At 64.7% G+C, this 113,008-nt stretch carries 106 protein-coding genes and 1 other RNA gene (1 of these 107 running past the window's edge); 48 read left to right on the forward strand and 59 right to left on the reverse strand.

Annotated features, from left to right (window positions below):
* Positions 1-12: 12 nt before the first annotated feature.
* The 5 genes from AC3WLX_RS16835 to AC3WLX_RS16855 form a co-directional block, all read right to left on the reverse strand.
* Complete coding sequence (locus AC3WLX_RS16835) at positions 13-882, reverse strand: DUF6869 domain-containing protein (RefSeq protein ID WP_492336787.1); 870 nt, start codon at positions 880-882, stop codon at positions 13-15.
* Between the two features lie 99 nt (positions 883-981).
* On the reverse strand, positions 982-2,016 hold the full coding sequence (gene ruvB / locus AC3WLX_RS16840) for a Holliday junction branch migration DNA helicase RuvB (protein WP_492337310.1): 1,035 nt from the start codon (positions 2,014-2,016) through the stop codon (positions 982-984).
* A gap of 20 nt (positions 2,017-2,036) precedes the next feature.
* A complete protein-coding gene (gene ruvA, locus AC3WLX_RS16845; protein ID WP_492336788.1) occupies positions 2,037-2,654 on the reverse strand; it encodes a Holliday junction branch migration protein RuvA in 618 nt (205 codons plus the stop codon).
* Between the two features lie 142 nt (positions 2,655-2,796).
* A complete protein-coding gene (gene ruvC / locus AC3WLX_RS16850; RefSeq protein WP_194389887.1) occupies positions 2,797-3,324 on the reverse strand; it encodes a crossover junction endodeoxyribonuclease RuvC in 528 nt (175 codons plus the stop codon).
* A gap of 220 nt (positions 3,325-3,544) precedes the next feature.
* Complete coding sequence (locus AC3WLX_RS16855; protein ID WP_492336789.1) at positions 3,545-4,291, reverse strand: YebC/PmpR family DNA-binding transcriptional regulator; 747 nt, start codon at positions 4,289-4,291, stop codon at positions 3,545-3,547.
* A 211-nt stretch (positions 4,292-4,502) separates the two neighbouring features.
* Between AC3WLX_RS16855 and AC3WLX_RS16860 the strand changes: the two genes are divergently transcribed.
* The 3 genes from AC3WLX_RS16860 (at position 4,503) to AC3WLX_RS16870 (ending at position 9,196) form a co-directional block, all read left to right on the forward strand.
* On the forward strand, positions 4,503-6,251 hold the full coding sequence (locus tag AC3WLX_RS16860) for a methyl-accepting chemotaxis protein (RefSeq protein WP_492336790.1): 1,749 nt from the start codon (positions 4,503-4,505) through the stop codon (positions 6,249-6,251).
* Positions 6,252-6,358: 107 nt separating this feature from the next.
* Complete coding sequence (locus tag AC3WLX_RS16865) at positions 6,359-7,783, forward strand: methyl-accepting chemotaxis protein (protein WP_492336791.1); 1,425 nt, start codon at positions 6,359-6,361, stop codon at positions 7,781-7,783.
* A 276-nt stretch (positions 7,784-8,059) separates the two neighbouring features.
* Positions 8,060-9,196 (forward strand): DSD1 family PLP-dependent enzyme, encoded by a 1,137-nt coding sequence (locus AC3WLX_RS16870; protein ID WP_492336792.1) that lies wholly within the window; start codon positions 8,060-8,062, stop codon positions 9,194-9,196.
* Between the two features lie 294 nt (positions 9,197-9,490).
* Here the strand turns inward: AC3WLX_RS16870 and AC3WLX_RS16875 are convergent, their stop codons facing one another.
* Complete coding sequence (locus AC3WLX_RS16875) at positions 9,491-10,492, reverse strand: helix-turn-helix transcriptional regulator (protein WP_492336793.1); 1,002 nt, start codon at positions 10,490-10,492, stop codon at positions 9,491-9,493.
* Between the two features lie 298 nt (positions 10,493-10,790).
* Here AC3WLX_RS16875 and AC3WLX_RS16880 point away from each other — a divergent pair, with 298 nt between their 5' ends.
* The 4 genes from AC3WLX_RS16880 to AC3WLX_RS16895 all read left to right on the forward strand — a co-directional run bounded on the left by AC3WLX_RS16880 (position 10,791) and on the right by AC3WLX_RS16895 (position 14,730).
* Complete coding sequence (locus AC3WLX_RS16880) at positions 10,791-11,174, forward strand: helix-turn-helix domain-containing protein (protein ID WP_492336794.1); 384 nt, start codon at positions 10,791-10,793, stop codon at positions 11,172-11,174.
* 156 nt (positions 11,175-11,330) lie between these two features.
* A complete protein-coding gene (locus AC3WLX_RS16885) occupies positions 11,331-11,981 on the forward strand; it encodes a hypothetical protein (protein ID WP_492337311.1) in 651 nt (216 codons plus the stop codon).
* Positions 11,982-12,062: 81 nt separating this feature from the next.
* Positions 12,063-13,493 carry a DUF1254 domain-containing protein gene (locus AC3WLX_RS16890; protein WP_492336795.1) on the forward strand — a complete coding sequence of 477 codons (1,431 nt, stop codon included), beginning with the start codon at positions 12,063-12,065 and terminating at the stop codon, positions 13,491-13,493.
* 130 nt (positions 13,494-13,623) lie between these two features.
* Complete coding sequence (locus tag AC3WLX_RS16895; protein ID WP_492336796.1) at positions 13,624-14,730, forward strand: SphA family protein; 1,107 nt, start codon at positions 13,624-13,626, stop codon at positions 14,728-14,730.
* A gap of 109 nt (positions 14,731-14,839) precedes the next feature.
* Here AC3WLX_RS16895 and AC3WLX_RS16900 read toward each other — a convergent pair whose 3' ends face one another.
* From AC3WLX_RS16900 to AC3WLX_RS16920, 5 genes are all read right to left on the reverse strand, one after another.
* Positions 14,840-15,664: a TIGR00282 family metallophosphoesterase gene (locus tag AC3WLX_RS16900; protein WP_492336797.1), complete on the reverse strand. Its 825-nt coding sequence runs from the start codon at positions 15,662-15,664 to the stop codon at positions 14,840-14,842.
* Positions 15,642-16,238 (reverse strand): 5-formyltetrahydrofolate cyclo-ligase, encoded by a 597-nt coding sequence (locus tag AC3WLX_RS16905; RefSeq protein WP_492336798.1) that lies wholly within the window; start codon positions 16,236-16,238, stop codon positions 15,642-15,644. The genes AC3WLX_RS16900 and AC3WLX_RS16905 overlap by 23 nt, the downstream gene beginning before the upstream one ends.
* A gap of 204 nt (positions 16,239-16,442) precedes the next feature.
* Positions 16,443-16,603, reverse strand: a non-coding RNA gene (ssrS, locus tag AC3WLX_RS16910) — 6S RNA.
* 274 nt (positions 16,604-16,877) lie between these two features.
* Complete coding sequence (locus tag AC3WLX_RS16915) at positions 16,878-17,261, reverse strand: cell division protein ZapA (RefSeq protein WP_035998340.1); 384 nt, start codon at positions 17,259-17,261, stop codon at positions 16,878-16,880.
* On the reverse strand, positions 17,258-17,548 hold the full coding sequence (locus AC3WLX_RS16920) for a DUF4164 domain-containing protein (protein ID WP_291619837.1): 291 nt from the start codon (positions 17,546-17,548) through the stop codon (positions 17,258-17,260). Before AC3WLX_RS16920 ends, AC3WLX_RS16915 begins: the two co-directional genes overlap by 4 nt.
* A 397-nt stretch (positions 17,549-17,945) precedes the next feature.
* Here AC3WLX_RS16920 and tkt point away from each other — a divergent pair, with 397 nt between their 5' ends.
* The 8 genes from tkt (at position 17,946) to AC3WLX_RS16960 (ending at position 27,478) form a co-directional block, all read left to right on the forward strand.
* A complete protein-coding gene (tkt, locus tag AC3WLX_RS16925; RefSeq protein WP_492336799.1) occupies positions 17,946-19,928 on the forward strand; it encodes a transketolase in 1,983 nt (660 codons plus the stop codon).
* Between the two features lie 150 nt (positions 19,929-20,078).
* Positions 20,079-21,086: a type I glyceraldehyde-3-phosphate dehydrogenase gene (gap, locus tag AC3WLX_RS16930; protein WP_291619841.1), complete on the forward strand. Its 1,008-nt coding sequence runs from the start codon at positions 20,079-20,081 to the stop codon at positions 21,084-21,086.
* A gap of 150 nt (positions 21,087-21,236) precedes the next feature.
* Positions 21,237-22,433 (forward strand): phosphoglycerate kinase, encoded by a 1,197-nt coding sequence (locus AC3WLX_RS16935; RefSeq protein ID WP_492336800.1) that lies wholly within the window; start codon positions 21,237-21,239, stop codon positions 22,431-22,433.
* Positions 22,434-22,472: 39 nt separating this feature from the next.
* Positions 22,473-23,540 carry a class II fructose-bisphosphate aldolase gene (fba, locus tag AC3WLX_RS16940; protein ID WP_492336801.1) on the forward strand — a complete coding sequence of 356 codons (1,068 nt, stop codon included), beginning with the start codon at positions 22,473-22,475 and terminating at the stop codon, positions 23,538-23,540.
* Between the two features lie 226 nt (positions 23,541-23,766).
* Positions 23,767-24,798: a class I fructose-bisphosphate aldolase gene (locus tag AC3WLX_RS16945; protein WP_492336802.1), complete on the forward strand. Its 1,032-nt coding sequence runs from the start codon at positions 23,767-23,769 to the stop codon at positions 24,796-24,798.
* 2 nt (positions 24,799-24,800) lie between these two features.
* Complete coding sequence (locus AC3WLX_RS16950; RefSeq protein ID WP_291619851.1) at positions 24,801-25,517, forward strand: thiamine phosphate synthase; 717 nt, start codon at positions 24,801-24,803, stop codon at positions 25,515-25,517.
* Complete coding sequence (locus AC3WLX_RS16955) at positions 25,514-26,602, forward strand: tetratricopeptide repeat protein (protein WP_291619853.1); 1,089 nt, start codon at positions 25,514-25,516, stop codon at positions 26,600-26,602. The genes AC3WLX_RS16950 and AC3WLX_RS16955 overlap by 4 nt, the downstream gene beginning before the upstream one ends.
* Positions 26,603-26,686: 84 nt before the next feature.
* Positions 26,687-27,478: an inositol monophosphatase family protein gene (locus tag AC3WLX_RS16960; RefSeq protein ID WP_492336803.1), complete on the forward strand. Its 792-nt coding sequence runs from the start codon at positions 26,687-26,689 to the stop codon at positions 27,476-27,478.
* A 433-nt stretch (positions 27,479-27,911) separates the two neighbouring features.
* On the opposite strand, the gene AC3WLX_RS16965 is transcribed toward AC3WLX_RS16960, so the two are convergent.
* The 4 genes from AC3WLX_RS16965 to AC3WLX_RS16980 all read right to left on the reverse strand — a co-directional run bounded on the left by AC3WLX_RS16965 (position 27,912) and on the right by AC3WLX_RS16980 (position 35,037).
* Complete coding sequence (locus tag AC3WLX_RS16965) at positions 27,912-29,039, reverse strand: AAA family ATPase (RefSeq protein WP_492336804.1); 1,128 nt, start codon at positions 29,037-29,039, stop codon at positions 27,912-27,914.
* 203 nt (positions 29,040-29,242) lie between these two features.
* Positions 29,243-32,416, reverse strand: a complete 3,174-nt coding sequence (locus AC3WLX_RS16970; RefSeq protein ID WP_492336805.1) for a multidrug efflux RND transporter permease subunit — start codon at positions 32,414-32,416, stop codon at positions 29,243-29,245.
* Positions 32,417-32,592: 176 nt separating this feature from the next.
* Positions 32,593-33,786: an efflux RND transporter periplasmic adaptor subunit gene (locus AC3WLX_RS16975; RefSeq protein WP_492336806.1), complete on the reverse strand. Its 1,194-nt coding sequence runs from the start codon at positions 33,784-33,786 to the stop codon at positions 32,593-32,595.
* Between the two features lie 231 nt (positions 33,787-34,017).
* Positions 34,018-35,037: an SAM-dependent methyltransferase gene (locus AC3WLX_RS16980; RefSeq protein WP_492336807.1), complete on the reverse strand. Its 1,020-nt coding sequence runs from the start codon at positions 35,035-35,037 to the stop codon at positions 34,018-34,020.
* A gap of 165 nt (positions 35,038-35,202) precedes the next feature.
* Between AC3WLX_RS16980 and AC3WLX_RS16985 the strand changes: the two genes are divergently transcribed.
* From AC3WLX_RS16985 to AC3WLX_RS16995, 3 genes are all read left to right on the forward strand, one after another.
* Positions 35,203-36,216 (forward strand): flagellar motor protein MotA, encoded by a 1,014-nt coding sequence (locus AC3WLX_RS16985; protein WP_492336808.1) that lies wholly within the window; start codon positions 35,203-35,205, stop codon positions 36,214-36,216.
* A gap of 22 nt (positions 36,217-36,238) precedes the next feature.
* Positions 36,239-37,267, forward strand: a complete 1,029-nt coding sequence (locus tag AC3WLX_RS16990) for a peptidoglycan -binding protein (RefSeq protein ID WP_291619873.1) — start codon at positions 36,239-36,241, stop codon at positions 37,265-37,267.
* 124 nt (positions 37,268-37,391) lie between these two features.
* Positions 37,392-37,832 carry a GNAT family N-acetyltransferase gene (locus tag AC3WLX_RS16995; RefSeq protein WP_492336809.1) on the forward strand — a complete coding sequence of 147 codons (441 nt, stop codon included), beginning with the start codon at positions 37,392-37,394 and terminating at the stop codon, positions 37,830-37,832.
* 35 nt (positions 37,833-37,867) lie between these two features.
* Here the strand turns inward: AC3WLX_RS16995 and AC3WLX_RS17000 are convergent, their stop codons facing one another.
* Positions 37,868-39,718, reverse strand: a complete 1,851-nt coding sequence (locus AC3WLX_RS17000) for an ABC transporter ATP-binding protein/permease (RefSeq protein WP_492336810.1) — start codon at positions 39,716-39,718, stop codon at positions 37,868-37,870.
* A gap of 196 nt (positions 39,719-39,914) precedes the next feature.
* On the opposite strand from AC3WLX_RS17000, the gene rpmE reads away from it, so the two are divergent.
* A complete protein-coding gene (gene rpmE, locus AC3WLX_RS17005; protein WP_011084323.1) occupies positions 39,915-40,142 on the forward strand; it encodes a 50S ribosomal protein L31 in 228 nt (75 codons plus the stop codon).
* Between the two features lie 180 nt (positions 40,143-40,322).
* Here the strand turns inward: rpmE and rcdA are convergent, their stop codons facing one another.
* Together rcdA and AC3WLX_RS17015 are read right to left on the reverse strand one after the other, a co-directional pair.
* Positions 40,323-40,832, reverse strand: coding sequence for a protease adaptor protein RcdA (gene rcdA, locus AC3WLX_RS17010; protein WP_492336811.1), 510 nt, complete (start codon positions 40,830-40,832; stop codon positions 40,323-40,325).
* A 525-nt stretch (positions 40,833-41,357) separates the two neighbouring features.
* Positions 41,358-41,549 (reverse strand): DUF1192 domain-containing protein, encoded by a 192-nt coding sequence (locus AC3WLX_RS17015; RefSeq protein ID WP_291629907.1) that lies wholly within the window; start codon positions 41,547-41,549, stop codon positions 41,358-41,360.
* A 112-nt stretch (positions 41,550-41,661) separates the two neighbouring features.
* On the opposite strand from AC3WLX_RS17015, the gene AC3WLX_RS17020 reads away from it, so the two are divergent.
* Positions 41,662-42,660: an NAD(P)H-quinone oxidoreductase gene (locus AC3WLX_RS17020; protein WP_492336812.1), complete on the forward strand. Its 999-nt coding sequence runs from the start codon at positions 41,662-41,664 to the stop codon at positions 42,658-42,660.
* Positions 42,661-42,813: 153 nt separating this feature from the next.
* Positions 42,814-45,690 (forward strand): EAL domain-containing protein, encoded by a 2,877-nt coding sequence (locus tag AC3WLX_RS17025; protein WP_492336813.1) that lies wholly within the window; start codon positions 42,814-42,816, stop codon positions 45,688-45,690.
* Between the two features lie 233 nt (positions 45,691-45,923).
* Here AC3WLX_RS17025 and AC3WLX_RS17030 read toward each other — a convergent pair whose 3' ends face one another.
* On the reverse strand, positions 45,924-46,187 hold the full coding sequence (locus AC3WLX_RS17030) for a DUF7662 domain-containing protein (protein WP_492336814.1): 264 nt from the start codon (positions 46,185-46,187) through the stop codon (positions 45,924-45,926).
* Between the two features lie 145 nt (positions 46,188-46,332).
* On the opposite strand from AC3WLX_RS17030, the gene AC3WLX_RS17035 reads away from it, so the two are divergent.
* A complete protein-coding gene (locus AC3WLX_RS17035) occupies positions 46,333-47,829 on the forward strand; it encodes a sensor domain-containing diguanylate cyclase (RefSeq protein WP_291629488.1) in 1,497 nt (498 codons plus the stop codon).
* Positions 47,830-47,945: 116 nt separating this feature from the next.
* Here the strand turns inward: AC3WLX_RS17035 and AC3WLX_RS17040 are convergent, their stop codons facing one another.
* Complete coding sequence (locus tag AC3WLX_RS17040; RefSeq protein WP_291629486.1) at positions 47,946-48,821, reverse strand: UTP--glucose-1-phosphate uridylyltransferase; 876 nt, start codon at positions 48,819-48,821, stop codon at positions 47,946-47,948.
* 206 nt (positions 48,822-49,027) lie between these two features.
* On the opposite strand from AC3WLX_RS17040, the gene AC3WLX_RS17045 reads away from it, so the two are divergent.
* Positions 49,028-50,413, forward strand: coding sequence for a lytic murein transglycosylase (locus AC3WLX_RS17045; RefSeq protein ID WP_492336815.1), 1,386 nt, complete (start codon positions 49,028-49,030; stop codon positions 50,411-50,413).
* A gap of 170 nt (positions 50,414-50,583) precedes the next feature.
* Complete coding sequence (locus AC3WLX_RS17050; protein WP_492336816.1) at positions 50,584-52,287, forward strand: SGNH/GDSL hydrolase family protein; 1,704 nt, start codon at positions 50,584-50,586, stop codon at positions 52,285-52,287.
* Positions 52,288-52,514: 227 nt separating this feature from the next.
* Here the strand turns inward: AC3WLX_RS17050 and AC3WLX_RS17055 are convergent, their stop codons facing one another.
* Both AC3WLX_RS17055 and AC3WLX_RS17060 read right to left on the reverse strand, forming a co-directional pair.
* A complete protein-coding gene (locus tag AC3WLX_RS17055) occupies positions 52,515-52,883 on the reverse strand; it encodes a CsbD family protein (RefSeq protein ID WP_291631389.1) in 369 nt (122 codons plus the stop codon).
* An 82-nt stretch (positions 52,884-52,965) separates the two neighbouring features.
* Entirely contained in the window at positions 52,966-53,703 is a 738-nt protein-coding gene (locus AC3WLX_RS17060) for an SDR family NAD(P)-dependent oxidoreductase (protein WP_492336817.1), read from the reverse strand.
* Positions 53,704-53,800: 97 nt separating this feature from the next.
* On the opposite strand from AC3WLX_RS17060, the gene AC3WLX_RS17065 reads away from it, so the two are divergent.
* Together AC3WLX_RS17065 and AC3WLX_RS17070 are read left to right on the forward strand one after the other, a co-directional pair.
* Positions 53,801-54,580 (forward strand): SDR family NAD(P)-dependent oxidoreductase, encoded by a 780-nt coding sequence (locus AC3WLX_RS17065; protein ID WP_492336818.1) that lies wholly within the window; start codon positions 53,801-53,803, stop codon positions 54,578-54,580.
* 186 nt (positions 54,581-54,766) lie between these two features.
* Positions 54,767-55,654 (forward strand): TauD/TfdA dioxygenase family protein, encoded by an 888-nt coding sequence (locus AC3WLX_RS17070; RefSeq protein ID WP_492336819.1) that lies wholly within the window; start codon positions 54,767-54,769, stop codon positions 55,652-55,654.
* A gap of 168 nt (positions 55,655-55,822) precedes the next feature.
* Here AC3WLX_RS17070 and AC3WLX_RS17075 read toward each other — a convergent pair whose 3' ends face one another.
* The gene (locus AC3WLX_RS17075) at positions 55,823-56,467 is read right to left on the reverse strand and encodes a YqgE/AlgH family protein (protein ID WP_492336820.1); all 645 of its coding nucleotides are present in this window, start codon (positions 56,465-56,467) and stop codon (positions 55,823-55,825) included.
* Between the two features lie 142 nt (positions 56,468-56,609).
* Here AC3WLX_RS17075 and AC3WLX_RS17080 point away from each other — a divergent pair, with 142 nt between their 5' ends.
* A complete protein-coding gene (locus tag AC3WLX_RS17080; RefSeq protein ID WP_492336821.1) occupies positions 56,610-57,449 on the forward strand; it encodes a protein-disulfide reductase DsbD domain-containing protein in 840 nt (279 codons plus the stop codon).
* A 93-nt stretch (positions 57,450-57,542) separates the two neighbouring features.
* Complete coding sequence (locus AC3WLX_RS17085) at positions 57,543-58,910, forward strand: flippase (RefSeq protein WP_492336822.1); 1,368 nt, start codon at positions 57,543-57,545, stop codon at positions 58,908-58,910.
* Positions 58,911-58,921: 11 nt separating this feature from the next.
* Here AC3WLX_RS17085 and AC3WLX_RS17090 read toward each other — a convergent pair whose 3' ends face one another.
* The gene (locus AC3WLX_RS17090; RefSeq protein ID WP_492336823.1) at positions 58,922-59,896 is read right to left on the reverse strand and encodes a LysR family transcriptional regulator; all 975 of its coding nucleotides are present in this window, start codon (positions 59,894-59,896) and stop codon (positions 58,922-58,924) included.
* A 136-nt stretch (positions 59,897-60,032) separates the two neighbouring features.
* Here AC3WLX_RS17090 and AC3WLX_RS17095 point away from each other — a divergent pair, with 136 nt between their 5' ends.
* From AC3WLX_RS17095 to AC3WLX_RS17115, 5 genes are all read left to right on the forward strand, one after another.
* Entirely contained in the window at positions 60,033-61,055 is a 1,023-nt protein-coding gene (locus AC3WLX_RS17095; RefSeq protein ID WP_492336824.1) for a carbon-nitrogen hydrolase family protein, read from the forward strand.
* Between the two features lie 66 nt (positions 61,056-61,121).
* On the forward strand, positions 61,122-62,441 hold the full coding sequence (locus AC3WLX_RS17100) for a substrate-binding protein (RefSeq protein WP_291625354.1): 1,320 nt from the start codon (positions 61,122-61,124) through the stop codon (positions 62,439-62,441).
* Positions 62,442-62,450: 9 nt separating this feature from the next.
* A complete protein-coding gene (locus AC3WLX_RS17105) occupies positions 62,451-63,326 on the forward strand; it encodes a branched-chain amino acid ABC transporter permease (RefSeq protein ID WP_492336825.1) in 876 nt (291 codons plus the stop codon).
* On the forward strand, positions 63,323-65,194 hold the full coding sequence (locus AC3WLX_RS17110; RefSeq protein ID WP_492336826.1) for a branched-chain amino acid ABC transporter ATP-binding protein/permease: 1,872 nt from the start codon (positions 63,323-63,325) through the stop codon (positions 65,192-65,194). The genes AC3WLX_RS17105 and AC3WLX_RS17110 overlap by 4 nt, the downstream gene beginning before the upstream one ends.
* On the forward strand, positions 65,181-65,885 hold the full coding sequence (locus AC3WLX_RS17115) for an ABC transporter ATP-binding protein (protein WP_492336827.1): 705 nt from the start codon (positions 65,181-65,183) through the stop codon (positions 65,883-65,885). The genes AC3WLX_RS17110 and AC3WLX_RS17115 overlap by 14 nt, the downstream gene beginning before the upstream one ends.
* Before the next feature lie 149 nt (positions 65,886-66,034).
* Here the strand turns inward: AC3WLX_RS17115 and AC3WLX_RS17120 are convergent, their stop codons facing one another.
* From AC3WLX_RS17120 to cysG, 12 genes are all read right to left on the reverse strand, one after another.
* The gene (locus AC3WLX_RS17120) at positions 66,035-66,823 is read right to left on the reverse strand and encodes a 3-hydroxybutyrate dehydrogenase (protein WP_291624498.1); all 789 of its coding nucleotides are present in this window, start codon (positions 66,821-66,823) and stop codon (positions 66,035-66,037) included.
* Between the two features lies 1 nt (position 66,824).
* Positions 66,825-68,000, reverse strand: a complete 1,176-nt coding sequence (locus tag AC3WLX_RS17125) for a DUF3734 domain-containing protein (RefSeq protein WP_492336828.1) — start codon at positions 67,998-68,000, stop codon at positions 66,825-66,827.
* A gap of 77 nt (positions 68,001-68,077) precedes the next feature.
* Positions 68,078-68,581 (reverse strand): CAP domain-containing protein, encoded by a 504-nt coding sequence (locus AC3WLX_RS17130; protein WP_492336829.1) that lies wholly within the window; start codon positions 68,579-68,581, stop codon positions 68,078-68,080.
* 178 nt (positions 68,582-68,759) lie between these two features.
* On the reverse strand, positions 68,760-69,794 hold the full coding sequence (locus AC3WLX_RS17135) for a sulfate/molybdate ABC transporter ATP-binding protein (protein WP_492336830.1): 1,035 nt from the start codon (positions 69,792-69,794) through the stop codon (positions 68,760-68,762).
* Complete coding sequence (gene cysW / locus AC3WLX_RS17140; protein WP_492336831.1) at positions 69,784-70,695, reverse strand: sulfate ABC transporter permease subunit CysW; 912 nt, start codon at positions 70,693-70,695, stop codon at positions 69,784-69,786. Before cysW ends, AC3WLX_RS17135 begins: the two co-directional genes overlap by 11 nt.
* Before the next feature lie 9 nt (positions 70,696-70,704).
* On the reverse strand, positions 70,705-71,556 hold the full coding sequence (gene cysT / locus AC3WLX_RS17145) for a sulfate ABC transporter permease subunit CysT (protein ID WP_492336832.1): 852 nt from the start codon (positions 71,554-71,556) through the stop codon (positions 70,705-70,707).
* Positions 71,557-71,577: 21 nt separating this feature from the next.
* Positions 71,578-72,591, reverse strand: coding sequence for a sulfate ABC transporter substrate-binding protein (locus AC3WLX_RS17150; protein WP_492336833.1), 1,014 nt, complete (start codon positions 72,589-72,591; stop codon positions 71,578-71,580).
* 108 nt (positions 72,592-72,699) lie between these two features.
* Positions 72,700-73,425: a phosphoadenylyl-sulfate reductase gene (locus tag AC3WLX_RS17155; protein ID WP_492336834.1), complete on the reverse strand. Its 726-nt coding sequence runs from the start codon at positions 73,423-73,425 to the stop codon at positions 72,700-72,702.
* Positions 73,422-73,937, reverse strand: coding sequence for a DUF934 domain-containing protein (locus AC3WLX_RS17160; protein WP_492336835.1), 516 nt, complete (start codon positions 73,935-73,937; stop codon positions 73,422-73,424). Before AC3WLX_RS17160 ends, AC3WLX_RS17155 begins: the two co-directional genes overlap by 4 nt.
* On the reverse strand, positions 73,924-75,579 hold the full coding sequence (locus AC3WLX_RS17165; RefSeq protein ID WP_492336836.1) for a nitrite/sulfite reductase: 1,656 nt from the start codon (positions 75,577-75,579) through the stop codon (positions 73,924-73,926). Before AC3WLX_RS17165 ends, AC3WLX_RS17160 begins: the two co-directional genes overlap by 14 nt.
* Before the next feature lie 10 nt (positions 75,580-75,589).
* The gene (locus AC3WLX_RS17170) at positions 75,590-75,907 is read right to left on the reverse strand and encodes a DUF2849 domain-containing protein (protein ID WP_291624507.1); all 318 of its coding nucleotides are present in this window, start codon (positions 75,905-75,907) and stop codon (positions 75,590-75,592) included.
* Entirely contained in the window at positions 75,904-77,328 is a 1,425-nt protein-coding gene (cysG, locus tag AC3WLX_RS17175) for a siroheme synthase CysG (RefSeq protein ID WP_492336837.1), read from the reverse strand. The genes AC3WLX_RS17170 and cysG overlap by 4 nt, the downstream gene beginning before the upstream one ends.
* A gap of 244 nt (positions 77,329-77,572) precedes the next feature.
* On the opposite strand from cysG, the gene cysD reads away from it, so the two are divergent.
* The 4 genes from cysD (at position 77,573) to AC3WLX_RS17195 (ending at position 83,277) form a co-directional block, all read left to right on the forward strand.
* Entirely contained in the window at positions 77,573-78,367 is a 795-nt protein-coding gene (gene cysD / locus AC3WLX_RS17180; protein WP_492337312.1) for a sulfate adenylyltransferase subunit CysD, read from the forward strand.
* Between the two features lie 21 nt (positions 78,368-78,388).
* Positions 78,389-80,305 carry an adenylyl-sulfate kinase gene (gene cysC / locus AC3WLX_RS17185; protein ID WP_492336838.1) on the forward strand — a complete coding sequence of 639 codons (1,917 nt, stop codon included), beginning with the start codon at positions 78,389-78,391 and terminating at the stop codon, positions 80,303-80,305.
* Between the two features lie 475 nt (positions 80,306-80,780).
* Positions 80,781-82,946, forward strand: coding sequence for a malate synthase G (locus tag AC3WLX_RS17190; protein WP_492336839.1), 2,166 nt, complete (start codon positions 80,781-80,783; stop codon positions 82,944-82,946).
* 130 nt (positions 82,947-83,076) lie between these two features.
* The gene (locus AC3WLX_RS17195; RefSeq protein ID WP_257192866.1) at positions 83,077-83,277 is read left to right on the forward strand and encodes a CsbD family protein; all 201 of its coding nucleotides are present in this window, start codon (positions 83,077-83,079) and stop codon (positions 83,275-83,277) included.
* A 135-nt stretch (positions 83,278-83,412) separates the two neighbouring features.
* Here the strand turns inward: AC3WLX_RS17195 and AC3WLX_RS17200 are convergent, their stop codons facing one another.
* The 3 genes from AC3WLX_RS17200 to AC3WLX_RS17210 all read right to left on the reverse strand — a co-directional run bounded on the left by AC3WLX_RS17200 (position 83,413) and on the right by AC3WLX_RS17210 (position 85,197).
* Positions 83,413-83,568, reverse strand: a complete 156-nt coding sequence (locus AC3WLX_RS17200; RefSeq protein ID WP_008546817.1) for a Thivi_2564 family membrane protein — start codon at positions 83,566-83,568, stop codon at positions 83,413-83,415.
* A 194-nt stretch (positions 83,569-83,762) separates the two neighbouring features.
* The gene (locus AC3WLX_RS17205) at positions 83,763-84,407 is read right to left on the reverse strand and encodes a DUF2865 domain-containing protein (RefSeq protein ID WP_492336840.1); all 645 of its coding nucleotides are present in this window, start codon (positions 84,405-84,407) and stop codon (positions 83,763-83,765) included.
* A 16-nt stretch (positions 84,408-84,423) separates the two neighbouring features.
* Positions 84,424-85,197, reverse strand: a complete 774-nt coding sequence (locus tag AC3WLX_RS17210) for a L,D-transpeptidase (RefSeq protein WP_291626956.1) — start codon at positions 85,195-85,197, stop codon at positions 84,424-84,426.
* 207 nt (positions 85,198-85,404) lie between these two features.
* Between AC3WLX_RS17210 and AC3WLX_RS17215 the strand changes: the two genes are divergently transcribed.
* The 3 genes from AC3WLX_RS17215 to AC3WLX_RS17225 all read left to right on the forward strand — a co-directional run bounded on the left by AC3WLX_RS17215 (position 85,405) and on the right by AC3WLX_RS17225 (position 87,513).
* Positions 85,405-86,517 (forward strand): AI-2E family transporter, encoded by a 1,113-nt coding sequence (locus tag AC3WLX_RS17215; RefSeq protein WP_291626954.1) that lies wholly within the window; start codon positions 85,405-85,407, stop codon positions 86,515-86,517.
* A gap of 79 nt (positions 86,518-86,596) precedes the next feature.
* Entirely contained in the window at positions 86,597-86,968 is a 372-nt protein-coding gene (locus AC3WLX_RS17220; RefSeq protein WP_291626952.1) for an ElaB/YgaM/YqjD family protein, read from the forward strand.
* Positions 86,969-87,057: 89 nt separating this feature from the next.
* Positions 87,058-87,513 (forward strand): hypothetical protein, encoded by a 456-nt coding sequence (locus tag AC3WLX_RS17225; RefSeq protein WP_492336841.1) that lies wholly within the window; start codon positions 87,058-87,060, stop codon positions 87,511-87,513.
* A gap of 27 nt (positions 87,514-87,540) precedes the next feature.
* On the opposite strand, the gene AC3WLX_RS17230 is transcribed toward AC3WLX_RS17225, so the two are convergent.
* From AC3WLX_RS17230 to AC3WLX_RS17240, 3 genes are read right to left on the reverse strand one after another with little or no spacing between them, the layout of a single operon-like run.
* On the reverse strand, positions 87,541-87,723 hold the full coding sequence (locus AC3WLX_RS17230; RefSeq protein ID WP_492336842.1) for a hypothetical protein: 183 nt from the start codon (positions 87,721-87,723) through the stop codon (positions 87,541-87,543).
* On the reverse strand, positions 87,720-88,928 hold the full coding sequence (locus AC3WLX_RS17235) for a PepSY-associated TM helix domain-containing protein (protein ID WP_492336843.1): 1,209 nt from the start codon (positions 88,926-88,928) through the stop codon (positions 87,720-87,722). The genes AC3WLX_RS17230 and AC3WLX_RS17235 overlap by 4 nt, the downstream gene beginning before the upstream one ends.
* Positions 88,929-88,937: 9 nt before the next feature.
* Positions 88,938-91,040 carry a TonB-dependent siderophore receptor gene (locus AC3WLX_RS17240; protein ID WP_492336844.1) on the reverse strand — a complete coding sequence of 701 codons (2,103 nt, stop codon included), beginning with the start codon at positions 91,038-91,040 and terminating at the stop codon, positions 88,938-88,940.
* A 586-nt stretch (positions 91,041-91,626) separates the two neighbouring features.
* Between AC3WLX_RS17240 and AC3WLX_RS17245 the strand changes: the two genes are divergently transcribed.
* Together AC3WLX_RS17245 and AC3WLX_RS17250 are read left to right on the forward strand one after the other, a co-directional pair.
* Entirely contained in the window at positions 91,627-92,769 is a 1,143-nt protein-coding gene (locus AC3WLX_RS17245; RefSeq protein WP_492336845.1) for an OpgC domain-containing protein, read from the forward strand.
* A 36-nt stretch (positions 92,770-92,805) separates the two neighbouring features.
* Positions 92,806-93,450 carry a TetR/AcrR family transcriptional regulator gene (locus AC3WLX_RS17250; protein WP_492336846.1) on the forward strand — a complete coding sequence of 215 codons (645 nt, stop codon included), beginning with the start codon at positions 92,806-92,808 and terminating at the stop codon, positions 93,448-93,450.
* Here AC3WLX_RS17250 and AC3WLX_RS17255 read toward each other — a convergent pair.
* The 15 genes from AC3WLX_RS17255 to urtA form a co-directional block, all read right to left on the reverse strand.
* Entirely contained in the window at positions 93,447-95,108 is a 1,662-nt protein-coding gene (locus AC3WLX_RS17255) for a CHASE domain-containing protein (protein ID WP_492336847.1), read from the reverse strand. The two genes, AC3WLX_RS17250 and AC3WLX_RS17255, sit on opposite strands and share 4 nt — an antisense overlap.
* Positions 95,109-95,413: 305 nt before the next feature.
* On the reverse strand, positions 95,414-96,037 hold the full coding sequence (ureG, locus tag AC3WLX_RS17260) for an urease accessory protein UreG (protein WP_291623138.1): 624 nt from the start codon (positions 96,035-96,037) through the stop codon (positions 95,414-95,416).
* Positions 96,038-96,076: 39 nt separating this feature from the next.
* The gene (locus AC3WLX_RS17265) at positions 96,077-96,805 is read right to left on the reverse strand and encodes an urease accessory protein UreF (protein WP_492337313.1); all 729 of its coding nucleotides are present in this window, start codon (positions 96,803-96,805) and stop codon (positions 96,077-96,079) included.
* A complete protein-coding gene (locus tag AC3WLX_RS17270) occupies positions 96,786-97,394 on the reverse strand; it encodes an urease accessory protein UreE (RefSeq protein ID WP_492336848.1) in 609 nt (202 codons plus the stop codon). The genes AC3WLX_RS17265 and AC3WLX_RS17270 overlap by 20 nt, the downstream gene beginning before the upstream one ends.
* Before the next feature lie 12 nt (positions 97,395-97,406).
* Positions 97,407-97,706, reverse strand: a complete 300-nt coding sequence (locus AC3WLX_RS17275; protein WP_027573733.1) for a putative quinol monooxygenase — start codon at positions 97,704-97,706, stop codon at positions 97,407-97,409.
* 128 nt (positions 97,707-97,834) lie between these two features.
* Entirely contained in the window at positions 97,835-99,550 is a 1,716-nt protein-coding gene (gene ureC, locus AC3WLX_RS17280) for an urease subunit alpha (protein WP_492336849.1), read from the reverse strand.
* 34 nt (positions 99,551-99,584) lie between these two features.
* Complete coding sequence (locus tag AC3WLX_RS17285; protein WP_492336850.1) at positions 99,585-99,908, reverse strand: HD domain-containing protein; 324 nt, start codon at positions 99,906-99,908, stop codon at positions 99,585-99,587.
* Between the two features lie 3 nt (positions 99,909-99,911).
* Positions 99,912-100,217, reverse strand: coding sequence for an urease subunit beta (locus AC3WLX_RS17290; protein ID WP_094976737.1), 306 nt, complete (start codon positions 100,215-100,217; stop codon positions 99,912-99,914).
* Positions 100,218-100,348: 131 nt separating this feature from the next.
* Positions 100,349-100,651 carry an urease subunit gamma gene (locus AC3WLX_RS17295; protein WP_007605424.1) on the reverse strand — a complete coding sequence of 101 codons (303 nt, stop codon included), beginning with the start codon at positions 100,649-100,651 and terminating at the stop codon, positions 100,349-100,351.
* A gap of 36 nt (positions 100,652-100,687) precedes the next feature.
* Positions 100,688-101,518 (reverse strand): urease accessory protein UreD, encoded by an 831-nt coding sequence (locus tag AC3WLX_RS17300; RefSeq protein WP_492336851.1) that lies wholly within the window; start codon positions 101,516-101,518, stop codon positions 100,688-100,690.
* A 32-nt stretch (positions 101,519-101,550) separates the two neighbouring features.
* Positions 101,551-102,246 carry an urea ABC transporter ATP-binding subunit UrtE gene (gene urtE, locus AC3WLX_RS17305; protein ID WP_291623153.1) on the reverse strand — a complete coding sequence of 232 codons (696 nt, stop codon included), beginning with the start codon at positions 102,244-102,246 and terminating at the stop codon, positions 101,551-101,553.
* A gap of 3 nt (positions 102,247-102,249) precedes the next feature.
* Positions 102,250-103,011, reverse strand: a complete 762-nt coding sequence (urtD, locus tag AC3WLX_RS17310) for an urea ABC transporter ATP-binding protein UrtD (protein WP_130363273.1) — start codon at positions 103,009-103,011, stop codon at positions 102,250-102,252.
* A 6-nt stretch (positions 103,012-103,017) separates the two neighbouring features.
* Positions 103,018-104,187 (reverse strand): urea ABC transporter permease subunit UrtC, encoded by a 1,170-nt coding sequence (gene urtC / locus AC3WLX_RS17315; RefSeq protein ID WP_492336852.1) that lies wholly within the window; start codon positions 104,185-104,187, stop codon positions 103,018-103,020.
* Positions 104,184-105,791, reverse strand: a complete 1,608-nt coding sequence (gene urtB / locus AC3WLX_RS17320; RefSeq protein WP_492336853.1) for an urea ABC transporter permease subunit UrtB — start codon at positions 105,789-105,791, stop codon at positions 104,184-104,186. The genes urtC and urtB overlap by 4 nt, the downstream gene beginning before the upstream one ends.
* Before the next feature lie 83 nt (positions 105,792-105,874).
* Positions 105,875-107,197, reverse strand: coding sequence for an urea ABC transporter substrate-binding protein (gene urtA / locus AC3WLX_RS17325; RefSeq protein ID WP_492336854.1), 1,323 nt, complete (start codon positions 107,195-107,197; stop codon positions 105,875-105,877).
* Between the two features lie 479 nt (positions 107,198-107,676).
* Between urtA and AC3WLX_RS17330 the strand changes: the two genes are divergently transcribed.
* The 3 genes from AC3WLX_RS17330 to AC3WLX_RS17340 all read left to right on the forward strand — a co-directional run bounded on the left by AC3WLX_RS17330 (position 107,677) and on the right by AC3WLX_RS17340 (position 110,077).
* On the forward strand, positions 107,677-109,290 hold the full coding sequence (locus AC3WLX_RS17330) for a DEAD/DEAH box helicase (RefSeq protein WP_291630714.1): 1,614 nt from the start codon (positions 107,677-107,679) through the stop codon (positions 109,288-109,290).
* A 23-nt stretch (positions 109,291-109,313) separates the two neighbouring features.
* Complete coding sequence (infA, locus tag AC3WLX_RS17335; RefSeq protein ID WP_148755275.1) at positions 109,314-109,601, forward strand: translation initiation factor IF-1; 288 nt, start codon at positions 109,314-109,316, stop codon at positions 109,599-109,601.
* A 263-nt stretch (positions 109,602-109,864) separates the two neighbouring features.
* The gene (locus AC3WLX_RS17340; protein ID WP_014439634.1) at positions 109,865-110,077 is read left to right on the forward strand and encodes a cold-shock protein; all 213 of its coding nucleotides are present in this window, start codon (positions 109,865-109,867) and stop codon (positions 110,075-110,077) included.
* 195 nt (positions 110,078-110,272) lie between these two features.
* On the opposite strand, the gene AC3WLX_RS17345 is transcribed toward AC3WLX_RS17340, so the two are convergent.
* Complete coding sequence (locus AC3WLX_RS17345; protein WP_291627525.1) at positions 110,273-110,770, reverse strand: pilus assembly protein N-terminal domain-containing protein; 498 nt, start codon at positions 110,768-110,770, stop codon at positions 110,273-110,275.
* 147 nt (positions 110,771-110,917) lie between these two features.
* Positions 110,918-111,745, reverse strand: coding sequence for a sterol desaturase family protein (locus AC3WLX_RS17350; protein ID WP_492336855.1), 828 nt, complete (start codon positions 111,743-111,745; stop codon positions 110,918-110,920).
* 268 nt (positions 111,746-112,013) lie between these two features.
* Between AC3WLX_RS17350 and AC3WLX_RS17355 the strand changes: the two genes are divergently transcribed.
* The 3 genes from AC3WLX_RS17355 to AC3WLX_RS17365 form a co-directional block, all read left to right on the forward strand.
* Positions 112,014-112,178 carry a Flp family type IVb pilin gene (locus AC3WLX_RS17355; RefSeq protein WP_291627522.1) on the forward strand — a complete coding sequence of 55 codons (165 nt, stop codon included), beginning with the start codon at positions 112,014-112,016 and terminating at the stop codon, positions 112,176-112,178.
* Positions 112,179-112,247: 69 nt separating this feature from the next.
* Positions 112,248-112,394 carry a hypothetical protein gene (locus AC3WLX_RS17360; RefSeq protein ID WP_492336856.1) on the forward strand — a complete coding sequence of 49 codons (147 nt, stop codon included), beginning with the start codon at positions 112,248-112,250 and terminating at the stop codon, positions 112,392-112,394.
* A gap of 118 nt (positions 112,395-112,512) precedes the next feature.
* A protein-coding gene (locus AC3WLX_RS17365) for an A24 family peptidase (RefSeq protein ID WP_291627518.1) crosses the window boundary here: on the forward strand, positions 112,513-113,008 show its 5' portion. Its footprint extends 29 nt past the window's final position; the window shows 496 of its 525 coding nt (coding positions 1-496); its start codon is at positions 112,513-112,515; its stop codon lies beyond the right edge, outside the window.

Below are 113,008 nucleotides of genomic sequence, written 5' to 3' on the forward strand. Positions count from 1 at the left end.
CCTGCACAAACATTACCAGCGGCTTTCGCCAATCAACGCATCCAGCCGCGTCTTCAATTCGTCCGGGGCGCGGTAATACCAGACGCCGCCGAGCAGATCGCGAAAACGTTCATTGACACGCGCCTCGCGCTCGATGCGGTCGATCGTCCCGGCGCTGATCACATCTTCGAGGGGACCGGCGGCCAGCAGCGACAACAATACCGGATTGGCCTCGATCTTCAGAATCTCCAGGATCAGGTCGATCATCCCATCGGGATCGTCCTCGCGCAGGTCGCGCTCGAAATCCATGATCGCGAAGAAGTTGTCGTCCTGATCGCGATCGGACCTGGAATATTGCTCGACCCAGGCGCGGGCGAGCGCAGCGGTCGACATGTTGGCGCAATCGAGCGGCTCGCGCGGCGTGCGCTGGGCCAGATGGTCGACCTGCCAGGCCTTGCTGTCGGCGCATGCGGCAAGGCGCGACATCAAGGGATCGTGGGGATCGACATGCACGCCGCCGAGCAGCCAACGCAGCCGATCATTGCGCGCCGCCTCCTGTTCGATGCGCCCGATCACCTCCTCGCCATGCGCGTAGAGCAGCGACAGCAGGAACTTGTCGTTGAGCTGCATCACGGTCGGCTTGTCGGCCTCGGTCCTGAGCACCTCCAGCACGAGATCGAGCGCGGCTTGCGGCCGGCGGTGCGGCAGATGATCGAAATAAAGCTTCAGGGCCCAGACACTGCCGACCTGGTCGCGCCGGCTGACGCGCTGAAGCACGCACCACATCGCTGCCAGCTCGCTGATCGGCATCGGGTCCAGGAACGCCTCGGTCTCATCAGGCGTCCGCAGTTGCGGCGCGGCGGCGATGACCTCGAGCAGCCCGGTGTCGTCCGTCGGCCCCATTTCTTCCAGCTCCAATCCGTATTCGTAGACGGCGATGCTGCTCGCCGCACGTTCGGATTAGTGATGGGATCGAAGCGGTCGGTTCACCGCTGGCGGCAGTCAGTCGTCCTCGGACGGCTCGGCACCGAACAAGCCGAACTGGGCCGGATCGCGGTTCGGTTCGGCGAGGCCGAGATGGCGGAAGGCGTGCGACGTCAGCAGCCGGCCGCGCGGAGTGCGCTGCAGATAGCCGCACTGGATCAGATAGGGCTCGATGATGTCCTCGATCGCATCGCGCGGCTCCGACAAGGCCGCGGCCATGGTCTCGACGCCGACCGGGCCGCCGCCATAGTTGAGCGCGATGGTCGAGAGATAGCGTCTATCCATTGCGTCGAGGCCGGCCGCATCGACTTCGAGCGCGCTCAGCGCGTGGTCGGCTATCTTGCGGTCGATCTTGTCGGCGTCGGCCGCCGAAGCGAAATCGCGCACGCGGCGGAGCAGGCGGCCGGCGATGCGCGGCGTGCCGCGGGCGCGGCGCGCAATCTCGTTGGCGCCATCAGCGCTCATGCCGACATTGAGCACGCGCGCACCGCGGCTGACGATGCTCTCCAACTCCTCGATCGTGTAGAAATTCAGCCGCACCGGAATGCCGAAGCGGTCGCGCAACGGATTGGTGAGAAGGCCCGCGCGCGTGGTGGCGCCGACGAGCGTGAATTTCGACAGCTCGATCTTTACCGAGCGCGCCGCCGGGCCCTCGCCGATGATGAGGTCGAGCTGGAAGTCCTCCATCGCGGGATAGAGCACTTCTTCGACCGCGGGGCTGAGGCGATGGATCTCGTCGATGAAGAGGACGTCGCGCTCTTCGAGATTGGTGAGGAGCGCTGCGAGATCGCCGGCCTTGGCGATGACAGGGCCCGAGGTGGCGCGGAAGCCGACGCCGAGCTCCTTCGCCACGATCTGCGCCAGCGTGGTCTTGCCGAGGCCGGGGGGACCGACGAACAGCACATGGTCCAGCGCCTCGCCGCGCTTGCGCGCCGCCTCGATGAAGATCGAGAGGTTCTTGCGCGCCTGCGCCTGGCCGACGAAGTCGGACAGCGATTGCGGCCGCAGCGCGGTGTCGCCGACGTCGTCGCTGCGGCGCTCGGGCGAGACCATGCGGCTGGCCTTGGGATCGCTCACTTCGCGAGCTCCTTTAGACCGAGCCGGATGAGCTGCGCCGTCTCGGCGCCCTCACCTGCGCTACGCGAGGCCGATGCGATCGCGGCGGCGGCTTGCGGTTGGCCGTAGCCGAGATTGACCAGCGCGGAGATCGCATCGGCAACTGGCCGCGGCGCGCGCTGCTCGTCGACGGCGCCGGCGAGATGCACGACGGCGGGATCGACGTTAGCAAAGGTCGGCGCCTTGTCCTTCAACTCGGTGACGATGCGCTCGGCGACCTTGGGGCCGACGCCGGGCGTCCGCGCCACCGCAGCCTTGTCGCGCAACGCAATGGCATTGGCGAGATCGGCCGGCGCGAGCGTGCCGAGCACGGCGAGCGCGACCTTGGCGCCAACGCCCTGCACGGTCTGGAGCAGGCGAAACCATTCGCGCTCCTGATCGGTGCGAAAGCCGAACAGTTTTATCTGGTCCTCGCGGACATAGGTCTCGATCGACAGCACGGCGGCTTCGCCGGGCGAGGGCAGATGCTGCAGGGTGCGCGAGGAGCAATGCACCTGGTAGCCGACCCCGCCGACGTCGAGGATGACGAAATCCTCGCCGTAGGAATCGATCAGGCCCTTGAGCTTGCCGATCATAGCAAGACCTCAGTCGCGGCAGAGACTTCTCCATCGTCATGGCCGGGCTTGACCCGGCCATCCACGCCTTCGACGCCGACAAGAAAGAACGTAGATGCCCGGGACAAGCCCGGGCATGACGGCGAGGACGCGTGACGATCAATCATATTCCCACCACCTTCAGCCGCAGCGCGGTGCTCTGGCGATGATGGGCGTGGGTGATGGCGATGGCGAGCGCATCGGCGGCGTCCGCGGACGGGGGCTCGGCCTTGGGCAGCAGGATCTTCAGCATCATCGCGATCTGTTGCTTGTCGGCGTGACCGGCGCCGACCACCGTCTTCTTGACCTGGTTCGGCGCGTATTCGGCGACAGAGATGCCGAACATTGCGGGCGCCAGCATGGCGACGCCGCGGGCCTGTCCGAGTTTCAGCGTGGCAACGCCGTCTTTGTTGACGAAGGTCTGCTCGACCGCAGCTTCCATCGGCTGGTGGTTGGAAAGAACGGCCGCGAGCCCCTCATGGATCGCGAGCAGGCGGCTCGACAGCGGCAAATCGTCCGGCGGCTCCACCGAACCGCAGGCGACGTAGATCAGCCGGTTGCCCTCGGCCTCGATCACACCCCAGCCGGTGCGGCGCAGGCCGGGGTCGATGCCGATGATGCGAACGGGGCCACGAATCGGGAGAGCAGTCATGGGCCAGTGATAGCGGCTGGCCGGACTGAGGGAAACAGAAACAGAACGGAAGTAACAGGGGAAGTGGGCGGGCGCTGCTCGCAACAAAGGCACGCCGTCATACCCCGCGAATGCGGGGTATCCAGTACGCCGCGGCTTGTCCGCATCCCTCTGACGTCTCTGGAATACTGGGTCGCCCGGTCAAGCCGGGCGACGACAGCAGAATGCGGGGCTACCGGCGTCAGCCGCCCATCTTCGCCATCAGCGCGTCCGATATCTCGAAATTGGCGTAGACCTGCTGCACGTCGTCATGCTCGTTGAGCAAATCCATCAGCTTGAGAAGCTTCTCGCCGGTCTCGTCGTCGACAGCGACCGTGTTTTGCGGCTTCCAGATCAGCGCGGCCTTGCGCGGCTCACCGAACTTGGCCTCCAGCGCCTTGGCGACGTCGCGATAGCTTTCGGTCGAGGCGTAGATCTCGTGGCCGCTCTCGCCGGACACCACGTCGTCGGCGCCGGCCTCGATCGCCGCATCCAGCACGGCATCGTCGGAGGCGACGCTGCGGTCGTATTCGATGACGCCCGTGCGGTCGAACATGAAGGAGACCGAGCCGGTTTCGCCGAGATTGCCGCCGGACTTGGTGAAGAAGGAACGGATGTCGGACGCGGCGCGGTTGCGGTTGTCGGTCAGCGCCTCGACGATGACGGCGACGCCGCCGGGGCCGTAGCCCTCGTAGCGGATCTCGTCATAATTCTCGCCGTCGCTGCCGAGCGCCTTCTTGATGGCGCGCTCGATATTGTCCTTCGGCATGTTCTCCTGCCGCGCGGCGATCACGGCGGCGCGCAGGCGCGGGTTCATGGTGGGGTCGGGCGTGCCGAGCTTGGCGGCGACGGTGATTTCCCGCGCCAGCTTGCCGAACAGTTTCGACTTCTGGGCATCCTGCCGCCCCTTGCGGTGCATGATGTTCTTGAATTGGGAATGTCCGGCCATGCGTGGTCTCTTGGTGTTCTCAGGGAATCGTCCGCCAGCGAGAATGGGAGCGCGGCGTTATAGGCTGCCAACCCCGGGGAATGAAAGGGCCTGTCTCATACTTTAGGGTAACCACGTAGGGCTCCCTGCCCAGAAGTGAGGCTCCGTTAACCCTGACTTCATTCCGACTTGCGAAAATAGCCTCAATCCGATCCCCGACAAGAGTGACCTGATGGCCTTCGCAATGTTTTGGAAGCGTCTGCCGGATACGGCCGCGCCGGTGGTACCCCCCCCGGCTGCGCAGGCACCGGTCGATCCCGCCCCTGCCCCGGCTGCCGAGGGCGACTCTGCCCGGGAAATCCTGGAACTGCTGGAACTCGAACTCGGCGCCATGATCCGGCAGCTGGAACGCGCCGCAAATTCGGTGGCCGGCGGTGCCGAGGCGACCGCGGCGACGCTTGCCGCCATCCGCGACCGCACCGACGCCCTGACCGGCCGGACCAACGCGGCGCAATCGACCGCCTCCACCTTTGCCCATGCCGCCGACAAGTTCACCCAGTCCGCGCATGGCATCGGGGCGCAAGTGCGGGAAGCCGGCAAGCTCGCCGACGAAGCCAGCGCCGCTGCGCGCGAAGCCCGCGCCAATGTCGACCGCCTGCGCGAGTCGTCGGCGGCCATCGGCAATGTCGTCAATCTGATCGCGCAGATCGCGCGGCAGACCACGCTGCTCGCGCTCAACTCGACCATCGAGGCCGCGCGCGCCGGCGCTGCAGGAAGGGGCTTTGCGGTCGTCGCCACCGAGGTCAAGGCGCTCGCGGTGCAGACCCAGAGCGCGACCGAAGAGATCACGAAGAAGATCGACGCGCTGCAGCGCGACGCCGCCGGCTCCGCCGACGCCGTGCATCGCATTTCGCAGGCGATCGAGGCGATCCGCCCGGTATTCGACACCGTCAACGGCGCGGTCGCCGAGCAGAACGCCACGACCAGCGAAGTCTCCGGCAATGCCGCCAGCGCCTCGGAGTTCATCGTCTCGGTCGGCGAGAGCGCGGCCGAGATCGACGCGGCGACCAAGGCGGCCGAAACCCATGGCGAGAGTGTCGCCAATGCCGGCCGGGCCGTCACCACGTTCGCCCGGAAGCTGAAATCGCGTTGCGCGGTACTGCTGCGCCAGAGCGAGCACGACGACCGCCGCAAGACCGAGCGGCTGCCCTGCCACCTCAAGTTCGAGACCGCGCGCGGCGTGATGCCGGTCTATGAGATCGCGATGGACGGCGTGCTGATCGGCGGCGCGGATGCCGGCCGGCTTGCACCACAGGCGACGATCGAGGGCAGCCTGGAGGACATCGGGGCCTGCCGCCTGCGCGTGGTCGAGCAATCCAAGGCCGGCGCTCGTACGCAATTCGTTGGTGCCACCGCCGCGCTCAACGAAAGGATCGAGGACAAGCTCTGGTCGATCCATGAGGAGAACACCGAGTCCGTCACCCGCGCCATGGAGGCGGGCACTGCGCTGACGAAGATCTTCGAGCAGGCGGTCGCGCGCGGCGAGGTCAAGCTGGAGGATCTGTTCGACACGGACTATGTGGAAATTGCCGGAACCGATCCGCAGCAATATCGCACGAAGTATCTGGACTGGGCCGACCGCGCGCTGCCGCCGTTCCAGGAAGCCTTCCTGGCCAAGGACAAACGCCTGGCGTTCTGCGCCATGGTCGACCGCAACGGCTTCCTGCCGGTTCACAACAAGATCTATTCGCATCCGCAGCGGCCGGGCGACGTCGCCTGGAACACAGCCAACAGCCGCAACCGGCGCATCTTCAACGATCCGGCGGGGCTGGCTGCCGCCCGCAACCTGCGCTCGTACCTGGTCCAGAGCTATGCGCGCGACATGGGCAACGGCAACACCGTGATGATGCGCGAGATCGACGTCCCGATCCGCGTGCAGGGCCGGCACTGGGGCGGATTCCGCACCGCCTACAAACTGTAGTGCACGCTCAGGCAAGACGGCGGCGGCGAATCATCCTCTAAGTCGCAAATGGAATGCGAATGCCGCGGGGGGCCGGCGAACGGCTCTGACGGGAGGAAGCCCAAGACATGTCCGCCGCACAGCTTGCAGTATTGGACACCGCATCGAGCAGGACGCTCGCCGAACGGCTGATCGACCAGCTCGCCGACCGCATCGGCGGCCTCGGCGTCGAGCTCGCCGACATCGCCGGCAACGTCCAGGACGTCGCGAACCGCGTCGCGAGCCAGTCGGAACGATTCCACCACCTCCAGAAGACGGCCGAGACGATGGTCTCGGCCAACCACGACATCGCCAACGCCTCGCAAGCGGTGCAGACGACCACGTCCGCCGCGGTCGGCGAGATCGCGCAGTCACGCAGCGCCGTCGATACCGCGGTCAGCCACATCTCCGAGCTCGTCGCCGCCGTGGAGCGGATCGAGGCGCGCCTGTCCGCCGTCGGCTCGGCGCTGGCACAGGTGGCGAGGGTCTCCGGCTCGATCGAAGCGATCGCCAAACAGACCAATCTGCTCGCGCTGAACGCCACCATCGAAGCCGCGCGCGCCGGCAATGCCGGCCGCGGCTTCGCCGTGGTCGCGAGCGAAGTGAAGAACCTCGCCGAAGCCACCCGCCAGGCCACGCACGAGATCTCAGACACCGTGCGGGATCTCGACGGCCAAATCGAAGGCCTGATCGGCGAGAGCAGCGATGCCTCGCAGCGCGCCAAGACCGCCGGCGAAGGCGCGCAAGCGATCTCCGGCATCATCTCGCGCGTCCAGCGGGGCTTTGCCTCCGTCGAAGCGGAGATCGACGGCGTCGCCCGCGCGGCCACCTCCAATCTCGGCCACTGCGACACCGTGATCAGCGAGCTCAACGAACTCGCCAAGGGCGTCGACCTCTCCTCGCGCGATCTCCGAAGCGCCGACGAGCGGGTAGCGAAGCTGCTCGACGCTTCCGAAGGCCTGATCGCGCTGATCGCCGACAGCGGCGTGGAGACGTCAGACACGCCGCTGATCCGGATCGTCGTCGACACCGCGAAGCGGATCTCGACGGAGTTCGAGGCTGCGATCGACCGCGGCGAGATCACGCTCGACCAGCTCATGGACGAGACCTACCGCGAGATTCCCGGCACCGATCCGAAACAGCACCTCACTGGCTACGTCGAGTTCACCGACCGCGTGCTGCCCCCGATCCAGGATCCGATCCAGACATCGGATCCGCGCATCGTCTACTGCGTCGCCTGGGCGAAGAGCGGCTATCTGCCGACACACAACCCGAACTACCGCCTGCCGCAGGGCAAGGACCCCGTCTGGAACAACGCCAATTGCCGCAACCGCCGCCTGTTCACCGACCGCACCGTGAAGAAGGTCGCCGGCAGCACCAGGCCGTTCCTGCTCCAGACCTACCGCCGCGACATGGGCGGCGGCCAGTTCGTGCTGATGAAGGACCTGTCCTCGCCGATCATGATCCGCGGCAGGCACTGGGGCGCCTTCCGGATGGGCTTTCGGCAGGGCTGACGAGGCGCGAGGGCGTCGCTGAAACAAAAGCTCGAAAACAACCCCATGCACAGTAGCCGGGCTGCGCGGAATCAATGGCTTAGGCAGGAAGGCGCCGGTGCTTTGACTCGTCGGGCAAAACAGGGGTAGAATGCTATTATTCCGAAGTGTGGCGTACGGTTCTCTCCGCCGCCTGCCGAGCCCCACAAGCCGCCCGCACTGGTGCAGCGGCCGACGTTACCGTAGAAGCGCCGCCGCGCATTCGCGCGAACCCGAACACAACAAGCTGGTTTTTCGATGTCCCGTCCACCCGCCCAAATCGGCGCGCCGTTTTCCGAGATCGATACGCCGGCGCTGATCATCGACCTCGACGCCTTCGAGCGCAATCTCGACACGATGGCGGCGGCGGTAAGCAAGCTCGGCGTTCGCTTGCGTCCGCATGCGAAGACCCACAAATCGCCGATCATTGCGGCCAAGCAGATCGCGCGCGGCGCGGTCGGCATGTGCTGCCAGAAGGTCGCCGAGGCCGAGATCCTGGTTGCCGGCGGCGTGGGTGACGTGCTCGTCAGCAACGAGGTGGTAGGCCTGCCGAAGCTGGAACGGCTCGCAGGACTCGCGCGCCACGCACGCATTAGCGTTTGCGTGGACGATGCGATCATGGTCGAGCAACTGTCGCACGCCGCGGAGCAGGCAGGATCGCAAATCGAAGTCCTGGTCGAGATCGACGTCGGCGCCGGTCGCTGCGGCGTCAGGCCGGGGCCGGCGGCGGCCACCCTGGCGCGGCAGGTGGCGGCGTCGCGCTTCCTGTCGTTCGGCGGCTTGCAGGCCTATCACGGCTCGGCCCAGCATCTGCGCACGCCGGAGGAGCGGCGCGCGGCCATCACCGGTGCCGCGAACGCGACCAGGGAGACACTGCGCGCCCTCAACGACGCGGGCCTTCAATGCCGAACGATCGGAGGCGCGGGCACGGGGACGTTCGAGATCGAAGGCGCGAGTGGCATCTGGAACGAATTGCAAGCGGGCTCCTATATTTTCATGGACGCCGACTACGCCAAGAACCTCGCCGACGGGGCACGCAACGCCAACCCGTTCGAGCATGCGCTGTTCGTGCTCGCGACCGTGATGAGCACCGCCTCCGGCGAACGCGCGGTCATCGATGCCGGCCACAAGGCCCTGTCGAACGACAGCGGATTTCCGGTCGTGCTTGGCCGGCCCGACCTGCGCTATCATCGGCCCTCGGACGAGCATGGCGTGCTCGACTTCGGCAGCGCATCGTCGCGGCTCGCGCTTGGCGACAAGGTGACGCTGATCCCCGGCCATTGCGACCCGACCGTCAATCTCTACGACTGGTATGTCGGCGTGCGCGGCTTCAACACGCCGGATGCCCGCGTGGAGGCACTCTGGCCAGTCGCGGCGCGGGGCGCGGTCACCTGAGATTGACACGTGATTGCGCGCGACGAGCTCCGCCGCCGCCACGGACAAGCAAAGTGCAGATCCGAGACCCATACGCCACAGCATCGGTTGGCGAAAACGCGGAGTGACGAGCTTTGCGAAGCAACTACGCGCTTGGGATCATGGGTTCTGGCCCCTCGTTCGCAATTGCGGGCCAAGGCGCACACTCATAGTTGGAGACTGCCCGTTTTCAAGGGACGAGCAGACGTGGCCTGCCCGGCTGGGAACGTCTGCAAACGATCCTGCCCGGACATTATGCAGCGAGTGACATCTCGACTATCGAGGCCTGCATTGCTCGCGGAATTGCCCGGGCGTCAGGCCTGCAACCCTGCGGAATGCACGGGAAAAATGGGCGGGATCTCCGTAGCCCGAGGCAAACGCAATCTCGATGATCTTTGAATCCGTATCTCGCAAAAGCTTTCTTGCATTCTCAAATCTCACTGTATCCAGCAGCCCCGAATATGTCATGCCTGCGCGAGAAAGCTTGCGTTGAAGACTGCGTGCGCTGACCCCCGCCATCTCCGCGACTTCCGCCAGCGCCGGAGGCCGCTCGTCAATGTAGGATGGAAGCATCAGCTTAAGTGCGTGGATGAAGTCAAAGTTCGAACGTTCGACAAGATCGCTCTTTGGATGTGAAGGAGCTCGATCCGATCTGTTAGGAAGGCCCAGGAGTGAAGCAGGTATGTCGATCCACGAAGCATCTTGACCAGACAGGAATTGGGACGTCGGCCAGAAAGACCGACATGCCAGACCCGGCGTGTACCGCGCCTCAAAAGCGATAGTTGCCGGAGCCCAGTCCGGTCCGGCGAATTGCCGGACGATGTAAATCGGGAAAACGTTCTGAAGCCACTGAGAATGCTCGAGATGCTGAAGTCCGGCAGTGCCGGCCAGCTTGCTGCAGTAGCGAACATGGTCGCCGTGGCGCTCTACCCAGTTGCTCAAGTTCGAATCTTCGAGCGAAGCCAATCTACAAGCCTCGTGCAGCGCAACGAGCAAAGTCGGAGAATGACTGATTAGATACCGGGTCTTCTCGCTAAGGTGCCCGAAATGGAGCGACTTAGCAGCATGGAATCCGAAATCTTCAATACCTTGCGACCGGCTGGCAAACTCCGCAAATTCGATCGCAGGCAAAATCGGCACGTAATGATCGGCCTTTTCCTGCAGAGAAGCGGGCAACCGATATTTTTCCAGTAACGAACCGGTTGGCGCACCGAGATTATCCAAAATGTCAGTGAATGGACTGAGGTGCTGACAACGCGTCAAATGAATCTTTGGCATTGGTGCGTCTCGATCACTTAATTCAGCGCACGAGCGGCGTCGCAGGACGACAACTCCCTAAACAGGGAGCGCCGACGCCTGTCACACGCTTAGATTATCAGGACTGCATGGCTCTTTGCGTGCTTTTTGTCGCCTGGCTATGCCTCCAGAGCATCGCAGTCTCAGTTCATTCCATTCGACGAACATTTTGGCGCCCAATGGCCAGATGCGCCTCTCAGCTTCCCTAATCCTATGAATCGATTTTCCGCTGTAGGAGCATAGGCTTCAGGCCTGACGTCAAACGATGAGAGCCGTCCGCTTGCCTTCATCCACGGCGGTCCGCACCGCCATCGTTGCATCGCTGCGGCACGGTGACGCAACCCTCAATAGCACAGCGCATGCGCTCAGAATTAGCGGGCGCACATTGCAGCGTCATCTCGAACGCATGGGCACGAGCCACAGCAAGATGCTCGACGAAGTCCGACTTGAGATTGCCTGCCGTCTGCTGGCGGATACGAGTAAGCGCTTGTCGGATGTTGCAGAATCTCTTGGATACAAGAACGCGAGCAGCTTCAGCCGCGCTTTCGTGCGTTTGATGAAAATTCAACCGATCGTTTATCGGCGGCAGCAACGTGGCCGCAGGCATGATCGGTCGCTCGTCCGCCCGCGTTCTCGCCCCACCAACCCGCTGAATGATTCCTGACGATTGGCGCGAAATGGCAAGACGCGCCGCGTGATCTGGCGCGAAATGCAGAGATGCCGCCGGCACTAGCGACGCATTTATCGCTTCCCAGGCGTGCTGCTCGAGGAAAAACAGCCAGCCTGCAAAGGAGAGACCATCATGACAATCCGCCTTGCCTTGATCGCGGTCTGCGCCGTTGGTTTAGTGGCAATTCCGCACAAGCTTCTTGCTCAATCTCCGGCCGAACCCAAGCCGCACATTCCGCTTGAGAAATCAATCGGCCAGGCCAAGCCGGAAGTGGTCCCATCGCTTTTCGTCCTCAACTCGCGCGGCGTGAGCCTGAAAGAGGGTAAGCTGGTGCTGAGTGCGATTTCTCCGAATGCGATCGTGTTTGCCGACCGGCCGGTTCGTGCCGCCGGGCATGATCTGACCTCCCGGATTGTCGAGGACTGGGGCAATGGCAGCGACAACTTCGCTAAGGACCCGCCCAACGCCACGGTGTCAGGATTCAAGAAAGACGGATCGTCGGTGTTGGATGCTGTCGTCGTGTTGAAATCCCCCAAGCTTGAAGGTGATAAGCTGACCTTCGACGTCGATATCCTCGAAGGTGATCTCGCCGGGGCGGACGGGCCGGCATCTGTCTTTATCGACATCATTGGCCGTCCGTTGACGCCGTTGTCTTTCGCCGGCGTCGCTCGCCGCACCGCCTGGCGCGGAGCGTTCTACCGCGGCGCTGCCGTGGCAGGAGCCGCTGCTGTGGCCGGGGCTGCGGCGTATCCCTATTACTCACCGCGCTGCGGCTACTACCCCTATCCGCCCTGCTATTGAGCCGTTCGCCCGAGTGGCTCCGTTACAAAGGCGTGAACTGCGAATCCACTTGACTGGTTTTCTATAGGAAGGAGATTAGCGATGAACATCACCCGTCGATCCCTTGCATTTGGCGGAATGGGGCTGCTCGCGGGAGCCGCCGCCACACGACCGGCTCTTGCCCAGGATTCATTTTTCGGAGTGGGACAAGGCCTGGAGGATTTCTGGCTGGCCAGCGACGCCTACATCTTTGGCTACCCGCTGGTGACGATGGAGATGACCCGGCGGATCATCACGAATGTCGCCGAGCCCGTCGGCACGCGCGGTCCGATGGGACACATCATCAAGCTGCGCCAGTATCCCGATGCCTCCTTCAGGGATGTGACGGCGCCGAATGCCGACACCTTGTACACGACATCCTTCTTCGACGTCGGAAAGGAGCCGTGGATACTCAGCATTCCGGAGATGAAGGGCCGCTATTTCCTGATGCCGATGCTGGACGGCTGGACCACCGTGTTTCACGTGCCGGGCAAGCGCACCACCGGCACCGGGGCGCAGACCTACGCGATCACGGGGCCGGGTTGGAAGGGCACGCTGCCGGCGGGTGTCAAGGAGTACAAATCGGCCACCAATATCGTGTGGCTGCTCGGGCGCATCTATTGCACCGGCACGCCGGATGATTACGCCGCGGTGCACAAACTGCAAGACGAATGCAAGCTCGTTCCGCTCAGCGCTTATGGCAAAGCCTACACGCCCGCCCCCGGGAAGGTGGATCCAACGATCGATATGAAGACGGCGGTCCGCGAGCAGGTCAATCGCATGGACGCGGTGTCATATTTCAAGCTGCTTTGCGAGCTCATGAAGACTAATCCGCCCTACGCCGCGGACGCGCCTCAACTTGCGAAGTTTGCCCGCATCGGCATCGTCCCAGGGCAGGATTTTGATGAGAGTAAGCTGAAGGCAGACTTCCTGAGACGCCTGCCGGAGGTGTCGTTCGACCGGATCATGCTTCAGTTCAAAATCAACAAGGCCATCAAAGACGAGAATGGGTTCGCGTTCACGACCAAGACCGGCATCTACGGCACCGACTATTTGATGCGGGCTTTGGTAACCGCTATCGGACTTGGTGCCAACCGGCCGCAGGATGCTGTCTATCCGACCTCGCAAAAAGACGCCGACGGTCACAAGTACAGCGGCGCGAACAAGTACGTGATGCGATTTCCGAAAGGTCACTTGCCCCCAGCGGAGGGATTCTGGTCGCTTACGATGTACGACAGCAACTATTTCTTCGTGAAGAACCCGCTCAACAGGTACTCCGTCAGCGCTCGAGAAGACTTGAAGGAGAATCCGGACGGATCAACTGATCTGTACATCCAGAAGGACTCTCCTGGCAAAGAGAAGGAGTCGAACTGGCTACCAGCGCCTGAAGGAGATTTCATCCTCATGTTGCGTATGTACTGGCCCCAGGAGACGGACCCCTCGATCCTCAACGGCACATGGACGGTCCCGGCCGCCAGAAAAGTCGGAGCCTAGAGCAGGCAATCACGCCGGCGCGCAAGCGCCGGCATGATTGCTAGGTCGCTCGCAGATCCCCACAGCACGCTGTACTCGCTTTGGGGGTTCTGGGGCGAATGACACGGTATTCGCGACGCAGGAGGCCATGATGTCGGCACTTGACCTCGGAAAAGGAAAACAGCGCGTTGGACGGAGCGCGACAAAGCCGTCTCTCTCTTCTGCGTTCAGGAATGCAGCCATTGCCTCGGCAGTCGTGACGCTGTCGGTGCCTGCTGCCACCGCTTACGCCGACGAAGGTGGCGTTTCCTATTGGCTTCCTGGCCGCTTCAGCAGCCTTGCCGCCACCCCTCAAGCCCCCGGCTGGTCAATGGCAGCGGTCTACTACCACACCAGCGTAAGTGCATTCGGCACCGCGGCTGCCGCAAGGGAAATTCACGTCGGCAGAATTCCCGCAACAGTAAACGTTGATCTGAACTTGCGACTAAATGGGCGGGGAGATCTCGTCCTGCTCAATCCTACATACACATTCGCAACCCCCGTGCTGGGCGGGCAACTGGCCATCGGAGTGACAGGACTGTTCGGACGATCGAGCGCTGATCTCGCAGGAACGCTCACCGCAACTGTCGGCCCCCTGGCCGTGACGCGCACGGGCAGCTTCGGCGACTCGATCACGTCAGTCGGGGATATCTACCCGCAGGCGACGCTCAAGTGGAATGCAGGCGTCCATAACTTTATGACTTACGTAACTGGAGATGTTCCCATCGGCGCTTACAGTTCGTCCCGTCTCGCCAATCTCGGCATCGGGCATGGCGCCATCGACGGCGGCGCCGGCTACACCTACTTCAATCCGCAAACAGGCCGCGAGTTTTCGGTGGTGGCGGGCCTCACCTACAATTTCAAGAACCTGGATACGCAATACCAGAACGGCATCGACCTTCACGTTGACTGGGGAGTCTCGCAGTTTCTGTCGAAGCAAACTTTGGTCGGACTCGTGGGTTATGCCTATCAGCAGATAACTGATGACTTCGGCCAGCATCCCGCTCTAGGCGGCTTTCGGTCCCGAGTCTTCGCAGTAGGTCCGCAGATTGGCTTTCTATTTCCGGTAGGCGATATGCAGGGGTATTTGAATCTGAAGGGATATGGCGAGTTCGCTGCGGAGAATCGGCCGGCCGGCTGGAACACTTGGCTGACGTTCTCAATGTCGCCGATAGCGCCGACTAGAACTGTCGCATCAACCCGGCGGATCACAAAATAGCAGCGTGGCCGCTTAGCCGATCTTCGCCGACAAACCATAGGCCCGACATCTCACGTGAACATATCGAACTGAGCTTCCGGGGCAACACCGGGTGATTTGGCTTCGCACTTCAGCTCAACCAGAATTTCGGCGTCGCCGGCTCCAGCCTTCCGCCCATCCGCACCGGTGCGATGCGGAGCGCGAGTCCCGTCGCATCGTCCGTCTCCACCGCGACGCCGCTGAGCGTTGCCGCGCCCGCCGCCGGCTCGAAGCGCCCCGACGGAATGCCTGACGTGAACCTCCGCAGCGGTTCTTCCTTCTGCATGCCGATGATGGAATCGTAGTCGCCTGTCATGCCGGCGTCGGTCATGTAGGCGGTGCCGCCTGACAGGATCTGGTGATCGGCGGTCGGCACGTGGGTGTGGGTGCCGACGACGAGGCTGGCGCGGCCGTCGCAGAAGAAGCCGAGGCCCTGCTTCTCGCTCGACGCCTCGCAATGGACATCGACGACGATGGCATCGGCGGCGACGCCGAGCGGGCAGGCCCCGAGTTCGCGCTCCAGCGCGGCGAAGGGATCGTCGAACGGGGTCATGAAGACGCGGCCCAAAGCGTTGACGACGAGCGCGTGCTTGCCGTTCTTGGTCTCGACCAGGGCGGCACCGGGGCCGGGCGTGCCGCGGGGATAGTTCGCGGGGCGCACGAGGCGATCGGCGCGCTCGATGAACACCAGCGCCTCGCGTTGGTCCCAGGAATGGTTGCCGAGCGTCACCGCGTCGGCGCCGGCCTCGAGAAACTCCTGGTAGATCGCTTCCGTGATGCCGAAGCCGCCTGCGGAATTCTCGCCGTTGACCACGACGAGATCGAGCGACCAGTCCTTGACCAGGCCGGGCAGATATTCGGCGATCGCCTCGCGCCCGCTACGGCCGACCACATCACCCACGAACAGAATGCGCAACTTCAGAACTCCGGAAATCGAACACGTCCGATTCCGTTAGCACAAAATCCAGTGGCACGTCGTGGGCTAGTGCCGGAACCGCCTCGATCTCCTGCACCGCGAAAGCGAGCCCGACGCCGACGATCTGCTTGGTCTTGCGCAAATGCGCGAAGGTGAAATCGTAATGTCCGGCGCCATAACCGATGCGATGGCCGAGACGGTCGAAGGCGGCGAGCGGCGTCAGCATGATGTCGGGGATGACTTCGGCGGCAGCGGGCGACGGCTCGGGAATGCCGAGCGGACCGAGCATGAGACGATCGTTCGGATGGAAGAGACGGAAGATCAGCGACTGGCCGCGCGCGGTGATGCAAGGCAGCGCGAGCCTGGCCCCCACCTCCGCGAGCCTCGCGAGCAGCGGCATCGGATCGATCTCGCTGCGGATCGGCGAATAGCCGGAGACGATGCTGCCGGGCAGCAGCTCGAACGGCAGCCCGCGCTTGGCGAGCTTTGCGGCGGCGGCGCTGCGCTTTTTCTCGCTGAGCGCGTCGCGCTTGGCGAGCGCCTTGGCACGGAGTTCGGCTTTGGTGTTGGTCATGCGCGGTTGCTCCGAAGGCGGAGGCTTGCTCCGCCGCCATCACCCAGCGAATGCGGGTGATCCAGTATTCCAGAGACGCCAGTGCAAGAACCTCGACGCCACGGCGTACTGGATGCCCCGGTCAAGCCGCGGCATGACACGGAGATAGAACCGCAGCGTGTCGGGGACGCAATTCGACGGGCACGAAACAGACCGAATAAACAGTGCGAAGCCGCGGACGCCGTTGAAGCACTCGATCCCGGAGTTCCCTACGAAAGTAGGTGGGCACCATATGTCCGGGCCCACGGGCCCGGCCAGGGACAGTTCCCTAAAGGATCGATAAGGCCCCGGGGATATATGGCTCCTGACGCACGTCGCAGCCTCGCGGAGACAATGTAACAACGATACTGACGAATCGCCAGTGCGGCGCTGCGGCCCTTTCGCGCGTGTCTTACCCTCCCCTTGAGGGGGAGGGTCGGCTCACATGGAGCGCAGCGGAATGTGAGACGGGGTGGGGTGATCTCTCCCCACGGGCACTGTTCGTGTGGAGAGATCACCCCACCCCGCTCGCGCTGCGCGCGATCGACCCTCCCCCTCCAGGGGAGGGTAAGCGCGCAGCCCTGTCGAGCCCAACAATTTGGTCGATTCTTCCGAAGAGTCTCACCCAATCGCGATGCCATTGCCCACCGTCCGATTCAGGACCTGGGTCGACTTCTCGATGCGTTCGGCGGCGGCGTTGAGGGCGTTGACCACCGCGGTCTGCGTCATGCGGGCGCGCTCGACGGCGGCGTTGCGGAAATCGCGGAGTTCGGTCAGCTCCTGCTCCAGCGTGCGGACGCGGTTGGTGGTGTCGATCAATTCGTCGCACACGGTCAGCGCGGCCATCACCGTGAGACGCGCATCGCCGATCTCGCCGAATTTGCCGCGGAGCGACTGAATGCGCGTCTCCAGGGTTTCGGCGAGCTTGAGCAGCCGCACCTCCTGGCCCTCCTCGCAGGCCATGCGGTATTGCCGGCCATTGATGGTGACGTTGATGTGGCTCATCCGTCCTCTCCGGTATCGAGCACCGAGCGTATCGTGACGATGGCGGAATCCAGCCGGTCGGAGATCTCGCGATTGGTGCGCTCGAGCTTGCGCGCCTTCACCAGCGCGCCGTCGAGTTCGTCGGCAAGTCGCGAGCGATCCGCGCCGAGTGCCTGGATCCGCGCCGCAAGCTCGTTCTCGTCGCGATCGGCATCGCGGCGCCGCTCCACCGCACTTTCGAGCGCGTCGAGCGCCGCCGTGAGCCTGCGCGTCGCAATCTCGATCTCGACGGCGGACGTCTCCGTCATGGCGGAACTGTTGGATACGCGATCGGTCATGCAGTCAGCGGCGGAACCTGGCGGCCTTTGCCCAGTGGCCTTTCCCTGGAGCTCGCCGTCCGGCAAAAGACTCGGTTCGGCAAGCGGTTAGAAGCAGAAATTTACAAAGCAAGCTAGGGAAGCGCAACGCCGCCGCAAAACTATGCACCGATCAATCGGGACGACGTCCCGATCGGTCGCTTCGGCCCGGCGCATTGTCAGCGGAAAACCGATGTCCACACAGGCAACTTTTGCGGCCAAACGGGCGTTCGATTGCCTTGGACTCCCGGAACCGAGGTGCTATCCCAACGCCAACCTCCAGTGGCCGCCAGGCTTCTCCCGCGCGGGCAACCATCGCCAAGCGCTTCATTTCAGACGGATTTCAGACATGACGCAGGTCGATCACACCCGTATGGCCAACGCGATCCGCGGTCTTGCGATGGACGCCGTCGAGAAGGCGAAATCGGGCCATCCCGGCCTGCCGATGGGTGCCGCCGACATTGCCACGGTGCTGTTCACGCAGTTCCTCAAATTCGACATCGCTGCGACGGAATGGCCGGACCGCGACCGCTTCGTGTTGTCGGCCGGCCATGGCTCGATGCTGCTCTATTCGCTGCTCCATCTCCTCGGCAGCCCCGAGATGACGATCGACCAGCTCAAGGATTTCCGCCAACTGGGATCGCTGACCCCGGGCCACCCCGAACACGGCCACACCAAGGGCATCGAGACCACCACCGGTCCGCTCGGCCAAGGCATCTCGACTGCTGTCGGCATGGCGCTGGCGGAGAAGATGCTCGCCGCCGAATTCGGCAAGAAGATCGTCGACCATCACACCTATGTGCTCGCCTCCGACGGCGACCTGATGGAAGGCATCTCGCAGGAAGCCATCGCGATGGCCGGGCACTGGAAGCTGAACAAGCTGATCGTGCTCTACGACGACAACGGCATCTCGATCGACGGCCCGACCTCGATCAGCGATTCCGTCGACCAGGTGAAGCGCTTCAAGTCCGCCGGCTGGGCCGCCGAGAAGATCGACGGCCACGACCAGGCCGCGATTGCCGCGGCGATCGCACGCGCGCAGAAATCCAGCAAGCCGACGCTGATCGCCTGCCGCACCACGATCGGCTTCGGAGCGCCGCACAAGCAGGGCACCTCGAAGGTGCACGGCGAAGCGCTCGGCGCCGACGAGCTCAAGGCTGCCAAGGAAAATCTCGGCATATCGCTCGAGCCCTTCTCGGTGCCCGACGACGTGCTGAAGGCGTGGCGTGCGGCCGGCAGCCGCGGTGCTGCTGCGCGTCAGGAATGGGAAGCAAGATTCGGTGAGCTCGGCAGCCGCAAGCGCGCCGAGTTCGAGCGCCGCCTGCGTCACGAGCGCCCCGCCGCGCTCGCCAAGGCGTTCAAAGCCTACAAGAAGGAGCTGCTGGAGAAGCCGATGACGGCGGCGACCCGCAAGTCCTCCGAAGCGGTCATCGAGGTCATCGCCGGCGCCATGCCGATGGAATTCCTCGCCGGCTCGGCCGACCTCACCGGCTCCAACAACAACAAGGCGAAATCGGCGACCGCGTTTTCCGCGAAGACGCCGAAGGGCCGCTTCATCCATTACGGCATCCGCGAGCACGGCATGGCCGCGGCGATGAACGGCATCTTCCTGCATGGCGGCTTCGCGCCGAACGGCGCGACCTTCCTGGTGTTCACCGATTACGCCCGGCCTGCGATGCGCCTCGCCGCGCTGATGGGCGCCGGCGTGGTCTATGTGATGACGCACGATTCCATCGGCCTCGGTGAAGACGGCCCGACGCATCAGCCGGTCGAGCATCTCTCCGCGCTTCGCGCCATTCCGAACATGCGCGTGTTCCGTCCGTGCGACGCCATCGAGGTCGCCGAGTGCTGGGAGCTCGCGCTCAACCGCGTGGACGGCCCGACCGTGTTGGCGCTGACGCGGCAGAACCTGCCGCAGCTGCGGACCTCCGCCAACGAAAATCCGTGCCAGTACGGCGCCTACGAGCTGGTCGCTGCAGAGGGCGAAGCCAAGGCGACCTTGTTCGCGTCCGGTTCCGAAGTGGAGATGGCGGTCGCCGCCCAGAAGCAGCTGGCCGAGCGCGGCATTCCGACACGCGTGGTTTCGGTGCCCTCGCTCGAGCTCCTGTTAGCGCAACCAAAGGAACGCCGTGACGCGATCATCGGCAACGCGCCGATCAAGGTCGCGATCGAGGCCGCGGTGCGCTGGGGCTGGGACGCCGTGATCGGCCAGGATGGCGAATTTGTCGGCATGCACTCTTTCGGAGCCAGCGCGCCGCTCAACAAGATCTTCCAGCACTTCGGAATTACCGCCGAGGCCGCGGTTAACGCTGTGCTGAAGCGCATTTCCTGAGAGTTGAGATTGCCGCAAAAAAGGACTACGTAATCCCTCATATGATCAAGCACCGCCCGGCCGAACCGGGCGTCCGCCCCTAAAAAACCCTCGCAGGCGCGTTATTTGCGCGTTTTGCGGGATGACAACGGTCATTGAAGGAGACGAAACATGGCAGTCCGCGTCGGAATCAACGGTTTTGGCCGCATCGGCCGCAACATCCTGCGGGCTATCGCCGAGTCCGGCCGCAAGGACATCGAGGTCGTCGGCATCAACGACCTCGGCCCGGTCGAGACCAACGCCCATCTCCTCCGCTTCGACAGCGTCCATGGCCGCTTCCCCGGCACCGTCACCGTCGACGGCGACTCGATCAATCTCGGCGGCGGCAAGATCAAGGTGACCGCCGAGCGCGATCCCTCGAAGCTGCCCTGGAAGGATCTCGGCGTCGACATCGCGATGGAATGCACCGGCATCTTCACCTCGAAGGACAAGGCCTCCGCGCATTTGACCGCCGGCGCCAAGCGCGTGCTGGTCTCCGCGCCGGCCGACGGCGCCGACGCCACCATCGTCTATGGCGTCAACCACGAGACGCTGACCAAGGACCATCTGGTCGTCTCCAACGGCTCCTGCACCACCAACTGCCTGGCGCCGGTCGCCAAGGTGCTGAACGACCTCGTCGGCATCGAGACCGGCTTCATGACGACGATCCACGCCTATACCGGCGACCAGCCGACGCTCGACACGATGCACAAGGATCTCTACCGCGGCCGCGCCGCGGCGATGTCGATGATCCCGACCTCGACCGGTGCTGCGAAGGCGATCGGCCTCGTGCTGCCCGAGCTGAAGGGCAAGCTCGACGGCGTCGCGATCCGCGTGCCAACCCCGAACGTCTCGGTGGTCGACCTCAAGATCGTCGCCAAGCGCGCAACCGACGCCAAGGAGATCAACGCGGCGATGAAGCGCGCCTCCGAGCAGCAGCTCAAGGGCATCCTCGGCTACACCAATGCGCCGAACGTCTCGATCGACTTCAACCACGACCCGCACTCCTCGACCTTCCACGAGGACCAGACCAAGGTGCAGAACGGCACGCTGGTGCGCGTGATGTCCTGGTACGACAACGAGTGGGGCTTCTCGAACCGCATGGCGGACACCGCCGCGGCGATGGCGAAGGTGATCTGAGGACAGGTCTCGTGTCCCGGACGCGGTGCAGCGCATAGCGCTGCTCCGCAGAGCCGGGACCCATCTAACCGCCGGACTCGCTGCAACATGGGTCCCGGTTCTGCACAGCGGCACTGCGCGCCGCAGTGCGCCCGGGACAAGGGCCATCCGATGACCAACAAATTCCGTACCCTCGACGACGCCGACGTGAAGGGCAAGCGCGTGCTGCTGCGCGTCGATCTCAACGTGCCCATGGAGAACGGGCGCGTCACCGACGCCACCCGGCTCGAGCGCGTCGCGCCGACCATCACGGAGCTCGCCGGCAAGGGCGCCAAGGTCATCCTGCTCGCGCATTTCGGCCGGCCGAAGGGGCGCGATGCCAAGGACTCGCTGAGGCCGGTCGCCGAGGCGCTGTCGAAGGTGGTGAAGAAGCCCGTCGCCTTCGCCGAGGATTGCATCGGGGAGCCCGCGGCCAAGGCCGTGGCGGCGCTCAAGGACGGCGACATCCTCTGCCTCGAGAACACACGCTTCCACAAAGAGGAAGAAAAGAACGATCCGGCCTTCGTCGCGGAATTGGCGAAGCTCGGCGACATCTGGGTCAATGACGCGTTCTCGGCCGCGCACCGCGCCCACGCCTCGACCGAAGGCCTCGGCCACAAGCTGCCGGCCTATGCCGGCCGCACCATGCAGGCCGAGCTGGACGCGCTGGAGAAGGCGCTGGGCTCGCCGACCAAGCCGGTGATCGCGATCATCGGCGGCGCAAAAGTCTCGACCAAGATCGACCTTCTGGAAAACCTCGTCACCAAGGTCGACGCGCTCGTGATCGGCGGCGGCATGGCCAACACGTTCCTGCACGCGCAGGGCATCGGGGTCGGCAAGTCGCTGGCCGAGAAGGATCTTAGCGCCACCGCGCTGCGCATCATGGAGAAGGCGGAAGCCGCCAATTGCGCGGTCATCCTCCCCGTCGACGCCACCGTCGCCTATCATTTCCAGGCCAACGCGCCCTCGCACGCCTACGGGCTCGACGCGATCCCGGCCGACGGCATGATCCTCGACGTCGGCCCGCAGTCGATCGCGCGCGTCCATGCCGCGATCGACGACGCCGCGACACTGGTCTGGAACGGACCGCTCGGCGCCTTCGAGATGCAGCCGTTCGACCGCGGCACGGTCGCAGCGGCCAAGCACGCAGCCGAGCGCACCAAGGCCAAGAAGCTGATCTCGATTGCCGGCGGCGGCGACACCGTCGCGGCGCTCAACCAGGCGCATGTGGCCGGTGACTTCACCTATGTGTCGACCGCAGGCGGCGCGTTCCTCGAGTGGATGGAAGGCAAGCCCCTGCCCGGCGTCGAGGTTCTGCGTATCAAGTAAGCAAGCGGCCTTGCAGGCCCCAACGGGAGAAAAAGACAGATGGCTCGGATCACGTTACGTCAGTTGCTCGACCACGCGGCGGAGAACGATTACGGCGTACCGGCCTTCAACATCAACAACATGGAGCAGGCGCTGGCGATCATGGACGCGGCCAACCAGGTCGACGCGCCCGTCATCATCCAGGCCTCCCGCGGCGCCCGCTCCTACGCCAACGACGTCATGCTCAAGCACATGATGGACGCGGTCACCGAGATCTATCCGCACATCCCGGTCTGCGTGCATCTCGACCACGGCAACGAGCCTGCGACCTGCATGACCGCGATCCAGGCCGGCTTCACCTCGGTGATGATGGACGGCTCGCTGAAGGCCGACGGCAAGACCCCCGGCGACTGGACCTACAATGTCGGCGTCACCAAGACCGTGACCGACATGGCCCATCTCGGCGGCATCTCGGTGGAAGGTGAGCTCGGCGTGCTCGGCTCGCTCGAGACCGGCATGGGCGACAAGGAAGACGGCCACGGCGCCGAAGGCAAGCTCAGCCACGACCAGCTCCTGACCAACCCGGACGAAGCCGTGAAGTTCGTGCAGGAGACCAAGGTCGACGCGCTCGCGATCGCGATGGGGACGTCTCACGGCGCCTACAAGTTCACCCGCAAGCCCGACGGCGACATCCTCGCCATGAACGTGATCGAGGAGATCCACCGCAAGCTGCCGAACATGCATCTGGTGATGCACGGCTCGTCCTCGGTGCCGCAGGACCTCCAGGACATCATCAACGCCTATGGCGGCAAGATGAAGCCGACCTGGGGCGTGCCGGTGAGCGAGATCCAGCGCGGCATCAAGAACGGCGTGCGTAAGATCAACATCGACACCGACAACCGGATGGCGATGACCGGCCAGATCCGCAAAGTGCTCAAGGACAGCCCGGAAGAGTTCGACCCGCGCAAATATCTGAAGCCGGCGATGGAAGCCATGACCAAGCTGTGCAAGCAGCGCCTGCAGGAGTTCAACACCGCGGGGCAGGCCTCCAAGATCAAGAAGGTGCTGACCACCGCCGAGATGGCCAAGCGCTACGCCAAGGGCGAGCTGGATCCGAAAGTGGCGTAACCGATCGCGCGCACCGCTTTCCGTCATTCCGGGGCGCGCGCAGCGCGAGCCCGGAATCCATGGTGCCACCATCAACGCGGATCAATGGATTCCGGGCTCGCGCCAAGGGGCGCGCCCCGGAATGACCGAGTCCTCCCCCACCCTGCGACGAACGTTAACTCGGCAATTGCCCGAGAACCGTCTATTTTCCCGGGCAAGGGCAGAGTCGTTTTGGGAGGACCTCTCGATGAACCTGACTGAGCTCAACAAAGTCGCGACCGCCATGGTGGCGCCCGGCAAAGGCATCCTTGCCGCCGACGAATCCTCCGGCACCATCAAGAAGCGTTTTGACGCGATCGGGGTGGAATCGACCGAAGACAACCGACGCGACTATCGCGAAATGCTGTTCCGGTCGAACGAGGCCATGAGCCAATTCATCTCCGGCGTGATCCTCTACGACGAGACGATCTGGCAGAATGCCAAGGACGGCACGCCGCTGGTGAAGCTGATCGAGCAGGCCGGCGCCATCCCCGGCATCAAGGTCGACGAGGGCACGCAGGCCCTGCCGATGTGCCCGGGTGAAACCGTCACCGTCGGGCTCGACAGGCTGGCCGAGCGGCTGAAGAAATATTACGAGCGCGGCGCGCGCTTCGCCAAATGGCGCGCGGTGATCGACATCGACGGCGGCCGGGGCATTCCCTCGATGACCGCGATCAGCGTCAACGCGCACGCACTGGCGCGCTACGCCGCGCTGTGCCAGGCCGCGCAGATCGTACCGATCGTCGAGCCGGAGGTGCTGATGGACGGCGACCACGACATCCACCGCTGTTATGAGGTGACGAGCCGCGTGCTCAACAAGACGTTCCAGGAACTGCGCGTGCAGCGCGTCGCGCTCGAAGGCATGGTGCTGAAGCCGAACATGGTGGTCCCAGGCAAGAAATGCCCGAAGCAGGCCTCGATCGAGGAGGTCGCGGAAAAGACGATCCGGCTGCTGAAGGCCTGCGTGCCGGCGGCGGTGCCCGGCATCGCCTTCCTCTCCGGCGGCCAGTCCGACGAAGAGGCGACCGCGCATCTCAATGCCATGCACAAGCTCGGCACGCTCCCCTGGGGCCTGACCTTCTCCTATGGCCGCGCGCTGCAGGCAGCCCCACAGAAGGCCTGGTCGGGCAAGCCTGAGAACGTCGCGGCTGGCCAAACCGCCTTCAGCCATCGCGCGCGGATGAACGGCCTCGCCTCCAAGGGCGAATGGCAAAGCAGCCTGGAACAGAGGGCAGCCTGATCTTGTCGAACAAACCGCCTTCGCCGCGCCCGGCGCCGCGCCTCTATCTCGCAACGCCCGTCGTCGACGATCCCGCGGCGCTCGTTGCCAAGCTGCCGGGCCTGCTCGCCGCCGCCGACGTCGCCGCCGTACTGCTGCGGCTTAAGGAGACCGACCAGCGCACCATGATCACGCGCGTCAAGACCCTCGCACCGCCGGTGCAGAAGGCCGGCGCTGCGCTGCTGGTCGACGGCCATGCCGAGCTGGTCGCGCGCGGCGGCGCCGACGGCGCGCACCTGCCCGGCATCGCCGCGCTGAAGGAGGCGCTGCCCTCGCTCAAGCCCGATCGCATCGCCGGTGTCGGCGGGCTCACGACGCGGCACCATTCCATGGACGCCGGCGAGATCGGCGCGGATTATTTGCTGTTCGGCGAGCCCGATGCCAAAGGCCAGCGGCCGTCATCCCAGGCCATCGCCGAACGGCTGGACTGGTGGGCCGAGCTGTTCGAGCCGCCCTGCGTCGGCTTTGCCGTTTCGCTGGAGGAGGCCTACGATTTCGCCGCAGCCGGCGCCGATTTCGTCCTGGTTGGCGACCTCGTCTGGGCCGATCCGCGCGGACCCAAGGCCGCGCTGGTCGAGGTCGACGCTGCGATCAAGAAGGCCCATGCGGCAGCCACGGCCGGCCAGGATCCTGCGAGCCAGGATCCTCCGAGCAAGGAGCACGGCTCGCGCCCGACATGAAGCTCCCCTGCATCACCCTGCTGGCCACGCTGCTGCTGACGGTGCCCGCGGCCGCGCAGCTCCAGATCACGCCGCCGGCCACGACGCCGAGCGCGCCGGCAGAGAAGCAGAAGCCAAAGCCGCCCGCGCCCGCCAAGAAGCAAGAGGCCGCACCGGCACCCAAGCCGTCGGCATCGCCCAAACCGTCCCCCTCGCCGTCTCCCTCGCCGAAGCCGGCCGCGACCGTCATCCCCGCGCCGCCGACCGACGATCCCAACGTCGACCTCGTGTTCGGTGCCTATCAGCGCGGCCAGTACAAGACGGCGTTCGAGCTGGCCACGGCGCGCGCGCAAGCCGGCGATCCCAAGGCGATGACCATGCTCGGCGAGCTCTATTCCAACGCCATGGGCATCAGGCGCGACTACGCCAAGGCCGCCGAATGGTACAAGCGCGCAGCGGACGCCGGCGACCGCGAGGCAATGTTCGCGCTCGCCATGCTGCGCATCTCCGGCCGCGGCGGCAAGGTCGACAAGAACGAGGCGGTCAGGCTGATGGCCTCCGCCGCGAAGCTCGGCGAGCCCAAGGCCGCCTATAATCTCGCCTTGCTCTATCTGGACGGCCAGACCCTGCCGCAGGACGTCCGGCGTTCGGCGGAACTGCTGCGCCAGGCCGCCGATGCAGGCCTGCCCGAAGCGCAATACGCGCTCGCGACCTTCTACAAGGAAGGCACCGGCGTGCCGAAGGACGCCGAACGCGCGGTGCGGCTGCTGCAGGCCGCCTCGCTCGCCGACAATGTCGATGCCGAGGTCGAATATGCCATCGCGATGTTCAACGGCACCGGCACGCCGAAGAACCAGCCGGCCGCCGTCGCCCTGCTCCGCAAGGCCTCCCGCCAGGGCAGCGCGATCGCGCAGAACCGGCTGGCCTGGGTGCTGATCAACGGCGTCGGCGTCCCCACGGACAAGGTCGAGGGCTTCAAATGGCACCTCGTGGCCAAGACGTCGGGCAAGGGCGACCCGGAGCTCGACAAGCAATTGTCCGAGCTGCCGGCCGAGGACCGCTCCAAGGCCGAGGCCGCCGCGAGGAAGTGGCTCGGGACCAAATGACTTGACGCGGGGTCCCTCACGGGGCACCCAGTCCCTCAAACGGGCGCGTTTTTGCGCCCATCTCCCCGGTCAAGACCAGAGCTCATGCTGTACTCCGCCACTATCAACGTCATGGTCAAGGCGGCGCGCCGCGCCGGCCGCAGCCTCAAGCGCGATCTCGGCGAGATCGAACATCTCCAGGTCTCGCTGAAGGGCCCGGCGAATTTCGTCTCGCTCGCCGACAAGCGCGCCGAGGAGATCCTCTACCAGGACCTCGCCAAGGCCCGGCCCGGCTACGGCTTCATCGGCGAAGAGGGCGGCACCCGCGAGGGTACCGACAAGAGCCACACCTGGATCGTCGATCCGCTCGACGGCACCACCAACTTCCTGCACGGCATCCCGCAATTTGCGATCTCGATCGGGCTGGCGCGCGAAGGCACGGTGATCGCGGGCGTGATCTACAACCCCGCCAATGACGAACTCTACATCGCCGAGCGCGGCAAGGGCGCCTTCCTCAACGACCAGCGCCTGCGCGTCGCCGGCCGCCGCCAGCTGAGCGAATGCGTGTTGGCCTGCGGCCTGCCCCATATCGGCCGCGGCGACCACGAGGAATTCCGCCGCGAGATGACCGCGCTCCAGGGCCGCGTCGCAGGGCTTCGCCGCTTCGGCGCCGCCTCGCTCGATCTCGCCTTCGTCGCGGCGGGGCGGCTCGACGGCTATTGGGAGCGCAATTTGTCGCCCTGGGACATCGCGGCCGGGCAGATCATGGTCAAGGAAGCCGGTGGCACGGTGAGCGACATCGACACGCCCGGCGATGCGCTGACGACAGGCCACGTCGTGTGCGGCAATGAGTTCGTGCACCGGGAGCTGGTGAAGATCTTGCGGAAGCCGGCGTAGGGCGAGAAACACCCCCACGCTGTCATCATCCGCGAAGGCGGATGATTCAGAGAGATCCGTTGGATGCGGAACGGCCGTGGCATACTGGATGCTCCGCCCGGAGGCGCGCTATATGCTCGAGACGTAAAGCCACCCAGCGACCGTGAGGGCAGCAAAGATTACCCATGGAACGGCTAAGTCTCTCAAGACGCCGCCCCGGCAGGCCGCAGACAGCGTTCCGGGAAGCCAGTAGAGCATAATAAACAGTGTGACCCCTATGCCGCCCCACTTGATATAGCCGGGTTGCTCATCGATCGGCTTTCGGGAATCAAGCAAAACGTAGACAGCGCCAGTAAGTAGGTAAGCGATCGCAATGGCAGCCGCGCTCCTCATGGATCACTTGCTCCTTCCGAAGCCCGCTGGGTCGGCAGCGCGGCGCCTCGATCTGCAACAACTAAGCGTCGTCATCGTCGGCTTCCTCGCCCCGATATTCCCCGCCGAGGGTCAGGCCCTCGATCATGGTAGCGCCTTTCGACTTGATCACCCGGCGCAGCGGGACCGCGCTCTCGCTTCGCAAGGCCTCCATCAATTGCTCCGAGTGGGTGACGATCCAGATGTCGGCGCGGCTCGATGCCTTGGCGATCAGCCGGGCCAACGGTGCCAGCAGCGACGGATGCAGGCTGGTCTCGGGTTCGTTCAGCGCGATGAACGGTGGCAGCCGATAGCCCATGAAGACGGCGAGCAGACAAATGTATTTCAGCGTGCCGTCGGACAGTTCATGCGCCCCAAACGGACGCGGCATATCCTCGAGTTGCAGATCGAATTCACACGCGCCGTTTCTTTCCCACGCGCGGAGCTCGGCGCCCGGGAAGGCATCCTGGATCGCGTCCTGCAAGTCGGTTGCGTCTTCCCTGATGGCATAGAGCGTCGCCAGGGCCGCGGCCAGGTCGCTTCCATCGGCACTGAGCGAGGGCGTCGTGATCGCGAGGCAAGGCTTTCGTATCGGCGACGCCGGATCGGTGCGAAAGTCGTGATAGAAGCGCCAGCCCAGCATTGCGCTCCTGATCAGATCGATTTCGGGGCAGCTCTTGCTGTCGGAGAAGCCCGCAAGCGCCGGCTCGGACGGCAGCACAGCATCCTTGTGACTGCTCCATGCGCCGCTGTCGCTGCGGACGCTGACGAGCGAGTTCTTCCGCTCCATCAGCAGAACCGTTCGTTTGCCCTGCGTCGCCTCGATCGTCTCTTCCTTGATCATCGGCTCGCCGGTAAACGCTGCCTCAACCGGGCTGGGAAATCCGATCTCAATGGAATATTTCAGGCGATCGAACCTGGCCGACAATCGCAGCCGTCCATCCTCGCCCCGTTTGCGGATGCCTGACCAGCAGACCGAATTCAGTCCGCCCTCCTCGGCGATCGTGCGCGTGATCCGCCCGGCCGCCGCGTCGCGCAACAGCGACAGCGACTTGTAGAGATTGGATTTGCCGACGCCATTTTCCCCCACGAAGACGGACAGGGGGTGTATTGGGAGGGAGAGCCGCCGGATCGAGCGATAGTTCGAAATCGCAATATCGGTCAGACGCATCAGGCACTCTCTTCAATCCAGGGATGCAGTCTGGATCGGCACTTCCGGGAAAGCAAGATCTCGGCTCGTCATTCCGGGGCGCGCCTCTTGGCGCGAGCCCGGAATCCCTTCATCAACCGTGAATGCGGCCCGATGGATTCTCAGATGCGCAATTGCGCATCATAGCTCGTGCTTCGCACGCCCCGGAATGACGGACCGGTACGTCAGTGGCCCGAGTGCGCCCGCGCCGGCCGGCCGTGCGCTTCAGCTTCCTTCTCAGCCTTCGGCTCCCTGTCCCCGCCCAGCACGCGCTGCACCGAGACGAAGAACACCGGCACCATCAACAGTGCCAGGATCACCACCGCGATCATGCCGCCCATCACGACGCTGCCGAGCGCCTGCTGGCTGGCGCCGCCGGCACCATGGGCGATCGCCATCGGCAGCACGCCGCAGATGAAGGCAAGGCCGGTCATCAGAATCGGGCGGAAGCGCAGGCGGCAGGCTTCGATGGTGGCTTCCACCAATGGCTTGCCCTCTTTCCGCAGATCCTTCGCGAACTCGATGATCAGGATGGCGTCCTTTGCGGCGAGGCCGATGATGGTGATCAGGCCGACGGTGAAATAGACGTCGTTGGGCAGGCCGCGCAGCATCGCGGCGACGACGGCGCCGACGATGCCGAGCGGCACGGTCAGCAGCACCGCGAGCGGAATGGTCCAGCTCTCGTAGAGCGCGGCGAGGCACAGGAACACCACGAAGACCGAGAGCGCGAGCAGGAACGGCGCCTGCGAGCCCGACAACTTTTCCTGAAGCGACTGTCCGGTCCATTCGTAGCCGAATCCGCGCGGCAGGCGGCCGGCAAGCCGCTCCATCTCGGCGATCGCATCGCCGGAGGTGAAGCCGGGCTTGGCTTCGCCGGAGATGCGCACCGCCGGATAATAGTTGAAGCCGGCGATCTGGGTCGGGCCGCGGGCCCATTCGATCGTGGCGAAGGACGAGAACGGCACCAGCTGGCCGCGGCTGTTCTTGACGTTGTAGTTGAGGATGTCCTCGGTGCGCATGCGGTCTCTCGCATCCGCCTGCACCACGACGCGCTGCATGCGGCCGCGGTTCGGGAAGTCGTTGATGTAGTTCGACCCGAGATTGGTCGAGATCGTGTTGTTGATGTCCTCGAAGGTGACGCCGAAGGCGCCGGCCTTCTCGCGGTCGATCGAGAGATTGACCACCCCCGCCTCGGGCAGGCCTTCGATATAGACCTTCTGCAGCACCGGGCTGGCATTGGCTTCCGCGATCAGCTGATCGGCGGCGCGCATCAATTGCTGATAGCCCTTCTGGCCGCGGTCCTGGAGACGGAAGGAGAAGCCGGAGGAGTTGCCGAGATTGTCGATCGGCGGCGGCTGCAGCGCCGAAATCTTCGCATCGCGGATCGACGAGCCGAGGTCGCGGTTGACGTCGTTGACGATCGCGGCCGCGGAGTCCTGCGGGCCGCGCTCCGACCAGTCCTTCAAGGTGATGAAGGCCTGCGCGGTGTTCATGCCCTGGCCGGAGAAGCTGAAGCCCGTGAGGAAGGTGACATCTTTGACACCCGGCCGTGCGGCGAGGTATTTTTCGACCTTCTCGATCACGGCCTCGGTGCGGGCATAGGACGAATCCGACGGCGTCTGCACGTCGGTAGTGATGAAGCCCTGATCATCGACGGGCAGGAAGCCGCCGGGCAGATTGATAAAGGCCCAGGACAGACCGACCAGAAGCGCCGCATAGATCAGCATCAGGCGGCCGGTACGGTTCAGCGAGAAGCCGACGGTGCGCGAATAGCGTTCCTTGGCGCCTTCGAGCATACGGTTGAACCAGCCGAACACCCGGCCAAAGACGCCCGGTTTCGCATGGCCATGGCCGGCCTCGACGGGCTTGAGCAGCGTCGCGCACAAGGCCGGCGTCAGCGACAGCGCCAGGAACGCGGAGAAGCCGATCGCCGCGACCATGGTGACGGAGAACTGGCGGTAGATGATGCCGACCGAGCCGGGGAAGAACGCCATCGGCACGAACACCGCCATCAGCACCAGGGTGATGCCGATGATGGCGCTGGTGATCTGCGACATGGCTTTGCGCGTCGCTTCCTTCGGCGGCAGGCCTTCCTCGGCCATGATGCGCTCGACGTTCTCGACCACGACGATGGCGTCGTCGACGAGGATACCGACCGCGAGCACCATCGCGAACATCGAGAGCATGTTGATGGAATAGCCGGCGAGCAGCAGCATGGTGCAGGCGCCCAGCAGCGCCACGGGCACCACGATCGTCGGGATGATGGTGTAGCGGATGTTCTGGAGGAACAGGAACATCACCACGAACACCAGCACCACCGCCTCGATCAGCGTCGTCAGCACCTTCTTGATCGAGGCCTCGACCACGGGCGTGATGTTGTAGGGGATCTCGTAAGTGATGTTGGCCGGGAAGAAGCGCGACAGCTCCTTCATCTTGGCTTCGACCGCGCTCGCGGTCGCCAGCGCATTGCCGGTCGGCGACATCAGCACCGACAGACCCGCGGTCGGCTTGCCGTTGAGACGCGTGTTGAACTGGTAGCTGAGGCCGCCGACCTCGACGCGCGCGACATCGCGCAGGCGCACGGTCGACCCGTCGGCATTGGCGCGCAGGATGATGGCGCCGAATTCGTCCGGCGAGGAGAGCTGCCCCTTAACCAGCACCAGCGACGAGGTGCGCTGGTTGGACGTCGAAGGTTCGGCACCGATACTGCCGGAGGCGACCTGCGCGTTCTGCGCGGCGATGGCCTTGTTGACGTCGTCGGCCGTGAGACCATAGCCGACGAGCTTGGCTGGATCGACCCAGACGCGAAGTGAGCGCTCGGTCGAATAGAGCGTGGCGCGGCCGACGCCGGGAATGCGGCGGACCTCACCGAGCACGTTGCGGATCATGAAGTCGCCGAGGCCGACCTCGTCCAGGCTGCCGTCGGTCGAGCTCAGCGTGATGATCTGAAGCACCGCACTGGAGGCTTCCTCGATCAGGATGCCCTGCTGCATCACCGCGCGCGGCAGGCGCGCCTCGACGCGCTTGATGCGGTTCTGCACCTCGACCGAGGCGTCGTTGGTATTGGTGCCCGGCTGGAAATTGGCGATGATCTCGACTTGGCCGAGCGAATCGCTGGTCGATTCGAAATTGAGGATACCGGAGGCGCCGTTGAGCTCCTCCTCGATCAGCCGCGTGACGCTGTTATAGAGGTTTTCCGGCGAGGCGCCGGGATAGCTGGTCGAGATCGAGATCGAGGGCGGCGCGATGATCGGATATTGCGCGATCGGCAGCAGCGGCACCGCGATCGCGCCGATCAAGCAGATGAACAGCGCGACCACCCAGGCGAAGATCGGCCTGTCGATGAAGAAACTCGGCATTGGCCGTTTTATCCTCGTTGTTTCGTTAGACCCTCATGGAGCGGAACGCGCGCTCCGGACGATGCTGCGCATCGCCGCGAGAACCATGAAGGCCCGGCTCTCGCCCGCGGCCATCCTTCGAGACACCCGCTTTCGGCGGGCTCCTCAGAATGAGGACGACACTTGCGGCGCTAGCATTACCGCGTGAGCTGCTGGGCGTGCCGGTTGTCCGCGGTCGCGTCCGCCTCGGACCAGGATTGCGGCTTGACCTTGTCGCCTGCCGCGAACTTCTGGAACCCTTCGACCACGACCTTGTCGCCGGGCTTCAGGCCTTCGGTGACGAACCAGTATCCGTCCTGCACGGAGCCGGTACGCACCGGCTGCACCGCAATGTGGTTATCGTCCTTCACGACGAACACTTCGCTGCCGCCGCCGCCATTGCGCTGGATCGCCTGCTGCGGCACCGCGATGGCGTCGGAATCGAGCCCCTGGTCGAGGCGGACCCGGACATACATGCCAGGCAGCAATTCGCGCTTGGGATTACGGAACTCGCCGCGCAACGTCACCTGCCCGGTGTGGGCGTCGACCTTGGCGTCGGAGAACAGCAGCTTGCCCTCGAGCGCATAGATGGTGTTGTCGTCGAGCACCAGGCGCACCTTGGCAGCATCCGAAGCGATGCGCTCGAGGTCTCCGGTCTCGAAGGCCCGGCGCAGCTGGTTGAGCTCGTTCACCGACTGGGTGAAGTCGGCATAGATCGGATCCAGCTGCTGGATGGTGGCGAGATTGGTCTCGTTCTGAACGGCGAGCGCGCCCTCGCTGACCAGAGCCGCACCGACCACGCCGTCGATCGGCGCGCGCACGGTGGCGTAGTCGAGATTGAGTTTTGCCCGTGCGAGCTCCGCCTTGCGGCCCTCGACCTCGGCATGGGCCTGGCGCTCGGCCGCGATCGCCTTCTCGTTTTCGGCTTCGGGGGCCGCGCGATCCTTGGTGAGGGCAGCGATACGATGCGCCTGCTGCCTGGCCTGCATCAACCCCGCTTCGGCCTTGGCCAGCGCGGCCTCATTGGCCATCACTTCGACCTCGAACGGACGCGGATCGATGCGATAGAGCGGATCGCCCGCCTTGACCTCACTGCCCTGGCGGAACAGGCGCTCGACTACGATGCCGGAGACGCGCGGCCGCACGTCGGAGACGCGGGTCGGCGCAATGCGGCCGGGCAGCTCGCGCACCACGGCGCGCGGCTGCGGTTTGACGACGACGATACTGACGTCAGGGTCCGACGGAGGCGCGGAAGAAACTGCGGAGCTGGATTCGTCGCAGCCCGCCAACAGCGGCGCCAAGGCCGCGAGCATCATTGCAACGCATGCCGATCGCGCACGAAGTCCTGACATGAAGTGGGGTGCCCCGAGGTTTGTTGATACGGATCATGCTCGCGCGAGGCCTATTCTAGACCTTTTTGCACGCGGCTGATGACGGCAAAATAGAATGCACCTGCTGCAATGCAACGCATTGCGCGGGCGGCTCATTGTCACACGACCTATCCCGTTGGGATCTAGACACTTTTGCGGTTTCACCTGATTGTGAATCGGGCCACCGCCGCGTGCAGCGATGGAACTTCGCAATTATTCCGCGGCCTTCATGCGGTACTGACTGACGCCCCATTCGGTTCCATCGGCATAGCCAAACAGACCGGATGCCGCGAGGAGAAACCAGCGCCAGCGGCGCATCCCGGCAGCACTCTCCTCCCCATAAACCCTGCGGAGGGACGCCTCGATGGCGCCGCGCCGCGAATCGAAATTGGCGAGCCAGTCGTCGGCGGTGCGCTGGTAGTGCGTACCGCTCCAGCACCATTCCTTCTCCACCGTAAAGATGTCGTCGAATTGCCTGACGAGGTGATGACTGGGCATCAGCCCGCCCTGGAAGACCTGCCGCGCGATCCAATCGTTTCGATCGGCCGGGTCAAACAGCTGCGAGCCGGAGCGATGGCTGACGACGTGCATGAAGAATCGTCCCCCCGGCGCGAGCCATGACTGCACGCGCGTCATCAGCTTGCGCCAGTTGGTGATGTGCTCGAACATCTCGACCGAGACGATGCGGTCGAACTGCCGCTCTGGCGCAAAGGTGTTCATGCTGGCGGCGACGACGCGCAGATTGAGCAGCCCGCGCAGCCGCGCCTCTTCCTCGACGTAGGCGCGCTGCGCCTGCGAGGTCGCCACCGCCGTCACGGTCGCATGCGGAAACTGGCGGGCCATCCACAGCGACAGCGAGCCCCAGCCGCAGCCGAGTTCCAGGACGGTCTGCCCGTCGGCGAGCCCGGCATGCTCGACGGTCTGACGCAGCGCCTCTTCCTCCGCCTCCTGCAGGGTGCTCGCCTCGGTCTTGTAGAAGCAGGAGGAGAATTTGCGGTTGGGACCGAGCACTTCGGCGAAGAAGGACGCTGGCACCTCGTCGTACCCGGCCGCCGCCTCCTCGGCGATCGGCCGCAGCATCATCCATCCGGCGCAGGCGGCATCGTCGCCGGCGCCAAGCGCGGACAGACGCGTCGCCGTCCGGGAGCACAGACGCTGGATCGCGGCGCGGACCACCACGTCCGGCAGCGGCACGCGCTCGGCAGTCCCGATGATTGCGGAAACGACGCTCATGCGCCCCCGAATGGCAAACCTCTGTGGAGACCTGCGTATCAAAGCGCCGCTTCCGGCCCCGGTTCCGCGGGACTGTCCCCGAAATCGACGCATCCGGCGCTTTTTTTGGGCCGGCGCTGTGCCATAGTGCGGCCGCAAGCAAGCTTCGTAACGGATGATACCGGCATGCGGTCTGGCACTTCCCGCTCCACCATGGATATCGAGTACACCAAACTGTCCTCGCCCAGCGTCTTTCTGGTGCGGATGCTGGTCTTTCTGGTGCTGTGCACGCTGGTGGGCGTGGTGCTCTACAAGCAGATCATCCAGGCCTTCTTCGCCAATCCCGGGCTCAACGCCCTGATCGGGGCCGTGCTGTTCATCGGCATCGTGCTGGCCTTCCGCCAGGTGATCCGGCTCTACCCTGAAGTCTCCTGGGTCAACAATTTCCGCATCGCAGATCCCGGCCTGGCGCCGGCCCGGCATCCAAAACTGCTGGCGCCGATGGCGGCGATCCTCGGCGGCGAGCGCTCGGGGCGGATGACCATCACCCAGACCACCATGCGGCACCTGCTTGATTCGATCGCGACCCGCCTGGACGAGGCCCGCGACATCTCGCGCTACATGACCGGCCTCCTGGTCTTCCTCGGCCTGCTCGGCACCTTCTGGGGCCTGATCGAGACGGTCGGTTCGGTTGGCAAGGTGATCGACGGCCTCAAGGTCGGGGGCGATTCCGGCGCGCTGTTCGACACGCTGAAAGAAGGACTCGCTGCCCCGCTCGGCGGCATGGGCATCTCGTTCTCCAGCTCGCTGTTCGGCCTCGCCGGCTCGCTGATTCTGGGCTTTCTCGATCTGCAATCGAGCCAGGCGCAGAACCGCTTCTACACCGACCTCGAAGACTGGCTCGCCACCACCGTGCGCGAATATGGCAACGGCGAGATGCCTGCCGCGGCCGGCGGCGGGATCGCCAGCGGCGAGCTTCAGGCCGCGGTCGAACGGCTGCGCTCCGTGCTCGAGGAAGGCAGCGCCGGCCGCAGCACCACCGCAGCGATGGCGAGCCTTGCCGAAGCGATCCAGGCGCTGGTCTCGCACATGCGCACCGAGCAGCAGATGATCCGCGAATGGGCCGACGGCCAGGGCGAGCAGAACCGCGAGATCCGGCGCCTGCTGGAGCGGATCGCGCGCCAGCCGGAAAAGAATTAGCAGCTAGACGAAAGAAACGATCATGGCTCTTGCCCGCGCCCGCCGCAGCGAAGGCGGCCTGAACTACTGGCCCGGCTTCGTCGATGCGCTGTCAACGCTGGTGCTGTCGATCGTGTTCATGCTGTCGGTATTCCTGGTGGTGCAGTTCTTCCTGTCGCAGGAGGTCACCGGCAAGGACAAGGCGCTGGAGCAACTCAACGCCAAGATCGCCCAGCTCAACGAGCTGTTGTCGCTGGAGAAGCTCGGCAAGCTCACGCTTGACGACCAGGTCTCGCAATTGAAGGCCGGCCTCGCCTCGGCCGAGGGCGAGCGCGACCGCATCAAGGGCCTCTATGACGGCCTGGCTGCGGCGGGCAACGACGCGCAAGGCAAGACCGCCGAGCTCGGCAAGGCGCTGGACTCGGAGAAGGCGGTCTCGGCGCGGGCGCTGGCGCAGATCGAGGTGCTGAACCAGCAGATCAGCGCGCTCAGGCGGCAGCTGGCCGCGCTGGAGGAGGCGCTGGATGCCTCCGAGAAACGCGACAAGGAATCGCAGAACCGCATTGCCGATCTGGGCTCCCGCCTCAACGTCGCCCTGGCGCAGCGCGTGCAGGAATTGTCGCGCTATCGCTCGGAGTTTTTCGGCCGGCTGCGCGCCATTCTCGGCAACCGGCCCGACATCCGCATCGTCGGCGACCGCTTCGTGTTCCAGTCCGAAGTGTTCTTCGACACCGGCCAGGCCATGCTGCTGCCCGAAGGCCGCGCCGAGCTCGAGACGCTGGCGACCGCGCTGATCGAGCTCGACAAGAAGATCCCGAGCGAGATCCCCTGGGTGCTGCGCGTCGACGGCCATACCGACGTGCGGCCGGTGAGCGGCGCGAACTTCAGGTCGAACTGGGACCTGTCCGCGGCGCGCTCGATCTCGGTCGTGCAATACCTGGTCTCGCTCGGCGTGCCCGCCCAGCGCCTCGTCGCCGCCGGTTTCGGCGAATTCCAGCCGCTCGACACCGGCAACACCGAAGAAGCCTACAAGCGCAACCGCCGCATCGAGCTGAAGCTGACGGAGCGGTAGTGGTGAGGGACGCACGGTACTCACCCCACCGTCATGGCCGGGCTTGGCCCGGCCATCCACGTCTTTGCTTCCGTGTTCGTGGCTTCTCGTGGATGCCCGGGACAAGCCCGGGCATGACGACTTCATGATCCACCTCCGCTCCTATCGGCCCGAGGACGAAGCTGCCGCGATCGAGCTCTGGCATCGCACCTGGCAAGAGGCCTATCCGCAGATCGATTTCGCGGCGCGGCTGGACTGGTGGCGCGAGCGCTGGCGCAAGGATCTGGTGCCGAAGGCCCAGATCGTGGTGGCGGAACAGGACGGCGCCCTCACCGGTTTCGTCACCATCGATCGCGAGGGCTATCTCGACCAGCTCGTGGTCGATCCCGCGCACTGGGGATCGGATGCCGCGCGGTTGCTGGTGGACGAGGCCAAGCGGCTATCGCCTTCAGGCATCACGCTGCTCGTCAACAAGGACAATGCCCGCGCCATCCGCTTCTACGAGCGCAACGGCTTTGCCCATGCCGGCGACGACGTCAACCCGACCTCGGGGCGGCCGGTGTTGAAGATGGTGTGGCGGGCCTGAGAATACCGGTACTTTCCGCCATCATTATGAGGCGTCTACGCCACCTCGAACTGCAGCCGCGCCAGCCGCGCGTAGAGTCCGTTCTTCGCCACGAGCTCGGCATGCGTGCCCTGCTCGACGATCCTGCCCTGGTCCATCACCAGGATGCGGTCGCAGGAGAGCACGGTGGCGAGGCGATGGGCGATGACGAGCGTGGTGCGGTGGCGCATCAGCTCCTCCAGCGCGGTCTGCACCAGCGTCTCGCTCTCGGCGTCGAGCGCGGAGGTGGCTTCGTCGAGCAGCAGCAGCGGCGCATCGCGCAGGATGGCGCGCGCGATCGCAATGCGCTGGCGCTGGCCGCCGGAGAGCGTCACGCCGCGCTCACCCAACGCGGTCTCGAAACCTTCGGGCAGGCGGCGGATGAACTCGGCGGCATGGGCGAGCTCTGCGGCGCGCTCGACCTCGGCATCGGTCGCGTCAGGCCGGCCGAAGCGGATGTTCTCGCGGGCGCTCGCGGCGAACACCACGGAGTCCTGCGGCACCAGCGCGATGCGGGCGCGGAAATCCTTGGGATCCGCGGATTTGACCGGCACGCCGTCGAGCGAGATCGTCCCGCTGCGCGGATCGTAGAAGCGCAGCAGGAGGTGAAAGATCGTGCTCTTGCCGGCGCCGGAGGGACCGACGATCGCGACCTTCTCGCCGGGACGCACGGTGAACGACACGGCGTCGAGCACCTTGACGTCGGACCGCGCCGGATAGGCGAAGCTGACCCGGTCGAAGCCGACCTCGCCGCGCGCAGGCACCGGCAGCGCCAGCGGCGCCGCCGGCGCGGCGATTTCGGGCTTCACGTGGAGGATCTCGAACAGGCGCTCGGCCGCGCCGGATGCCGCCGAGACCTCGCCCCAGACCTCGCTGAGCTGGCCGAGGCCCGCCGCGGCGAACACGGCATAGAGCACGAACTGGCCGAGCCGGCCCGGCGTGATCGCGCCGGAGAGCACGTCATGCGAGCCGATCCAGAGGATGGCGACCACGCTTGCGAACACGATGAAGATGATGATGGCCGTGAGCACGGCGCGGGCCTGGGTCGAGGTCCGCGCGGCCTCATAGGCCTGCTCGACCTCGCCGCCGAAGCGCTTCTCGGCAAACTGCTCGCTGGTATAGGCCTGCACGGTGCGGATCGCGCCGACCAGCTCGCCGGCATAGGCCGAAGCTTCGGCGAGCGTATCCTGTGCATTGCGCGACAGCCGCCGCACCCAGCGCCCGAAGGCCACCAGCGGCAGCACGATCAGGGGAATGGCGAGCAGCACGAAGCCCGAGAGCTTCGGGCTCGTGATCACCATCATCGTCGCGGCGCCCAGGAACATCATCAGATTGCGCAGCGCGATCGAGACGGAGGCGCCGACGGCCGATTTGAGCTGGGTGGTGTCGGCGGTGAGCCGTGAGATCAATTCGCCGCTGCGCGCGGAATCGAAGAAGGCGGGCGAGAGCGACAGCAGATGACCGAAGACGTCGCGCCGGAGGTCGGCAACGATGCGCTCGCCGATCGTCATCACGAGGTAGTAGCGCGCGGCGCTGGCGATCGCGAGCACGCCGACCACCGCGAGCATCACCGAGAAATAGCTGTTGATCAGCTCGATGCCTTCGGGCGTCAGGCCGAAATCGATCATCCGGCGCACCGCGATCGGCACCAGCAGCGTGGTCAGCGCGGCGATCGTCAGCGCCACGAAGGCGAGCGCCGCGCGGCCGCGATAGCGGCCCACATAAGGCGCGAGCGCCAGCAGCGGCCGGAGTTTTGCGCGGCCCTTGGCAGGCTGCTCGATCAGGTCGGCCTCGATCGAGGGGGTCTCCGCCGAATTCATATCGGACTGATCGACATATTGGTCATCAAGCCGTTCCACTGCGCTCATGAGATCCGACCCATTGTATCTGCTCGCTCCCAATTAGGCCGGTGCGCGGGTAGTGGCAAATCCGGGATGTCCCTTAGGGGCAAACCCGGTTCACAATCCCGCATGGCTTGTTTTGCGGGGTTTCGTGAGGTATAGAGCCGCCAAATCCGTCATTCGCGAGCCACCAAAACAGGCGCCGGGCGCCGAGGAATTTGCCATGAAAGCCGAAATTCATCCGGATTATCATACGATTAAGGTCGTGATGACCGACGGGACCGAGTACCTCACCCGCTCCACCTGGGGCAAGGAAGGCGACACGCTGAACCTCGACATCGACCCGAAGTCGCACCCGGCCTGGACCGGCGGCAACGCTCAGATCATGGACCGCGGCGGCCGCGTCTCGCGCTTCCAGAAGAAGTTTTCGGGCTTTTTGAAAAAGGATTGAGCCGGCCGCAAGAGCTGGATGAAAAAACACCCCCGGGAAACCGGGGGTGTTTTTTGTTCGCCGTCATTCCGGGGCGCCCGAAGGGCGAGCCCGGAATCCATAACCACGATCGGGAGTATGGATTTCGGGCCCGCGCCAAGTGGCGCGTCCCGGAATGACGACTGAGTTGTGGATAGGTCCCTACCGCTCGAACGCGGCCTTCAGCGCGTTGAGGTGCGGCACCAGCGGATTGCCGATCGCGACCTGTTCGGTCGGCGGGGTGTGGATCGTGTTGTCGAGGCGGCGCACGCGAGTCTGCAGGCTCATCGAGCGATGGATCAGGTCCTGGAGCTGGGAAGGCAGCTTCTCGATGGTGTCGGCGGGACCGGGATCGGCGGCGGTGAGCTTGACCTTGGTCTTCTCGCGGTTGGCCTGGCTCAGCGTCATCTCGCCTTCCTTCACCGCGCGATGCAGCAGCAGCCAGGAGGCGAGCTGCATCAGGCGGGTGGTGAGGCGCATGCTCTCGGTCGCATAGGTGAGGCTGACGGCACGGTCGAGCGCCTTGGCCTCGGTGCGGCCGGCGCCGTCGAGATAGGCGGCGGTTTCTTCGACGAGGTCCATTCCCTCACGGAACAAATTTCCGAACGCCGCAGAGTTTGTGAACCGCTCGCTGAGTTGAACGAGAGCGCCGTCGGCCTGCAAACGTTCCATGGTAAACGCCTCTTACGCAACTGTTTGACCGTCCGGCTTTGACGCCGGCTTATGATGAACAAATCATTGCGCGGGCGAAGCGCGGAGTCCAGTGACAAGCGCGGATATGGTTTCCGCGGGTCTTCCTTGGAAATTCAACCGGCACGAGACGCCATCGGGCCAAAAAAAGAGCCGCCGGAGACCGGCGGCTTTGAAAGTTGATAACAGGGAGGCGTCAAACAGAGTGGACAGGAGCCACTCGGTGTCCAAACGAGGACAGCTCCAGTCATAAACCCGAAAGCTTAATTCGAAGTAAACGAGCGAATTTCTTGAGAGTTCATTAGCCATGTCGGCCAGTGGCCGAGTGAGGCGCGGAACAAGCGCACCGCCGTCATTCCGGGGCGTGACGAAGTCACGAGCCCGGAATCCATAGCCACGAACGGATGGGGCGGCCCCGCCTCTTCCAGCGTGCCCCGTTTCGATTTCCTGGGGTTATGGATTCCGGGCTCGGCGCTGATGCGCCGCCCCGGAATGACGACGGAGAGGTCACGACTTGAAAATACTGTTCGCCGCATCGCGCGAGGCGCGCTTTTTGGTGGCGGCTTCTTCCAGCCTTGCGATCTCGGCCTTGAGCAGCGCGACGCGCTCGGTCAGTTCCTCCACGGACAACAGCGAAAGGTCCTGGCCGATCTCGTGGCTGATCTTCTTGCGCGGGCGGTCGTCGTCTTCCATGGCCATTCTCGTTCCTCCTGCGTTCGCGTCGATCAAGCGGGCTTGGGCGGTTGCCAGGGCGGATGACGCTGGCTAAGCAAGGGCCTCGTTATCCCGCACCTTTGCTCAAGGACACATCATGGACAAGCTGCCCGCGCAAATGACCGTGGTCGCCATTTCCAAGCCCGGCGGACCGGAGGTGCTGGTGCCGGAACAACGCAGCATTCCGCAGCCCGGTCCCGACGAGATCCTGGTCAGGGTAATGGCTGCCGGCGTGAATCGGCCCGACGTGGCGCAGCGCTCCGGCGCCTATCCGCCGCCGCCCGGCGCAAGCGACCTGCCGGGCCTGGAGATTGCGGGCGAAGTGGTCGCGGTCGGCAGCAACGCCAAGCGGCACAAGGTCGGCGACAAGGTGATGTCGCTGGTCGCCGGCGGCGGCTATGCGCAGTATTGCATCGCCCAGGATGCCCAGGCCATGAGCGTGCCGCCGGCCTTGTCGATCAAGGAAGCCGGCGCGCTGCCGGAAACCCTGATGACCGTCTGGCACAACGTGTTCGAGCGTGGCGGCCTCAAGGAAGGTGAGACGCTGCTGATCCATGGCGGCTCATCCGGCATCGGCACCATGGCGATCCAGCTCGCCAAGGCCTTCGGCGCAAAAGTGTTCGTCACCGTGGGATCGCAGGACAAGGTCGATGCCTGCCTCAAGCTTGGGGCCGACCGCGCCATCAACTACAAGACGGAAGATTTCGTCGCCGTGGTGAAGGAAGAGACCAACAGCGCTGGCGTCAACCTGATCCTCGACATGGTCGCCGGCGACTATGTCGATCGCAACTATGATGCCGCCGCGGTGGACGGCCGCATCGTGCAGATCGCGACCCTCAACGGCCCCAAGATCACCGTCAATATCGCCAAGGTCATGGTCAAGCGCCTGACCCATACCGGCTCGACCTTGCGCCCCCGTAGTAATGCGGACAAGGCGGCGATGGTGGCCGCGATCGAGCAGAAAGTGATGCCACTTTTGCGCGAAGGCCGCATCAAGCCGGTGATGGACAGCACTTTCCCGCTGGAAAAGGCGGCGGATGCCCATCGGCGTATGGAAACGAGCGCACATATTGGCAAAATTGTGTTGGAGGCCTAGGCCACCGGCCCACAGGACGAGCCGGAAACCCTTTGATTTTCCTTGCTTTCGTGGCATCTATCGCGACGCGCCGAACCACTTGGGTCCGGTCTGGCATCGCCTTCTAGACTTGCCTTGCACTGACGAGTTTGCGTCGAACGCGGAGAGCTGACCTTGCGTCTGATCAGGTGCCTCGCGCCCATCGCGCTGGGCCTCATGATTCTCGTCGCCGCGTATCCCGCGCGCGCGCTCGACGCCGTCAGCGTCCGCAGCGACGCGCCCGCGATCGACCTCACCGGCGTGCTCGAGCATCAGCGCAGCGATGCCGATCGCATCCAGGTCTCCACCGCGCCCGGCACCGACGGCATCGTCCGCCGGATCGAGGTGCGCGCCCGCGAAGGCGGCCAGAACTGGGTGGTGTTCGCGCTCGCCAACAACACCGACGACCAGCTCGACCGCCTGATCGTCGCCCCCCATTACCGCATCGTCTCGTCGGGGCTGTTGTGGCCCGATCTCGGCCTGTCGCGCATCGCCACCATCACGCCCTCGATCGGCGACCGGCCGGAGCGGCAGGAAAGCGCCACCGCGGACGTGTTCCGGATCACGCTCGACCCCGGCGCCGTCGTCACCTTCGTGGCCGAGCTGCGCACCGACAAGCTGCCGCAGCTCTATCTGTGGGAGCCCGAAGCCTACAAGGACAAGGTCAACTCCTTCACGCTGTACCAAGGCATCGTGATCGGCATCTCCGGGCTGCTGGCACTCGTCCTCACCATTCTGTTCGTGGTGAAGGGCAGCATCATGTTCCCGGCCGCCGCGGCGCTGGCCTGGGCGGTGCTTGTCTACATCGGCGTCGATTTCGGCTTCTGGGGCAAGGTGCTCGACATGTCGAACAACGCCGAGCGCATCTGGCGCGCGGCGGGCGAGGCGATCCTGGCGGCCACGCTCTTGGTGTTCCTGTTCGCCTATCTCAATCTCAGCCGCTGGCACGTGCGCTATTCGCACATCACGATCGGCTGGCTCGCCTTCCTCGGCTCGCTCGTCGCGCTGGCGCTGTTCGATCCGGCGGTGGCCTCCGGCATAGCCCGCATCTCGCTGGTGCTGATCGCCTTCGCCGGCTTTGCGCTGATCGTCTATCTCTCCACCCACGGCTTCGACCGCGCCGTGCTCCTGATCCCGACCTGGTTCCTGCTCGTCGTATGGGTGGTCGCGGCCGGCATGACCGTGGCCGGCTCCGTCACCAATGACATCGTCGGCCCTGCCCTGCTCGGCGGCCTCGTGCTGATCGTGATGCTGATCGGCTTCACCGTGATGCAGCACGCCTTTGCCGGCGGCGGCGCCACCACTGGCGTCGTGTCCGATATCGAGCGGCGTGCGCTGGCGCTGGCCGGCTCCGGCGATCTGATCTGGGACTGGGACGTGTCCGCCGACAAGGTGTTCACCAGCCCCGAGACCGAAGCCCTGCTCGGACTGAAGCGCGGTACGCTGGAAGGCCCGGCCGCATCCTGGCTCGAGGTGCTGCATCCGCTCGACCAAGACCGTTTCCGCGCCGCGCTCGATAGCGTGCTGGACCAGCGCCGCGGCCGCCTCGTGCAGGATTTCCGCCTGCGCACGCCGGACGGCCATTTCATGTGGTTCGCGCTGAAGGCCCGCCCGGTGGTCGGCTCCGACGGCGAAGTCTCGCGCGTGGTCGGCACGCTCACCGACGTCACCGAGCTGCGCAACGCGGAAGAGCGCCTGCTACACGATTCCGTGCACGACAACCTCACCGGCCTGCCCAACCGCAAGCTGTTCATGGACCGGCTGGGTGCGGTCGCACATTTCGCCAAGACCATGCCGACGTTGCGGCCGACGCTGATGGTGATCGATCTCGACCGCTTCAAGCAGGTCAACGATTCCGTCGGCATCGCCGTCGGCGATTCCATCCTGCTGACGCTGGCCCGCCGCCTCACCCGCATCCTGAAGCCGCAGGACACGCTGGCGCGGATGGCCGGAGACCAGTTCGGCTTGATCCTGCTCTCCGAGCAGGACCCGGCCCGCATCACCGCCTTCGCCGAGACCATCCGCAAGACCATCCGCGCGCCGATCGCCTTCAACGACCGCGAGATCTTCCTGACGGCCTCGATCGGCCTCGCGCTCTCCGATCCGCAAACCCAGCTCACGGACGAGATCATCAAGGACGCCGAGCTGGCGATGTATCACTCCAAGCGCATCGGCGGCGACCGCATCGACGTCTACAAGCCGGCGATGCGGGCGCGGAAGACCGATCGCCTGACGCTGGAGAGCGAATTGCGCCGCGCCATCGAGCGGCAGGAGATCACCATCCTGTACCAGCCGATCGTGCGGCTGGAGGATCGCTCGATCGCCGGCTTCGAGGCCCTGGCGCGCTGGGATCACCCCAAGCTCGGCCGCATGGCACCTTCGGAATTCATCACCATCGCCGAGGAGACCGGGCTGATCGTCGACCTCGGCATGTTTGTGCTCGACCAGACTGCAAAGCAGCTCTCGGTGTGGCAGCGCGCGATGCGCTCGCGCGAGCCAATCTTCGCCTCCGTCAACGTCTCCTCGCGGCAGCTGCTGCGCCACGACCTGATCCACGACATCCGCACCGTGCTGTCGCGCTCCTCGGTGGCGCGCGGCACGCTCAAGCTCGAACTGACGGAATCGCTGGTGATGGAGAATCCGGAGCACGCGGCACAGATGCTGACGCGAATCCGCGAACTTGGCACCGGGCTGTCGCTAGACGATTTCGGCACCGGTCATTCCTCGCTCGCCTATCTCCAGCGTTTCCCGTTCGACACCATCAAGATCGACCAGTCCTTCGTGCGCACCACCAGCCGCGGCACCCGCCCGGTGATCCTGAAGTCGATCATCGCGCTCGCGCACGACCTCGGCATGGACGTGGTGGCGGAGGGCGCCGAGACCGATTCCGATGCAGTCGAGCTCTACCAGATGGGCTGCGAATACGCGCAAGGCTTTGCCTTCGGCGAGCCGATGGATGCGGACGCAGCGATGCGGCTGCTGACGGAAGTGCGGCTCGAAGCGGCGAGCTAGATTCTCTTCTTCCCTTCTCCCCGTGCGGGAGAAGGTGGCACAGGCGGCCTTCGGCCGCCGTTCCTTAGAACGCCGATGCTTTGCATCGGCTACGGCGTCGGATGAGGGGTTCTGTCCGCGTATTCCGATGTGAGAGGTTCGCTCGCGGAGAGAGACCCCTCACCCGTCTCGCCGCTACGCGCCGAGCCACCCTCCCCCACAAGGGGAGAGGAGAAGAGCGCGCCCCATAAACATCATCGCCGCCGCTCGTTCTTCTGCTTCCTGAACCGCACGCTCGCACCATCCGGCATCCGTGTCGCCACGAACCCGGCGGCGAGGCAGGCTTCGCGTTGCGGCATCTGGATGTCGGGGCTGCGCAGGCTGTCCCACCAGGAGGCACGCTGGGCCGCGCGCGGCAACGCCGCGCCGATGATCTCCTCGATCTGTTCGAAGCTCAGCACGAACTCCTCCTGCTTCTGCCGCCGCAGAAAATCGCGCAATGCGTCGTAATCGTTCACGTCAGTCCTCTCGTGGGCCCCGGAAGATCAAGCCTGCCAAAAATCGTTAGGCGCATAAACCGATCCTTAACTCATTGGCGCCGCGCCGTCCTGCCTTAAACACTACTCAAGATTTCGGGCGCATCCACTGGTATCGGGAGCGATGATGCTGTCTGGATGGCGTGAGATAACGGCCCGCGGGCCGTGGCGGATTTCGGCGAAACTGCTGATCGTCTCGTCCGTGGTGACGGTGATCGGATTTTCGGCCATTTGCGTCAACGTCATGCTCGACATGCGACGCGGCGAGGAGGCGCTCGCCCGCCAGACACTGGAGAACCTCGCGACCACCATCGAATCCGACATCAGCCGCAACGTCGAGATCTATGATCTGTCGCTGAAGGCGGTCGCCAGCAACATGCTGTTGCCCGAACTCACGACGGTCTCGCGGCCGATCCGTCACCTGATCCTGTTCGACCACGCCACCACCGCGAAACATTTCGGTGCCATCCAGGTGTTCGATGCCGGCGGCCGGCTGACCATCGACGCCTCCACGCTCGATCCCCTGCCGGAGGACCGGAGCGAGGAGGACTATTTCAGGGTTCACCGCGACAATCCCGGGCAGGGGCTGTTCATCAGCCGCCCCATGCTGTTTCGCGGGGCCTACTCGATCGTGCTGAGCCGGCGCATCAGCGACTCGGACGGCGGCTTCATGGGTGTCGTCGCCGGCTCGATCCACTTCAGCTATTTCCACGAGCTGTTCGATCGGCTCAAGCTCGATCCCGACGACACCATCACCGTGCTCAAGCGCGACCGCACCATCATGATGCGGCGGCCGTTCGACCTCGACGTCATCGGCAAGAACCTGAACGAGCGCCAGACCTGGAAGGCCGACAATCTCAAATCCGGCGGAGCCTACGCCGGGCAGGGACCGGTGGACGCGACGCCGCGCCTCTACGTGCGCAGCACCGGCTCTGCTCCGATGTTCGTGGTAGCAGGCAAACCGCTGACCGCCGTGTTCGAGATTTGGCGGAAGGAAGCCTATCGTATCGGCGCCGTGGTCCTGGCGCTGATCCTGTTCATGCTGGCCTCGACGCTGGTGCTCGCGCGCGAGATCCACCGGCGCGCCGAGGCAGAGCGCAAGCTCGAGGAGATGGCGACGACGGACGCGCTCACGGGCCTGAAGAACCGCCGCAAGTTCGATTCCGTCATCGACGTCGAATGGCGCCGCGCCATGCGTCAGAAGGCGCCGATCGCGCTGCTGATGATCGATGCCGATCACTTCAAGGCCTACAACGACACGTTCGGCCACCAGGCCGGTGACCAGGTGCTGGTCGGTATCGCCATCTGCATTTCCGATTCGGTGAGCCGGGCCGGCGACTGCGTCGCGCGCTATGGCGGCGAGGAATTCGCGGTGCTTTTGCCGGACACCCCGGCCGCTAATGCCTTCAAGGTGGCCGAGACCATCCGCCTCAAGGTGCAGGGCTGGTCCGACGATCAGGCGATGTCGACGGTCTCCTGCGGCATTGCCAGCCTCGTTCCCGCCGCCGGCATGGACTGGCCCGTCCTGGTCGCCGCCGCGGACAAGGCGCTCTACGCGGCCAAGGCCGGCGGGCGCAACCAGTCGGTGGTTGCCAGCCTGTCTCAGCTGTCGCTGGTGGCGTGAGCCTCTCTCGCCGTCATTGCGAGCGAAGCGAAGCAATCCAGACTGTTTCCTTAGAGCCAGTCTGGATTGCTTCGTCGCTTCGCTCCTCGCAATGACGAGTGGAGAGATAGCGCCTGCTACTGCCCCAGATACTTTTTCATTTCCGCGATCAGGCCGTCGCGCAATTCCGGGCGCTGCATGCCGTAGGCGATGTTGGCGCGCAGGAAGCCTGGCTTGGAGCCGCAATCGTGGCGCTCGCCGTCGAACTCGACGCCGTAGAATTTCTGCGACTTGGCAAGGCCGATCATCGCGTCGGTGAGCTGGATCTCGCCGCCGGCGCCGCGCTCCTGGGTTTCCAGGATCTTGAAGATCTCGGGCTGGAGGATGTAGCGGCCGGTGATCGAGAGGTTGGAGGGCGCGGTTCCCTTGGCCGGCTTCTCGACCATGCCGTCGACCTCGAACATCTTGCCGTTGCGCTTGCCGACGCCGCAGATGCCGTATTGATGGGTGAGATGATCGGGCACCGCCTCGACCGCGATCAGGTTGGATTTCTCGCCGAGCGAGGAGGCCATCTCCATCATCTGCTTCAGGCAGCCGGGCGTGTTCAGCACGAGTTCGTCCGGCAGCACGACTGCGAACGGCTCGTTGCCGACGATGTCGCGCGCGCACCAGACGGCATGGCCGAGGCCGAGCGGCGCCTGCTGGCGCGTGAAGCTGACGGCGCCGGCTTCGGGCTGGTTCTGCGCCAGGATGTCCTGCTCGGCCTTCTTGCCGCGCGCGGCGAGCGTGGTGTCGAGCTCGAACATCCGGTCGAAATGATCCTCGATGACGTTCTTGTTGCGGCCGGTGACGAAGATGAAGTGCTCGATTCCGGCTTCCCTGGCTTCGTCATAGACGTACTGGATCAGCGGCTTGTCGACGATGGTCAGCATTTCCTTCGGCATCGCCTTGGTGGCGGGCAGGACGCGGGTGCCGAGGCCGGCGACGGGGAATACGGCTTTGCGAATTCTCATGTGATTGATCGAATACCTGGGGGCACATGTGACGGGAGCAATGGCTTCTTGCTAGCCTGTTTGCAGCCGCCAACAAAGGCGGATGTGGGGCCTCGGACAGTCAGAGTTAAGAAAAAGGCCGTCACCAAAATTTCACCTTTGTTAAGCTATTGGCAACGCTAACCGGGCCTCCTGTGGCGGATTATTCTCGGGCCGACGGGTGGGACATGATGCAATCAGTGGCAGGACTGGCAAGACGGGCGGGCGGAGCGGTGGTTGCGGCCGCTTTGCTGCTGCCGGCCGGCGCGCAGGCCCAGTCGCAGAACGGCCTGTCCAACCTGTTCGGCGGCATCTTCTCCGGATCGAACCCGGCACCGGCGCAACCCTCGCCCGGCACCGGCGGTACGCCGACGGCAGCATTGCCCTGGACCGGCGAGGACGGCGCCTCCGGTCATCCGCTGATGACGGCTGCCGCGATCCGAGAGGCCGCGGGTAATTTCAGCAATTGCGTCGCCGCGATGTGGCCCGATGCCGCGCGGCGCGGCGTCACGCAGGAGAACTTCCAGCGCTTCACCGCGGGACTCTCGCCCGATCTGCGCATCATGGACCTGATGGACTCACAACCGGAGTTCACCAAGTCGATCTGGGCCTATCTCGACATCCTCGTGAACGACAACCGCCTCGCCAAGGGCCGCGAGGTGCTCGCCAAGTACAAGGCGCAGTTCGACGCGACCGAAAAGGCCACCGGCGTCGACCGCTACATCATCGCCTCGATCTGGGGCATTGAATCCAATTACTCGACGCAGATGGGCGACCGTAGCGTGCTGCAATCGACCGCCACGCTCGCCTGCATCGGCCGGCGCCAGGCCTATTTCAAGGACGAGTTCCTCTCCGCGCTGGAGATCCTCAACCGCGGCGACCTGCGGCCCGAGCAGTTGCGCGGCTCCTGGGCCGGCGCCTTCGGCCCGACCCAGTTCATGCCGACCGCGTTCAAGCGCTTCGCGGTGGACGGCGATGGCGACGGCCGGCGCGACGTGGTCGACAATCCGACCGACCTGATTGCCTCGACCGCCAACAACCTAAAAAAGGACGGGTGGCAGCCGGGCCAGACCTGGGGCTACGAAGTCGCGGTGCCGCAAGGCTTCAACTACATGCTGGCGGATCGCGCCAAGGCGATGCCGATCGCGCAATGGGAGAAGCTCGGGCTCAAGCGGGCCACCGGGCAGGCCTTCCCGCACCCGGCGGAGAAAGCCTATTTGCTCGCACCGGCCGGTGCGCAGGGACCGGGCTTCCTGATGCTGCAGAATTACCGCGTCATCATGAAATACAACCCGGCCGAAGCCTATGCACTGGCGATCGGTCATTTCGCCGACCGCCTGCGTGGTGGACAGCCCTTTGTGCAGCCCTGGCCGCGCCAGGAGCGCGAGCTGTCGCGGACCGAGCGGCTGGAACTGCAGCAGCTGCTGGCCCAGCGCGGCTTCTACAAGGGCACCCCGGACGGCCAGTTCGGCGGTCAGACCCGCGAGGCGCTGCGCCATTTCCAGGCCTCGATCGGAGCGCCTGCGGACGGGTTTGCCTCCTCTGACATGCTGGACCGGCTGCGCGGGCGGTAAAATCGGTTTGAAAGTAACCCTGAAGGGGGATTTCGGCTGATGGCCTTGACGGGAGCGGCGGTTCCCCGGTGTATGGCCGAAGAATCTGCAAGAGAATCTGCCCGCTTGGCGCCTGATTCCGCTATTATGTCGAGATACCTCCAGTCCCCATGGCGCGTGCCCGAGATCGCATGTCGAAGAAGTCCCTGTTCAAGGCGCTGACCGAGACCGGCCCGTTGATCGCGCTGGGGACGGCGCTTGCGATCCTGGTTTCGATCGCAGCACCTGCTTCTGCGCAGTTCTTCAACTTCCCGGGCTTCGGCGGCCCGCCGCAGCGTTCGGCCCCACCGCCCCCACGGGGCGGCGGTGGGGGTGGCGGCTGGTTCGGCGGCGACTTCTTCGCGCCATTCCAGCAGCAGCCGCCGCAGGCGCCGCGCCAGGATTTTTCCCGCGCCCCAGCACCGGCCAAACGCGACACCATCCCTGAGAAGAACGTGCTGGTGATCGGCGATGCCATGGCCGACTGGCTCGCCTATGGCCTCGAAGACGCCTACGCCGAGCAGCCCGACATGGGCGTGATCCGCAAGCACAAGACCACGTCCGGCCTGATCAGGTATCAGCCCAGGGGCGAGCCCGCGGACTGGGCCGCGGCGGCCAGGACCATTCTAGAGACCGAGAAACCCGACGTGATCGTCGTCATGCTCGGGCTCAACGACCGCACGGCAATCCGCGAGCCCGTCGCCGACAAGGCGGCCACGGAGAAGGAAAAGGACAAAAAGAACGACAAAGGGGCGCGCGCCAAGCCGCCGGCAAAGCCGGGCGAGGCCAAGCCCGGCGACACCGCCGCCGCCAAGCCCGACGACAAGCCTGCCGATGCCGACCTGCCGCAGGACGACGCCGACAACGCGGACACGCCTGCGGCCGCGCCGGAAAAGACCGCACGCAACCCGAACGGCCTCTACGAATTCCGCGACGACCGCTGGGTCGAGCTCTACGGCAAGAAGATCGAGGAGCTCGCCAATATCCTGAAATCGAGGGGCGTGCCGGTGCTGTGGGTCGGCCTTCCCGCAGTGCGCGGACCGAAGGGCACCGCGGACACGCTGTTCCTGGATTCGCTGTACCGCGAGGGCGCGGCCAAGGCCGGCATCACCTATGTCGACGTGTGGGATGGTTTCGTCGACGAAGCCGGCCGCTTCCTGCAGAAGGGACCCGATTTCGAAGGCCAGATCCGTCAGCTGCGCAGCTCCGACGGCATCTATTTCACCAAGGCCGGCGCACGCAAGCTCGCGCACTATGTCGAACGCGAGATCACGCGTTTGCTCGCCGGACGGTCCGGACCGATCGCGCTGCCGAGCGAGCCTGCGACACCCGACACCAGCGCCGAACCGGGCAAGCCGCCGCCGCGGCCCTTGGCCGGGCCGATCGTGCCGCTGGTTGCAGCCTCGATTTCAGCCGATCAATTGCTGGGCGGGCCGGGCTCGCGTCCCGCCGCCGTCGATGCACTCGCTGCGAGGACGATGGTGAAGGGCGAGCCGCTGGCAGCTCCAGCCGGCCGCGCCGACGATTATGCCTGGCCGCGCCGGGAAGTGGGCCGCGAGCAGGCCAAAGGCGATACGCCGATGGCCGCGTCGACGCCGGACGGCGGCCCAGCGCCGGGCGCACCGGGCGCGGCCGCCGCAATCGCACCGCCAAAGCCCGCGCCGAAGCGGCCGCAGCTCCCGCCGCAGCAGCCGGCACAGGCACCGCCGGCATTCGGCGATTTCTTCGGCTTCGGCTCGCCGCAGCCCCCGCCGCGTCAGTTGGCGCCTCCGCCCGGGCCGCGCAATCCGACTCCCAATCCAGGGATCCCGCGTCCGCCGGCGAATGTCGGCCGTTCCGCCGAGATGTTCCGGTAAGGCGTGCGTTGGTGAATGGTGTCATTCCGGGGCGCGTGTAGCGCGAGCCCGGAATCCATCGTGCACCAACTACGCCGCTGAATGGATTCCGGGCTCGCGCCAAGAGGCGCGCCCCGGAATGACCAAAAGAGCGATGAGATTGGAGAAATCGTCATCGCGCTTCAGGGTTGTTTGCGCATGATCTTTTAGGAAAACGGCTTCGCGCCTTCCCGGATCATGCTTCAGCCTTAATAGCGCCAGCGCTGGGGCGGGCGGCGTGCGGGGCGCGCCATCAGCAGCGCCAGCGCGAAGCCGATGCCGCCGGCCACGAGCAATGCGCCGAGCGGGTTGTCCTGCACCTTCTGCGCGATGGCCTTCGAGCCGTCGCGGAAGGTATCGCCGCTGTTCTCATAGGCATCCTTGGCATAGCTGGCGGCCGTGTCCGTGGCGTCGCGCACGGCATCCTTGGCCTGGCCGTAGAGATTCTGCACCGTGCCGGCAGCCTCGCGCGCCTTGCCGGAGGCCTGCGTCTTGGAATCGCCTGCCATGTCTCCGATCGCGCTTTCTGCCTTACCTGCGTAGTCCTTGGCCGCGCCAACAATCCGATCCGTATCCATGATGCTCTCCTCCTCGGGTGTCAGCCGAAGTAACAGATCAGGCGCGGCGCGGTTCCAGGGCGAATGAAAGTGTAGTCGGGTTCTACAAGATCAGCCCGCCATCGACGACCAGCGTCTGGCCGATGACGTAGGACGACAGCGGCGAGGCCAGGAACAGCGCCGCGCCCGCCATGTCGGCCGGCGTGCCCAATCGCCGCAGCGGGATGCGCGCGAGCGCGCCTTCCAGCCGCTTCGGATTGTCGGTCGTCACCTTCGTCATCTTGGTGTCGACGAGGCCGGGCGCGATGCCGTTGACGCGAATGCCGTCCTCGGCCCAGGCCTCGCCCAGCGTCCGCGTCAATCCGACCGCACCGGTCTTGGAGGCGTTGTAGGCCGGATTGCCCATCGTGGAATGATAGGCCGCGGTCGAGGACACCATGATGAGCGACCCCTTTGCATCCCGCAGCATGGAATGAAACCGCGTCGCGCAGGCCATCAAGCTCATCAGATTGACCTCGACCACCTTGCGGAAGCCGGCCATCTCGAATTCGCCGCGACGATACAGCACCGCCCCTTGCGCGAGCACCAGGACGTCGAGCCGGTCGAAGGACGGCTTGAACGCCTCGATCGCTCCCGCATTGCTGACATCGAGCTGCGCGTAAGCGAGACCGGTGAGATCGGAGCCTTCTTCGGCCGAATATTCCGCTGCGCGAGCACGCGTGCCGCAAACTGCGACATGCGCGCCTTTCGTGCGGAACGCCTGCGCGATGCCGTTGCCGATTCCGCTGGAACCGCCGACCACCAGCACCTGCTTGCCTGAGAAATCGAGCTCGCTCGCCATCGCGTCCTCCCCTCGTGTTCTGCTTGTTTGACCTGTCTGCGGATCGATGCCAGCCTTGTCAATCATAACAAGAACAAGCCCAGCGCGAGGAAACGCCATGTCGGATTTCAAGCAGCTCAGCCGGTCCGTGAAGGGCCTAACGGTTCTCGTCACCGGCGCGGCCAGCGGCATGGGGCGGGCAACCGCCCGCGTGTTCGCTGCCGAAGGCGCGAACGTCGCCGTCACGGATTTCGACGAGCAAGGTGCTCATGCGGTCGCGAGCGAAATCAAGGCGAGCGGCGGTTCAGCAAGGACGTGGAAGCTCGATGTCGCCGACGGCGGCGAGATCAAGCGCGTCGTCGGCGACATCGCCGCGCATTTCGGCGGGCTCGACATCGTGGTCAACAACGCCGGCATCTCCGTGCGCGTCGCGATCGACGACGAGGCCTATGAGGACGCCTGGGCCAAGGGTATCGCGGTGATGCTGACGGCGCATCCGCGCATCATCCGCGCCGCCCTGCCTCACCTGCGCAAATCGAACAGCCCGCGCATCGTCAACATCGCCTCGACCGAGGCGCTCGGGGCCACCGCACTGCACAGCCCGTATTCGGCAGCGAAGGGCGGCGTCGCCAGCCTCACCCGTTCGCTGGCCGTGGAGCTCGGCCGCGAGGGCATCACTGTCAACTGCATCTGCCCCGGGCCGATCCGCACCGCCATCACCGACCGCATCTCCGAAGAGCACAAGACCATCTACGCCAAGCGCCGCACCGCACTCGGTCGTTATGGAGACCCTGAAGAGGTCGCACACATGACGCTGAGCCTGTGCCTGCCGGCGGCCTCGTTCCTCACCGGCGCGGTGATCCCGGTCGATGGCGGGCTGATGGCGCGGAACGCGTGAGAGCCAATTCGTAGCCCGGATGAGCGAAGCGACATCCGGGGCTTCGGATCCACCCTCCCGGGTATCGCTGCGCTCACCCGCGCTACGGGCAGCCATGCGTTCGAAGCGTTGACAACGACCGACGCGAGAGTAGCTTTTTCATCAACAGAGCGGGACCAACCGCTCGCGACCCGCGGGAGAAACGCCATGACGATCGCCATCCGGCAGCTTCAGAAGCATTTTGTCGGCGAGGTTTCCGGCCTCGATTTGCGCAAGCCTCTCACTGCGGATGAGGCGCGCGAGGTCGAGGCGGCCATGGACAAATATGCGGTTCTGGTTTTCCATGACCAGGACATCACCGACGAGCGGCAGATGGCGTTCGCGCTGAACTTCGGTCAGCGCGAGGACGCGCGCGGCGGCACCGTGACCAAGGAGAAGGATTACCGGCTGCAATCCGGGCTGAACGACGTCTCCAATCTCGGCAAGGACGGCAAGCCGCTTGCGAAGGACAGCCGCGCGCATCTGTTCAATCTCGGCAACTGCCTGTGGCATTCCGACAGCTCGTTCCGTCCCATCCCCGCGAAATTCTCGCTGCTGTCGGCACGTGTGGTGAACCCGAAGGGCGGCAACACCGAGTTCGCCGACATGCGCGCCGCCTATGACGCGCTCGACGACGAGACCAAGGCGGAAATCGAGGACCTCGTCTGCGAACACTCGCTGATGTATTCGCGGGGATCGCTCGGTTTCACCGAATACACCGACGACGAGAAGGAGATGTTCAAGCCGGTGCTGCAGCGCCTGGTGCGAACCCATCCCGTGCATCGCCGCAAGTCGCTGTATCTGTCATCGCATGCCGGCAAGGTGGTCGGGATGAGCGTGCCCGAGGGGCGGCTCTTGCTGCGCGATCTCAACGAGCACGCGACGCAGCCGGAATTCGTCTACGTCCATAAATGGAAACTGCATGACCTCGTGATGTGGGACAACCGCCAAACCATGCACCGCGTCCGCCGCTACGACCAGTCGCAGCCCCGCGACATGCGCCGCGCGACGGTGGCGGGGACCGAGCCGACGGTTCAGCAGAAGGCGGCGGAGTAGCGGGGCACAGCGCTCCTCAGCAACCGGTGTCATCGCCCGGCTTGACCGGGCGATCCAGTATTCCAGAGACGGCCGCGATTGAACCGAGAGGCTGCGGCATACTGGGCTCGCCCGGTCAAGCCGGGCGATGACAGAGATAGGTGGGACGAACACAGCGAAGCACTATCGCTACGCGTGTCCGGCCTCGTTGGAGAGCATGCCGGGATCGATGCCGATTTTCTGCAAGGCGCGGTTGTACTTGTCGTCGACGTCGTCGCCGAAGATCAGATCGGCATCGGCGTCGCAATGCAGCCAGCCATTGCTCTGGATCTCGGTCTCCAGCTGGCCCGGCGCCCAGCCGGCATAGCCGAGCGCAAGGATGGCGTGCTTGGGACCGGAGCCGCTGGCGATGGCGCGCAGGATGTCGACTGTCGCGGTGAGGCAGACCCCGTCGTCGATCCGCAGCGTCGCGTTCTCGATGTAGAAATCGCTGGAATGCAGCACGAAGCCGCGGCCGGTGTCGACCGGACCGCCTCGCAGCACCTTCATGCTTTCGGCATTCTCCGGCAGCTTGATGTGCTCGCCCTTCCTGATGATGCCGAGCTGCTGCAACAGCTCGGGGAAGTCGATGCTGCCGGCCGGATGGTTCACGATGATGCCCATCGCGCCCTCGGCGGAATGGGCGCAGAGGTAGATCACCGATCGCTCGAAGCGGGAATCGCCCATCACAGGCATCGCAATCAGGAGCTGGCCGTCGAGATAGTCCGCTGAACTCGGCAGCGCCGCGCCCGAGCCGCGGGTGCTTTCGCCCGACCTCTTGCCTGTGGGAGCCATCGCTGAAGCACTCCGGTTTCGATTCCTATCCTGATGTCGGGCCGGTCGGCTGTCAAATCAAGGCTTGAGCCGACGTGATTCGAGTGCGTCCATCACAAGCAATTCAATGGTTTGGCCCAGGCCGACCCTGTAAAGACGTAGAATGTCCAGCATTGTTCCCCTGCGTGCGGCGATAGGTGTCGCGACAACCCTGCTTGCGTCGTTCTTGGCGATCGCTGCCCGTGCCGACGACGCTTCGCCATGGCAGCGCGACGGACATTCTGCGGTGCGGCTGTTGGCGGGATCGCGCAGTGGCGCCGTCCTGCTCGGCGGTATCGCGTTCCAGCTCCAGCCCGGCTGGAAGACCTACTGGCGGACACCCGGCGATTCCGGCGTTCCACCGCGGTTCGACTTTTCCAAGTCCGACAATGTCGAGGCCGTGACGGTCATGTGGCCGGCGCCGCAGAAATTCGACGACGGCGCGGGCGGCCATTCGATCGGTTATCGCGACCAGCTCGTGCTGCCCTTGCGCATCGTCGCCAAGGCCGCCGACAAGCCCGTGACCTTGCGCGCCGAGATCCATTACGCCGTGTGCGAGAAGCTCTGCATTCCCGTCGAGGCCAGCGCCGAACTCGGCTTCAACAGCGTCGCATCGACCGAGGACACGAACCTGCGCGCCGCGCTCGACACCGTGCCGAAGCCCGCCAATATCGGCGACCCCAATCCGCTCACCATCCGCGACGTCAAACGTGACGGGCCTGTGAACGTGGTGGTCGACGTGGTGACGCCTGATCGCCGCAACGTCAATCTGTTCGTGGAGGGGCCGACACCCGATTGGGCGCTGCCAATTCCGGCGCCTGTGCCGCACAGCCCGCCCGGCGTGATCCGATTTTCTTTCGAGCTCGACGGCCTGCCGCCGGGCGCCAAGCCGGATGGTGCGGCGCTGAAGTTCACGCTGGTCGGGCCTGATAAGGCCTACGAGTTCAATACCAATCTGAACTAGCGTCCACCCAACCGAATCTTAACGAATGGTTGCTAGTCCCCTGGCATGCCGCAGCATGCGGGACGCCTTAGGGGACCGTTCGACTTGGCCGTGATGGATGCAGAACCCGCAACGACCGGACCGGCCGGGTTGATCGCGCGGCTCCGCGCAAGGCTCGCGGGCGGATCGAGCGAGGCCTCGCTGACGCGGCGGCTCGCCGGCACCATCTTCATCATCCGCGTCATCAGCGCGGGCCTTGCCTATGTCTCGCAGGTGCTGCTGGCGCGCTGGATGGGCACGTCCGACTACGGCATCTATGTCTATGTCTGGACCTGGGTGCTGCTGCTCGGCAGCATGATGGATTTCGGCATCTCGGCCTCGGCGCAAAAGATCATTCCCGAATATCGCGCCGGCGGCGAGCAGGCGCTGCTGCGCGGCTTCCTGTCCGGCAGCCGCTGGCTGACCTTTGCCGCGTCCGCGCTGGTGTCGCTCGCCCTCGCGGGCATCGTCAGGCTGCTGTCGCCCTGGATCGATCCGGCCGAGCTGCTGCCGCTCTATATCGGCTGCATGACGCTTCCCGCCTTCGTCGTCGCCAACACGCAGGACGGCATCGCACGCTCGCACGACTGGATGCAGCTCGGCCTGATGCCGCAATTCATCATCCGCCAGGCGCTGATCATCGGCATCACCGCCGCGGCCTTCCTGCTCGGCTATCATCTCGGCGCGGTGGCGGCGATGGTCGCAAGCGCCGGGGCGGTGTGGATCGCGATGGCCGGGCAGATGGTGGTGCTGAACCGCAAGCTCGCCGATCACGTCACGCCCGGACCGAAGGCCTATGATATCGGGGGCTGGCTCGCCGTCTCGCTGCCGATCCTGCTGGTCGAGAGTTTCTACCTGCTCTTGTCCTACACCGACGTGCTGGTGCTGCAGCAATTCCGCCCGTCCGACGAGGTCGGCGTCTATTTCGCGGTGGTGAAGACGCTGGCGCTGGTCTCCTTCATCCACTACGCGATGTCGGCCACGACGGCGCATCGCTTCGCCGAGTACAACGCGAGCGGCGACAAGGCGCGGCTGTCGGCCTATGTCGCGCACGCCATCGGCTGGACGTTCTGGCCGTCGCTGGCGGCGACCGTCGTGCTGCTTGCGCTCGGCAAGCCGCTGCTATGGCTGTTCGGGCCGCAATTCATGATCGGCTACGATATCATGTTCATCGCCGCCATTGGGCTCGTGGTGCGCTCCGCAATCGGGCCGGTGGAGCGCCTGCTCAACATGCTCGGGCAGCAGAAGATCTGCGCGCTGGCCTACGCACTGGCGTTCGCGATGAACCTCGTGCTCTGCATTGCGCTGGTGCCGCGCTATGGCGGCTACGGTGCGGCGGCCGCAACTTCGATTTCGCTCACCTTCGAGACGGTGCTGTTGTTCTGGATCGTGCGGCAGCGGCTGGGGCTTCACGTGCTGGCGTTCGGACGCCGCACTGCTTAGCCGTCGCGCTATCAGCCGCTCTGAAATGCGACGACCGCGGCATCCGCCACCAGCAGCGCGTCGAGCATCTTGCGGCCCGACGTATCCGCCTGCATCAGCGGGTCGGACTTGAACATCGCCTTGAGATAGCTCGATACGGCGCGGATGCGCGGCACGAACTGGAGGTCGCTGTGGACGTTGATCCAGACGTCGCGCGTCGTCGACATCTTCTCGTGCAACACCGGAACCAGATCGCCGCGGCCAGCCACCGCAAAGCTCGGCAGCAGCACGAGGCCAATGCCGCCGGCCGCTGCGTTCATCTGCGCGATCATGCTGTTGGAGTGAAAGCTGACCGGCGGATTGCGGATGATGTCGTCGAGCCAGCGCACCGAATCCAGCTGGATCAGATCGTCGATGTAGGTGACGAAGCTGTGGCGCGCGAGGTCCGCGGGCCGTTCCGGCATGCCCTCGCGTGCGAGATAATCCCGGGAGCCGTAGAGGGCGAGCTGAAAGCTGCCGAGCCGCTCGGATGCCATGCCCTGTCCTGGCGGACGGAAGAAGCTCAGGAAGATATCGGCCTCGCGGCGATTGACCGAGACTGCCTGCGGCGAGGTCAGGAGCTCGACGGTGAGATCCGGATAACGTTGCCGCAGCGGTGCGAAGCGGAATGCGAGATAGAGCGAGGCGATGCCTTCCATCGTCGCGAGCCGGACGCGGCCCGCCATCCGGCTGCCGCCGCGCTGCACGTCCTGATGCATCGCGATGACGGCGCTCTCGATCCGCTCGGCGTGACAGAGCAGACGTTCGCCGGCTTCGTTGACACGCAACCCCTGCGGCGAACGCTCGAACAGCGTCGCGCCCAGCGCGCATTCGAGATGCGCGATCCGCCGGCTGATGGTGGATTGGTCGACCCGTAGACGCTTGGCCGCGCTGCCCAGGCTGCCGCCGCGGGCTGCGTGAAGAAATATCTTGAGGTCGTCCCAGTCGAGCGAGTTGAACTCCTGCATGCCCCACCAGACAGCAAGCGTTGTGCCAGCGACGTACGGTGGGACGGATTGTCGCCCCCTGCAAGCCGTCTTGCAGGATTGTCTGTATCGAGGCCCCGGGGACGCCACTAGCCTGTCCTGAACCAAGGACAAAGCCATGCTTCCTCGCTTCAAGGCCGCCGCGGTCCATGCTGCGCCGGTGTTTCTAGACCGCTCGGCGACCACAAAGAAGGCAATCTCGCTCATCCGTGAGGCAGCCGCCGCCGGCGCCGAGATCGTGGCATTCTCCGAGACGTTCATTCCCGCATTCCCGGTATGGGCTGCGCTGTGGGCTCCGATCGACAATCACGATCTGTTCGTCCGCATGGCGGACCAGTCCGTGATGGTCGACGGCCCAGAGATCAAGGCGATCCGCGACGAAGCGCGCGCGCTCGGCGTCGTGGTGTCGATCGGGATCAGCGAGAAGTCGCCGGCGAGCGTCGGTGCGATCTGGAATAGCAACCTCCTGATCGGCGAGGACGGCGAGATCCTCAACCACCACCGCAAGCTGGTGCCGACCTTCTACGAGAAGCTGATCTGGAGCGGCGGCGACGGCGCCGGCCTGCGCGTCGTCGACACCAGGCTCGGCAAGATCGGGCAGCTGATCTGCGGCGAGAACACCAACCCGTTGGCACGCTATTCGCTGATGGCGCAGGGTGAGCAGCTTCATATTTCGAGCTGGCCGCCGGTTTGGCCGACCCGCCGGCCGGCCGGTGGCGGCAACTACCACATCGCAGCGGCCACCCGGATCCGGGCGAGCGCGCATTGCTTCGAAGCAAAGGTGTTCGGCCTCGTCACCGCGGGCGTACTCGACAAGGCGGCGCGCGACATGCTGGTGGCGCGCGACGCCGCCGCCGCCGCCGTGCTCGACGCGACACCGCGCGCGGAGACCTTCTTCCTCGATCCGACCGGGGAACAGATCGGCGAGGCGTTGCGCGACGAGGAAGGCATCCTCTACGCCGAGATCGATCTCAACCGCTGCGTCGAGCCCAAGCAGTTTCACGACGTGGTCGGTTACTACAACCGATTCGACGTTTTCGACCTCAGCGTCAACCGCCGCCGGCTCAATCCCGTGTCCTTCACCGGAAGCGCGGCGTCCCAGCCGGACACGGAGAGCGATCACATCGATGCCGGGTCGTGAGCCCGGCTCGTACCTAACCGAAATCCACCGGCCGCTCCGGCGGTGATCAAACATGGAAGGTGAGTCATGAAGCTCGATCGTCGTCAGATTCTGCTCGGAAGCGCCGGCGCCGCTGCCGGTCTCGTGCTTCCAGGTAGCGCCGCCTGGGCGCAGACGCCGGCCAGCATCGGCACCTTCCCGGACGGCGTCACCGCGGACTCGGTTTTCGTCGGACTGACCATTCCGCTCACCGGCGTCTTCTCCGGTGACGGCGGAGATCTCAAGCTTGGTTACGAACTGGCGATCTCGGAGATCAACGCGGGCGGCGATGCCGCGAAGAAATGGGGCCTGCAAGGCAAGGGCGTGCTCGGCCGCCAGATCCGCTACAAGGTGTCGGACACCGAGGGAAAACCCAATCTCGACGTGCAGAGCGCCACGCAATTCATCCAGCGCGACAAGGCGATCATGCTTTCAGGCTCGGTGTCGAGCGCCAGCGCAATCGCGCTGGAGGAATTGGGCTCCCGCGAAAAGGTGCTCTACATGGTGGGCATCGCCGGCTCCAACGACATTACCGGCAAGAACTGCCAGCGCTACGGCTTCCGCTCGCAGCAGAACGCCTACATGGCCGCCAAGGCGCTCGCGCCCGTCGTCGCCAAGGCACTCGGCAAGAACATGAAGACCGCCTTCCTGGTGCCCGACTATACCTACGGCCACACGGTCTATGACAGCTTCGCGAAGTTCTCGAAGGAACAGGGCTGGCAACAGGTCGCCAAGGAAGTGGTTCCGCTCGGCACCACCGACTATTCCTCGGCGCTTCTCAATATCGCCAACAGCGGCGCGGACGTGTTCGTCAACATCGCCTTCGGCGCCGACGCGGTCGCCTCGACCAAGCAGGCAGAACAATTCGGCGTGCTCAAGAAGATGAAACTGGTGGTGCCGAACCTGTCCTCGTTCCAGGACAAGGAGCTCGGCCCCGAAATCATGCAGGGCGTCTACGGCAGCTGCGACTTCTGGTGGACGCTGTCGGATCGCTATCCGCTTGCGAAGGGCTTCGTCGACGCCTTCGTCGCGAAGAACAAATATCACCCGCGCTGGGGCGCCCATATCGGCTACATGCAGACCTATCTCTGGGCGATGACGGTCGAGCGGGTGAAGAGCTTCAATCCGGTCGACGTCATCAAGGCGATGGAGGCCTCGAAGGAGCAGCCCTACGAGACCACGATCGGCAAGGTCTACTTCCGCGCCGAGGATCACCAGATGGTGCGTCCGATCCCGGTCCTGCGCGGCAAGGCGCCGGCAGCGATGAAGGGGCCCGAGGACTATTACGAGATCGTCGACGTTGCCGAAGGCGAGAGCGTGATGAATCCGCCGGACCTGTTCGGCTGCAAGCTCGGCCCCTATACCTGAGCCGCCGAGATGCCAAGCTGGCCCGCCCTCGCCTCGCAGGCCTTCAACGGCCTCGCCCTCGGTTCGCTGCTCGCGCTCGTCAGCAGCGGCCTGACAATCATCCTGGGCACGCTCGGTGTCCTGAACTTTGCCCACGGCGCGTTGTTCGCCGTGGGCGCCTACGCCGCCTTCGTCATGCTGCAATACACCCAGTCGTTCCTGCTCGCGATCACGGTCGGCTGCGGCTTCATGCTGGTGCTCGGCTTCCTGCTCGAGCGCCTGATCATCCGCTTCTTCTACGGCCGGCCGCATGAAGACCAGATCCTCGTTACCTACGGCATCGGCATCGTCCTCGTGGAGTGTGTGCGCGCCGTCTTCGGCGGCAATGCGCAGCGCGTACCGACCCCGTCATGGGGACAGGGCGCAACGCAGCTCGGCTTCCTGATCTACCCGACCTACCGCCTCCAGCTCATCGCCATCATCGCAACGCTGCTGGTCGGCCTCTATCTCGTGCTCTACCGCACTTCGATGGGCCTCGTGGTCCGCGCCGGAATCGAGAACCCCGGCATGGTCGGCATCCTCGGCATCAACCTGCGGCGCACCTTCCTGCTGGTGTTCGCGATCGGCGTCGTCGCAGTCGGCCTCGCCGGAATGCTCTATGCTCCGGTCGTCGCGGTGACGCCGGACATGGGCGCGAACTTCATGGCGCAGTCCTTCGTCGTGATCGTGCTCGGCGGCCTCGGCTCGTTCCCGGGCGCCGTGGTCGGCGGGCTGATCGCCGGCGAGATCGTCAGCCTCACCAGCGCGTTCAACTCCTCCTATTCGGAAGTGATGCTCTACGCGCTGATGGCGCTGCTCCTGGTAATGCGCCCGCAAGGCCTGTTCGGCTCGGAAGGACGGGTATGAGAGGGTCGCGATCGGGCGGGCTGCGGAGCCACATTCCGGAGCTCGCGATTCTAGCCACGCTGATTGCGGCACCGGTGGCGCTGCCGCATCTCGGCTTCTCCATCGACCTGCTGACGCGGGTGCTGAACTGGGGACTGATCGGGCTCGGCTTCGACATCCTGTTCGGCCTCGCCGGTCTCCTGTCGTTCGGCCAGGCCGCGTTCTACGGCGTCGGCGGCTTCGTCACGGCGTATCTGCTGGTTTCGGGCACGCTGAGCAGCGTGTGGCTGGCGCTCGCCGCCGGCACGATATCGGCCGGCGCATTCGGGCTCGTCGTCGGCTGGCTCGCGGTGCGCCGCATCGGCATCTACTTCACGATGATCACGCTGGCATTCGGCCAGATGGCCTATTTCATCGAGAACTCGCCGCTGTCGCACTATACCGGCGGCGAGAACGGCATTCCCGGGGTGCCGGTGCCCGTGCTTGGCTTCGGCGAGCATGCCGTCCGCATCGGCGCGGGCCTGCCGATGTACGTGCTGTTCGCGGTGATCTTCTTTGGTGGCTACGTGCTGGCACGCCGCATCGTCCGCTCTCCCGTGGGCGCGATCCTGCTCGCGATCAAGGAGAACACCGCGCGTGTCGCAATGCTCGGCCACAACGTGCCGGCCTACAAGCTCGCAGCCTTCGTCATCGCCGCGCTCTACGCCGGGCTTGCGGGCGGCCTGCTCGGCTCGTTCCAGAGCTACATGCCGCCGGACGCGTTCTCGCTGGAGACGTCCGGCCAGCTCGTGGTCCAGACCATCGTCGGCGGCGCCAACACCCTGATCGGACCGCTGGTCGGTGCCGCAGTCTGGCTGTGGCTGCGCGACAATCTCCAGCTCGTTCCCGGCCTCACCACGCTGTGGAAGCTGGTGCTCGGCATCGCCTTCATCGCCCTGGTCGTCGGCCTGCGCCGCGGCATCTGCGGCGAGATCATCCATTGGTTGACCGAGCGCCGGACCCTTTCCGCACGCCGGGCCGCCGAGGCCACAACCGAGGCGATCGAGGCCGGCGCGGTGAAAACCGCATCGAGCAGGGGGCGCGACACCGCCCTGCCATTGCCGCCACCCGCCACCGGCGATGGCGACGTTGCCCTGGAAGCCTGCGCGCTGGCGCGGCACTATGGCGGGCTGAAGGCGGTCGACGGCGTCTCGTTCAAGGTGCGCTGCGGCTCCATTCATGCCGTTATCGGCCCGAACGGCGCCGGCAAGAGCACGCTGTTCAAGATGCTGCTGGACGAGGTCAGTCCGACATCGGGTCATGTGCTGCTGTTCGGATCGCAGGTGACCGGTCACGGCGTCAGCCGGACCGCGCAGTTCGGCATCGCCAAGTCCAACCAGCTGAACCAGCTTTTTCCAAATCTCTCGGTGCGGAAGAATTTGCGCATCGCCGCCTTGGCGCGCCGCCGCGGACCGCTGCGGATCGATCTGCTGCGAACGGCCGACAGCCTGCCGGAGGTGGAGGCACAGATCGACGCGATCATGGCGCTGCTCGATCTTGCAGGGCGCGCCGACACGCCGGCGCACATCCTCGCCTACGGCGAGAAGCGGCGCCTCGAGATCGGCATGGCGTTTGCGACGAGCCCGAAGGTGCTGTTGCTCGACGAGCCCCTCGCCGGCATGAGCCCGTCGGAACGCGCCGCGACCTGCGCACTGATCCGCGACATCGCCCGGACCTGCACCATCGTCATCGTCGAGCACGACCTCGACGCGATCTTCGGCCTCGCCGAGCGCATCACCGTGCTCTACGAAGGCCGCCTGCTCGCCGACGGCACGGCGGACGAGATCCGCGGCAACCAGCAGGTTCAGGACGCTTACCTCGGAGGGCTTCACGCACATGAGCCTGCTTGAAGTCGACCGCATCAACACCCTCTATGGCGATTCCCACGTCCTGTTCGACCTCTCGATCCGGGTCGAGGAGGGAGAGGTCGTGGCGCTGCTCGGCCGCAACGGCGCCGGCAAGACCACGACGCTGCGTTCGATCATGGGGGTTCTCGCTCCGAGGAGCGGCGAGATCCGGCTCGATGGCAAGACGATCAGCGGTCTCACTCCATCCGCCATCGCCAATATGGGCGTGCAGCTGGTCCCCGAGGAGCGCGCGATCTTCGGCGGCCTCACGGTCGAGGAGAATTTGCGTATCGCCGCCTTGACCGCGCCGAACGCGTGGTCGTTCGAGCGCATCTACGGTGTGTTTCCGCGCCTGAAGGAACGACGCAAATCCCTCGGACGAACGCTGTCGGGCGGCGAGCAGCAGATGCTCTCGATCGCCCGCGCGCTGATCCGCGACGCCCGCATCATCCTGCTCGACGAGCCGTTCGAGGGACTGGCGCCGCTGATCGTGCGCGATCTCGTCAATGTCGCCGCCAGCCTCGCGCGCGAAGGCCGCACCATGATCGTGGTGGAGCAGAACGTCGCCGCAGCGCTCAGCTTCGCCACCCGCGTCTACGGGCTCAACAACGGCCACGTGGTGTTCGAGGGCACCTCCGCCGAGCTCAACGCCAACCCCGACCTGGCCCGGGATTTCCTCGGCGTCGGCGCGTAAGCAACCGCCTGCGGCTGTTTCGCAAGGACCGGACGACAAAATCGTGGGGTGAGCAAGCAGAGCGCACCCCCTTTCACTTCGATGGGACGCATGGTGGGCACTGCGCAACGCGCCTTTGCCCGCCATGCGTCGCCATCGCATCGCCGTGCCTACTCGGCGGTCCAGCCGCCGTCGATAGACAGGTTCGTGCCCGTGATCTGCGCGGCGTCGTCGCTGCAAAGGAACAAGGCGAGAGCTGCGACCTGCTCGGAGGTGACGAACTCCTTGGTCGGTTGTGCATCGAGCAGCACGTCGTTGATGACCTGTTCGCGCGTCAGGTTGCGCGCTTTCATCGTGTCGGGGATCTGCTTCTCCACCAGCGGGGTCCAGACGTAGCCGGGGCTGATGCAATTGCACGTGATCTTGTGGGTCGCAACCTCCAGCGCCACGGTCTTGGTGAGGCCGGCGATGCCGTGCTTGGCCGAGACGTAGGCCGACTTGAAGGGCGAAGCCACCAGCGAATGCGCGGAGGCCGTGTTGATGATGCGGCCCCAGCCCTTCTTCTTCATGCCGGGGACGGCGGCACGGATCGCATGGAAGGCAGAGGACAGGTTGATCGCGATGATCTGGTCCCACTTCTCGATCGGAAACTCCTCGATCGGCGAGACGAACTGGATGCCGGCGTTGTTGACGAGGATGTCGACCGAGCCGAACGTTTTCTCGCCGAACGCGATCATGCCGGCGATCTCGGCGGGCTTGGTCATGTCGGCCGGCGAGTAGACCGCCTTGACCTTGAAGTCGGACTCGATCTTGGCGCGCTCCTTCTCAATGTCTTCGGCCGAGCCGAAGCCGTTGATGACGACGTTAGCGCCGGCGGCGGCGAAGGCGCGTGCATAGGCGAGCCCGATGCCACTGGTCGATCCGGTCACGACCGCGTTCTTGCCTGACAGACTACCCATTTCATTCGCTCCTTTTTGCCGGGGGCGCGGTGACGTCCCCCGTGAGATCGTAGGTCACCATGGTCTCGCCGGACTGCGGCTGCTCGAGCCGGTCCTTGTGGCGCATCGACAGATGCACGTCGCGCACGCCGGCTTCCCAATGCTCGACCATGGCGACATGCGAAAAATCATAGTCCTTGGACGAGGATTCATAGTTCTTGCTGCGGTAGATCAGATGCACCACGGTGACGGTGCTTTCGCGCGACACTTTCGCCAGGAATTCGACGGAAGGATCGCTCCTCAGGTAATCCGGCAGTTTGCTGATCAGGTCGCGCACGGCGCGGCGCGCGTTGTGGACCTGCTTGTTCTTGTCGGTGTTCATCCGCGTCCGGCTGGAGTAGCGGATATCCTTCTCGCGCTCGGCTGCTTCGAGCAGCGAGGTCGGCAGATCCCCTCGCGCGGAAAACAAATCAACCTGGAAAATCAGCATATCGCGCTCGACCTCGGTGTCGAGCACGTAGTCGAGCGGAGTGTTGGAAGCGATGCCGCCGTCCCAATAATGCTCGCCGTCGATGAGGACGGACGGGAAGCCCGGCGGCAGCGCCCCGGAAGCCATGATGTGCTCGGGACCGATGGTCTTGCCGAGCTTCCTGAACTCGTGATTGTCGAAATACTTGAAATTGCCCGAAGTGACGCCGACCGCGCCGACCGACAGGCGCGTCTTCAGATCGTTGATGCGGTCGAAATCGACGAGACGCTCCAGCGTCTTCTTGAGCGGCGAGGTGTCGTAATAGCTTTGCGCTTCGGGATGCCCCGGCGGCCAGAGCGGCGCCGGCGGAATGCGCGGCGTGAAGAAGCCGGGCACGCCGAAGGTCGCGATCAGCGCCGCGCTGGTCGAATTGAACAGTTCGCGGCTGTGGTCGCTCTTGCCAAGAGGTTTCCACGGAACCGGCGCCGACACCATCTCCCAGAATTCCTTGAGCCGCTTGACGCGCGTCTGGCCCTCATTGCCGGCGATGATGGCGGCGTTGACCGCGCCGATCGAGATGCCGGCGACCCATTCCGGCTCGAAGCCGTAGCCGCACAGCGCCTGGAAGGCGCCGGCCTGGTACGAGCCGAGCGCGCCGCCGCCCTGGAGAACCAGGACACGTTGCGCATTCACGGGGACTGTCGCGACTTGCGGACTATGATCGGTCATGCAGGAACAATAGCAAAGGACGAGCCACCGTGGCGACACTCCGCTGCGGCGTCAATGCACCGGGGATCAAGTCTGGCTTATCGAGGCTCCGTCGAGGCCAGGATCATGGTCCAGAACACCTTGTATTTGGTGCCGGGAGCATAGCTCGCCGCGATGCCTAATTTTGTGACACCACCCTTGAGCATGTTGGCACGGTGCGGAGGCGAGTCGCGCCAGCCGGAAAACGCTTCCGCCAGCGTATGATAGCCGGCCGAGATGTTCTCGACGGCCACCGTCGCAGGATAGCCGCCGGCGGCCAGCCGCTTGGCCAGCGGCGCGCGGACGTCGTGGTCCATCTTGTTGGCGGCCGCCATGGCATTGGACTGGGATTCGGCGAGCCGTGTCAGGTCCGGGTCGATCGCGACCGTACCGAGCCCGTTGTTTTGGCGGTATTGCGAGATCATGATCGCAGCCGCCTGGGCATCGAGCTTGGCGCCCGGCACCGCCATATCGGCATACATTGATGGCTGCTGGACCGGTGCTTCGTTGCCGGCACAGCCGGCCAGCAGCAACGTAACGAGAATCGCGGCCGCAGCGCGCATGAATCGAAGCCCCCAAATGAGGGGCCGTTGTTGCATACCAACAATGGCTGAAAGGTGAATTTTGAGGAAAATGATAGCCGTCATTCCGGGGCAGTGCGCAGCACTGAACCCGGAATCTCGCGCTACAAGCTCGAGATTCCGGGTTCGCGCTGGTGCGCGCCCCGGAATGACAGCGGGGCTAACCCGCAAATATCCGGTAGCGGCGCGGATTGAGGCCGATCGTGTCGCCCGCGCGCAGTTCCTTGTCGCGCGGAGCGTCGATCTCGATGGTCTCGCCGCCTGACAGAGCCACCTCGGCCCGCTGCACGGGGCCGAAATTGCGGACGTGCTGGACCGCGCCTTCGAAGGCGCCGCTGCCGGGCGGGCCGACCAGCATGTCATGTCGCCGCACGAACAGCTTGGACGCGCCGGGCGCAAGCCCTTCGGCCGCCAGATTGAGCTGCCGGTCCCCGAGCCGGATCGCGCCATCCCCGATCTCGATCGGCAGCACGATGGATTCGCCGATGAAGCTGTGCACGAAGGCCGTCGCCGGATTATCGTAGACGTCGCCCGGCGACCCGATCTGCTCGATCCGGCCCTTGTCCATCACTACGACTCGGTTGGCGACCTCGAGCGCCTCCTCCTGGTCGTGGGTGACGAAGATCGACGTGACGTGGATCTCGTGATGCAGGGAGCGCAGCCATTTGCGCAACTCCTTGCGCACCTTGGCGTCGAGCGCGCCGAAAGGCTCGTCCAGCAGGAGGATGCGCGGCTCGATCGCGAGCGCCCGGGCGAGCGCGATACGTTGACGCTGGCCGCCGGAGAGCTGGCTCGGATAGCGGTCGGCGAGCCAATCGAGTTGCACGAGATCGAGCAGCTCCTTGACGCGGGCGCGGATCGTCGCCTCGTCCTTGCGGATCGCGCGCGGCTGCACGCGCAGGCCGAAGGCGACGTTCTCGAACACCGTCATGTGGCGGAACAGCGCGTAATGCTGGAACACGAAGCCGACATGCCGTTCGCGCGCGCCTTGCGCCAGCGCATCCTCGCCGTTGAAGGAGACTTCGCCGGAATCCGGCCAGTCGAGGCCGGCGATGATCCGCAACAGCGTGGTCTTGCCGGAGCCGGAGGGTCCGAGCAGCGCCAGCAACTCGCCGTCGTTGACCTTGAGGTCGACGCCGTCGAGGGCTGCGAAACTGCCGAACTTCTTGACGAGATTCTTGACCTCAATGGTCACTGGCTTCTTCCCCTTCGTCGAGGTGACGTTCGAGAACGGTTTTTGCAATCAGCGTGATCAGTGCCAGCATCGCCAGCAGCGACGCGATCGCAAAGGCGGCCACGAACTGATACTCGTTATAGAGGATTTCCACCAGCAGCGGCATGGTGTTGGTCTCGCCGCGGATATGACCGGAGACGACGGAGACCGCGCCGAACTCGCCCATCGCGCGGGCATTGCACAGCAGGACGCCATAGAGCACGCCCCATTTGATGTTCGGCAGCGTCACCCGGAAGAAGGTCTGGAGACCCGAGGCACCGAGCGAAATCGCGGCCTCCTCCTCCTGGGTACCCTGCTCCTGCATCAGCGGGATCAGTGCGCGCGCCACGAAGGGAAAGGTGACGAAGGTGGTGGCCAGCGCGATGCCCGGCACCGCGAACAGGATCTGGATGTCGTGCTCGCGCAGCCAGCTGCCGAAATAGCCTTGCGCGCCGAATAATAGCACGAAGACGAGGCCCGAGATCACCGGGCTGACCGAAAACGGCAGGTCGATCAGCGTGATCAGGAAGGTCTTGCCCGGGAATTCGAATTTTGAAATCGCCCAGGCGGCGACGAGGCCGAACACCAGATTGAGGCCGACGGAGATGGCCGCGACGATCAACGTCAGCTTGATCGCCGCCAGTGCCTCCGGCTCGGCGAGCGCGGCGAAATAGGCCAGGATTCCCCTCGAAAATGCCTGGGCGAACACCACCACGAGCGGCAGCACGACGAAGACCGAGAGGAATAGCACCGCGAGGCTGATGATGACGATGCGCACGGCCCTCGGCTCGGTGCGAAGGTTGTCGCGTGCCGCTGCCGCGTGCGCACGCGCCTTCGGATCCGGCGAGGAGAGCGAAACGGAGTCTGCGATCTGCATCGTCATGTCCCGCCCTCAGCGCGCCGGGATCCGGCTCTGCGACCAGCGCTGGAGCCGGTTGACGGCGAAGATGATGCCGAAGGAGACGACGAGCATGACCACCGCGATGGCGGTCGCATCGGCGTAGCGGAATTCAGAGAGGCGGATCACGATCAAGAGCGGCGCGATCTCGGAGACGTTGGGCAGATTGCCGGCGATGAAGATCACCGAGCCGTATTCACCGACCGCGCGGGCGAACGCCAGCGCAAGGCCCGTTAGCAGCGCCGGTGCGAGCGAGGGCAGGATCACGCGGGTGATGGTCTGCCAACGGCTGGCGCCCAGGCTGCCCGCAGCCTCCTCGATCTCGGGGTCGAGATCCTGCAGCACCGGCTGCACCGTGCGCACCACGAAGGGAATCCCGATGAAGATCATGGCGACGAAGATGCCGACCGGCGTGAACGCCACCTTGATGCCGAGCTCGGCGAGCGGCGCCCCCAACCAGCCCTTCTCGGCGAACAGCGCGGTCAGCGCCACGCCGGCCACCGCCGTCGGCAGCGCGAACGGCACATCGACGATGGCATCGAAGATGCGGCGGCCGGGGAAGCGGTAGCGAACCAGCGCCCAGACGATGATGCTGCCCATCACCAGGTTGACGCAGGCTGCCGCGAAGGCGAGGCCGAACGAGACGCGGAGCGCGTTCAGGGTGCGGCGGCTGGAGAGGATGTTCCAGAACTGCTCGGGACTGAGCTCGAACGATTTCAGGAACAGCCCGGCGAGCGGAATCAGGATGATGACGGACAGCCAGGATAACGTCAGCCCCATCGTGAGACCGAAGCCCGGCAATGTCCGGCGTCGTGCTGCAACTGCGCTCACCAGGCCCCCTGCCATACCCCCTCCGACAGCACCCGATCAGTTCTTGTAGATCTGATCAAAGATGCCGCCGTCGCCAAAATGTTCCTTCTGCGCCTTGGTCCAGCCGCCGAAGACGTCGTCGATCGTGAACAGCTCGACCTTGGCGAAGGCATTCTCGTACTTCTTCGCAATCTCCGCATCGCGGGGACGATAGAAATTGCGCGCGGCGATTTCCTGCGCTTCCTTGGTATACCAATATTGCAGGTAAGCGTCAGCCGCATTCCGGGTGCCTTTTTTGTCGGCGACCTTGTCGATGATGGTGACCGGCGGCTCGGCGAGGATCGATTGCGGCGGCGCCACGATCTCGAACTTGTTCGCACCGAATTCCTTCAGGGCCAGGAACGCCTCGTTCTCCCAGGCGAGCAGCACGTCACCGACGCCGCGCTCGACGAAAGTGACGGTGGAGCCCCGCGCACCGGTATCCAGCACCGGCACCTGCTGGAACAGCTTCCCGACGAACTCCTTGGCCTTGTCGGCCGAACCGTATTTCTTTTGCGCAAAGCCCCAGGCCGCCAAATAATTCCAGCGCGCGCCGCCCGAGGTCTTCGGATTAGGGGTGATGATGGCAACAGCCGGCTTGATCAGATCGTCCCAGTCCTTGATGCCCTTGGGATTGCCCTTGCGGACCAGGAACACGATGGTCGACGTATAGGGCGCCGAGTTCTGCGGCAGGCGCTTCTGCCAATCGGTCGCGGTGAGACCCTTGTTCGCGATGGCGTCGATGTCATAGGCCAGCGCGAGCGTCACCACGTCGGCCTGCAATCCGTCGATCACCGCCCGCGCCTGCGAACCGCTGCCGCCATGCGACTGCTTGATCTCGACGCTCTTGCCGGTCTCCTTCTGATAGGCGGTCGCGAACGCCTTGTTGAACTCGGCATAGAGCTCGCGCGTCGGATCGTACGACACGTTCAGCAAGGTGATGTCTGCGGCCAGAGCCGAGCTTGCCAAGACCCCTGCCGCGAGCAGTCCTGCGGCGAGCGGAACGATACGGCGCATCATGTCCATCTCCATTCACGTCGACGACGTCAGCGTCATCAATGGCAGGCATAACTCGTGGCGAAACGCTCGCGTGTCAACGGAACCGGATTTTCTTGTTCGCAGCGTGGCAGCGCGACTGTGCTACGAAGTCTTCATGGTGTGGATGCCGCATTCTGTCTTGGCCCGTCCGCGCCATCGCCCGGCGCGTGCATCCTCGCCAACGGCCGTTCTGCTGGTGCAAGGCATACACCCAACCGACAGGAATCCTGACTCAACCAGCGGATGCCGCGGCAATCCGGCGCGGACGAAGATCGCCTCGATCTCCTCGCGCGAGACATTGGCGAAGGGATTGTACTTCAGCCGAGCGCCGTCGTCCTCGACGACCGGAATGTCGGCGCGCGCATTGCCCTGAAAGCGCTTACGGCCGTTGATCCAGGCGGAGAACGGCTTCAGCGCACGCGCCAGCGGCTCCACCTTGCGGATGCGGCAGCAGGCATCGGGATCGGAGAACCAGAGGTCGCGGTCGGCATCCTCGCGCGACAGCGTCTCCTCGGCCGGCTTGATCGACCGGACGTCCTTAAGGCCCAGCGTCGCTATCAGCGTATCGCGATAGGCCAACGTCTCCTCGAACAACCAGCCGGTGTCGAGAAAGATCACGGGAATCGCGGGATCGACGTCCGCCATGACCTTCAGCAGCGTCGCCGATTCCGTGCCGAAGGACGACACCAGCGCGAGCCCATCGCGGCCGACCGTCTTCAGCGCCGCAGCGATGATCTCCGCGGGCGAGGCATCGCGCAAGGCGCGATCGAGCTCGTCCGCCGACGGCAACGCGGAAGCCGACGAAACCTGAGCCGCGATCGCATTCACGTGCCGACACCCTCGGAATGGCGCAGCTGCATGCGCCGGTGCAAGGCCGTGATGCGGCCATCGCCGGTGGGCTGATAGAACACCGAATAGCGTTTCGCGGTCTGCATGAAGGCTTCGGCGTCGGCCTGCTTCTTGACCTCGAAGGCATCGAAGCCCGCGCGCAGCATGAACACGAACTGGTCGCGCAGGACCTGGCCGGTCGCCCGCAATTCGCCGCGGTAGTTGTAGCGTTCGCGCAGCAGGCGGGCCTGGCTGTAGGCACGGCCGTCCCGGAAGGTCGGGAACACCAGCGCGACGGCGGCGATCCTGCCGAGATCCGGCACCAGCTCGGCGATGTCGCGATTGTTGGGCCAGATCACGCCGATTTTGCCCGGGCGATCAAGCAGCGCCTCGGCTTCGCCGAGGAAACGCTCCGCGGGTACCAAGATGTCGCCGCCCTCGGGCAGCGGGGTATCGACGGCGAGCTTGACGAAGCGGTCGTCCACGATCTTTCCGCCGTTAACGAGTGGCATAGACGCGCTCCTTGAAGGGTTCGACACCGAGGCGCTTCACCGTGTCCATGAACAGCTCTTCAGGCCGTTCGCGTAGCGCAAGATAGGCTTCCACGACGTCTTCGACGACATCGGCGACCTCGTCGAACTTAACGCCGGGGCCGATCAGGGTGCCGAGCGCGGCGTTCTCGTCGGCACGGCCGCCGATGGTGATCTGGTAGACTTCCTCGCCGTTCTTCTCGACGCCGAGAATGCCGATATGGCCGACATGATGATGGCCGCAGGCATTGATGCAGCCGGAGATGTTGATGTGCAGCCGGCCGATCAGGTTGGCGAGCTCGTGATTGGCGAAGCGCCGCGTCAATTCCTGCGCGATCGGGATCGAGCGCGCATTCGCCAGCGAGCAATAGTCGAGGCCCGGGCAGGCAATGATGTCGGTGATCAGGTTGACGTTGGGCGTCGCGAGCCCGAGCTTGTCGAGCGCCTTCCACAGCGCCGGCAGGTCGCGCTTGGCGACGTGCGGCAGCGCCAGGTTCTGCTCGTGGCCGACGCGGATCTCGCCGAAGGAGTATTTGTCGGCGAGATCGGCCAGCGCGTCCATCTGCTCGGCTGTGGCATCGCCCGGAGGCCCGCCGACCGGCTTCAGCGAGATCGTGACGATGGAATAGCCCTGCACCTTGTGCGGCGCCACCGAGTTCTTGCGCCACGCTTCGAAGTCCGGATCGGCCGCGGCCTGGCGCAGCTCGTCCGGCATGTGCGGCAGCTTCTCGTAAGCGGGATAGGTGAAGCGCGAGCGGATGTCCTCGATCACCTCGTCGTCGATCTGGAGCGAGGAGTTGCGGATATGCTGCCACTCGTCCTCGACCTCGCGCGAGAACTTCTCGATGCCGAGCTCGTGCACCAGGATCTTGATGCGCGCCTTGTAGATGTTGTCGCGACGGCCGTACTGGTTGTAGACGCGCAAGATCGCCTCGATGTAGCTGAGGATGTCGCGGCCATGCACGAAGTGCTTGATGGTCTTGGCAATGAACGGCGTGCGGCCGAGGCCACCGCCGACCAGCACCTCGAACCCGGTCTCGCCCTTCTCGTTCTTGATCAACCGCAGGCCGATGTCGTGGATCCTGATCGCGGCGCGGTCATGGTCCGAGGCGGTGATCGCGATCTTGAACTTGCGCGGCAGGAAGGAGAATTCCGGGTGCAGCGTGGTGTGCTGGCGGATCAGCTCCGACCAGATGCGGGGATCCTCGATCTCGCCCGGCGCGACGCCGGCCCACTGGTCCGAGGTGACGTTGCGCATGTTGTTGCCGGAAGTCTGCATCGCATGGATGCCGACCTTGGCGAGGTCTTCGAGCGCGTCCGGCAGCTCGGCGAGCTTGATCCAGTTGAACTGGATGTTCTGCCGGGTGGTGAAATGGCCGTAGCCGCGGTCGTATTTGCGCGCGACATGGGCGAGCGCCCGCAGCTGGTTCGTCGCCAGCGTACCATAGGGAATCGCGACGCGGAACATGTAGGCGTGCAATTGCAGATAGACGCCGTTCTGCAGGCGCAGGATCTTGAACTCGTCCTCGGTGAGCTCTCCGGAGAGGCGCCGCTTCACCTGGTCGCGGAACTCCGAGACGCGCTCGTTGACGAGCGTGCGGTCGATTTCGTCGTAAGCATACATAAAGCGTGCCTTAAACCTGGGCCGGCTGTCCGATGGTGATGCCGGTGCGGCGGATCTGTTCACGCAGATTGCCGGGCAGGATCTTGCCATCCTCGCCGATCTGCACCGGCGCGATATAGGGGCCGATGGCGCCGACGTCATCGGCTACGGCCTCCGCAAGCAACGCCTTGGCCTCGTCGGAGTTGCGCACGATGGCGGCTTCCGACAGCTCCGCGGACCAGCCCTTGGCGGCGGTGCGGTACACCACGATGCCGTCCCAGGTCCGGTTGGCGGTCACGACCGAGGGGCCGGCGATCTTGATCTTCTTCTGTTCGAGCGGGGAGGTCATTCGGCTGCATCCAGGAGGTCAGAGACGATTTGCTTGGGGGTTTGGCGGCGAAGCGAGCCGGCATGCCGGACCACCTCTCCGATGATGAGGATGGCGGGACCGCCTTGGATCCGCCGCACCAGCTCGGGCAGATCGCGAAGCGTGCCGATCGCGCCTTGCGCATCGGGACGCGTGACGCGCGCGAACACGCCGACCGGTGTCTCCGGCGAGCGGCCGGCCGCGAACAGGCCGGCGCGTACGGCCGGCGCTGCGGTCATGCCCATATAGACAACGACCGTCATTCTGGCGTCGGTCAGCGTCGACCAATCCACGTTCTCGGCATCGCGCGCCTTGTGCGCGGTCAGGAAGGTGATGCGGGTGGCTTCGTGGCGATAGGTGAGCGGCACCTCGAAGTCGGCGGCACCGCCGAGCCCCGCGGTGATGCCGGGGATAATCGAATAGGCGACGCCTGCCGCGCGCAGCGCTTCGACCTCTTCGCCGCCGCGGCCGAACACGAAGGGATCACCGCCCTTCAGCCGCACCACGCGCTGGCCTGATTGCGCGGCCTCGATCATGCGCTTGTTGATGGCATCCTGGCCGATGCCTGGCTTGCCGACCCGGCGACCGACCGCGACGCGCGTGGTGTCGCGGCGGATGCGGTCGAGTATTTCGGGCGAGACCAGCTCGTCGTGAAAGACGATGTCGGCGTCCTGCAGCGCGCGCAGCGCCTTGATGGTGAGGAGATCCGGATCGCCGGGGCCGGCGCCGACCAGTGTGACTGAGCCTTCCGGCTTGTTCGCGCGCGCGAAGTCGGAAGGATCAGCGATAGCCCTGACCGCGGCATCCGCCTCGGCCTTGCGGCCGGCGAGCACGGCGGCGCCGATCGGACCATCGATGACGCGCTCCCAGAAGCGGCGGCGCAGCGGAAACTCGGCGATGCGCTCGTTGACGGACTTGCGGAAGCTGCCGATGAACTCGGCGAGCTCGCCGATGCGCGCCGGCAGCAGCGCCTCGATCTTCTCGCGCACGCGCCGCGCCACCACCGGCGAGGTGCCGCCGGTGCCGACTGCGACCACGACATCGCCGCGATCGACGATGGCCGGAAAGATGAAGCTGGAATGCGCGAGGTCGTCCATGACGTTGACGGGCAGGCCGAGCGACTTGGCGCGGGCCGACATGGCCACGCCGACATCGCCGGCGCCTGCGCAGACGACGGCGATGACGCCTGGGAGCTCGGCCGTGAGCGGATCGCCCGCCGCGATCTCGATCCGCGCCGCCTCTTCGGAGCTGAGGCCAAGGTCATGATTGCCGTCGATCGCATGCACACGGATGCGCGCGCCGGCCGCAGCGAGCACGCGCAGCTTGGCGCGCAAAAGCTCGCCCGCGCCGATGAGGACCACCGGACCGGCCTTGAGATCGAGAAACACCGGCAAGAACCGCATGCGATACTCGCTTCCCCACAATCGGGGTTGACTGGAATTATTTTCTATATATGTCTCGTTTCGAACGCGCAAAGAGAAAATTTTTCCTTCTCTTTCGCAGCGCAACTATAGAATTTTCGCCTCCAAACGCAAAGTGGCAGAGATGCATCTTCTCAAGGACGATTCCGCTGCTGATCGACTGGGTAGTCAGGCCTTGGCCGAGCGCGTGCGCGCGCAAGAATTTTCTGCCGAGCTTGCCCCGAGCATGGACCATCTCGACCAGCTCGAAGCGCAAAGCATCTACATCTTCCGCGAGGCGTTTGCCCGGTTGAAGAAGATCGCCCTGTTGTGGTCGCTCGGCAAGGACTCCAACGTCATGATCTGGCTGGCGCGGAAAGCCTTCTTCGGCAAGATGCCGTTCCCGGCCCTTCACGTCGATACCGGCAAGAAGTTCCCGGAGATGTATCGCTTCCGCGATCATTACGGCAAGGAGTGGGATCTCGACCTGCGCGTCGAGCCCTGCCCGCCGATCGATGCCGTCGACCCAACGCTACCGCCGGCCGCCCGTTCCGCCGCGCGCAAGACCGAGGGCCTCAAGATGGCGCTGGCAAAGTATGGCTTTGACGGCCTGATCGCCGGCATCCGCCGCGACGAGGAGGCGACGCGCGCCAAGGAGCGCGTATTCTCGCCGCGCGGCTTGGAGGGCAATTGGGACGTGCGCGACCAGCCGCCGGAGTTCTGGGACCATTTCAACGCCTCGCCGCCGCAAGGCGCGCATCTGCGCATCCATCCGATCCTGCATTGGACCGAGGCCGACATCTGGGCCTACACCAAGCGCGAGAACATCCCGATCATCCCTCTGTACCTCGCCAAGGACGGCAAGCGTTATCGTTCGCTGGGAGACCAGGACATCACAAATCCCGTTGCTTCGACCGCATCGAATATCGACGAGATCCTGATCGAGCTCGAAGAGACAAAGGTGCCGGAGCGCTCGGGGCGCGCGCTCGACCACGAGACCGAGGACGCTTTCGAGCGCCTGCGCGTCGCCGGCTATCTCTGACCTCAAGGACGCCACGCGGCCATGAACATGCTCGTCAATCCGACTTCATCCGCCACCCCGAACGGCACGACGCGCCCGCAAGTGCGCATCGTCATCGTCGGCCATGTCGATCACGGCAAGTCGACGCTGGTTGGCCGCCTCTTGCACGAGACCGGCAGCCTGCCCGAGGGTAAGCTGGAGATGCTGAAGGCCGTCAGCGCGCGACGTGGCATGCCGTTCGAATGGTCGTTCCTGCTCGATGCGCTGCAGACCGAGCGCGACCAGGGCATCACCATCGACACCACGCAAATCCGCTTCCGCACCAATTCGCGCGACATCGTGCTGATCGACGCGCCCGGCCATGCCGAATTCCTCCGCAACATGATCACGGGCGCCTCGCAGGCCGACGGCGCGGTGCTGATCATCGACGCATTGGAAGGCGTGCGCGACCAGACGCGGCGGCACGGCTATCTCCTGCATCTGCTCGGCGTGAAGCAGGTGGCCGTCGTCGTCAACAAGATGGACCGCGTCGATTTTTCCGCCGCGCGCTTCAAGGCGATCAGCGACGAGATTTCGGCGCATCTGAATGGCCTCGGCGTGACGCCGACGGCCGTGATCCCGATCTCGGCGCGGGACGGCGACGGCGTCGCCGAGCGCACCGACCGGATCGGCTGGTATAAGGGGCCGACCGTGGTCGAGGCGCTCGACCGCCTCGAGCCGGCGCGTCCGCTCGAGGCGCTGGCGCTGCGGCTGCCGGTGCAGGCGATTTACAAGTTTGATGATCGCCGCATCGTGGCGGGCCGCATCGAATCCGGCAGCCTGATTGCCGGCGACGAGATCGTGATCATGCCGGCCGGCAAGATCGCGAAGATCAAGACGGTCGAGAGCTGGCCGGCGACGCCGGTGGCGGGCCGTCAGGGCGCCGGGCGCTCGGTCGGCATCACGCTCGACCGCGAATTGTTCGTCGAGCGCGGCGACATCATCGCACATGCCGGCACCGCGCCGCGCGAGACGCGGCGGCTGCGCGCACGCATCTTCTGGCTGCACGGCAAGCCGCTCGCCAAGGGTGACCAGCTGCTGGTGCGCTGCGGGCCGAAGGAAAGCCGCGCCACCGTGGTCGCCATTGAGAAGGCGGTTGATCCCGGCGAATTGTCGAGCACGGAGAACACGGCGATCGGCCGCAACCATGTCGGCGAGATCGATATCTCTCTTTCGACTCCAATTGCCACCGACCCCTACACCGAAAATCCACGCACCGGCCGCCTCGTGATCGAGGTGTCCGGGCGCATCGCCGGCGGTGGGCTGGTGCTGTCGGTCGATGCCGGCCAGCGCGCCGTGCCGGTTGACATCGTGCCGGTGGAATCGGCGCTGCGGCCCGACGAGCGTTCCGCGCGCTATCAGCACAACGGCGGCGTGGTCTGGCTCACCGGCCTGCCCGCGTCCGGAAAGTCGACGCTCGCCAGGGCACTCGAGCGCCGGCTGTTCAGCAAGGGCGGCTCGCCGATCCTGCTCGACGGCGACACGCTGCGCGCCGGGCTCAACAGCGATCTCGGCTTCTCCGCGGCCGATCGCAGCGAGAACATTCGCCGCCTCGCCGAGGTCGCGACGCACCTCGCCCGCAACGGCCACATCGCGATCGTCGCGGCGGTCTCGCCCGCGCGCGAGGACCGCGCCACCGCGCGCCGCATCGCCGACACCGCGTTCCGTGAGATCCATGTCGCGACCCCGGCTGAAGTCTGCGAGGAGCGCGACCCCAAGGGCCATTACAAGAAGGCGCGCGCCGGCGCGCTCGCGTCGTTCACCGGCATCGGCAACGACTACGAAGCGCCGCAGGCGGCCGAGCTCGTGATCGACACGTCGAAGCGAACGGTCGCCGAGGCCGCCGACGAGATCGAGCGCATGCTGAAGACGACCGGCGTGCTGTTCGACGAAGTCGTGGACCTCGCCGCGAATATTTGAGGCACGCGCATTCGTTGATGTGCACGGTGCCCGCACACGGGCGGTGCGTTCCCTAGCCCTTGCGGGGGTGGGCGATCGCATATGAATTACACGGGGACCGTCTGCGGGCTTGCTCGGCCTCTCCCGCTTGCGGGAGAGGCCGACGCGCTCGCAGAGCCCGGCGGGTGAGGGCTCTCGCTGCATAGGGACATCCTCAGAGTCTCAATAGTCCCAGCGCGGAGACACCCTCTCCCCAACCCTCCCCCGCATGCGGGGGAGGGAGCGCAGTTGTGCGCGTGGTGCGGAGTCGGGCCCAAGTCTGTAACGGCGTGCCAATCCAGAACCTCGTCTTGACATTTTGACAAGTCCTCAGGGGTCTTCTCACCGCCCCTTTTTTGGGGCTAATAGGCCCGGAAAGCTGCCCCGCGTGGGCGCATTTTGCTGCTGTCGGGTCAAAAGCAGCCAAAAACAGCCATTTCCAACAAGAAAGCCCATCATGAAACGCGTCGACGCCCACGGATTGAAGATCGCCCCCGTCCTGTTTGACTTCATCGCCAAGGAAGCGGCCCCGAAAACGGGGATCGCGCCGGATGCGTTCTGGGCCGGGCTTGCCGGCATCATCAAGGAGCTGGGACCGAAAAACCGCGAGCTGCTCGCGTTCCGCGACACGCTGCAGGCCAAGATCGACGACTGGCACCGCGCGGGCAAGGGCAAGGCGTTCGACCTCGACGCCTATACTGCCTTCCTCAAGGAGATCGGCTATCTCGTCCCGGAGCCGGCGACCCAGAAGGTCGAGACCGCCAATGTCGACGAGGAGATCGGCCAGATCTGCGGCCCGCAGCTCGTCGTGCCCCTTACCAATGCACGCTATGCGCTGAATGCGGCAAACGCGCGTTGGGGCTCGCTCTATGACGCCTTCTACGGCACCGACGCGATCCCGCACGATCCGTCCGAGAGCGGCAAGGGCTACAACAAGGCGCGCGGCGACAAGGTGATCGCCAAGGCCAAGGCGTTCCTCGACGCCGCCGTGCCGTTGGCGACCGGCAGCCACACCGACGTCACCGCCTACAGCGTCGTCGCGGGCCAGCTCGCGGTGAAGCTGAAGAGCGGCAATGCGACCGCGCTGAAGAACGCGGATCAGTTCGCCGGCTTCCAGGGCGATGCGGCCGCCCCGAGCGCGGTGCTGCTCGTCAACAACGGCCTGCATATCGAGGTCAAGATCGACCGCAGCAGCGCGATCGGCAAGGACGATCCGGCTGGCGTCGCCGACATGATCATGGAAGCCGCGGTCTCCACCATCCTGGACATGGAGGACTCGGTCGCCGCAGTCGATGCCGAGGACAAGGTGCTGGTCTACCGCAACACGCTGGGCCTGATGAACGGCACGCTGTCGGCCGATTTCGAGAAGGGCGGCAAGACGCTGACGCGCTCGCTCAACGCCGACCGCAGCTACAAGACGCCGGACGGCAAGGGCGAACTCAAGCTGCACGGCCGCAGCCTGCTCTTGATGCGTAACTGCGGTCACCACATGTTCACCGACGCGGTGCTGGACGAGAAGGGCGAGGAAGTCCCGGAAGGCCTGCTCGATGCCGCCGTGTCCGGCCTTCTCGCCATTCACGACCTCAAGGGTCTCTCCAACGTCAAGAACAGCCGCACGGGATCTGCGTATATCGTCAAGCCGAAGATGCACGGCCCCGACGAGGTGTCGCTGACCTGCGAGATCTTCGATCGGGTCGAGAAGATGCTGGGGCTGCCCGAGAACACGCTCAAGGTCGGCATCATGGACGAGGAGCGGCGCACCACCGTCAACCTCAAGGCCTGCATCCAGCGCGCCTCCAAGCGCATCATGTTCATCAACACCGGCTTTCTCGACCGCACCGGCGACGAGATCCACACCTCGATGGAAGCGGGTCCCATGATCCGCAAGAACGAGATGAAGGCGCAGGCCTGGATCAAGGCCTATGAGGACTGGAACGTCGACATGGGCCTCACCTGCGGCCTGCCCGGTCACGCCCAGATCGGCAAGGGCATGTGGGCCGCCCCGGACAAGATGGCGGACATGCTGACGCAGAAGATCGGCCATCCGCAGGCCGGCGCCACCACCGCCTGGGTGCCCTCGCCGACGGCCGCGACGCTGCACGCGCTGCACTACCACCAGGTCAACGTGACCGCACGCCAGCAGGAGCTGGCAAAGGGCGGACCGCGCGCGAAGCTCTCGGATATCCTGACCATCCCAGTGTCGAAGTCGAACTGGGCGCCAGACGACGTCAGGCAGGAGATCGACAACAACTGCCAGGGCATTCTGGGTTACGTCGTGCGCTGGATCGACCAGGGCGTCGGCTGCTCCAAGGTGCCCGACATCCACGATGTCGGCCTGATGGAAGACCGCGCCACCTTGCGCATCTCCAGCCAGCACCTCGCCAACTGGCTGCACCAGGGCGTCATTACCGAGGCCCAGGTGATGGAGTCTCTCAAGCGCATGGCCATCGTGGTCGACAAGCAGAACGCCGGCGATCCCATCTACAAGCCGATGGCACCCGCCTTCGACGGCGTCGCCTTCAAGGCTGCCTGCGACCTCATCTTCAAGGGGCGCGAGCAGCCGAACGGCTACACCGAATACATCCTCACCGCACGACGCCGCGAAGCGAAAGCGCTCGGCTGAGCCACGTCACAGGAACACCAAAAGCCCCGGCTTACCCCGGGGCTTTTTTGTTGGACGAAACGTGGCGACGTGCCGCGGAACCGGCCGCACGGAGGTCGCGTTGTCCGACCATCAACAAAGGGAGTTGGTCATGGACTGGAATCGCATTGAAGGAAACTGGAAGCAGTTCAAGGGCTCGGCCAAGGAGAAGTGGGGCAAGCTCACCGACGATGACCTCACCTTGATCGAGGGCCGCCGCGAGCAGCTCGAGGGCCGGCTGCAGGAACGCTACGGCAAGGCCAAGGACCAGGTCCGCCAGGACGTCGATGACTGGCTCAAAGGCCTGCACTGAAGCAACACGAACGAAGCCCCGGCGACAGCCGGGGCTTTTGTCTTGAGGTGTAGCCTGTATGAGCGAAGCGATATCCGGGACTTTTGTCGTGTTGTCCCGGATGTCGCTTCGCTCATCCAGGCTACGGTGCCTTCGCTAGAACACCGCGAGATATTTCAGCAACGACACGATGCCGATGATGATCACGATCACGCGGGCGATCTGCTTGGCGCGACCGTCCATCGGCAGCATGTTGATGAGATAAAGCACGAGAATGACGACGAGGAAGGTGACGAGTACGCCGACCAGCATTGAGTCCCCCCTTTAGGCAGGTTGATCCAGTATTATCAACGCGCCGCTCCAATGCAGGTTCCATACATGCAACCTGCTGCAAAATCTAGAAATTTCCTTGCCTGAAGCAGAGAATGTGCCGTCTGCGGTCGTGACTCGATCGGAAGGGCGCGCTCGTCTACGCTGTCGGCCGCGACCCTCTCGAAATGTTCATCCTACTCCTTCGCCACCACAGGGACCTGGCGGAATCTGGCGCGCACCGAATCCGGCAACGGCGAGAAATTCATCGCGACGCCGCGGCGGTCGTTGGCATTGCGGCTGGCAACCACAAGGCCATTGGCGCCGGCGACGATGTCGCCCTTGCGCAAGGTCGGATCCTCCTCGGCCTTGACGGATGCGAGCCCGACCGGGTCTTTGCCGTTGCAGGTGCAGCCGGAGACCATCTCGGTGCGATAACGAAACGCGTTCGGCAGGTCGGAATACGACTTTCCGTTCGCGGTCGTGGCATCGTCGATGTTGCCGCCATAGACCAGCGAGGTTTCCGAAGCCGGACAGAAGCTCTTGCAGGATTGCGCCTTGCTTTCGGCGTCGTTGCCTTGTGCAGGGAAATAGCGGCCGTCGCAGCTGCGCACGCAATAGGCGATGCCGCCTCCGTAGGACGCACGCTGGCGCGGTACCTCGTAGCGCTCGTCGGTTGGGAAAGGCATACGGATCTCCGGCGGCGGACGCATTCGGAATCCGCCGAACAGCCCCGAGAAGAAATCCTGCGCATGCGCCGACGGCGCCACCGTCATCCCGGTGGAGGCAACGACCAAAGCCACCGTTGCGCCAGCCAGTTTACCAATCAGCCGTCTCGCCATAGGACCCCGCACAGTCTCAGTTCACAGCCGACGTGGTGATGTTCAGCGCTTGCCGACCCGATGGCAGCGTCGTCACGGCCTGGCGCTTGCGCACGGCATCGCCGCCCCTCGCCATCAACGGCGCGTTCTTCGGCAGCACTACGACCTTCGCGCCGACATTGACACGGCTGAACAGGTCGGTGACGTCCTCGTTGGTCATGCGAATGCAGCCGGACGAGACGAACTTGCCGATAGTGGAGGGATCGTTCGTGCCGTGGATGCGGTACTGGCTCGAGCCGAGATACATCGCGCGCGCACCGAGCGGATTGCCGGGTCCGCCGGCGACGAAGCGCGGCAGATAAGGCTGGCGCGCGATCATCTCCGCCGGCGGACGCCAGTCCGGCCATTCGGCCTTGCGGCTGACGCTCTGAACGCCCGACCACGTAAAGCCTTCGCGCCCGACGCCGACGCCGTAGCGGATCGCGCGGCCGTTGCCGAGCACATAATACAGATAGGTATTGTTGGTATCGATGACGATGGTGCCGGCCGGCTCGCTTCTGTCGAAGCTGACGATCTGCTTGCGCAGACGGTCGGACAACTGGGCATCCTCGTCGGCGGCCTGCGGAGCCTCGTTGAGGTCGTCCTGAGAATAGTCTTGGTCCTGCGCGTATAGCGGAGACTGCGTCGGCAGGTAGCCGAGGGTCTGCGCGCTGGCGCTCCCGAAGGATAGCGCGAGGAGGGCGGTGGTGAAGGCAAACGTGGTTACTGCGCGCGGAGAGACGCTGCGACGGACTGCTGAGAACGTTGTCATGTGCTGCCCCGTGATCTGTGCATCAGGGTGATGCGCTGGCCAACAAACTCCGCCGACGGCATCCGAGTTCCGGGGCGCCATGCGGCGGCGAGGTCACAGTCAAGAGAGGGGCTCTTCACGAAGCCGCGATGGAACCGCCGGCTCGCTGATACGTTCTCCCTTTCATAATGGGCGCGCGGATGGTGGCTTCCGGGCGGGAGAGATATCGTGCGCGTCCTTCCGAGTGAACGTCTGATTTCCGGCAACAGTGAAGGCGAGCCGCTTCCTGAAGGCCGTCAGGAGCTGCCGCCGTTGATCCGGCGCACCGAGTTCACCGCCTTCGCGCTCGCAGGCTTGCTCCTGATCGCCATCGCCGCCGTGCTTTATCTCGGGAGGGCATTCTTCCTCCCGGTGGTGATGGCGTTCGTCATCGGCACCATGCTGTCGCCCGCGGCGAGCTTCCTCGAGCGTTGGAGGGTGCCCCGTTCGGTCGCCGCCGTGCTGATCGTGGTCGCGGGAACCGCGGTGGTCGCCTTCGTCGTTGCGTTGATTGCTTCCCCGGTCATGGAATGGAGCACGCACCTGCCGGAGCTCGGCGCGCAGCTGAAGGCCAAGCTGCACGTGTTCGACCGTCCGCTTGCGCTGTGGCGGGAGATGCAAGCCATGCTCGGCGGATCGGAAGGATTGCCGAGCCTTCAGATGCCGAAGATCGAGTGGGTGCAGCCGACGCTGGAATTCCTGTCACCGACGTTTACCGAATTCGTGCTGTTCTTCGTCACCCTGATCCTGTTCATCGCGAGCTGGCGCGACCTGCGGCGGGCCATGATCATGACCTTCAGTGATCATGACGCGCGGCTGCGCACGCTCCGGATCCTGAACGAGATCGAGGTGCATCTCGGCAACTATCTGCTGACCGTCACGCTCATCAATGTCGGCGTCGGTGTCGGCACCGGCCTGATCTGCGCGCTCACTGGCATGCCCAATCCGGCCGGGCTGGGCGCACTGGCGGCAACGCTCAACTTCATCCCGATCATCGGCCCCGTGGCGATGTTCGCGGTCCTGGTCGTGGTGGGACTGATCGCATTTCCAACCATCGGCGGCGGCCTGATGGCCGCGCTCGCCTTTAGCGGCCTCACCTTTGTGGAAGGACATTTCCTCACGCCGATGATCATCGGGCGACGTCTGGCGCTGAATGCGCTCGCCGTGCTGCTTGCGCTGGCGTTCTGGACCTGGTTGTGGGGACCGATGGGCGCGTTTCTGTCGTCGCCACTCCTGATCGTCGCCCTGATCCTGAAGGAGCATCTCTTGCCGAACAATTCGCCGCAGCTCCCGCAAGCCTGATCAGGTTTCACCAAAGGGAACTTACCGGGCGGCGAGACGTTCTCCGCCCATCTCAGCCTTGAACAGCTCGGAGTTTCCGATGTCCACGACCAATGCCGAAGCCGGGATGAGAGACTGGACCGACAAAGCCACCCGAGACCGCCTCGAGAAGGATGTAGCAGCCGTGAAAAGCGATATCGCCGCCCTCACCGACCAGATCACCGATGCGATCAATACCTTTGCCAATTCCACCAGCAAGCAGGCCCGCCGCGGCTATCGGCAGGCCCGGGAAAACGTGGATTCCGCGATGGACGACATGAGTGAGCGCAGCAGCGCGATGATGGAAGCTGCGCACGACGCCTACGGCTCGATCGAGGAAACGCTGGAAGAGGCGATCACGCAGCGACCGCTCGCGACCGTCGGACTGGCGCTCGGCATCGGCTTTCTGATCGGCGCCGCCTGGCGCCGGTAAGATCGCCAACGCTATCGAGGTCGTGTCGGCGGCGGGTCGCCGCTGCCGGCCCGTTACCGTGCGGCTCGCCGTGATCGAGGAGTAAGGCCATGTTTCAGCGCATCATCGACGGGATCAGTGCATCCACCGGCACGACGATCCGGCTGACCTCCCTTGCCGCCGGCGCAGCCTTCGCGCTGCTGGTGACGACCGGCTTCCTTTGTGCCGCCGCCTTCATCTCGGTCCTGCAGAAATATGGCCCGGTGCAGGCCTGTCTTGCCGGCGCCGGCATCTTCTTCCTGCTGACGCTGACCGCGGCAGGCTCCTATTTGGGCTACAAGCGCCAGGTGCAGACGCGCGCCCGGATCGCGGCCGAGCGCGCGGCCAAGTCGGCCGCGCAGAGCGTGATTGCAGATCCAATGCTCCTCGCCACCGGTCTACAGATCGTTCGCGCCATCGGTGTGAAGCGGCTGTTGCCGATCCTGGCCATCGGCGGCGTCGCCCTCGGCATCCTCGCGAGCCGCGCCGGCGCGGCCGACGAGGCGTCGGCAGAACCTGCCGAGTAGCGGCGGGGCGCCCAGGGCCGCTTGCATCTATGCCCGGCTGCGAACAACGCAGATCGCGGCCACGGCGAGCGGAGCGGTCAATGCGATCCACGACAACGGCAGCCATATCCCGGTCTGGCCGATCAAGGCAGCCAGCAGCCCAAATACGTTCAAAGCCGCGAACAAGGCCGGCCAGCGCCAGATCAGCCGAGGCGAACGAGTGCCCGTCATTCAGCCGCTCCCGGCAACGGCATGGCGACTGCGGAATGCCGCTGCGCTCTCGCGGCACGCGACCGTGACAGCCAGAGATACAGCCCGCTACCAAGCACGACGATGGTCACGAGGTCGAGCAGCACCCAGATGATCTTCAGCGGCATGCCGCCGTAATCGCCGAAATGCAGCGGGCGAGACAGCTCCAGCGCGCGCAGATACCAGGGCATAGCCACTGCCGACACCAGCGCGCCGCTCCTGGCATCGACCAGCACCGGGCTGAACAGACGCGAGGTCAAAGGCTCCCTCCCCTTGGTCCAGACCACGTAATGGAAGGGCGATCCGAAGGGCGCGCCCGGATAAACCACGCTGGTCGCGATCATCTCGGGGAATGCCGCTTTTACCGCGTCAAAGGCTGCCTGAGGCGACGAGAGTTCGGAAGTCTCCGGCACCGGCTTGCCTTGCATCGGCGCCAACAGCGCGCGCACATCGGTTTGCTGCCACAGCGCGAACAGCGGGGTCGAGAGTTCGTTGATCACGCCGGTCGCGCCGACCACCAGGGCCCAGCCGAGCGTCACGACGCCGAGCAGATTGTGCAGGTCGAGCCATCTCAGCCGCGGCGATCGGGCCGCCCGCACGATGCCGAAATCGAGCTTGCGCATGAATGGCCCGTAGATGGCGATACCGGAGACGATCGCCGCGACGAACAGCAGAGCCATCCCGCCGAGAAACAGCTCACCCGGCAGTCCCGCGAACAGGTCGCGATGCAGCGTGAGCATCAGTTGCAGGAAGGTCAGCCCGTCCGCACCGAACGGCTTCGTCTGCTTCAGTACGTCACCGGTATGGGCATCGAACCGGATCGAGTACAGCGCTTTGCGGTTGGCGTTGTACGCCGCCCACGAACTCGCCATGTAGACCATGATCTTGGGCTCGTCGTCATCGACGAATACCGAGATGATGGTCTCGCCGGGATACAGCTTCCGGCTGACCTCGACGATCCGGTCGAGACTGACATTGGGCGTGCCCTCCGGCACCTGTGCGTAGGGCAAGGCGTCGTCGAGCAGGCCGTCGATCTCGTCCCTCAGCACCAGCGGCAGGCCGGTGATGCAGATCAGGAGCAGGAACAGCGTGCAGATCAGGCTCGACCATTTATGCACGAAGAGCCAGCGCCGTAGCGCCGGCTTCCGTTCATAGACACGTTCTCTGGAAATCGCCTGGTCGGTCATCGCGAGCCCCTACCAGCGGTATCGCAACGTCGCGATGACGTTGCGGCGCAGGCCATAGTAACAGCCGACGTCCTGGCAATAGGTCACATAGGTCTTGTCGAACAGATTGGTCGCGTTGACCTGCGCCGAATAGCCTTTGAACATCGGCCCCAGGGCCGAGAAGTCGTAATGGATCGCCGCATCGAACAGCGTCACGGCCGGGACATAGAAGGTGTTGGCCGTGTTGCCGGGAAGTTCGCCGATATAGCGGACGCCGCCGGAGAGGCCGAACCCGTCCAGCGGACCGCCGCGGAACGTATAGTCCGCCCAGGCCGAGGCGGAGTTCATGGGAAAGCCGACCGGATGCTTACCGAACTGCGTCGCGGTATTGGTCTTTGTCACGACGTTGTCGAGATAGGTGTACGAGGCCAGCACCGTGAGCTCGCGACTGATCTCGGTCTTCGCCTCGAACTCGACGCCGCGCGATCGGACCTCGCCGGTCTGGACGCGCGAGCCGACCGGATGGGTCGGATCGGTATCCGGCGTCAACACGTTCTGCTGGACCAGATTGAACGCCGCAATCGTGTACAGCGATTTTTCGTTGGGCTGATACTTGATGCCGGCCTCCTCCTGCTGACCGGTCGTCGGCACGAAGGGACGGTTGAGAGCATCGGTTCCGGCGGTCGGCTGAAACGATTCCGTGTACTGGACATAAGGCGCAACGCCGTTGTCGAATTTGTACAGCAGCGCAGCACGTTTGGTGACCGCTGTGTCGGATTTTGGTGCGATCGTGGTGACATTCGATGCGAGCGACGTGCTCTCGGTGCGGGACTGGGCGAGATCATGACGGATGCCAAGCAGCGCCACCCAGCGATCGTACTTGATCTGGTCCTGGATATACTCGCCGAGCTGCTCGATCCGCTGGCGATTTCTGGTCGTGAATGGCACCGGTCCGAACGGCGTACCATAGACCGGATCGAAGGCGTTGATCGACGGCACGGAAGCAAGCAGGCCGTTGAGGGTCTTGTCGACGCCGTTCCGGTAATCGACGCCGGCGAGCACGGTGTGCTCGATCGGGCCGGCGAAGAATTTCGCCTCGACTTGATTATCGACGGCGATGGAGTGGATGGTTTCCTGGGTGGTGTAGGCGCCCCGGGTCATATTGGTGGGATCGGTGCCGGAGTTGGGGGACACCACAGCGAAATCGGTGCTGAGATCGGTGTAGCGCAGGTTCTGCCGCACCTTCACATTGTTGTTGAAGCTGTGATCGAACAGATAGCCGACCGAGCCGTAGGTGCGATCCGTCTTGTCGAAGCCCGGCTCGCCCGAATAGAAGCTGGTCGGGATGAAGCTGCCTTTGTAGGGCGTGATGGTGCCGATTCCGCGCGGCAGCAGCTGATTGTAGAACCCGGCCTTGGGATCGCGCTGATAGGTGCCGAGCACCGTCAGCGTGGTATTGTTGTCCGGACGCCAGGTCAGTGACGGCGCGATGGAAATGCGCTGGTAATCGCCATAATCGACCTGGCTGCCGACGTCGAAACCGGACGCCGTGAAGCGGTAGAGAAACTCCTTGTTCTTGTCGATCGGCCCGGACAGGTCGATGCCGGCTTGGGCGCGGCCATAGCTGCCGGTCGAGACGAACATCTCGTGATAAGGCTCTAGCGTCGGGCGCTTCGAGACCATGTCGACGAGACCTCCCGGCGACGACTGGCCGTACAGGATGGAGGCTGGGCCGTGCAGGACTTCGACTCGCTCGAGATTGAATGGCTCGACGAGGGAGTAGGCGAAGATGCCGAAATTGAGCAGCCGCAGTGAATCCAGATACTGGTCGGCGAGAAATCCGCGGACGTAGACTGCATCGGTGCGACCGTCGGCGCCGGCGAGCTCGCCGCGCGTACCCGGCGTATAGCGCACCGCCTGCGTGATGCTCTGCGCGCCTTGAGCCTGGATCTGATCCTGAGTAACGACCGAGATCGCTGCCGGTGTCTCGATCAGCGGCGTGTCGGTCTTGGTGCCGGTTGCGCTCCGCGTCGCGACCACGCCGTCGACGTGACCGAAGGCCGATTCCTTGCGATTCGTGCTGGCGCCGGTCCCGGCTGCAGCGGCGGCGCGGGCGGCTGTGTTCGCGCGCAAGGCGGCTCGCGTGCGGGCCGCGCTGCGGTTGCGCGAGGACGACGTATTCGCTCGCTTCGGCGATGCGCTGCTCTGGACGATCACCGGAGTGAGCTCGGTGCCCGCCCCGCCGGTCGATCCCGCCGCCGCTGATTGGGCTGCCGCCCCTCCCGTAACAACAATCAAACCGATCAAGCTGACGGCCCCCATGAGCCGCCAACGCCCCACTTCCAAAACGCCCACTGCAAACTTCCCCAGGTTCAGACTGCGAATGGATGCAGCCGGAACAACGAGTTACCGCAGCGGTTCAATGCGGGGTGATGGAAGCCTTCAACATTACAGGTTTTCTATTTCCAGACTGGGAAGGCGCTGCAACCCGGAACCGAATGGTGCAACGCTGGGCGTGGCCGGCGGCCGCAGCCAGGTTCATTGCTTTTGCAGAAGCCACGGCCGGGCCGGTCGGATGAAGACGTGGAGACGGCTCGGATGCCCTGCGCAATTCTGCATCATTGGGCTTGATTGCCCTGCCACTCACGCAAACGCTACTCGGATGGGCAGTCGGTTGCCGCTAAAAGCATCATCCTGATTCCCAAAGCTATTTTACTCAATGAAACCGTCCGTCAAGGCGAACCTCGCCGCATTCCAGCACGACGCCAGGCTCTATCTGACCCTCGGCATCGCCAATTGGTCCATATTCGTCGACCATATTCCAAACAACGTCGTCAACCTGCTGACACTGCGCAACTTCGGCTTCAGTGGCGCGGCGGACCTGTTTGTGTTCGTGGTGGGCTACGGCGTTGCCATCATCCATGGCAGGATGGCGCTGGAACGCGGTTACGTCGTCGCGGCAACACGGATCTTTCGCCGCGTCTGGCGGCTCTACGCCGCCTATGTCGTGCTGTTCGTGATCTATATCGACTTCATCGCCTATGTCGCCTCGCAGTCGAGGGCGCCGGAGATCATCCACCAATACAATATCTCCGGGATTCTGGATCATCCGCTCCGCATCCTGATCCGCGGCCTCGTGCTCCAGGAAGAGCCGCTGAACCTCGACCTGCTGCAGCTGATGATTCCGCTGATGGCCTTCTTCCCCTTGGCGCTGTGGGGCCTGTTGCGACGGCCGAACGTGACGCTTGCCGCGTCCATTGTGCTCTATCTTGCCGCTCGCTGGTTCGGCTGGAGCTTTTGGGTTTCTCCGGACCAGGAATGGACCTTCAATCCGCTCTGCTGGCAGATGCTGATGGTGCTGGGCGGCTGGTTCGCCGTCACCGGTGCGTCCGGGCGGGCGCTACGCGATCTTCCCTGGCTGCGGATACTCGCCGGTAGCTATCTGGTCTTCGCGCTGGCGGTCACCCTGTTGCGCCGTTCGCCGGAATTGTCCGCCTATCTGCCGGACCTTCTCCTCACCACCATCGCGCCGACCGACAAGGAGGACCTCGCGCCTTATCGCGCGGTTCACTTCCTCGCGCTCGCCCTCCTCGCGACCCATATTGTCCCCGCCGACCACCCGGGGCTGCGGTTGAAACCGCTTCAGGCGGTCACCCGATGCGGTGAGGAATGGCTCGCCGTGTTCTGTGTCGGCGTGTTCCTGTCCTTCGCGGGCCATCTCATCCTGATCACCGGACCCAACCTGTTCGTGATGCAGATCGTGGTGAGCATCATCGGCTTCGCCGCGATGACCGCGGTCGCCTACTACGTCGCCTGGTCGAAGTGGCAGGACCTGCCTGCCGCCCTGCGGCAGCAGGCCTAGATCCGATTCTGCTAGGCCGAAGGCCGGGGCTGCGCTATGCCGGAAATTCTGCGTGAGGAGACCGGCGTGGCGATGGAGAAAGGCGGGGGTGATGAGGCTGACAACGCGCCCCGGCGCGGCCGGCCGAGGTCAATCGAGACCACCAACGCCATTCTCGAAAGCGCCTATGCGCTGATGGCGTCCACCGGCCTTGCCGCCACCACCATCGACGCCATCGCGCGGCATTCCGGCGTCTCCAAGATGACGGTCTACAAATGGTGGCCGTCCCGCGAAGCGCTCTTGATCGACGCCTTTCTTCACCATGCCGCGCAGATGCTGCCGCTGCCGCCGGCGAGCTCCGGCAACCCCGCGGCGCGCGCGCGCCGCCACGCGGCCGCCTATGCCGAGGCCCTCCAGGGCGAGTTCGGCAAGGTCCAGCTCGCCGTCGTATCCGAATGCATCTCCAAGACCGGCTCGGCGGAGCTGTTCTATGCGCGCTATCTGCAATTCCGCCGCGACGCGCTGGTCGGGATGATCGCCGCCGGTCAGAAGGACGGCAGCATACTGGCCGAGGGGCCTCCCGAGGATCTCTACGACGCGATCTACGGCAGCCTGTTCTATCGCTACGTCTTCGGCATCGCGCCGGTCACGCCGGCTTACGCGCGCAGCCTCGTCGATCTCGTGCTGCGGCCCAAGGGCTAGCTGCGCGAGGGCCTGACCGGCGCCGAGATCTTGTCGGTGCGGTCACGCTCGGTCATGTCGACCACCGTCTCCATCGGCGCGGTCAGTTCATAGACGTAGGAGACGTCGGTGAAGAAGCGCTTGGCAGTCCCGCCTAACGCCTCGGGCGCGACGCGATCGAGAAGGATCAGGCCGAAATCGGAATCCGGCCGGCGCGTCGCCTCGCTGGTGTTGAACTCCTCCCAGCGGAAGTGGAAAACCTCGGCGCCCTGCTCGCCAGTCACCGTCCAGTTGGCGGTGATGTGCGGATGCTTTCCCACCAGCGACAGTCCCTCGTCGGAATGCGAAGCGAGCTCGAAGAACAGCAGCGAGAGGCTCTGCGCCGCGCGTGCGCTGACGGCGATGTCGGGACCGGTGACGGCGATGCGGTCGGCGTGCGGGATGGCCCGCGCCTCGAACAGGCCCTTCAACTTGACGCCCTGCCACTGGCTCTCGCTGAGCAGCGAAACCACGTTGGACATGGCGTGGATGCGCCCGATCAGGAGCTCGCGTGCGACGTCGATGTCAGAACCGTGGCGCAACGTGCGCGTCACGATCGACTGGATCACCGCCAGGATGTTCTTGACGCGGTGGTTGAGCTCGTCGATGACCGCGGTCAGCCGGCGCTCGAACCCGATCCTGACCTGGATCTCGCGGCTGAGCCGCAGATTGTTGTAGGCGACATAGCCGAACAAGCCGCACACCATTGCGGTGATGGCAAAGCCGATCGCCGCCACGATGATCGCGGTCTGCTCGGCGCGGCGTACCGAGTTGGACTTGGCGTAATAGGCGAGCTGCCAATCGCGTCCCCCGAAGCTGACCGTACGCGTGGCCGACGGCGCCGGCCCCTCCGCGGCCACCCTGCGGGTGGAAACCACGCCCTCCTGGTTGGCGATCAGTTCGCCGCTCTCCTTGCGCGGATCCCTGAGCGCGACCGCGAACAACGACATGTCGTCATTGGTCAGCATCAGCGTGGCAAGCTCGTAGGAGAATGTGACGAACCCGGCCGGCTCCACAGCTCCCTCGGGAACGACGGGCGCGGCCACGATGATGCCGATCGTGCCTTTGTCATGGATCAACGGCACCGGATCCGAGGCGACAGTCCTCTTCTCCGCCCGTGCTCGCGACAGCATGGCGCTGCGGACTGGATCCTGATCGTAGCTGCGGCCGGGCAGCGCCTTGGTCTCGTTGCTACGGGGCTCGAGATCCAGCAGCACGTCGATCGGCCGGGTGACATCGGCAGGATTGATCGGCTTGTCGTCGTAGCCTCGAATTTGTGGATTGGGGAAGCCGGCGGCGGCGATGGCGGCCTGCGCGGCGGCAATCTCGTTCGGCTGGAGCCGGGCCACCCAGCCGGCCACGACGAAATCGGTCTTGAAGGCGTAGATCGCCGAGCGCAGCGGCTCCAGCATGTTGGGCTTGATCACGGATGGCGCGCGGAACAGGCCTGAGGCGACACGCGCGAGCAGCTCCCGCTCGGTGAGGCGGTCCTGCACGAGGCTCGCATGAACGTCGATCGCACGCGCGAGCGCGATCCGGTCCAGCGCCAGCTCCTGGTCATGGACGCGATAGGCCGCGAGCCCCGAGAGCAAGGCTCCGAGCAGAGCGATGAAGCCGATGATGAAACCCAGCCTGACCACGCGACTACTCAGGCGAAAGCAGGAGGTCGGCAATGAACACGGAGCATATGAATGCCGCTCGAACGGCCTCGGGCCGAAGCAGGGTCAACGCAAACCCCAGTGGCGGAGATAATGAAGGAGGAGGCATCAGTACGCAACTTGGGTCGCCTGAAAAGCTTAATCCGCCCGGCCGATTGTCTGGCCGGGAAGAATTGGCCCCCGGGCACCAGAGGTAATTAATCGCCGTGTCCGAAATTTGTTCCGCGGCTGCGTCACTATTCGGGCGTTAACGGATAAAAAACACCTGCGCCGGCGGCCGCGTCCGGTCAACCCGCCCGTTTCAGACCGCCCTTGGTCTCGATGAAGCCAACGATGCGGTCGAGGCCCTCACTTTTCTTCAGGTTCGTCATGACGAAGGGGCGCTCGCCGCGCATGCGCCTGGCGTCCGTTTCCATCTTCTCCAGGGAGGCGCCGACATGAGGCGCGAGGTCGGTCTTGTTGATGACGAGCAGATCGGACCGGGTGATGCCGGGACCACCCTTGGAGGGAATCTTGTCGCCGGCCGCCACGTCGATCACATAGATGGTGAGGTCGGCCAGCTCCGGAGAGAAAGTGGCGGCGAGATTGTCGCCGCCGGACTCGATGAGGACGAGATCCAGCCCGGGAAACTTGGCGCGCATGTCCGCAACCGCAGCGAGATTCATCGAGGCATCCTCGCGAATCGCGGTGTGCGGGCACCCGCCAGTCTCGACGCCGGCGATGCGGTCCGGCGTCAGCGAGCCCGAGCGCACCAGGAACTCGGCATCCCATTTGGTGTAGATATCGTTGGTGATCGCCGCGATGTCGTAGCGCTCGCGCATGGTCTTGCAGAGCAGATCCATCAGCGCGGTCTTGCCCGATCCGACCGGGCCGCCGACGCCGACACGCAGAGGGCCGTGGGATTTCGACATGTCACATGCTCTTTCTCGATGGGTTGACGGCCGCACCGCTCACGAGCGGAACAGCCGCGTATATTGCGTCTCGTGCCGCAAGCTGGCGAGATCGGCGCGGAAAGTCGCGCCGCCGAGATCGTCCAATGCCGCACTCAGGGCGCGATGGGCGGTTGCGGCCACGGCGGTTTCCAGCCGCACCAGCGCACGCTGGCTATCGGTCTGGCCGAGCGGAATGAGCCGGCTGGCCGCAGAAATCCAATTCGAGACCAGCGCATGCAGGAAGGCGTGCAGCGTCGGCGCCAGCGGCACGCCATGCATCGCGGCGACGACACCGACCGCCACCGGATAGACCAGTGGATTGCGGCATGCGGCAACCATCGCATCCAACCCGTCGGCATCCCACGCGGCGCGGGCGATCTCGATGAAGGCGCGGCCTTGCGACGTCGTTTCCAGCTGCCGCTCGCGCGACGGCACGAAGGCGGCGGCAAGCTCGGCGAGTTCGCTCAAAGCGGCAGGCTCGTCCGCTTCCGCGGCACGATAGGCATGGACCAAAAACGTCGCGTCACAAAAGCCGGAGCCGTCGCCGAGCATCGCATCGAGCCAATCCGTCAGCGAGGCAACGTCGGTGACGTCTCCCGCCTCGACGGCCCATTCGATGCCGCTGGAATAGGAGAAGCCGCCGACCGGGAACGCCGGCGACAGCCAGGTCATCAGCCGGTACAGCGCCGCGGCCTCGCCCTCGGCGAGAGTCCCGGCGCCAACCGGCTCATTTGTGGTCATGAGCATGCTTGTGGCCGTGGTGATGGTCGGGATGGTCACAGTGCTCGTCGTCGTGATGATGGTGTTCATGGCCGTGGTCGTGACCATGATCGTGGTGGCCATGATCATGGTGATGAGGACCATGGTCGTGATGCCCGTGATCATCGTGCCCATGCGCGTGGCCGGCATCGGCGTAAGCCCCGCCCTCGGGATCGAACGGCGCCTCGATCTCGATCACGCGAGCACCGAGGCCCTTCACCATGGCCTCGATCACGTGGTCGCGGCGGATGCGCAAGGCCTTGGCCAGGATCTGCGTCGGCAGATGACGGTTGCCGAGATGCCAGCCGACGCGAACGAGGTGATGCGGATCGCGACCGCGGATCTCGAGCAGCGGCTCGGCAGCCGCGACCACTTCGATCAGCCTTCCGTCCTCCAGCACCAGCGCGTCGCCGCCGCGTAGCGCGACGGCCTGCTCCAGGTCGAGCAGGAATTCGAGCCCGCGGGTGCCCGTCATCGCCATGCGGCGGCGATGACGGTCGTCGAAATCGAGCACGACCGTATCCGCCGGCGCTTCCGTGAAGCGATGCTGTCCCTTGACCTGCGTCGCGCGGATCATGCGTTGACCTCTTTACCGTGTCTCGACCTTCTCGGGCGTGATCACCTCGATCTTAGGCGGTGCCGTGAAGCATTTGACAGCGACGCGGCCGAACGTCTTCATGTGCTCCATCCCCCGGTGCGGCACCAAAGCCTCGGCATTCTCCCACTGCTCGACGAACACCATCTTGCTGGGATCGGTGACGCTCTCGTGCAGATCATAGGCGATGTTGCCGGGCTCCTTGCGGGTTTCCTTGATGCAGGCGGTGGCCGCTGCAATGAATTCCGCGCGCGTTTCGGGCTTGATGGTCAGGGTAGCAACGACGTAGATCACGAGAAATCCTCCCGGCTTTTCTTCTCAGGGTACGATACCGGGCGGGACATTAGACCAGGCGGGACCGAACGCAAGATCGCAAAAAGGCCGCCCCGGACACCGCCGGGGACATGCGTTGAGGCGCTATTTCAGTACATGAAATATCGCTGCGCCATCGGTAACACCTCCGCAGGCGCGCAAGTGAGCAGCTCGCCGTCGGCGCGCACCTCATAGGTCTCCGGATCGACCTCGATATTGGGCGTGGCGTCGTTGTGGATCATGCTCTTCTTGGAGATCTTGCCCCGGGTATTCTGGACGGCATAGAGCTTCTTCTCGATGCCGAGCTTGCGCGCCAGCCCGCCGGTCACGGCGGCCTTCGAGGTGAAGACCACAGATGACGCCGTGCGCGCCTTGCCGAAGGCGCCGAACATCGGCTGGTAGTGCACCGGCTGCGGCGTCGGGATCGAGGCGTTGGGATCGCCCATGGGCGCGGCGACGATCGTGCCGCCCTTGACGATGCAGTCGGGCTTGACGCCGAAAAAGGCCGGCGACCACAGCACGAGGTCGGCGAGCTTGCCCTTCTCCACCGAGCCGATCAGCTTCGACACGCCATGCGCGATCGCGGGGTTGATGGTGTACTTGGCAATATAGCGCTTGACGCGGAAATTGTCGTTGTCCCTGCCCTTGTCCTGCGGCAAGGACCCCCGCTGCTTCTTCATCTTGTCGGCAGTCTGCCAGGTCCGGATGATGACTTCGCCGAGACGGCCCATCGCCTGGGAATCCGAGGACATCATCGAGAGCGCGCCGAGATCATGCAGGATGTCCTCGGCGGCGATGGTCTCCTTGCGGATGCGGCTTTCGGCGAAGGCGAGATCTTCCGCAATCGAAGGGTCGAGGTGGTGGCAGACCATCAGCATGTCCAGATGCTCGTCGATGGTGTTGCGGGTGAAGGGTCGCGTCGGGTTGGTCGAGGACGGCAGCACGTTCTTGAGGCCCGCGACCTTGATGATATCGGGGGCATGGCCACCACCCGCGCCTTCGGTGTGGAAGGCGTGGATGGTGCGGCCCTTGAAGGCCTTGATGGTGTCCTCGACGAAGCCGGACTCGTTCAATGTATCGGTGTGGATCATCACCTGGATGTCGTGGTCGTCGGCAACCGACAGGCAATTGTCGATCGCCGCCGGCGTCGTGCCCCAGTCCTCGTGCAGTTTCAGCGCACAAGCGCCGGCCCTGATCATCTCAACCAGCGCGGCAGGACGCGAGGCGTTGCCCTTGCCGGAAATGCCGAGATTGACCGGGAAGGCGTCGAACGACTGGATCATCCGCCCCATGTGCCAGGGACCAGGCGTGCAGGTGGTGGCGAAGGTGCCATGCGAGGGGCCGGTGCCGCCGCCCAGCATCGAGGTGACGCCGCTCATCAGCGCGTGCTCGATCTGCTGCGGGCAGATGAAATGGATATGGCTGTCGAAGCCGCCGGCGGTGAGGATCTTGCCTTCGCCCGCGATCACGTCGGTGCCGGGGCCGATGATGATGGTGACGCCGGGCTGGATGTCGGGATTGCCGGCCTTGCCGATGCCTGCGATCATGCCGTCCTTGATGGCGACGTCGGCCTTCACGATACCCCAATGATCGACGATCAGCGCATTGGTGATGACGGTGTCGGCCGCGCCCTGCTTATTGGTGACCTGCGACTGCCCCATGCCGTCGCGGATCACCTTGCCGCCGCCGAACTTCACCTCCTCGCCATAGGTGGTGAAGTCCTTCTCGACCTCGATGATGAGGTCGGTGTCGGCCAGCCGCACCCTGTCGCCGGTGGTGGGGCCGAACATGTCGGCGTAGACGGAACGCTTCATCTTGACGGACATCACAAGCCCCGTTTGCGATTGAATATCTGGTTGGTCACAGCAAGGCCCTTGCTGCTTTCACGGTATCGTCGAATTTTGTATCGAGCCATGGATTGCCGCCGCGGCAAGAGGCGATGCGTTCCGAGAATTTCTCCACCAGCTCTTCGCGCGTGGTGTCGGCATCCTCGATGGTGTCATGCAGCCAGCCGGCCGCAACCGGTTCGGCATCGACGCCATCGATCGCCGTTGCCAACAGGTTCGCGACCTCGGCCAGATGATTGATATAAGGCTCGTTGCCGCGCCCCTTGCGCGCCATGCCGCTATGCCGACACGCAGCCAACTCGGCAGCTTCGGAAATGAGACAGACGGGTGGCCGCATGCCTCACAGTTTCCCCATCACGTCACCGCGGAAGCCGTAAATCATCTTCTTCCCCGCCACCGCGACAAGCTGCACGTCGCGAGTCTGGCCGGGCTCGAAGCGAACGGCGGTGCCGGCGGCAATGTCGAGGCGCATGCCCCGGGCCTTCTTGCGGTCAAACTTCAGCGCGGGATTGGTCTCGAAGAAATGGTAGTGCGAGCCGACCTGGATCGGGCGGTCGCCGGTGTTGGCCACCGTCAGCGTCACGGTCTTGCGGCCGGCATTCAGCTCGATCTCGCCGTCCTGGATGAAGAGTTCGCCGGGAATCATGTGCTACCTCGTCTTGCTCTGCTGCGTCATGGCCGGGCTTGTGCCGGCCATCCACTTGGCGTCACCTGGTTCGAAGGTCGTGGATGCCCGGGACAAGCCCTGGCATGACGGTGTTGATATAGCGCCGTGTCTCACCTGATCGGCTCATGCACGGTGACGAGCTTGGTCCCGTCAGGAAAGGTCGCCTCGACCTGGATGTCGTGGATCATCTCGGGAATTCCCGGCATCACCTGGTCGCGGGTCAGAACCTGCGCGCCGGACTGCATCAGTTCGGCGACGGTGCGACCATCGCGCGCGCCTTCGAGGATGAAGTCGGAGATGATCGCGATCGCCTCGGGATGGTTGAGCTTGACGCCGCGATCCAGCCGGCGGCGCGCCACGATCGCCGCCATCGAGATCAGAAGCTTGTCCTTTTCGCGGGGAGACAGGTTCATGAAGAATCTCTTCCGTTCAACACGTCAATTCCGTCATCAATTCAGCCAGAGCCGCGGCAGCGCCGCGCCGGTGCGCGCCAGCACCCTCATCATGTCGGCGCGCAAGCCCGCCGCATCTTGGGCACAGAACCGCGCCATTGCAAAGCCATTCCAGGCGGATATCCCGACTTCCCCGGCGAACGAGTCCGAGGCCTCGCGAATGCGCTCGACCAGGGTCTCGTCACCGGGCACGATCAGGGCCGTGCCGATCGCCGCGCCACCTTTGGCGACTGCGGACCGCGCGAGCTTGGCGCCGATGTCGCCGGTGAGCCTGACCGTCTCGGCGAACACCAGCCTGCCGCCACGCCGCAGCCGCCAGCGGTCGATGAACTCGCCCTGGTCCATCCGCTCGCCCATGGCAGTGCGGCCGAACACGACGATCTCGCAAAGCAGAAGAGAGGCGGCTTCGTCGAGCACGATGTCAAAGCGACGGTGGACGCGGGCGCGATCGAACAGGATCGTCTCCTGCGGCAGCCAGGCGAGATGCGCGCCTGCATCGACCTTCAAGGATATGTTGAGCTGGGCCGCGGTCCCGGGGGCACGATAGACCTTTTCGGCGGCGGCGGTCGTCAACGTCAGTTGCGAGCCCTGGCCCGCCGTGATGTCGACGTCGAAACTATCCCCGCCGGCGACCCCGCCGGCCGTGTTGACGAACACGCCGGAGAGCCCCTTGCCTTCCGGCGATGGAAAGCGCACGCGCAGCGAGCCGGATTCATGCAAGACGCCGCGCCGTGTCACCCCCTCGCGGGCATGAACGTCGAAGCGCACGGCGCCGCGGGCGCGGTTAGACTCGAAAACCGCGGATGTGACCGAAACGTCGCTGCGCATCCGCCTCCCCAGCCGGTCGTCGCAGAATGAACCTAAAGCGCCATCTGGCGGCTGATCTCGCTCGCGTCGAGGCTGGCGCGATCGCAGGTGAACTTCACCGCCCCGCGGTCCATCACCGCGAAACTGTCGCCGAGTTCGCAGGCAAAGTCGAGATATTGTTCGACCAGCACGATGGCGATGTTGCCGAGGTTGCGCAGGTAGGAGATTGCGCGGCCGATGTCCTTGATGATCGAGGGCTGAATGCCCTCGGTCGGCTCGTCGAGCAGCAGCAGTTTCGGCCGCATCACCAGCGCCCGTCCGATCGCGAGCTGCTGCTGCTGGCCGCCGGAGAGGTCGCCGCCGCGCCGGCCGAGCATGGATTGCAAAACCGGAAACAGCGAGAAGACGTCGTCCGGAATGTGCCTGTCCTCGCGCTTGAGCGGACCGAAGCCGGTCTTGAGGTTCTCCTCGACCGTCAGCAGCGGAAAGATCTCGCGGCCCTGCGGCACGAAGCCGATCCCCTTGCGCGCTCGCTCGTACGGCTTGAGGCCGGTGATATCGCTGCCGTCGAACACGATTGCGCCCGAAGAGATCGGATATTGCCCGACCATCGCGCGCAGCAGCGAGGTCTTGCCGACGCCGTTGCGCCCGAGCACGCAAGTGACCTTGCCGGGCTCGGCCGAGATCGAGACGCCGCGCAGCGCCTGCGCCGCGCCGTAGAACAGATTGATGTCCTTGACCTCAAGCATCGTTCAGCGTCCCAAATACACTTCGATGACCCGTTCGTTGGACGAGACCTGGTCGATGGTCCCTTCCGCCAGCACGGTGCCTTCGTGCAGGCAGGTGACCTTGACGCCGAGCTCGCGCACGAAGGTCATGTCGTGCTCGACCACCATGACGGTGTGGGTCTTGTTGATTTCCTTCAGCAGCTCGGCGGTGAGGTGCGTCTCGACGTCGGTCATCCCCGCGACGGGCTCGTCGACGAGCAGCAGCTTGGGGTCCTGCGCCAGCAGCATGCCGATCTCCAGCCATTGCTTCTGGCCGTGGCTGAGGCTGCCGGCAAGGCGGTTGCGGGCCTCGGTGAGGCGGATCGTCTCCAGCACCTTGTCGATGCGCTCGGACTCCGCCTTGCTGCCGCGCCAGAACAGCGTGCCCCGGACCGAGTGATCGACATTGAGCGCGAGCAGCAGGTTGTCCTGCACGGTCTGGCTCTCGAACACGGTCGGCTTCTGGAACTTGCGGCCGATGCCGAGCTCGGCGATACGGGTCTCGTCGAGCCGCGTCAGATCGGTGACGCCGTCGAACAGAACCGTGCCTTCGTCAGGCTTGGTCTTGCCGGTGATGATGTCCATCATCGTGGTCTTGCCGGCGCCATTGGGACCGATGATGGCGCGCATCTCGCCGGGCGCGAGCGTCAGCGACAGATTGTTGATGGCATGGAAGCCGTCGAACGAGACGTGCACGCCGTCCAGGTAGAGCATCGCGGAAGTCGCGCGGGTGTCCATGACGTTCATGACCGCTTACTCCGCCATCTTGGGTTCGGTGACGCCGTCTTCGGCGGCGGCACTGGCTGTGGTCGCGGCGTTGCGCTTTTCCTTAGACTGATCCCACCAGGCATTGAAGGTGCCGACGATGCCCTTGGGCAGCAGCAGCGTCACCAGGATGAACAGCGCGCCCAGCATGAACAGCCAGTACGGCGCCAGCATGCCCGACGTGAAGAACGTCTTGGCGTAGTTGACGACGACGGCGCCGAGCGCGGCGCCGACCAGCGTGCCGCGGCCGCCGACAGCGACCCAGATCACCGCCTCGATCGAATTGCCCGGCGCGAATTCGCTCGGATTGATGATACCCACCTGCGGTACGTAGAGCGCGCCCGCGACGCCGGCCATGCAGGCCGACACCGTGAACACGAACAGCTTGTAGGATTCGACGCGATAGCCGAGGAAGCGCGTGCGCGATTCCGCATCGCGTACCGCGATCAGCACCTTGCCGAGCTTTGAGGAGACGATGGCGCGGCAGACGAGGAAACCGACGATCAAGGCAAGACAGCTCAGCGCGAACAGCGCGGCACGCGTACCCTCCGCCTGCACGTTGAAGCCGAGGATGTCCTTGAAGTCGGTCAGGCCGTTGTTGCCGCCGAAGCCGAAATCGTTGCGGAAGAAGGCGAGCAGCAGCGCATAGGTCATCGCCTGCGTGATGATCGACAGGTACACGCCGGTGACGCGGGAGCGGAACGCGAGCCAGCCGAAGCAGAAGGCAAGCAGGCCCGGAACCACCAGCACCATCAGCGCGGCGAACCAGAACATGTCGAAGCCGTACCAGTACCAGGGCAGCTTCTCCCAGTTCAGGAACACCATGAAATCCGGCAGGATCGGATTGCCGTAAACGCCGCGGGTGCCGATCTGCCGCATCAGGTACATGCCCATGGCGTAGCCGCCGAGAGCAAAGAAAGCGCCGTGGCCGAGCGAGAGGATGCCGCAATAGCCCCAGATCAGGTCGATCGACAGTGCCAGGATGGCGTAGCAGACATACTTGCCCCACAGCGCGACGAGGTAGGTCGGCACCTGCAGGAACGAGCCCGCGGGCAGCAGCAGGTTGGAGAGCGGAATGAGGATGCCGCAGGCCGCGACGACGGCAAGGAAGATCGTCGCGCCGCGGTCCAGCGATCGCGTCAGCATGTGAGGGGTCATGCTTCCACCGCACGGCCCTTGAGCGCGAACAGGCCGCGCGGCCGCTTTTGAATGAACAGGATGATGAGGACCAGGATGGCGATCTTACCGAGCACCGCGCCCGCGACCGGCTCCAGGAACTTGTTGGCGATGCCGAGCGTGAAGGCGCCGACCAGCGTACCCCAGAGATTGCCGACCCCGCCGAACACCACGACCATGAAGCTGTCGATGATGTAGCTCTGGCCGAGATTGGGGCTGACATTGTCGATCTGCGACAGCGCCACGCCGGCAATGCCGGCAATGCCCGAGCCGAGACCGAAGGTCAACGCGTCGACGCGCGAGGTCGCGATGCCCATCGAAGCCGCCATGCGGCGGTTCTGCGTCACCGCACGCATCTCGAGGCCGAGCGCGGTGTAGCGCAGCATCGCGAGCAGGATCGCGAACACCGCGAGCGTGAAGACGAGGATCCAGAGCCGGTTATAGGTGATGGTGATCTGGCCGAGCTCGAACGCGCCGCTCATCCAGGAGGGATTGCCGACCTCGCGGTTGGTCGGGCCGAACATGGTGCGCACCGCCTGCTGCAGCACCAGCGACAGACCCCAGGTCGCCAGCAACGTCTCCAGCGGCCGGCCGTAGAGGAAGCGGATGATGCTGCGCTCGATCAAGACGCCGATGGCCCCGGCGACGAGGAAGGCGAGCGGCACGGCGATCAGCAGTGAATAGTCGAACAGGCCGGGATAGCTGGTGCGGATCACCTCCTGCACCACGAAGGTGGTGTAGGCCCCGATCATCACCATCTCGCCATGCGCCATGTTGATGACGCCCATCACGCCGAAGGTGATGGCAAGCCCGATCGCGGCGAGCAGCAGCACCGAGCCGAGCGAAAGGCCGTACCAGGCGTTCTGCACCATGGACCAGACCGCGAGCGTGGACTGAATCGAGCCGATCGCGCTGGCGGCCGCTTTGGTCACCGAGGCCGGCTGGTCGCCCATGCCGGTGAGCAGCGCCAACGCTTCCTGGTCGCCCCGCGCCTTGAGGGTGGCGACGGCCTCGAGCTTCTCGACCTCCGTGGCGTCGGGTTTGAACAGCAGGATCGCGGCGCGGGCATCGCCGAGCGCCGCCTTGACGGATTTGTTGGTTTCCTTGGCCAGCGCAGCGTCGACCGCATCGAGCGCGGTCTCCTCATGCGACTTGAAGACGGATTGCGCGGCCTGAAGGCGCGTTCCGACATCCGGCGACTGAAGCGTCAGGCCGCCGATCGCGGCATCGACGCTGCGACGAAGACGGTTGTTGAGACGGACCGCGCTCGCACTGTCGGGAACGGTGGCGACGGCCTCCCCGGTCGCAGCGTCTATCGACTTGCCGTCGGCGCCGGTCACGTAGACCTTCTTGCTGTCCGGATCGGCCATGAGGCGGCCGTCCTGGAGCGCGCTGATGATGGGGAAAGCCAGCTTGTTGCCGCTGCCCGCGATTACACCGATCGCCTCTTCCGTGTCGGAAAAATCGTCATTGGCGAACTTGGCGACCGCATCCTCGAACGGCCCGGCGAAGGCCGGCAGCGCGAACGCGATCAAAAACAACGAGAGTGCGAGCGAACAGAAACGGGCTGACAAATGGGCTGGCACTGTGAATGACCCCGGCAGAAATCAGTGGAGAAGGCGGCGGGATCGCCGCCCTCTCCGGTCTTGCAATGGCGATCAGATCGGGATCAGGAGCCCGAGCCGAGGCACTTGTTGGTCTTGGTGTTGAAGTTGCCGCACTTCTTGCCGACCCAGTCGCCGATCAGGTCCTTGGAGCCGTCGAGCTCCTTCGACCAGGCATCGCCGGGGACGAGGCTCGGGGTCTTCCAGACCACGTCGAACTGGCCGTTGGCCTTGATCTCGCCGATGAACACCGGCTTGGTGATATGGTGGTTCGGGAGCATCTTGGAGGTGCCGCCGGTCAGGTTCTTGGCCTCGATGCCCGGGAGAGCGTCGATCACCTTGTCCGGATCGGTCGACTTCACCTTCTCGACTGCCTTCACCCACATGTCGAAGCCGATCACGTGCGCTTCCATCGGGTCGTTGGTCACGCGCTTCGGATTCTTGGTGTAGGCCTGCCACGCCTTGATGAACTTCTCGTTCTCCGGCGACTTGATCGACTGGAAGTAGTTCCAGGCGGCGAGATGGCCGACCAGCGGCTTGGTGTCGATGCCGGCGAGTTCTTCCTCGCCCACCGAGAACGCCACCACGGGAATGTCCTTGGCCTTGATGCCCTGGTTGCCGAGTTCCTTGTAGAAGGGAACGTTGGCATCGCCATTGATGGTCGAGACCACCGCGGTCTTCTTGCCGGCCGAGCCGAACTTCTTGATATCGGCCACGATCGTCTGCCAGTCGGAGTGCCCGAACGGCGTGTAGTTGATCATGATGTCTTCCTGGGCGACACCCTTCGACTTCAGATAGGCTTCCAGGATCTTGTTGGTGGTGCGCGGATAGACGTAGTCGGTGCCCGCAAGCACCCAGCGCTTCACCTTCTCGTCCTTCATGAGGTAGTCGACGGCGGGGATCGCCTGCTGGTTCGGCGCAGCCCCCGTGTAGAACACGTTACGCTCGCTCTCTTCACCCTCGTATTGCACGGGGTAGAACAGGATGCTGTTGAGCTCCTTGAACACCGGCAGCACCGACTTGCGCGACACCGAGGTCCAGCAGCCGAACACGACCGAGACCTTGTTCTTGGTGATCAGCTCGCGCGCCTTTTCGGCGAACAGCGGCCAGTTCGAAGCGGGGTCGACGACGACGGCTTCCAGCTTCTTGCCGAGCACGCCGCCCTTCTTGTTCTGCTCGTCGATCAGGAAGAGGATGGTGTCTTTCAGCGTTGTTTCGCTGATCGCCATGGTGCCGGACAGGGAGTGGAGTACACCCACCTTGATGGTGTCGTCGGCGGCCTTTGCGCCAGTCAATGAAGCCAGACCGAGCATCAGTCCGGCGGTCGCGGCGAGCACGCCGCGGCGGCTAAATGACGCCGCTATATCGTGAGTGGATTTGCTAAACATGAGTGTCTCATCTCCCTGACGCAGACATGAAAATGCTGCGAAACGGCCCCGCGGCCGCCTGCGATTAACGGAATCGCAAGAACCATGCCATGGGCTGAGCACCTCTCAACCGGCTGAATTTGCTCACGTAATCGTCAGGATTCGAAGTTTTGCCGCAGTAATATTGCCTAACTTATGAGCAATCTAAATGTATGCGAAAGCGGCATTCAGTTTAATCTTTGCGCACACTGCTCGTTTTGGCTAAATTTGCGGCATCACTATTTTTGCACCTTGATTGCTGTTTCGGTCGCGATTGCCTTGAAAGCGCCGCCCCGATGTTCCATATGACCTTCCTAGACTTCTTGCGAATCAAGGGGTCGTAGCGAGCCGCGTGTTCTTAAGCCCGTACGGGCCTCTGGCTTGCCCCATTCTCCCAAGCCCATCCGACACCCCAAACACGCAGGTGTCTTCTCGACACCCTTTTGCGCGCGCCGCGCCGAATGCGCCGGGCGCCCGCTTTCGACATGGAAAGAACCCCTCTTTTGACTTCGTTTCAGGATTTCGGCCTTGCCGAACCCATCGCGCGCGCTCTTCGTGAAGAAGACTACGTCACCCCCACCCCGATCCAGGCCCAGACCATTCCGACCGCGCTGACCGGCCGCGACGTCGTCGGCATCGCCCAGACTGGAACCGGCAAGACCGCGTCTTTCGCGCTGCCGATCCTCCACCGGCTGCTCGAGAACCGCATCAAGCCGCAGCCCAAGACCTGCCGCGTACTGGTGCTCTCTCCGACCCGCGAGCTGTCCGGTCAGATCCTCGACAGCTTCAACGCCTACGGCCGTCACCTCCGGCTGGCGTCGACCCTCGCCATCGGCGGCGTGCCGATGGGCCGCCAGGTCCGCGCCCTGATGCAGGGCGTCGACGTTCTGGTCGCCACCCCCGGCCGCCTGCTCGACCTCGTGCAGAGCAACGGCCTGAAGCTCTCCAGCGTCGAGTTCCTCGTGCTGGACGAAGCCGACCGTATGCTCGACATGGGCTTCATCAACGACATTCGCAAAATCGTCGCCAAGCTGCCGATCAAGCGGCAGACGCTGTTCTTCTCGGCCACCATGCCCAAGGACATCGCCGAGCTCGCCGATTCCATGCTGCGCGATCCGGCGCGCGTCGCGGTGACCCCGGTCTCCTCGACAGCCGAGCGGATCAATCAGCGCATCGTCCAGGTCGACTTCGCAGCCAAGCCCGCCTTCCTGACCAAGCTCCTGAAGGACGAGCCAATCAACCGCGCACTGGTTTTCACCCGCACCAAGCACGGTGCCGACAAGGTGGTGAAGACCCTTGAAAAGGCCGGCATTGCCGCGAGCGCCATCCACGGCAACAAGTCGCAGAACCACCGCGAGCGGACGCTCGCCCAGTTCCGCTCCGGCGAGATCCGCACCCTGGTTGCCACCGACATCGCCGCCCGCGGCATCGACGTCGACGGCATTACCCACGTCATCAATTTCGACCTTCCCAACGTGCCGGAAACCTACGTCCACCGCATCGGCCGCACCGCGCGCGCCGGTGCCGACGGCACCGCGATCTCGCTGGTCGCAGGCGGCGAGGAGCTCAGCTATCTCCGCGACATCGAGCGGCTGATTCGCGTCGCCCTGCCGCGGGAGGACCACCGCACCGACGCCGGCCGCCGCGATGCCGGCCCCGCGCCGTCGCAGCAGAGACAAGGCCGGCCGGGCGGCCGTCCCGGCCAGCGTCCGCAAGGCGCGCGGCACGGTGACGGGCGGCGTGCGGACGAACGACATGCCGAGGGGCGCCACCATGGTCCCGGGAAGCAAGGCGACGGGAGGCACGGTGAAGGACGGCACGCCGAGGCAAGACATGCTGAGGCAAGACATGCTGACACAAGACATGCCGACGGACGTCACGCCGCTGGACCGAATGCATCCAAGGGTTCTCGCCGCCGCCGCTCCGGTGGTAAGATGCATTCATCGCCTGCCGACCGTCCGGAACAGCGTTCCGCACATAGCGCTGCGGCGCCCGATGGGATACAAGGCGTTGCCTTTTTGCGCCGCGAGAGTCGGCCAAACAGCCAACCAAACCGCAAACCCTATTCGCACTAGCCGTCCACGACCTGGAGACATTCATGGCTAAGGAAGAGCTGATCCAGTTCGAGGGACTGGTCACCGAAATCCTCCCCGACGCGCGCTACCGCGTGCAGCTCGACGCCGGACACGAGATCGTCGCCTACACCGCCGGCAAGATGAAGAAGAATCGCATCAAGACGCTCGCGGGCGACCGCGTGACGGTGGAGATGTCGCCCTACGATCTGGAGAAGGGCCGGCTGATTTTCCGCCACAAGGACGAACGACCCAGCGGGGCGGGCGGGCCACCCCGCCCCGGACAGCGTGGGGGTCAGTTCCGCCGTCGCTAAGTCAGCTGCAGCGCCGGAGCGCGGGATGATATCTCGACTTGTGGTCCGCCGTCGCGTCACGGCGGATCAAAAAATCGCGCACGTCCGGATTGTTTCAGACCCTCGCTTCCGATAAAATGAATTAATCGATTTTTGGCCGGACCACATTGGCATCCACCGGTACAGCCGGTTCAGACACGCTGACGACCCTTCCAGAAGTTCGATCTAAACCTGCCCGCGCGAGCGGGCTCTGACATTGTACTATCTGAGAAGGGACTACCCCCATGAGCATGGGAACCGTGAAGTGGTTTAACGCAACCAAGGGCTTCGGATTCATTCAGCCCGACGACGGCGGCCAGGACGTGTTCGTTCACATCAGCGCCGTCGAGCGCGCCGGCCTCGGCTCGCTGCGCGAGGGCCAGAAGATCTCCTACGAAATCGTGGCCGATCGCCGCTCCGGCAAGTCGGCAGCCGACAACCTCCGCGCTGCGGGCTGAGCCCGCGGGGCCTCGGCCCCGATCGGCTAGAGCGAGCGAGAGCAAACCGGGAGGCCGTGCGGTGACGCGCGGCCTCCTTCATTTTAAGGGCACGTATACTGTGCGCTGCCGTCGAAGCGGACGCGCACACGGAGCCGCCCTCAAAGCACGCAGCCTGACGGGATCGCTCCTGCAGCGGCAGGGTGGGTCGATGAGCTAGTTGGACTTGGCGGCCGTGCCGGCACCACCGCTGGCACTCGTGCTCAGCGCACCGGCCTGGGTCATCGTGTTGTTGAAGTAGGTGTCGCTGTCGCCGAGGGTCACGCGGCGCTGGCAGATCGGTACGCAGCTGTAGGACTCGCGCTCGATCCCACGATAGACGGTGACGAGCCGGTCGGTAGGACCTTCAACCTGGATCTGCCGGTCGACCAGAATCTCGCCGCCGCGGTCCAGCGCGATGAAGTTGGTGGCCCCGTAGCCTTTTCCGGTTACGACGATCATGCCGCCTGGCTGGAGCGTGACGTCGGCGATCAGGGGATTGCCGACAACGATGGTCGCCACCTTGCCGGGCAGCCGCACCAGCTTGGCTTGGTCGACATTGACGGCGATGGTGTCGGCGGTGGACTGGGCGAGGCCGGAGGCCGGCCATGCCAGCACCGCGGCGACAATCAGAACACAGGCGCGCGCATGGCGGCGCAACATTTCTTTACGCATACTTACCCCCGGGACGTCACAAACCGGCAGAATCACACAGCGGAGCCGGCGCCCGACCAGGTTAACCTGCCTTCAATTCGTGAACGTTCCGCAAACTCGCCGACTATTGTTTGAACGGATCGGCGTTTGCCGGCCTGCCATCCTCTCCTAATGGCGGAACGGATAGGCGAGCTGGCCGCCGAACTCCTTTGGCATGGTCGCTTCGTCCTTGCCGTAGTCCTGCGGCAGCCTGCCTTCCGGCATGCGGAAGGTGCCGAACAGTACATCCCAGACCGGGAATGTGCCGGCGAAATTGGTGTCGCCGCCCTCTTGGAGCGAGGTGTGGTGCCAACGGTGGAACACCGGGGTCGCCAGCACGTATTTGAAGGGACCGAAGGTCCAGTTCAGATTGGCGTGCACGAAGGCCGAATGGAAGGTGGTGAACGGGCCAATCCAGATCATCACGTTCGGGGAGATACCGGCCATCAGCAGCACGACGTCGACGCTGATCGTCCCGAGCACGAGATTGACGGGATGGAAGCGGGCTGCGGAAATCCAGCCGATCTCCTCCGACGAATGATGGACGGCGTGGTATTTCCAGAAGCCGCCGTCGTGGAAGAGCCGGTGCAGCCAGTACAGCATGAAATCGGACAGGACCAGGAACAGCACGGCCTGCACCCACAGCGGCAGCTGCGCCAGCGGACCATGGCCATTGTCGTAGAAGGCGACGAGACCGTCGGCGTCGTGGATGCCGAAGAGGACGCTCGCGCCGACGATCAGAAGTCCGATCCGCATGGTGCGGGCGAATACCGGTACGAAGAACCAGTAGCAGATGTCGGTGACGATCTCCCGCTTGCGCCACCACGGCGCACCGGGATTACAGGCCCAGAAGCGCTCCAGCACGGTGAAGACCGCCGCAAGCACGAAGGTGACAGGGATCACCTTCACGATGGTTTCGCCGAGCATCAGGGCGACTTGCATGGGCAGGCTCGACATCGTCGCCTCTCTTGCCAGTTTCGGTGCTGCTTAGGCCTACTCCGGTAAATTTAAGGGAGGGTGAAGCAAGGCGCCGCGTCGGCCATGCATCCGGAACGGGAACGAATCCGCGGTTGGCCCTTAAGGCGAAATTCACCTTGGGCAGAAGCACCGCGCAGGACCGGGGTTTACCCGATGGAATTAACTCTACCGAAAGTGCTCGGCTCTCATGGTCATCACGTCAACGACAGCGCCGAACGAGGCGATCCCACCAGACGGAGTCATGTCCATGAAGAACCTGATTGCGCGTTTCGCGAAGGATGAATCCGGCGCCACCGCGATCGAATACGGTCTGATTGCCGCCGGCATCGCGCTGGCCATCATCACGGTCGTCAACAATCTCGGCAGCACGCTGAACACCAAGTTCTCCTCGATCAGCACGTCGCTGAAGTAAGCAGGTCTGCCAACGACGGCAAAAGCCCCGGACCGCCGGGGCTTTGTCTTTCTAAAACGGCGAGTTCCAGTGGCGTTGCAAGAGTTCAGAACCGATGCCGCGGTCGCGGCGCGCGAAACCGAGACGCCGCAGGCCGGCTCGCCGGCCCACTGGATCTGCCTGGCGCTGCTGCTTGCGACAGTCGCGCTCGCCGCGCGCATCGCCAGTTTCTTGTGAAGCATTTGCCGGTTCCGGCCCGCGCCGCCCTGCCGCCGTTGTCGGTTTGTTTAGCACTGCGCGCTAGCATCCGCCGACGCCGGTTCCCGCGGCAAACCCAGGCCTCAAGACGCAGCCCATGATTCTCGACCTTGCGCGCCTTCTGCTCTTCCCGGCCCTGATGGCGTTCGCCGCCGCGAGCGACCTCTTCACGATGACGATCTCGAACCGCGTATCGCTGGCCCTTGTGGCAGGATTCTTCGTGCTCGCCTTCGCCAGTGGCATGGCACCCTATGAGATGATGAGCCATGTCGGCGCCGGCGCGCTGCTCCTGGTCGTGGCCTTCACCTGCTTTGCGATGGGCTGGGTGGGCGGCGGCGACGCCAAGGTCGCGGCGTCCGTCGCGCTCTGGTTCGGCTTCGCGCATCTGATGAACTTCCTGCTCTACGCCTCGCTGTTCGGCGGCGCGCTGACGCTGCTCCTGCTCCAGTTCCGGCAATGGCCGCTGCCCTACGGGCTGGCGGGCCAGGCTTGGCTCGCACGGCTGCATGCCAAGGAGAGCGGCATTCCCTACGGCATCGCGCTCGCGCTGAGCGCGTTGATGGTCTATCCCGAGACCGAATGGGTGAAGGCGA

It is taken from the genome of Bradyrhizobium sp. FW305-F6 (assembly GCF_058782905.1).

Coding starts and splice junctions, on each gene's coding strand:
- AC3WLX_RS17100 (WP_291625354.1), top strand. CDS start 61,122: ATGAAGCTCGATCGTCGTCAGATTCTGCTCGGAAGCGCCGGCGCCGCT.
- AC3WLX_RS16835 (WP_492336787.1), bottom strand. CDS start 882: ATGGGGCCGACGGACGACACCGGGCTGCTCGAGGTCATCGCCGCCGCG.
- AC3WLX_RS17070 (WP_492336819.1), top strand. CDS start 54,767: ATGACGATCGCCATCCGGCAGCTTCAGAAGCATTTTGTCGGCGAGGTT.
- urtA (WP_492336854.1), bottom strand. CDS start 107,197: ATGTTTAGCAAATCCACTCACGATATAGCGGCGTCATTTAGCCGCCGC.
- AC3WLX_RS17230 (WP_492336842.1), bottom strand. CDS start 87,723: ATGACGGGCACTCGTTCGCCTCGGCTGATCTGGCGCTGGCCGGCCTTG.
- AC3WLX_RS16920 (WP_291619837.1), bottom strand. CDS start 17,548: ATGACGGAGACGTCCGCCGTCGAGATCGAGATTGCGACGCGCAGGCTC.
- AC3WLX_RS16970 (WP_492336805.1), bottom strand. CDS start 32,416: ATGCCGAGTTTCTTCATCGACAGGCCGATCTTCGCCTGGGTGGTCGCG.
- AC3WLX_RS17345 (WP_291627525.1), bottom strand. CDS start 110,770: ATGCGTAAAGAAATGTTGCGCCGCCATGCGCGCGCCTGTGTTCTGATT.
- AC3WLX_RS17130 (WP_492336829.1), bottom strand. CDS start 68,581: ATGCGCGCTGCGGCCGCGATTCTCGTTACGTTGCTGCTGGCCGGCTGT.
- AC3WLX_RS17045 (WP_492336815.1), top strand. CDS start 49,028: ATGATGCAATCAGTGGCAGGACTGGCAAGACGGGCGGGCGGAGCGGTG.
- cysC (WP_492336838.1), top strand. CDS start 78,389: ATGAACATGCTCGTCAATCCGACTTCATCCGCCACCCCGAACGGCACG.
- AC3WLX_RS16945 (WP_492336802.1), top strand. CDS start 23,767: ATGAACCTGACTGAGCTCAACAAAGTCGCGACCGCCATGGTGGCGCCC.
- AC3WLX_RS16865 (WP_492336791.1), top strand. CDS start 6,359: ATGTCCGCCGCACAGCTTGCAGTATTGGACACCGCATCGAGCAGGACG.
- AC3WLX_RS16855 (WP_492336789.1), bottom strand. CDS start 4,291: ATGGCCGGACATTCCCAATTCAAGAACATCATGCACCGCAAGGGGCGG.
- cysG (WP_492336837.1), bottom strand. CDS start 77,328: ATGCGGTTCTTGCCGGTGTTTCTCGATCTCAAGGCCGGTCCGGTGGTC.
- AC3WLX_RS16915 (WP_035998340.1), bottom strand. CDS start 17,261: ATGAGCCACATCAACGTCACCATCAATGGCCGGCAATACCGCATGGCC.
- AC3WLX_RS17060 (WP_492336817.1), bottom strand. CDS start 53,703: ATGGCGAGCGAGCTCGATTTCTCAGGCAAGCAGGTGCTGGTGGTCGGC.
- AC3WLX_RS17195 (WP_257192866.1), top strand. CDS start 83,077: ATGGACTGGAATCGCATTGAAGGAAACTGGAAGCAGTTCAAGGGCTCG.
- AC3WLX_RS16960 (WP_492336803.1), top strand. CDS start 26,687: ATGCTGTACTCCGCCACTATCAACGTCATGGTCAAGGCGGCGCGCCGC.
- AC3WLX_RS17295 (WP_007605424.1), bottom strand. CDS start 100,651: ATGAACCTGTCTCCCCGCGAAAAGGACAAGCTTCTGATCTCGATGGCG.
- AC3WLX_RS16870 (WP_492336792.1), top strand. CDS start 8,060: ATGTCCCGTCCACCCGCCCAAATCGGCGCGCCGTTTTCCGAGATCGAT.
- AC3WLX_RS16905 (WP_492336798.1), bottom strand. CDS start 16,238: ATGACCAACACCAAAGCCGAACTCCGTGCCAAGGCGCTCGCCAAGCGC.
- ruvC (WP_194389887.1), bottom strand. CDS start 3,324: ATGACTGCTCTCCCGATTCGTGGCCCCGTTCGCATCATCGGCATCGAC.
- AC3WLX_RS17050 (WP_492336816.1), top strand. CDS start 50,584: ATGTCGAAGAAGTCCCTGTTCAAGGCGCTGACCGAGACCGGCCCGTTG.
- AC3WLX_RS17270 (WP_492336848.1), bottom strand. CDS start 97,394: ATGATCCGCGCGACGCAGGTCAAGGGACAGCATCGCTTCACGGAAGCG.
- AC3WLX_RS17200 (WP_008546817.1), bottom strand. CDS start 83,568: ATGCTGGTCGGCGTACTCGTCACCTTCCTCGTCGTCATTCTCGTGCTT.
- AC3WLX_RS17355 (WP_291627522.1), top strand. CDS start 112,014: ATGAAGAACCTGATTGCGCGTTTCGCGAAGGATGAATCCGGCGCCACC.
- AC3WLX_RS17290 (WP_094976737.1), bottom strand. CDS start 100,217: ATGATTCCCGGCGAACTCTTCATCCAGGACGGCGAGATCGAGCTGAAT.
- AC3WLX_RS17110 (WP_492336826.1), top strand. CDS start 63,323: ATGAGAGGGTCGCGATCGGGCGGGCTGCGGAGCCACATTCCGGAGCTC.
- AC3WLX_RS17090 (WP_492336823.1), bottom strand. CDS start 59,896: ATGCAGGAGTTCAACTCGCTCGACTGGGACGACCTCAAGATATTTCTT.
- AC3WLX_RS17015 (WP_291629907.1), bottom strand. CDS start 41,549: ATGGCCATGGAAGACGACGACCGCCCGCGCAAGAAGATCAGCCACGAG.
- AC3WLX_RS16995 (WP_492336809.1), top strand. CDS start 37,392: ATGATCCACCTCCGCTCCTATCGGCCCGAGGACGAAGCTGCCGCGATC.
- AC3WLX_RS17330 (WP_291630714.1), top strand. CDS start 107,677: ATGCGCCGGGCGCCCGCTTTCGACATGGAAAGAACCCCTCTTTTGACT.
- AC3WLX_RS16975 (WP_492336806.1), bottom strand. CDS start 33,786: ATGTCAGGACTTCGTGCGCGATCGGCATGCGTTGCAATGATGCTCGCG.
- AC3WLX_RS17035 (WP_291629488.1), top strand. CDS start 46,333: ATGCTGTCTGGATGGCGTGAGATAACGGCCCGCGGGCCGTGGCGGATT.
- AC3WLX_RS17150 (WP_492336833.1), bottom strand. CDS start 72,591: ATGGAGATGGACATGATGCGCCGTATCGTTCCGCTCGCCGCAGGACTG.
- AC3WLX_RS17170 (WP_291624507.1), bottom strand. CDS start 75,907: ATGACCTCCCCGCTCGAACAGAAGAAGATCAAGATCGCCGGCCCCTCG.
- AC3WLX_RS17205 (WP_492336840.1), bottom strand. CDS start 84,407: ATGGCGAGACGGCTGATTGGTAAACTGGCTGGCGCAACGGTGGCTTTG.
- cysW (WP_492336831.1), bottom strand. CDS start 70,695: ATGACGATGCAGATCGCAGACTCCGTTTCGCTCTCCTCGCCGGATCCG.
- ureC (WP_492336849.1), bottom strand. CDS start 99,550: ATGTCCGTCAAGATGAAGCGTTCCGTCTACGCCGACATGTTCGGCCCC.
- infA (WP_148755275.1), top strand. CDS start 109,314: ATGGCTAAGGAAGAGCTGATCCAGTTCGAGGGACTGGTCACCGAAATC.
- AC3WLX_RS17115 (WP_492336827.1), top strand. CDS start 65,181: ATGAGCCTGCTTGAAGTCGACCGCATCAACACCCTCTATGGCGATTCC.
- rcdA (WP_492336811.1), bottom strand. CDS start 40,832: ATGGAACGTTTGCAGGCCGACGGCGCTCTCGTTCAACTCAGCGAGCGG.
- AC3WLX_RS16965 (WP_492336804.1), bottom strand. CDS start 29,039: ATGCGTCTGACCGATATTGCGATTTCGAACTATCGCTCGATCCGGCGG.
- AC3WLX_RS17000 (WP_492336810.1), bottom strand. CDS start 39,718: ATGAGCGCAGTGGAACGGCTTGATGACCAATATGTCGATCAGTCCGAT.
- AC3WLX_RS16875 (WP_492336793.1), bottom strand. CDS start 10,492: ATGCCAAAGATTCATTTGACGCGTTGTCAGCACCTCAGTCCATTCACT.
- AC3WLX_RS17075 (WP_492336820.1), bottom strand. CDS start 56,467: ATGGCTCCCACAGGCAAGAGGTCGGGCGAAAGCACCCGCGGCTCGGGC.
- AC3WLX_RS17245 (WP_492336845.1), top strand. CDS start 91,627: ATGAAACCGTCCGTCAAGGCGAACCTCGCCGCATTCCAGCACGACGCC.
- tkt (WP_492336799.1), top strand. CDS start 17,946: ATGACGCAGGTCGATCACACCCGTATGGCCAACGCGATCCGCGGTCTT.
- AC3WLX_RS16980 (WP_492336807.1), bottom strand. CDS start 35,037: ATGAGCGTCGTTTCCGCAATCATCGGGACTGCCGAGCGCGTGCCGCTG.
- AC3WLX_RS17105 (WP_492336825.1), top strand. CDS start 62,451: ATGCCAAGCTGGCCCGCCCTCGCCTCGCAGGCCTTCAACGGCCTCGCC.
- urtC (WP_492336852.1), bottom strand. CDS start 104,187: ATGACCCCTCACATGCTGACGCGATCGCTGGACCGCGGCGCGACGATC.
- AC3WLX_RS16860 (WP_492336790.1), top strand. CDS start 4,503: ATGGCCTTCGCAATGTTTTGGAAGCGTCTGCCGGATACGGCCGCGCCG.
- gap (WP_291619841.1), top strand. CDS start 20,079: ATGGCAGTCCGCGTCGGAATCAACGGTTTTGGCCGCATCGGCCGCAAC.
- rpmE (WP_011084323.1), top strand. CDS start 39,915: ATGAAAGCCGAAATTCATCCGGATTATCATACGATTAAGGTCGTGATG.
- AC3WLX_RS17080 (WP_492336821.1), top strand. CDS start 56,610: ATGTCCAGCATTGTTCCCCTGCGTGCGGCGATAGGTGTCGCGACAACC.
- AC3WLX_RS17165 (WP_492336836.1), bottom strand. CDS start 75,579: ATGTATGCTTACGACGAAATCGACCGCACGCTCGTCAACGAGCGCGTC.
- AC3WLX_RS16990 (WP_291619873.1), top strand. CDS start 36,239: ATGGCTCTTGCCCGCGCCCGCCGCAGCGAAGGCGGCCTGAACTACTGG.
- AC3WLX_RS17225 (WP_492336841.1), top strand. CDS start 87,058: ATGTTTCAGCGCATCATCGACGGGATCAGTGCATCCACCGGCACGACG.
- ruvA (WP_492336788.1), bottom strand. CDS start 2,654: ATGATCGGCAAGCTCAAGGGCCTGATCGATTCCTACGGCGAGGATTTC.
- AC3WLX_RS17350 (WP_492336855.1), bottom strand. CDS start 111,745: ATGTCGAGCCTGCCCATGCAAGTCGCCCTGATGCTCGGCGAAACCATC.
- AC3WLX_RS16890 (WP_492336795.1), top strand. CDS start 12,063: ATGAACATCACCCGTCGATCCCTTGCATTTGGCGGAATGGGGCTGCTC.
- AC3WLX_RS17160 (WP_492336835.1), bottom strand. CDS start 73,937: ATGCCACTCGTTAACGGCGGAAAGATCGTGGACGACCGCTTCGTCAAG.
- AC3WLX_RS17065 (WP_492336818.1), top strand. CDS start 53,801: ATGTCGGATTTCAAGCAGCTCAGCCGGTCCGTGAAGGGCCTAACGGTT.
- AC3WLX_RS17125 (WP_492336828.1), bottom strand. CDS start 68,000: ATGACCGATCATAGTCCGCAAGTCGCGACAGTCCCCGTGAATGCGCAA.
- cysT (WP_492336832.1), bottom strand. CDS start 71,556: ATGGCAGGGGGCCTGGTGAGCGCAGTTGCAGCACGACGCCGGACATTG.
- AC3WLX_RS17095 (WP_492336824.1), top strand. CDS start 60,033: ATGCTTCCTCGCTTCAAGGCCGCCGCGGTCCATGCTGCGCCGGTGTTT.
- AC3WLX_RS17190 (WP_492336839.1), top strand. CDS start 80,781: ATGAAACGCGTCGACGCCCACGGATTGAAGATCGCCCCCGTCCTGTTT.
- AC3WLX_RS16985 (WP_492336808.1), top strand. CDS start 35,203: ATGCGGTCTGGCACTTCCCGCTCCACCATGGATATCGAGTACACCAAA.
- AC3WLX_RS17300 (WP_492336851.1), bottom strand. CDS start 101,518: ATGCGCAGCGACGTTTCGGTCACATCCGCGGTTTTCGAGTCTAACCGC.
- AC3WLX_RS17235 (WP_492336843.1), bottom strand. CDS start 88,928: ATGACCGACCAGGCGATTTCCAGAGAACGTGTCTATGAACGGAAGCCG.
- ruvB (WP_492337310.1), bottom strand. CDS start 2,016: ATGGTCTCGCCCGAGCGCCGCAGCGACGACGTCGGCGACACCGCGCTG.
- AC3WLX_RS17220 (WP_291626952.1), top strand. CDS start 86,597: ATGTCCACGACCAATGCCGAAGCCGGGATGAGAGACTGGACCGACAAA.
- AC3WLX_RS17120 (WP_291624498.1), bottom strand. CDS start 66,823: ATGGGTAGTCTGTCAGGCAAGAACGCGGTCGTGACCGGATCGACCAGT.
- AC3WLX_RS16895 (WP_492336796.1), top strand. CDS start 13,624: ATGTCGGCACTTGACCTCGGAAAAGGAAAACAGCGCGTTGGACGGAGC.
- AC3WLX_RS17040 (WP_291629486.1), bottom strand. CDS start 48,821: ATGAGAATTCGCAAAGCCGTATTCCCCGTCGCCGGCCTCGGCACCCGC.
- AC3WLX_RS17085 (WP_492336822.1), top strand. CDS start 57,543: ATGGATGCAGAACCCGCAACGACCGGACCGGCCGGGTTGATCGCGCGG.
- AC3WLX_RS17055 (WP_291631389.1), bottom strand. CDS start 52,883: ATGGATACGGATCGGATTGTTGGCGCGGCCAAGGACTACGCAGGTAAG.
- AC3WLX_RS17210 (WP_291626956.1), bottom strand. CDS start 85,197: ATGACAACGTTCTCAGCAGTCCGTCGCAGCGTCTCTCCGCGCGCAGTA.
- ureG (WP_291623138.1), bottom strand. CDS start 96,037: ATGTCGAAATCCCACGGCCCTCTGCGTGTCGGCGTCGGCGGCCCGGTC.
- urtD (WP_130363273.1), bottom strand. CDS start 103,011: ATGAACGTCATGGACACCCGCGCGACTTCCGCGATGCTCTACCTGGAC.
- fba (WP_492336801.1), top strand. CDS start 22,473: ATGGCTCGGATCACGTTACGTCAGTTGCTCGACCACGCGGCGGAGAAC.
- AC3WLX_RS16935 (WP_492336800.1), top strand. CDS start 21,237: ATGACCAACAAATTCCGTACCCTCGACGACGCCGACGTGAAGGGCAAG.
- AC3WLX_RS17285 (WP_492336850.1), bottom strand. CDS start 99,908: ATGCGGCCACCCGTCTGTCTCATTTCCGAAGCTGCCGAGTTGGCTGCG.
- AC3WLX_RS16955 (WP_291619853.1), top strand. CDS start 25,514: ATGAAGCTCCCCTGCATCACCCTGCTGGCCACGCTGCTGCTGACGGTG.
- AC3WLX_RS17250 (WP_492336846.1), top strand. CDS start 92,806: ATGCCGGAAATTCTGCGTGAGGAGACCGGCGTGGCGATGGAGAAAGGC.
- AC3WLX_RS17340 (WP_014439634.1), top strand. CDS start 109,865: ATGAGCATGGGAACCGTGAAGTGGTTTAACGCAACCAAGGGCTTCGGA.
- cysD (WP_492337312.1), top strand. CDS start 77,573: ATGGACCATCTCGACCAGCTCGAAGCGCAAAGCATCTACATCTTCCGC.
- AC3WLX_RS17020 (WP_492336812.1), top strand. CDS start 41,662: ATGGACAAGCTGCCCGCGCAAATGACCGTGGTCGCCATTTCCAAGCCC.
- urtE (WP_291623153.1), bottom strand. CDS start 102,246: ATGCTTGAGGTCAAGGACATCAATCTGTTCTACGGCGCGGCGCAGGCG.
- AC3WLX_RS17265 (WP_492337313.1), bottom strand. CDS start 96,805: ATGCTCATGACCACAAATGAGCCGGTTGGCGCCGGGACTCTCGCCGAG.